This is a genomic window from Sphingomonas ginkgonis (assembly GCF_003970925.1).
GTDB lineage: Bacteria > Pseudomonadota > Alphaproteobacteria > Sphingomonadales > Sphingomonadaceae > Sphingomicrobium > Sphingomicrobium ginkgonis.
The window spans coordinates 2,477,270-2,587,550 of record NZ_RWJF01000001.1; the positions used below are offsets into that span (position 1 = coordinate 2,477,270).

The following is a 110,281-nucleotide window of genomic DNA, read 5'->3' on the forward strand; positions in this document are numbered from 1 at the left end:
TTGATGAGGAAGGCCAGGTACAGGATCGGGAACCACAGCCGCCGCATCGTCGCCGGGCCCCAGTAGAAGAAGCCGAGCAGCAGCAGAACGAAGTAGAGCGCAAGGGACTCGGTGCCGAGTAGCGCCAGCGAACGCCCATAGACGTAGGCCAGCAGCAGAGGCGCGAGAAGGAATAGCCAGGCCGTCCTGATGCTCCCCGGACGCCAATCGATCGCCGCCCGCTCGCGCCACAACAGCCACAGCCCCGACACCAGGATCAGCGGCCCATGCGCGCCACTTTCGGTGCTCCAGTGAAGCCGGGCCAGCGAGACCAGGGTCGGGATGACCAGCAGGGCAAGGCCGAGCAGCACCGGCGCCGCTCCGGGCGGAACCGCGATCCGGCTCCGCGTCGCGGAAGGCCGCAGGCTCGGACTGGACGCCAGCTCAGCTGACATGCTGGGACGGCGATGGTGCATCGCCGTGCCCGGCGGTATCCGGCAGGATGAAGACGTCGTCGCCCCGGCTGATCTGGTCGAACACCCGCCGCGCGAATTCCAGCGGGATGCCGAGGCAGCCATGCGTGCCCAGCCCCTCGCGAACGTCGCTGCCGTGGATGGAGACACCGTCGTTGGTCAGCCGCAGCGTATAGGGCATCGGCGCATCATAGACGCTGGAACGATGATCTTTGGCACGGGCGAGGACGGTGAAGCGGCCGGTCGGGGTAGGCCGGTCGTCCACCCCGTAGAGGGTGACCGCGGTTCCGATCTCGGCACCGCCGCGGAACACCGACATGGTCTGGCGGCGCAGGTCGACGAGCACCCAGGCCGAACCGGCAGGCACATTCTTGTCGTTCCAGACGAAGTCGCCGTACTTCATCGGACGCGAGATGTTCAGCAGCGACTTGACCTGCCGCTTCTGCCCATTGCCCGCGTCGAAGCTGGGCCCGGTGCCGGCATGGAAGAAGAGGCGATCGCCGGTCTGCGCCATCGCCGGCGCATCATAGTGCGGCTCGTCGGCCCGGCTGTCGCAACCGCCGAGGGCGGCAAGCACGAAGAAAGGAGCAAACAGGGTCGCAGCCGACCGGCGCCGTCTCCCGGCGACGGACGATCGCTGATGATACCCTGCCCTCCCCATGACGCGGAATGTCAGATCGCGGGGGCGGTCCCGCTCAGCGTGGCCCGAGCGGGGCGCTGGTCGAGCGCCCGGCGGCGACGCAGGAAGCTGCCGAGGAAGCCGAAGCCCAGGATCATCATCAGCCAGGTCGCCGGCTCGGGAACGGCCGGGGCCGGGGTCGGATTGTCCGGGGCGGGCACCACCGCCGTGGTGGTGCCGCCGCCACCGCCTCCCCCAATCGCCGCCGCCGCGGGAACCGCGAGCAGCGGGAGGAAGGCGCCGGCGCCCGGTCCGGCGAACGCTGCGACGGGGATGGCGGCGGGGGCCAGGAGCGGTGCGACGGCGGTGGCGGGCACGACGGCGGCGGGCCCGGCGATCGCCGGGACGACCGCGCCGGCGACCGGGGCCGGGCTGCCGAGGGCGGCCGCGACGGGCGCGGGCTCGTGCGCGCCGAGCATCGCCATCTTGGGCCCGGCCGCGCTGGCGACCTTGTGCTTGGTGGTAAGGGCGCCTGCCTGCCGCTCGCCCGGCGACCGCGCGTCCAGCGCGGCGAGCAGATTGGCGTTGGCGAACTTGATCGGGAACTTGTGGCCGGGCGCGAGCATCGAATAGCCCGCCATCCCGCTCCCCGCGACCGCTACCAGGGCAATCAGACCGCCGCGCCGAGTGAACCTCATGATACCCGCTCCTGTTCAGCGCGCACGCACGCCTATTAACTAATGCGTAAACAATCGCTTCTGGCTTTTGTTTCTTTTCGTTCCATGTCCAGTACGCAGCGGCGCCATTCGTTGCAGCGAAGCCGCGCCTCGGCCAGGCGTTAACAGCCCCAAGCGGATAATTGGCTGACAATCAAGCCTTTTACCGGTTGCGTTCGGAGACGGAACGGAGGGCTTCCCCGAAGATTTGCCCCGAGTTGGTACAAAGCCGGATCAGAAAATGCGGTGAACGGATGCAGTAAACCGCAAGAAGTAGCGCCGTTTAATGCTCGACAGGCACGATTCGCGAAGCAAGCCGCTCGACCTCGGCCCGGTCGTGGCTGACCAGAAGGATCGGCAGCCGCAGCTCGTCACGCAGCCGCTCGATGACCGTCATGATCTCCTCGCGCCGGCTCCGATCGAGCGAGGCGAGCGGCTCGTCGAGCAGCAGGAAGCGGGGTCCGCTTAGCAGCGCCCGCCCGATCGACACCCGCTGCGCTTCGCCGCCGGAGAGGCTGCGGGGCCAGCGTCGGAGGAGATGCGTGATCCCGAGAAAGGCGACCGTCTCGTCGAACGGGAGGATGGCGGTGCCCGGCGCGGCCAGCCGCTCGCCGTAGCGAAGATTGTCCTCGACCCGCCGGTGTGGGAACAACCGCCCTTCCTGAAACACGTAGCCGGCACGGCGCCGCTCGGGCGCGAGGTCCGTCCCCGCCGCGCCGTCAAACAGGGTTTCGCCAGCGACGACGATCCGCCCCTCGTCCGGGCGGAGCAGGCCCGCGACCATGTTGAGGATGCTGGTCTTGCCCGCGCCCGACGGGCCGAACAGCGCCGTCAGCGGGGCGTCGCTCGCGAAGTCGGCGGCGATCTCGGCATCTCCCAGCCGGCGCCGGGCGCGCACCTCAAAGGACATGGCCGTCCCGCCCCGAGCCCATCCGCCGCGCCAGCCATTCGGAGACGAGCAGCGCGCCGAGCGACAGCGCGACCGCGATGATCGCCAGCCTCAGCACGTCGCTATCCCGCCCCGGCACCTGGAGCGCCGAGTAGATGGCGAGCGGGATGGTCTCGGTCTCCCCCGGAATGTTTGAAACGAAGGTAATGGTCGCGCCGAACTCGCCGATCGAGCGGGCGAAGCCGAGCATGGCGCCGGCGAGCAGGCCCGGCACCGACAGCGGCAGCGTGACGGTCCAGAACGCCCGCCACGGCGACGCCCCGAGCGATCGTGCCGCCTGCTCCAGCCGACGGTCGACGCCCTCGATCGACAGTCGCATCGCCCGCACCATCAGCGGCAGCGCCATCACTGCGGCGGCGAGCGCGGCCCCGGTCCAGCGGAACATCAGGGTCAGCCCGAACCAGCTCGCCAACCAGCGACCGGCCGGCCCCTGCGTCCCGAACGCAAGCAGCAGGAGCCAGCCGGTCACCACAGGCGGCAGCACCAGCGGCAGGTGGACCAGCGCGTCGACCAGCAGCTTGCCGGGGAAGCGGGTGCGCGCCAACACCCACGCCAGCGCGAAGGCGACCGGCATCGTCAGCAGCACCGCCACGAGGCTGACCTTGAGGGACAGGGCGATGATCGCCAGCTGGTCAGCCCCGAAGGTCAATCAGCGGACCGTGAAGCCACGCCGGGCGAAGAAGGCCTTGCCGGTCCCGGACAGGAGGAATCGACGGAACGGCTCGGCGGCCGGGCTGCTGGCATTCTTCAGGATCGCCATAGGATAGACGATCGGCGGATGGCTCGCGGCGGGAAAGACTCCCACCACGCGGACCTTGCCGCTGGCCTTCGCGTCGGTCGCGTAGACGATCCCGAACGGCGCCTCGCCGCGTTCGACCAGCGCCAGCGCGGCGCGGACGTTCTCGGCCTTGGCGACCTTGCCCGCGAGCGCCGGCCAGACTCCGAGGCTGGTCAGCGCCGCCTTGCCATATTTGCCCGCGGGCACCGCGTCCGGGTCGGCCATCGCCAGCCGTCCGTTGCCGAGCGCCTGCGCCAGCGGCAAGCCGCGGCGGATGGTCACGCGCACCCGGCTCGATGCGGGCGCGACCAGCACCAGCGTGTTGGCGAGGAAATTGCTGCGAGTGCCGGCGCGGACGAAGCCCTTGGACTGGACGTCGTTCATCCAGTCCTCGTCGGCCGAGATGAACAGGTCGGCTGGCGCGCCGCTGTCGATCTGCCGCGCGAGCGCGGAGGACCCCGCGAAGCTGATCACCGGCTTGGCATGGCCGCGGCGCCCCCAGTCGGCGGCCGCGTCGGTGAGCGCCTCCTGCAGGCTGGCCGCGGCAAGGACGACCGGCGCCTTCTCGGCCGCGACGGCGGGAACGGCGGTTGCCGCGAACGCGGCGGCAACCAGGGTCAGGACTGGCTTGAACATCTACGCGACTGCCTCCTCGGGGCGCTGGTCGACGGGCGGCAGGCGGCCGGCCATCGCAGCGGACAATTGTTCACGATCGAGCCGCCCCTCCCAGCGCGTAACGACGATGGTGGCCACTGCGTTGCCGACGAAATTGGTGAGGCTTCGGCACTCGCTCATGAAGCGGTCGACGCCGAGGATCAGGGCCATGCCCGCGACGGGCACGCTCGGGACAATCGACAGGGTTGCGGCGAGTGTGATGAACCCGGCCCCGGTGACCCCCGCCGCCCCCTTCGACGAGAGCATGGCGACGAGGAGCAGCAGCACCTGTTGTTCAAGCGACAGCTGGACCCCCGTCGCCTGCGCGATGAACAAGGCGGCCAGCGTCATGTAGATGTTGGTGCCGTCGAGGTTGAAGCTGTAGCCGGTCGGAACGACCAGCCCGACGATCGACTTGGGGCAGCCGGCCCGCTCCATCTTCTCGATGAGGCTGGGCAGCGCGCTTTCGCTGCTCGACGTGCCGAGCACCAGCAGCAGCTCGTCCTTGAGATAGGCGATCAGCCTCAGGATCGAGAAGCCGGCAAGCCACGCCACGGTCCCGAGCACCACCAGCACGAACAGCAGCGAAGTCAGGTAGAAGGTGGCGACCAGCCCGGCGAGGCTGGCGAGCGCCTTCACTCCGAAGGTGCCGATGGTGAAGGCCATCGCGCCGAACGCGCCGAGCGGCGCCGCCTTCATGATGATGGCGACGACCTTGAACACGGCCAGGTTGGCTTCTTCCAGCAAGCCCAGCAGCGGCGCCCCGCTCTCCCCGGTGAGCGCCAGCCCGAAGCCGAACAGGATGGCGACGAACAGCGTCTGCAGGATGTTGCCCTCGGCCAGACCGCCGAGGAAGCTGTCGGGCACGATCGCGCTGACGAAGCCGAGGACGCTCGTCTCGTGCGCCTTGGCGGTATAGTCGGCGATCTTGCCGGCATCGAGGCTCGCCGGGTCGGCGTGGAGCGCCGCGCCGGGCTGGACCAGATTGCCGACGATCAGCCCGATCACCAGCGCGAGGGTCGAGAAGAAAAGAAAGTAGGCGAAGGTCTTTGCCGCGACCCGCCCGACCGAGCCGATGTCGCGCATCCCTGCGATGCCGGTCACGATGGTGAGGAAGATGACCGGGGCGATGATCATCTTCACCGCCTTGATGAACAGATCGCCGAGCGGCTTCAGCGCCTTGCCCGCTTCCGGCCACAGCGCGCCGACCAGCACGCCGAACGCGATTGCGGCGAGCACCTGAACGTAGAGGTGGCGATACCAGGGCTGGGTGGCGGGCAGCGGGCTGGCCTCTGGCACGGGCGTCATGTGCGCATGTGAACGGCGGCCTGCAACAAGCGCAAGCCCTCCTTCGCATCCATTTGCCGGAGCGGGGCGTTCCGATCGAATTCCATGGCACCCGACAACGCTTCCCCCACCGCGTCGCGACAGCGACAACAGCGGCAGGACGGCCTGCCCGTTCCGCGCCGCTACTGGTCCGCCGCCGCCATCTGGCTGACCATCTCGATGGCGGTGCTCGACGGTACGATCGCCAATGTCGCGCTGCCGACCATCGCGCGCGAGATCGGCGCCTCGCCAGCCAGTTCGGTGTGGGTCATCAACGCCTACCAGCTGACGATCACCGTCTTCCTCCTGCCTTTGGCGGCGCTGGGCGATCTGCTCGGCTACCGGCGCATCTACCTGCCCGGCGTGCTGCTGTTCGTGCTCGGCTCGGCCGCCTGCGCGCTCGGGCACAGCCTTGTCTGGCTGATCGTGGCGCGGATGGTTCAGGGTATCGGCGCCGCCGCAATCATGAGCATGAACGCTGCTCTCGTCCGGGCCACCTACCCCTCCGACCAGCTCGGCCGCGGGATCGGCTACAACGCGCTCGTCCTCTCCATTTCCGCCGCGGCCGGCCCGACCATCGCCGCGCTGGTGCTGGAACTGGGCCGCTGGCCCTGGCTGTTCCTGATCAACATCCCGATCGGCCTCGCCGCCTTCCTGATCGGAATGCGCTCGCTTCCCGACGGCGACTCCCACGGCAACCCCTTCGACTGGATCGCCGGACTACTCAGCGCGCTGACCCTCGGGCTGATCGTCTTCGGGGCCGAGACGACCGCCCGCACCGGCAGTCTCGGCGGGATCGTCGCGGTTGTCGCCGGGATCTTGGCCGGGGTCTTCCTGGTCCGGCGCGAATGGAGCGACCCCAAGCCTCTGCTCCCGCTCGACCTGCTGCGCATCCCCATCTTCGCCCTGTCGATCTGCACCTCGATCGTCAGCTTCGCCGCGCAGATGCTCGCCTATGTGTCGCTGCCCTTCCTGTTCCAGACCACGCTTCACCGGAGCGTGCTGGAAACCGGCCTGCTGATGACGCCCTGGCCGATCGCGGTCGGGATCACGGCGCCGATCGCCGGGCGGCTCGCCGACCGGATGCACAGCGGGCTGCTCGGCGCGATCGGGCTGGCGGTCTTCGCGACCGGCCTGTTCCTGCTCTCGCGCATGGGCTCGCACCCGGCGACGATCGACGTCGCCTGGCGGATGGCCGTGTGCGGGATCGGCTTCGGCCTGTTCCAGTCGCCCAACAACCGGACGATCGTCAGCAGCGCCCCGCACGAGCGGAGCGGCGCGGCGGGCGGGATGCTCGCCACCGCGCGCCTGCTCGGCCAGACCGGCGGCGCGGTCAGCGTCGCCGCCGCCTTCCACCTTGCCGGGCTCGGCGCCGGCCCCCACCTCCTGCTCGCGGCATCGATCATCGCCGCGCTCGCCGCGGCGGTCAGCCTGACCCGCCTCGCCGCAACCCACCCGGACCAGCCCCGGCCGGGCCAACCCCGCACCGAATGAGGATCGACATGAAGACACGGACTCTCGGCCAGGATCTGCAGGTCTCCGCATTGGGCTTCGGCTGCATGGGCCTGAACCACGGCTATTCCAGCGACATCAGCCGCCCGGACGCCGTCCGGCTGCTGCGCGACGCGGTGGATCGCGGCGTCACCCTGTTCGACACCGCCGAGGTCTACGGCCCGTGGACGAACGAGGAGATCGTCGGCGAAGCATTGAAGCCGGTCCGCGAACAGGTGAAGATTGCCACCAAGTTCGGGTTCAAGATCGTCGACGGGGTGCAGCAGCCCGGCCTGGACAGCCGGCCGGAGCACATTCGCGAGGTCGCCGACGCGTCCCTCAAGCGGCTCGGCATCGACACGATCGATCTCTTCTACCAGCACCGGGTCGACCCCGCCGTTCCGATCGAGGAGGTCGCCGGCGCGGTGAAGGAGCTGATCGCGGCCGGCAAGGTGCGCCACTTCGGCCTCTCCGAACCCGGCGCCGAGACGGTCCGCAAGGCGCATGCGGTGCAGCCGGTCACCGCGATCCAGAACGAATATTCGCTCTGGACCCGCGGTCCGGAGACCAACGGCATTCTCGATACCTGCGAGGAACTGGGGATAGGCTTCGTTCCTTACTCCCCGCTCGGACGTGGCTTCCTGACTGGGGCGATCGGCAAGGACGCGGCGATCGGCGACAAGGACTTCCGCAAGGCGCTCCCGCGTTTCCAGCCCGAGGCGCTCGACAAGAACCAGGCGCTGGTCGACCTGCTCCGCCGGATCGCCGCCGACAAAGGCGCGACCCCGGCGCAAGTCGCGCTCGCCTGGCTGCTAGCCCAACGCCCCTGGATCGTTCCCATTCCCGGCACGACCAAGCTCCACCGGCTCGAGGAGAACCTCGGCGCGGCCGATCTGGAACTCGGCGGCGGCGACCTGAGCCGGATCGAAGACGCCGCGTCGCACATCCGGATTGAAGGCGAACGCTACACGCCCCAGCTGGAAGCCGTCACCGGCCGCTGATTTCCGCGTCCCCCTCCTTCAACGAAAGACCAAGCATGACCAACGCCCAGGCGTTCGGCGCTCACGCCGCCGACAAGCCGCTCGAATCTATCGCCATCACCCGCCGCGAACCCGGCGCCACCGACGTGGAGATCGACATCGCCTACTGCGGCGTCTGTCACTCCGACCTCCACACCGTCCGTTCCGAGTGGGACGGCACCCTCTTTCCGTGCGTTCCGGGGCACGAGATCGTCGGCCGGGTGACCCGCGTCGGCGGGTTGGTGACCAAGTACCGGGAGGGCGACGTGGTCGGCGTCGGCTGCATGGTCGACAGCTGCGGCCACTGCCGCGAATGCGGCGACGGGCAGGAACAGTATTGCGAGAACGGGTTCGTCGGCACCTACAACGGCCCGACGCCCGACGAACCGGGCCACACCTTCGGCGGCTATTCGGACCGGATCGTCGTCGATCAGGATTTCGTGCTGAGGATCAACCATCCGGCGGAGCAGCTCGCCGCCGTCGCGCCGCTGCTGTGCGCCGGGATCACGACCTACTCGCCGCTTCGCCACTGGAACGTCGGGCCGGGCAAGAAGGTCGGCGTGGTCGGGATCGGGGGGCTCGGCCACATGGGCATCAAGATCGCCCACGCGATGGGCGCGCACGTCGTCGCCTTCACCACCTCGGAAAACAAGCGGGCCGACGCTCATGCGCTGGGCGCCGACGAGGTCATCAACTCGCGCAACACCGAGGAAGTCGAGCAGCACGCCAACAGCTTCGACTTCATCCTCGACACGGTCGCCGCAAGCCATGACCTCGACAGCCTGACCGCGCTGCTCAAGCGGGACGGGACGCTGACCCTGGTCGGCGTGCCCGAGCATCCGCATCCTTCGCCCAACGTCGGGCATCTCATCTTCAAGCGGCGCTCGATTGCGGGCTCGCTGATCGGCGGAATCGCCGAGACGCAGGAGATGCTCGATTTCTGCGCCGACAAGGGGAGCGTCGCCGAGATCGAGATGATCCCGATCCAGAAGATCGACGAAGCCTACGACCGCATGCAGCGGAGCGACGTCAAGTATCGGTTCGTAATCGACAACAAGTCGCTGGCCGGCTGACGTCCACGGGCTGCGGCGGTCCGCCGCTGCAACCCGTCACGTTCGCATCAGGCGGCGACGAGCGCCCCGCGGCAGACCTGGTCCTCCAGCGTCCGCCCGGCCCCGAGCGCGACGCAGGTCAGCGGATCTTCCGCCACCCGAACGCTCAGCCCCGTCTCGTCGGCCAGCACCTGGTCGATGCCGCGCAGCAGCGCGCCGCCGCCAGTCAGGGTGATGCCATGATCGATGACGTCGGCGGCGATCTCTGGCTGGGTATTCTCGAGCGCGCCGCGGACCGCGTCGACGATCCGGTTGATCGGCTCGTGCAGCGCCTCGACCACCTGGGCCTGGGTGAGCCGGATCTCCGCCGGCACACCCTTGGTGACGTCGCGGCCGCGGACCCGGGCGAACAGCTCGTGCGAATCGCTGCAGACACGGGCGGCGCCGACCTCAAGCTTGACCCGCTCGGCGGTCCCCTCGCCGATCAGCAGGTTGAACTTGCGCCGGACATAGGCGGCGATCGCCTCGTCCATGCGGTCCCCACCCGTACGCACCGTCCGGCAGTAGGCCAGGCCCTGGAGCGAGATCACGCCAACCTCGGTGGTGCCGCCGCCGATGTCGACCACCAGCGAGCCGATCGGCTCGGCCACCGGCAGCCCGGCGCCGAGCGCCGCCGCCATCGGCTCCTCGATCAGCGAGACCCGCTCCGCACCGGCGTTGCTGACCGCGTCGCGAATTGCCCGCCGCTCGACCTTGGTCGAGCCGGACGGCACGCAGATCACCACCTCGGTCCCGCGCGAGAAGCGGGTGCGGCTCGCCTGCGCCTTGCGGATGAAATGCTTGATCATGACCTCGGCGACCTCGAGGTCGGCGATGACCCCGGCGCGCAGCGGGCGGACGGTCTGCACATTCTCGGGGGTCTTGCCCATCATCAGCTTGGCATCGTCGCCGACCGCTCGGACAGTCCTGACCCCGTCCTTGGTCTCCATCGCGACAACGCTCGGTTCGTTGATCACGATGCCGCGGCCGCGCGTGTAGACCAGCGTGTTGGCGGTCCCGAGATCGATTGCGACGGCGCGCGAGCCCAGTCCAGGAAAGTGAAACGACATCAGATACTAACCCCACCCATAACCCGTCTGCGACTATGCCTGCATTGAAGCTCCCTGTCCGCGTCACCGGCCGACGTTAACCATGTGGGGAAACGAATCTGCGCCCAGCTGAGAAGATGCGGTTGGGGCGACGCGGAACCACGTTGAAACGAGGGTTCCTACGACGCGCCCACGCTGGTGCCCGCTTTCTGTAATTAATGTGTTGGTTAACACACAGGTAAATACCTCCGCCGCCCTCAATTAATTCGTCAGGTGCAGCCGCTCCCCGGCTCTCGCCTGCCTATGATGATGCCATGTCGATTGCCGCGCGGATCCAGCGATGGTCGCTGCTGCTGTGTCTCGCGTTCGTGGTATCCGCCATGGCCGGCCTACTGGTCACCGCCCGGCTGGTAGCGGCCGAGCAGCGCCTCCTGCTGACCGCCACCGCGCTGCGTAGCCATGTCGAGGCCGACATGCTCCACGACGAGCTTCGTGGCCATGTCTACGCCGCCCTCTACGCGAGGTCCGTCGGCGATGCCGCGACCGTAGCAACCCACCGTGACGACAGCCGCGAGGATGCCCGCCAGTTTCGCGGCCTGTTGCAGCGGCTCGCCGGCCTCGATCTTCCGCCTGCAGCCAGCACCGACTTGGCCTCGGTACGCGGCGGCGCGCTGACCTATGTCGCTAGCGCCGAGCGGGTCGTCGCGCTGGCCGCCAGAGGTGACCCGAACGCCCGGCGGCAGCTGCCCGAGTTCGAGCGACAGTTCCGCGCGCTCGAACAATCGATGGCGGTGGTCAGCAACCGGCTCGAACTGGCGCTCCGCGGCGAGCAGCGGGCACTCACCTTCTGGCAGCGCCTGTGGTTCGCCATGTTTGGCATCGGCACGCTGGTGGGGCTGGCGCTGCTCCGCGCCTTTCGGCGCCTCCTGTTTGAGCGGGTCATCGCTCCGCTTGCGGAGCTCCGCCTCGCCCTGTCGCGGCTGGGCGCGGGAACCCAGCCGGTCAGCGTCGAATGCGCCACCCGCGACGACGAGATCGGCGAGCTGGCGCGCGGCCTCGTCGATTTCGACCACACCCTCGCCAAGGTCCGACAGGCGGAAGCCGACCGGCGCGCCGTGCAAGAGCAGCTCGAAGCCGACCGCCGAGCCCAGGCGGAAGAACGCGAGCGCGTCCGCCTCGAGGCGGAAGAACGCCGCCGGAGCGAGCTCGGCGCGATGGCCGCCTCGCTGGAGGACCGGGTGCTCGCCACCGTCCAGCAGCTCCGCACCGCCGCTGCCGCCCTCCAGCGCACCTCCAAGCGAATGAAGGCCAGCGTGATCGAGACGCGCGGCGACATCGTCGGCGCGGAAGGCGCGACCGAGGAAACCGCCGGCAACGTCACCGTCGCCGGCTCGGCGGCTGAGGAGATGAGCCGCGCCATTGCCGAGATCAGCGTCCGCACCAACAGCAGCGCCGAAGCAGCGAAGCGGATGGCCGAGCGGTCGCACACCGCCGGCGGCGAGATGCGCGGGCTGGACGAGGCGATGAGCCGGATCAGCGACGTCTCGGCGCTGATCTCCTCCATCGCCCAGCGCACCAACCTGCTCGCGCTTAACGCCAGCATCGAGGCCGCCCGAGCCGGCAAGGCGGGCACCGGCTTTGCGGTGGTCGCGGGCGAGATCAAGGGGCTCGCCGCCCGCACCGCCGAGGCGACGCGGGAGATCACCGCCAACCTCGAGGACGTGCGGCTCAAGGCCAGCTCGGTCGGGGGCGCGCTCGAAAGCGTCGGCGCGGCGGTCCACGATGTCGAGGGGGCGGCAAGCTCAATCGCCATCTCGATCAAGCAGCAAAGCAGCGCCACCGACGAGATCAGCGACAGCATCCAGCGCACGATCAGCACCACGCAGGGGCTGCTCGCCAGCATGTCGGGGCTGCGCCGACGCGCCGAGGACAGCAACGACGTGGCGCAGGCGATCGCCTCCGCCGCCGACAGCCTCGAGCATGACGCCGAGGCTCTCAGCGGTGAGATCGTCGCGATGATCGGTCAAATCCGCGCCGCCTGAGGAGCGGCGCGGCCGGAATCAGGCCGACTGCTCGGCCAGATAATCCTCGAGATCGGACGCGCCGCCAATCCGCTCGCCGTCGATGAACACCTGCGGCGTCGTGTCGACCCCCTCCTGCTCCTTGTAGGCGTCAACCTCCTCGCGCGAGGAGAGGATATGTTCGTCGACGTCGTAACCGGCGTCCTCTAGCATCTCCTTGGCGCGGTGGCCGAACGGGCATTCATGGTCGGGCAGGACCATGCGGTACAGGGTGGCGGAACGGTCGGCCATGGCAAACTCCGGAAGGTTACAGGGGGCTTGCGGATCAACCGCGAAGCGCCTCGCCCGTTCCTTCGCCGCGAGGCGGGCGGTCGCAACCTCTACCGCTCCGCCGGATCGTGCGGGAGGAGGTTCTTCCGCTTCGCCTGACGCTTGAAGGGCTCAGTCCGCGAGCTCGTCTCCCGGCAGCGGCAGTCGGTCCTCCCACCGCGCGCCCTGGCTGAGCGTGATGCCCTCGAGGATCTCGACGGTCTGGTCGCGGACCACCGCGAAGGCCCGCCGGATCGCGCAGCTCTCTTCGTCGTGGCAGTCGCCGCACGGAGCATAGAAGTTGACGCTCGCGCAGCTGATCAGCGCAATCGGCCCTTCCAGCGCCCGCACCACCTCGCCGAAGCTGATCGCGTCGGGCGAGCGGGTGAGCAGGTAACCGCCCTTGGGGCCGCGTGTGCTCTTCACCAGCCCGGCTTTCTTCAGGTCGAGCATGATGAGCTCGAGATATTTGGGCGGGACGCGCTGGGTCTCGGCGATGCGCGCCAGCTGAACGGGTGCGCCCTCCCCCTGCTCGACGAGGTACAATAGGGACCGGAGCGCGTAACGCGTCTTCTGCGACAGCATAGCAGCCCCCTAGCAAAGGACCGGCGGCAAACCAAAGCGGGCTTGCCGCACCCGCCGCTGCGCCGCCGCTACGCTCAGCGCATCGCCACCCGCGGTGCCGGCGCGGTCGGGGTCACCCGCCACACCGTGTTGCCGACATCGTCCGCGACCAGCAGCGCGCCCGTGCGATCAACCGCTACTCCGACCGGCCGACCGTGCGATTTGTCGGCCTTGGAGTCGACGAACCCGGTCACGAAGTCGACCGCCTTGCCGCTCGGCTTGCCGCCTGCGAAGGGGACGAACACCACCTTGTAGCCGGACGGCGTGTAGCGGTCCCAGCTGCCATGCTCGCCGATGAAGGCGCCGCCGCGATACTGTGCCGGGAAGCTCGCCCCGGTGTAGAAGGTCAGCCCGAGCGCCGCGACATGGCTGCCCAGCGCATAGTCCGGCGGAATTGCCTTGGCGACTAGGTCGGGCCGCCGCAGCATCGGCGGGATCCGGACATCCACGTTCTGTCCGTAATAGCTGTACGGCCAGCCATAGAAGCCGCCCGGCTTGACCGAGGTCAGATAGTCCGGGACGAGATGCGATCCCAACTCGTCGCGCTCGTTCACCACCGTGTAGAGCGTGTTGGTGCCGGGGTAGAACTGCGGGCTGTTGGGGTTGCGCAGGCCGCCGGCGAACTGGCGCGAGGCGCCGGTCGCTCGGTCGATCTCCCAGATCGCGGCCCGCCCCTTCTCGGCCTCAAGCCCGTTCTCCATGATATTCGAGTTGGAGCCGACCGTCGCGTAGAGCTTCGATCCGTCCGGGCTGAGCACCAGGCTCTTGGTCCAGTGATGGTCGATCGGGCCGCCAGGAAGGTCGGCGAGCTTGCGCCCCGGAGCGGTGATCTTGGTCGTCCCCAGTGGCATCGGATAGGCGACCACGCTGTCGGTGTTGGCGACGTAAAGCGTGTTGTCGATCCAGGCGACGCCGAACGGCGAATTGAGATTGTCCAGGAGCACGGAGGTGCCCTCGGGCGTACCATCGCCGTTGGCGTCGCGGATCAGCGTGATCCGGCTTGCCGGCTTGGGGCCGTTGGGCTGGTTATCCGCGCCGCTCCGGACGATCTCGAATACCAACTGCTTGAGCCGCGCGAAGGGCTCGCTGTTCGGGCTGTCGCCCTGCACGGCGAGGACGTCGCCATTGGGCAGCGCGTAGACGAACCGCGGATGGGCGAGCCCCGTCGCCAGCGCCTTGACCTGGAACCCAGCGGGGACGGTCGGCACGGCGCCGTTCTTCCAGCCTTCACCCGGCGCGATGTGCATCGGCGGAAAGAGGAACTGCTTGGGCTTGGGCAGGCTCGGGTTGGGGCCGATCTGGCTGGTCTCGTCGAACGGCGGATCGCTGCAAGCGGCAAGCAGCGCGATGAGCGCGGTGGTGGCAATCAGGCGCTTCATGCGCGCACCTCTCGGGGACGATGGGACAGGAAGGCGGGCAGCCAACTGCCCACGACGAGGAGGATGACCACGACGGCGCTCAGGATGATCCCCTGCGGGACTACCGAGGTCCAGCCGTCCCGCTGGTGCACGAAGGCATCGACGATCCCGAGCGCCATGGCGACGAGCGTCAGGATGCCGTGCCACGCCATTCCGGCGGGCTGCACCGGCTCGCGCCGGCGGACGAACCATTCGACGATCCCGACCACCAGCGACAGACCGCCGGACACCAGCCCGGCGAAGATCATCCAAGACGCGAAATTGGTCCACTGGATGTTGCCGCTGCGGCTATAGCCATAATCGAAGATCAGGGCGGCGAGGAAATAGGCGAACATGAAGCTGCCCAGCACGAGGTGCAGCGGGTGGCTGACCGCCGCTGCCGGGCGGACCTCCCGAACTCGACCGTCGTCGTCGGTCACTTCCGCCATCTGCCCTTCTCCTTCGCCGGGGTTACGAGTGGCGATGGTCGATGGTTCCTGCGGGAGATGAACATTCGTTCAGCAAGCGAGCGGGGTCGGCTTGAACTGGCGGCGGTTTCCGGCTAGGCGCGCACGCTTCAAGGCACAGCTTTGGAAAATCGCTGCGGGAGGCCGCCTTTGGGTGACCGTCTGGACCGCTAGACTTGAACGGCTGCGCGGGTCACCGCCAGCCTCTACAGAGTGAACCGACATGGCCAAGAAAATTACCGGCTATATCAAGCTGCAGGTGCCGGCCGGCGCCGCCAACCCGTCCCCGCCGATCGGCCCCGCGCTGGGTCAGCGCGGCGTGAACATCATGGAATTCTGCAAGGCGTTCAACGCCTCGACGCAGGAGATGGAAAAGGGCATGCCGATCCCGACGGTCATCACCGTCTTCGCGGATCGCAGCTTCACCTTCGCCACCAAGACCCCGCCCGCGAGCTTCCTGCTCAAGAAGGCGGCGGGTCTGAAGTCGGGCTCGAAGGAGCCGGGCAAGGCGAGCGCTGGCACCATCAAGCGCTCGCAGCTGGCGGAGATCGCGGAGACCAAGATGAAGGATCTCAACGCGAACGACATCGACGCCGCGACGAAGATCATTGAAGGCTCCGCGCGCGCGATGGGCCTCCAGGTTGTGGAGGGCTGAACATGGCCAAGCTGACCAAGAAGCAGAAGTCGCAGGGCGGCCAGGTCGACCGCGAGAAGCTGTACAACGTCGATGAGGCGATCGGCCTGCTGAAGAGCCTCGCCGCTTCCAAGTTCGACGAGACGATCGAAGTCGCGATGAACCTCGGCGTCGATCCGCGCCACGCCGACCAGATGGTTCGCGGCGTCGTCAACCTGCCCAAGGGCACCGGCAAGACCGTCCGCGTCGCCGTCTTCGCGCGCGGTGCCAAGGCTGACGAGGCCACCGCGGCGGGCGCCGACGTGGTCGGTGCCGAGGATCTGATGGAGACCATCCAGGGCGGCCAGATCGACTTCGACCGCGTGATCGCGACACCGGACATGATGGGCGTTGTCGGCCGCCTCGGCAAGGTGCTGGGCCCCAAGGGCCTGATGCCGAACCCGAAGCTCGGCACCGTCACCATGGACGTCACCAAGGCGGTCACCGATGCCAAGGCCGGCCAGATCGAGTTCCGCGTCGAGAAGGCGGGGATCATTCACGCCGGCATCGGCAAGTGCTCGTTCGAGGCGACCGACCTGCGCGCCAACTTCGACGCCTTCGTCGATGCGATCGTCAAGGCGAAGCCGGCGGGCGCCAAGGGCAAATATGTCAAGAAGGTCGCGCTGAGCTCGACCATGGGCCCGGGCGTCAAGCTCGACACCACCGAGGTTGCCGGCGCCTGAGCGCCGCGTCCTTGATGGCTCGATAAGGGCGGCGGAGCGATCCGCCGCCCTTTTTCGTCCCGTCGTCGCCCCATTGCGCAGCCGAACTCGGCTCGCCATGATCCGCCTTCCTGAGGGGGGAGAATGGCATGAGGTTCGGGTTCGTCGCGGCGATTTTGGCGGTCACGTCGGCGCTTTCGTCACCGGCGCAGGCGCAGCGCAGTCCGCTGGAGACCGTCTGGTGGATCGAACCGGCCGCGCCGCCGCCCGGCATCCGCCAGCTGGCGTCCAAGGAGCATGTGCTGAAGCAGCGGCTGCTCCCGTCCGGGCTCGTCCGGCTCAGCCGGGCCGTGAGCACTGCCGAAGCGGGCATCGACCTCGCGGCAGGAAGCGAGCTCATCGAAGTCACCGGCGGCCCCGGCGTCATCTTCTGCGACGGGCGCATGAAGGCGACCAAAATGCTCGGCGTCGCCTTCCAGGGCTGCCTCATCGACCAGAATGGCGACGGTCGCTTCGACGCCGCCTTCCGCACCCTCTCGCAGGCGCCCGCACTGGTCATGATCGGCGGGCGCATGCCGGGCAAGCTGCTGCCGCTCTCGGCGCCGATCTCCTACGAGCGGGAGGATCCGGCGACCTCGACGCTGGGCAATTTCGTCGCGATCGAACGCCGCAACTATTCAACATCTACGGGCGCGAGAATTTCATGATCGCGTTCGGATCGGCGGAACGGCAGGAGCGGATTACCGACCCGATCTACTTTCAGAACGCCGAACTGCCAAAAGCGATGTCGATCCTCGGGTCGTCCTTCACCGCACTGGCAGAGGAGAACGGGCGATTGTCGGTCCGCGTCGACGCGAGCATGCCGCGCCAGCCGTTCGGCGTCGTCAGGACCATGCGCTACCGCTGACGGCTGACGCGTCTGGCGACGTCGGGAGGCTCACAGCGCCTGCCCGGCGGCCCAGCCGCTCGCCCATGCCCATTGAAAATTATAGCCTCCCAGCCACCCGGTCACGTCGACAGCCTCGCCGATCGCGTAGAGGCCGGCGACGCCGCGCGCCTCCATCGTCTGCGACGACAGGCCGGCGGTAGCGATTCCACCGACGGTGACCTCCGCCTTGGCGAACCCTTCGCTGCCGTTGGGCCGGAAGCGCCAGTCGGACAGCCGCTGCTCGGCCGCCTCGAGCGCGCGATCGGGCTGGTTGCCAAGGTCGCCGCCCAGTCCGAGCCGCTCGCTCAAACGCTCCGCGAGCCGATCCGGCAGCCGCTCCTTGAGCAGGGTCGGCAGCGCGCCGCGCGGCCGCTCGCGCTTCGCTGAACGAAGCCAGCCCGGCGTCTCCCCGGGCAGAAAGTCGATGCCGATCTCCTGGCCATGCCGCCAATGGCTCGACACTTGCAGGATGGCCGGGCCCGACAGGCCGCGGTGGGTGAACAGCGCTGCTTCCCGGAACACCGCTTTGCCGCACGAGGCGGTCACCGGTGTCGCTACACCGGACAGCTCGCGGAACAGCGCCTCCTCCGCTGGCAGGGTCAGGGGCACCAGCGCCGGCCGCGGCTCGACGACCTTCAGCCCGAACCGCCGCGCGAGGTCGTAGGCGAAGCCGGTCGCCCCCAGCTTGGGGATCGAGGGACCGCCGGTGGCGATCACCAGGGCGGGCGCTTCGACCATCCGGCCAGCGACACCCACCCTAAAATGCCCGTCGGCATGGTCGATCTCGCCGAGCGGGGCCCCGAGTTGCCACTCCACCAGGCCCCGGTCGCATTCCGCCACCAGCATGGCGACGATCTGCCGCGCCGAGCCGTCGCAGAAGAGCTGGCCCAGCGTCTTCTCGTGCCAGGCGATGCCGTGCCGCTCGACCAAGGCGACGAAGTCGGCCGGCGTGTATCGGCTCAGCGCCGACTTCATGAAGTGCGGGTTTGCCGACAGATAATTGGCCGGTCCCGCGCCGATGTTGGTGAAGTTGCAGCGCCCGCCGCCCGAGATGAGGATCTTGCGGCCGGGCTCCGGCGAATGGTCGACCAGCAGCACGCGGCGGCCCCGCTGCCCGGCCGTCGCCGCGCACATCAGCCCGGCGCCGCCGGCCCCCAGGACGATGACGTCGAAGCGGTCGAAGGACGGTAGGCTGTTCATCGGCGGCTCGGATTAGCGAGGATCGCGCGCCGAGTCTTCCGACCCGGCACAGCGACGATCAGCGGATTTTGGCGGATTGTTGCGGAATGAACGAACAATATGCGCTTAACCGCGCACCCCCAACGGAAATATTCCTGCACCGGCGCGTTTCAATCGTCAAGTGGGATCAGCGGAACAGTTGGTCCTGGCTCGATAAGAGCAGGAGGAACATAGTGATGGGTGCGCATAACCTGCGCCTGCGGCACCTTGTGCTTGCCGCGGCACTGACTTTTACCCCCGTAATTGCTGCCAAGGCCAAGTCACCGGTCGATCTGGTCGAAGCTTCGACTACACTCAAGCCCAATCAAGGTGTCTGGGCCGCCGACGTCAGCGGCACTGAGCCGATCCGCGTCGAGGTTAGCCTCGCGCAACAGCTCGCCTATGTCTATCGCGGCGATCGGCTGATCGGCGTGGCCACCGTCTCGACAGGCTCGGTCGGGCGGGAGACGCCGACGGGTACCTTCCCGATCCTCCAGAAGGAGGTCGACCATCGCAGCAAGACGTACGACGACGCGCCGATGCCCTATATGCAGCGGCTGACCTGGAAGGGGGTCGCCTTGCACGCGGGCCACAACCCGGGCGAAGCGGCGAGCCATGGCTGCGTCCGCATGCCGGCGTCGTTCGCGAAGAAGCTCTTCTCGCTGACCCAGGTCGGCGACCAGGTCAGCATCTTCGACGACATTCCGGCGGTGCCGCAGATGGCGATGGCCGATGCTCCGCAGCCGCAGCAGCAGTCGGATCCGACCGACTGGGCACGGATGGAGCGGGCCGCCGCCTTTGATCCCTATTCGCCCCCGCCGGCCGACCCTGATCCGAGCGACAGCGGCGCCGGCAACTAAAGACTGGATCACTCATCCGCGCGAGGCTTACGGTTGGAGCGAGAGCTCTGCCCGCCGGTCTCAGCGCCGCGCGGGCGCCTCCCGGAACTGGCCGAGCCCCGCGTCGGTCCCGCACAGGCGATCCCAGAAGCGGAAGTAGAGCCCGTAGTTGCAGCGATAGCGCTGGTGATGAAGCTCGTGGTGCGAGGCAGTGATCAGCCAACAGCCGGCGCGTCCCTCAACCAGCCAGCGCGGGAAGAGCTCCCAGCCCATGTGGTTGGTCACCCCCATCAGCGTCATGATCCCGAGCACCATCCCGAGCGCCGCGACATGGATCGGCACTATGAATACCAGCGCTGGGATGACCACCGCGCCGCTCAGCGCCTCAATCGGATGGAAGCTCATCGCCGCCCAGGCGGTCGGCGGCCGGCTCGCGTGATGGACCGCGTGAGCGATCCGGAATGGTCGTGGCCGATGCATCCAGCGGTGTGTCCAGTAGAACCAGGCGTCGTGAAGCAGCAGGTAGACCAACACCGACACCGGCAACCACCACAGCGGCCGCGCATGGACGTCCTCGTAAATCCGCGTCCAGCCATGCCGCTGCCAGCCCCAAGCGACGATTCCCGCCGGCACCCCATAGATCGCGGCGCTGGCGAGGCTCCAGCCGATCTCGCGCCAGACCTGCTGCCGGAGGCCCGCCAGCCGGCCCGGGAAACGGCGGGCGGTCAGCCCGGCGAACAACCCGCTCGTCAGCACGTAGCGGACCGCGACGATGACCGTCATGGCAAAGGCGGAGGCAAGCAGCGTGAACACCGGGCGACCCTAGGCCTCGCCGCGCAAGGCCGCTAGACCGCGCGCATGTCGCGCCCCCGTTCCAGCCTGATCATCGCCGGCGGCGGCCTGGCCGGGGGGCTGTGCGCGCTGGCGATGGCGGCCCGGCGCCCCGACGTGCAGCTCACCCTGATCGAGCCAGGCGACCGCATCGGTGGCCATCATCTTTGGTCCTTCTTCGACAGCGACATCGCGCCGGACCAGCGCTGGCTGGTCGACCCGCTGGTGGCGCGTCGCTGGCCAGCCAACCGGGTCCGCTTTCCCGCATACGAGCGTCGCCTCTCCGAACCCTATTCGACGATCGAGAGCGAGCGGCTCGACGCGGCGGTCCGCGCCGCTCTCCCCGCCAGCCGCATCGTTGCGCAGGGCGTGTCGGTGGTCGAACCCGCTGCCGTGACCCTCGACGACGGGACCCGGCTGACGGCCGACGCCGTTCTCGACGCCCGCGGCGCCCGGCTCGAGGGGCTGCACGCCGGATGGCAGAAGTTCGTCGGCGTGCTCCTCAAGGTGAAGGGCGGCCACGGCGTCGCCGAGCCGGTGATCATGGACGCGGCGGTCGACCAGTCGGACGGCTACCGCTTCGTCTATCTTCTGCCGTTCGACCCCGACACGCTGTTCGTGGAGGACACCTACTACCACGACCAGCCAGAGCTGGACCGCGAGGCGCTCGGGCGCCGGATCGAGGCTTATGCGGCGGCCCAGGGCTGGCAGGTCGAAGGCTCGGGCCGGAGCGAGCACGGGGTCCTTCCGGTCCTCACCGGCGGCGACTTTGAACGCTTCTGGCCGGCAGGCGACCGGGTGGCACGCGCCGGCACCCGCGGCGGCTTCTTCCATCCGCTCACCAGCTACTCGCTGCCCGATGCGGTGCGCTTCGCCGCCTGGCTGGTCGACCAGCCGCTCGACGGGCTAGGCGCCGCGACCCGGACGCGGGCGGAGCGGCACTGGAAGCGCAGCGCCTACGACCGGATGCTCGCCCGGATGCTGTTCCGGGCCGCGGAGCCGGCCCAGCGCTATCGGGTGCTCGAACGCTTCTACCGGCTGCCGGAATCCTTGATCGCGCGCTTCTATGGCGGCACGAGTTCCGTTGCAGATCGTATACGCTTATTGGCCGGCAAGCCGCCGGTCCCGATCGGCCGGGCACTGCACGCCCTGCGGGAGACAGAGTGAAGCGCGCAATCATCATCGGGGCGGGGTTCGGCGGCCTGGCGCTTGCCATCCGGCTTCAGTCGGCGGGCGTGGAGACGACGATCGTCGAGGCGCGCGACAAGCCGGGCGGCCGCGCCTACGTGTGGGAACGCGACGGCCATGTCTTCGACGCGGGTCCCACCGTTATCACCGATCCGGACTGCCTCGAGCGGCTCTGGAAGCTGAGCGGCGACGACATCGCCAGCGACGTCGATCTGGTGCCGGTCACCCCTTTCTACCGGCTGTCGTGGCCCGACGGCACGCTGTTCGACTATTCGAACGACGACGCGGCGCTGACCGCCGCCATCGCCCGGCTTAATCCCGCCGACGTCGAGGGCTATGCCCGCTTCCTCGCCTACTCCGCGGGCGTGTTCGAGGAAGGCTATCGCAAGCTCGGGACGAAGGCCTTTCTTAGCATCGGCTCCATGCTCAAGGCGGCCCCGGCGCTGGCCCGCTACCAGGCGTGGCGAAGCGTCTACTCGGTCGTCGCGAGCTTCGTGCAAGAGGAGCATCTCCGCCAGGCGCTCAGCTTCCACACGCTGCTGGTCGGCGGCAACCCGATGACCTGCTCCTCCATCTACGCGCTGATCCACAAGCTGGAGCGCGATGGCGGGGTGTGGTTCGCCAAGGGCGGAACCAACCGACTGATCGCGGGGCTGGTCGCCAAATTCGAGCGGCTCGGCGGCACGCTCCGCCTCGACGATCCCGCCGTGGCAATCGAGGTGACTGGCGAGCGGGCCCGGGCCGTGCGCACCCGCTCGGGCTGGCGCGGCGAGGCGGACATGGTCGCCTCGAACGGCGACGTGGTGCACAGCTACGGGCTGATCGAGGGCAGCCGGCGCGGCCCGGCGCGGGTGAAGGCGCTGCGCCGCAAGCGCTACTCGCCCTCGCTGTTCGTCCTCCACTTTGGGCTGGACGGGACATTTCCCGACATCCCGCACCACTCGATCCTGTTCGGACCGCGCTACCAGGGGCTGCTCGGCGACATCTACGACCGCGGCCGGATCGCGCCGGATCCGTCGCTCTATCTCCACCACCCCACCGCGACCGACCCGACGATGGCGCCGCCCGGCTGCTCCACCTTCTACGCGCTGGCCCCTGTCCCGCACCTTGGAAAGGCGACGATCGACTGGGATGCCGAGGGGGAGCGCTACGCGGAGTCGATTCTGACGCTGCTGGAAGAGCGACTGATCCCCGACATTCGAGCCCGGATCCGGACCCGCTTCCATTATGCGCCGACCGACTTCGGCCGTGATCTCGGCGCCCACCTCGGCTCGGCCTTCAGCCTTGAGCCGGTGCTGACCCAGAGCGCCTGGTTCCGCACGCACAACCGTGACGACAAAATCCCCAACCTCTACTTCGTAGGCGCCGGAACCCATCCGGGCGCCGGCATCCCCGGGGTGGTTGGGAGCGCGGAGGCGACCGCTCGGCTGATGCTGGCATGACCGAGCACCGCGCCGAACTGGTCGCCGAGGCCGGACGCATCATCGTCCAGGGCTCCAAGAGCTTTCGCTTCGCCAGCCAGATCTTCGACGAGCAGACTCGCGAGCGGAGCTGGCTGCTGTACGCCTGGTGTCGCGCGTGCGACGACATCACCGACGGGCAGGTGCTCGGACATGGCGCGGTCGCGCCGGCAGATCCGCAGGACCGGATCGCCTTCATCCGCGAGAAAACCGCGGAGGCCCTCGCCGGCAAATCAACCGGGCTTGCCGCCTTTGATGCGCTGGGCGCGGTGACGGCGGAGTGCAGCATCCCGGCCGAGCTTCCCGGAGATCATCTCGGCGGCTTTGCGCGCGACGCCGCAGGCTGGCGACCCGAGACCGAGGAAGACCTTCTCGCCTACTGCTACCAGGTCGCGGGGGCGGTTGGCGTCATGATGGCGCATGTCATGGGCGTCGCGCCGACCGACCGCGATACGCTCGACCGGGCCAGCGATCTCGGCATTGCCTTCCAGCTCGCCAACATCGCGCGCGACATCGTCGACGATGCCCGGGTCGGGCGAGTTTACTTGCCGTTGCAATGGCTCCGCGCCGAGCGGCTGGAGTTCGCCGATCTTGCCGATCCGGTGCATCGGCCTGCGCTGGCGCGGCTCGGCAAGCGTCTTGCCGCGCTCGCCCGCAAGTACCGCGAGTCGAGCCGCGTCGGTGCTGCCCGCCTTTCGTTCCGTAGCCGTTGGGCGGTGCTTGCCGCGGCGCGCATCTATGGCGAAGTTGCTGAGCGGGCCGAGGCATTGGGTGAACAGGCGTGGGACAGCCGGATCGTCATCCACAAGCCGGAGAAGCTGCAGCTGGTGGCCGCGGCGCTCGTCGACGCGTTCCGGCCCGCGCCCGAGGTCAGTCGTGAAGGTCTGTGGACCCGCCCTTTGGCGCTCGAACGCCGCTTCGATCGCCTTTCCGCAACAGCGCCTTCAGCCGCTCAACGGGCGGCGCGTAGATGAAGCCGAAACTCACCGTGCCTTCGCGGGTCTCAACCGCGTGGTGCAGCCGATGGGCTTGGACGATCCGTTTGAAGTAGCGCGAACGTGGCACCACCCGGTGAGCGATCCGACGATGAACGATGATGTCGTGGAAACCGAAGTAGATGGCGCCGTAAACCGCGATGCCGGCCCCGATCCACACGGCGGGCGGACCCCAGCCGCCGGTCGTTCCCATCCAGATCAATGCGATCGACGGCGCGGCGAAGATCACGGCGTAGAGATCGTTCAGCTCGAATGGGCCATGCCGCTCGCGGTGATGGCTGGCGTGCAGCAACCAGCCCAGCCGCCCATGCATGACCCACCGGTGCATGCCGTAGGCAAACGCCTCCATGAACGCGACCGTCGCGCCGAACAGCAGGATTCCGTACAGGGTAGACATGGGCGGGCTCGCTCTTACGCGCCTCCGGGCGACTCCGACAAGTAACGCATCAGCTCGGCCAAGGTGGATTCCATCTGGTCCTGCATCTGCCCAACCAGCTCATTCTCGCGCATGCCCTCGTGATCGAGCGGCTTGGAATAGCTCTCGCTGAAGGCCTTCAGATCTTCGCGATCGAATACCCCCTTGGCGACCAGCTTTGCCAGGATCACCAGCAATCCATTGGTGTTGGCTATGTTGCCGGCCACCAACGCCTCGTCCACGAGGCTGAGCGACGGACTCTTTTCCTCTTCATCCATGCGTTAAATTTCCGTTGATTTGGTTCGAACCCGTACCGAATTGAACATTGTTCGATGCTGTGCCATACATAGCCATGCCCGCCCGGCGCCGAAACAGGCGGATTGGGGGGATCTGTCATGCTGCGAGCCACGGCCCGCTCGGCTTTTCACAATCTTGTCTGGCGCCTGCCGGGTGTCGCGTCGCTGCTGTGCCGTTCGGGTCGGCACTGGCGCAGCACCGCTCTGCTCCGCCACAACGGACGAACATGGGTCAGCCGCTGCACGGGCTGCGGGGTCCGCCTCGAACGGGCCGAAGGAGGGCGCTGGTGTCCTCTGGCGAACTCAGTCGAGGAAGGACCTAAGCCGTTCCCACTCCTCGGCTTTGCGGTCGAACGACCTGGTGTAGGCCGGGCTCGAGGAGGGCAGGTCGACCAGCGTGAGCCGCGAATCGGCGAGAGCCGCTCGGCCGAGGCGGCCTGCCGTCGCCCCATTGAAGCCCACTGCCTTCAATCGCGGCAAACGATCCGCCAGCGCCGACACCGGGTTGGCGACGATGTCCCGCAACGCCATGTCGAGGCTGCCGTGCCGCTCGGCCGTCGCCACCATGTCCCACAGGCCGATCCCGGCCTCCAGCAGCCGCTCGAGGCGCCGATCGTAATCCAGCTCGGCGATCGGTTCTCGGAGCAGCTTGCCGATGAGGCGCCAGAATTGGTTCTTCGGGTGCGCATAGTAGCGGGCGGCACGGAGCGACGCCTCGCCGGGTAGGCTCCCGAGAATGAGGAGCCGGACGTTCGGGTCGACGACCGGGGGCAGGCACGACTTCACCGTCGCTGAACCTGCCCCCGGGTTTCGCAGATTAGCTGTTGGCGCCGTCGGGGCTGTTGTCGCTGCCGCCACCGGTCTCGCCGGCCGGCTTTCCGCTGCGGCGGGCCCGGCGAGCACTCGTGCCGGTGCCCGACGAACGGCTTGCCCGGCGCGGAGTTGTCGCACTGGGCCGAGCCGCCCGCGGACGGCTGCTCGTCTCGCTGCCGCTGTCGGTCTTGGCCGTCTTTGCGGTTGCGTTCCGGCTGGTACTGCTGCTCTTGCGGGCCGGACTGGCAGCGGTGCTGCTGCTCGCGGGGCGCGAGCGGCTGCTCGCTGTCTTGGTACCGGACGGAGCAGAGCGGCTGGCAGTGCCGCCCGACTTGCTAGCCGACTTGCGCGGGGTCGACGTGGACCGCGATGCCGAACCGGACCGGGACGTGCCGGTTGAACGCGAAGAGGACGTCTTCCGTCCGCCGGATCGATCTGAATCATCGTCGCCGAAGCTGAAGTCGCCGGCGACGACCTTCTTTGCCGCATCGGTCACCGCGTCCGCGATCAGAGTCGCGAGCTTGGTTGCGCTGCTCAGCACGTTGGAGGCGGCGCTGCTCGCCGAGTCGGCGGCGTCGATGCCCGCGTCGCGGATCTTGCGCCGGGCGGTCGGGCTGGCGGCGATCGCGGCAGCGGCGGCGGTCAGCCCGGCGGCGAGCATCTCGCGGCTCATCGCTGCCTTCGCGAGACGATCGATCGTGTCGTTGCCGGTGCTGCTGCTGTTGTTCTCGCTATCGTCGTCGCCTGAGCGGCCGCGCGGGTTCTTGGCCATGATTCGCCCTCCTGTCAGTCTGCTTCGCCTAGACGGACAAGAGGCCGCTACGGTTCCGAAATCATGCAGACAAGCGCTAATTTGCTGTTGCGCGGACAAGTTAAAGGGGACCGCCAACCAGACGATCCCCTTCTAACATGGTCAGCGGCCGGAGTGTTCCAGCCCGGGAGACCGTAGGCCAGCTGGTTAGGCGAGCATCTCCCGAACGAACTTCACCGACCCCTCTGCTGAACCATGAGACATCGGATCACCTCCTTTCGCTGCGTTGTAGCCAAGGGAAAGATGTCGCGCGCTAACGCTAACATCAAGACTTGAATTGCACTTCAAATGCGGCAATCCTCGATACTTCGCGCCGGCTCCGGCCACGCCGGAAAGACGAGCGAATTACCGCCGTTTGCCGCCACTGCGAAACGCCCCCGGCTGAAGACCATTGCATCGAGAATCGGATCACGCGCCGCGAAGCGTCCGTCGGCGCTCGCCTGCGTCCGGCTGGTCGTCAACAGCGTCACGGGAGTGCCCGGCGGCGCGGCTCCGATCACTAGGCTGACCGACCGGCTGGCAAGATCGCATCGCACCACCAGCATCGGCGCGGCAGGCGCACCGAACGCGGCCTCGCTTCCGGTGGGAAGCCGTCGATAGGTCCAGCTTCCGCTCGCCACCGGGGCGGACTGCCAGTCGGTGGCGGCGAACGTCGTGGGCGAAGTGACCGCCTGAGCGGCGATCGTCAGCAGTAGCGGAATCATCAACGGGTGAGCTTGTCGACCTTTGCCTTGAGCGCCTCGAGCTCCGCCTTCAGCTGCTCGACCTCGCTGCTACTCCCGCCAGGCGTGTCGGTCTTCGCTGCTGCGGCAGACGGTGCGAAGGCCCGGCCCGCCTGTTGCAGCATCTCCATGTTGCGTTTGGCGATCTCGGAGAAGATGTTTTGGCCGAAAGCGTCGCGAAACGCGGCCTGGTTGGACTGGAATCCTTCCATGGCCTTTTCGAGATATTGCGGCACCATCTGCTGCATCGATCCACCATAAAGGGAGATTAGCTGGCGCAGGAAATTGACGGGAAGCAGGGTGCTTCCGCGAGCTTCCTCCTCGACGATGATCTGGGTCAGCACCTGATGGGTGATGTCCTCGCCGGTTTTGGCGTCGACCACCTCGAAGTCGCGCCCGTCCCGGATCATCTCCGCCAGCCGGTCGAGCGTGACATAGGTCGAACTGCCGGTGTCGTAGAGACGCCGGTTCGCATATTTCTTGATGGTCACCTTGGCGCCCGACTTGGCCATGCTCTACGCTCCTCGAGTGACGCGCAGAGGTATAGCAGAGGAGTGTGCACCGCAACACAGGCGCGCGCCGCGCCCGCTGCCGCTATTTCTCGCCATGGTACAGGAGGCCGCGCGCCACGATCCCGCATTGGCCGCGCGCGCGCTCGAGGGACTGCGCCGCTACCAGACCGCTCCCGATCCACCGGAGCCACCCCGGCGCCCGATTGCCCGCGACCTGGCCGGCTCCGCCCTTCGCGACGTCGGCGGCGCTGGACCTCCGCTCGTGCTGGTGCCGTCGCTGATCAACCCGCCCGACGTGCTCGACCTTGACCCGGACGTGTCGCTCGCCGCCGATCTGGCGGCGCGCGGGCATCGCGTGTTCCTGCTCGACTGGGGCCCCGCCGAGCCGCGTCTTGGGCTCGACGTCGCGGCGCACGTCGAGCAGCGCCTTGTTCCCCTGCTCAGGACCTTCGATCAGCCACCCGCGCTGCTCGGTTATTGCCTCGGCGGCACCATGGCGCTCGCCGCGGCGCAGCTGACAAGCGTCCGCTGCACCGCCACCCTCGCCGCACCGTGGAACTTCTCCGCCTACCCGGAACCGGTTCGACGCGGGCTGGAGAGCCTGGTCGAGGCTGCCGGAGCAATGGCCGAGCAGCTCCGCCGCCTGCCCATGGAAGTTCTGCAAACCGGGTTCTGGGGCCTGGATCCCGCCCGGGTGGTCGCGAAGTTCGCCGGCTTTGCGCAAGCCGAGCGTGGCAGCCTTGCCGCCGACCGCTTTGTTCGCCTCGAACGCTGGGCAAACGCGGGCGAGCCTCTCCCCCTCCCCGCCGCGAAGCAACTCGTGCACGACCTTTTCGCCCGCGATGCGACCGGCCGCGGCCGCTGGCAGGTGGGCGGACAAACCATTCACGCCCAGCTTCCAGTGCCGGCGCTGCACTTTACTGCCCTTGACGATCGGATCGCACCAGCCGCGGCGGCGCCACCCGGCCCTCAAATCGGCGTGAAGACCGGTCATGTCGGACTGGTGATCGGTCGCCGCGGCCTCGCCGAGGTCCGCCCGCGTCTCGCCGACTTCCTCGCTTCTCCGGCTTGAACCCCCGCCCCGCCCCCGCTAAGCGGGATGCACGCACCCATAGCTCAGCTGGATAGAGCGTTGCCCTCCGAAGGCAAAGGCCAGAGGTTCGAATCCTCTTGGGTGCGCCATTGCCGATCAGAGATGAGCACCGCTGTGCGCAAGCTGCCATGGCGCCGATCCCGGCTTCCGAAGCGCCTTCGAACCGGTGATCACGGTCTCATTGTCGTTGACAGCCACTCGGTCGATCAGCAGCCGCAATTAGGCTTCCGAATGGCGACATCCCCGACCACGCCCTTCTTCAGCATCGGGCATAGTCCGCAAAAGGTCTCTTCCGTAGTGGTTTGCTTTGCGGCCCAGGCGAGTGACCGTTAAATATAAAGTTCGTCGCATGGGCGATGGCCATCAACGGAGGTCTGCCATCCAGCGCGCTCGGCCGGACGGCAGACCTCCCACTTTTTTCGACGACGCCTTTACCAGCCCATGCGAATTCCAGCGCGAGCACCGACCTTGCCGGTTGATGCGATGCCCACACCGGCGGAGAGGGCGGCATTGCTGCCGACACGGTAGCTGACACTGGCCGAGCCCGCAGTCTTGCCGTTCCACACGCCGAAGCCACCCGAGACGGCGACCGTCTCGCCCGGCATCAGCGTGGGCGTGTCCATCGCCAGCGCCAGCGCGACACCGGCATTGGCTTCGCGCACTTCCCTGCGGTTGTGATTGGCGAGGTCGAACAGGGCCGAAACCTGGCCCTGCAGCGTCCCGATCGCCGCCGTGTGGGCATCAAGCGTGTCCTGCATGCCCGCAATAGCGACCGACTGCGCCTTCTGCTGGCTACCGAGCGTCTGACGTGCTCCCCAAAGCTCTACCAGTCATAACTGGAGTCCGGGGTTGGTATGGTGCCCCTCGGGGCGGTGTTGCACAACCCGCTTGGCAGCATCGGCGGGCGTCAGCCCGCCAACACCGCTATGCGGCCGCACATGGTTGTAGTCGTCGCGCCAGAGCCGCAGTACCGAGCGGGCATGGCCGAGCGACACGAACAGCGTCTCGTTGAGGCATTCGTCATGCAGTCGGCCGTTGAAGCTCTCGACGTAGCCGTTCTGCTGCGGCTTGCCGGGTGCAATGTAGTGCCACTCGACCGGTCGTTCCTGCGTCCATCTCAGGACCGCCAGACTGGTCAGCTCGGTGCCATTGTCGCTGACGATCATCAGCGGCGGTACGCCCCTGGCAGCGATGATGGCGTCGAGCTCTCGAGCGACGCGTGCGCCTGACAGCGAGGTGTCGACCACCAGCGCCAGGCATTCCCGCGTGAAGTCGTCGACTACCGCCAGGATACGGATGCGCCGGCCGCTGATCAGCGTGTCGCTAACGAAGTCGAGGCTCCAGCGCTGGTTCGGTCCCTGTGGCAGCGTCATGGGTGCTCGGGTGCCCATCGCTCGCTTCCGTCCGCGACGGCGCCTGACCCGCAGGTTCTCCTCGCGGTACAGCCGCAGCAGCTTCTTGTGGTTCATGACCAGCCCCTCGCGGGCCAGCATGATCCCCAGTCGCCGGTAGCCGAAGCGCCGACGTTCCGCCGCGATCTCACGCAGCCGCGACCGCAGGTCGCCATCATCACTATGCCGGGGCGCGTAGCGCACCGACGTTCGATCTACGCCGAAGATGGTACACGCCCGACGCTCGCTGATGCCGAACAGCTGCCGAGCATGCTCGACAGCCTTCCGCTGAGCGGCAGGCCTCACCAGTTTTTTGCCGCGACTTCCTTCAGCACGGCATTGTCGAGCATGGCGTCAGCCAGCAGCCGTTTGAGCCGGCCGTTCTCCTCCTCGAGCACCTTCAGCTTGCGCGCCTGCGACACGTCCATGCCGCCGTACTTCGCCTTCCACGCGTACAGCGTCGCGCTGCTGATCCCGTGCTTGCGACACACATCGGCGGTCTTCATCCCGCCCTCCTGCTCGCGCAGCACCGCGATGATCTGCTCCTCGCTGAACCTGGTCTTCTTCACGTCCGTCTCCTCACGAAGGCGGACTCTAGCTCAAACTGGCAGAGTTTCAGGGGAGCACGTCAGCGGAGAGCCAGGAGGTGGATGCCGAGATCATCCGGACGCGTCGCCCGCACGTCCGCGAGAGCGAGTTCCAGACTCCCGACAATCTCTACAGCGCATTGACCATCCGCTTTCCCGTCTTCGACGAGCATGGCGAACTCAGCCACATCGGCGGGGTCATTCTCGACACCTCGGCGCAGCGCGAGGCCGAAGCGGAGCTGCAGCGCAGCCGCGAAGCCCTGATGCAGTCCGAGAAAATGAATGCGCTCGGCTCGCTGCTTGCCGGCGTCAGCCACGAGCTCAACAATCCGCTCGCGATCGTGGTCGGGGAAGCGGTGCTGCTGCAGGAAGAGGCGGAGGGCACCGAGTACGCCGAGTCCGCCACGCGCATCCAGCGAGCCGCGGAACGCTGCAGCCGAATCGTCCAGACGTTTCTTGCAATGGCGCGGCAGAAGGCGCCCGAACGGCGCTCGAAGGACCTCGCAAAGCTGGTGAAGGCAACGCTCGAACTGGCTGACTATGGCTTGCGCTCGAACGGGGTGGAGGTCGCCTTCACGGCCGCTGAAGACCTGCCGCCCGTATTCGTCGATCCGGACCAGGTCACCCAGATCCTGCTGAACCTGATCGTGAATGCACAGCAGGCCTTGCAGAACCAACTCCTCCCGTCGGGCTCGCCTTGCGAGTCGAGGCGACCGGTGCAGACAAGGTTGCGCTAAAGATCAGCGACAATGGGCCCGGGGTCCCTGACTCCATCGCCCGGCGCATTTTCGATCCTTTCTTCACGACCAAGCCACAGGGGACGGGTACCGGTATCGGGCTGAGCTTCAGCCAGGGCATCGCCGAAGCGCACGGGGGCTCGCTCGCGCTGCTGCCGTCGGAAGCCGGCGCTTTATTCCGGCTTGAGCTTCCGGTGGCCCTGACCTGCAGTGCCACCCGACCGGGGGTTGACAGCGCGATCCCGGTCCAGCCGCGTCATGTCCTCATCGTCGATGACGAGCCCGAACTGGCCGAAACCATGGCCCGCCTGCTCCGCCGCCAAGGTCTGAAAGCCGACGTCGCGGTCGGCGGCCTCGCGGGCCAGGAACGGCTGCGCGCCTTCGATTACGATCTGATTTTCTTTGACTTGCGAATGCCGGACTTCGACGGTCCGGCACTCTATCGCTGGCTCCTCGCGGAGCGGCCGTATCTCGCCGAGCGGATTGCCTTCGTCACCGGCGACACCCTTGGTCCGGCGGCCGTCCGGTTCCTCGAAGAAAGTGGCCGGCCTGCGCTCGAAAAGCCATTTACCCGTGAGACGGTGAATGATCTCCTCGCCCGAATAGCCAGCATGCCAACCAAATAGGCCCGGACAGCACGCCCGCTGGACGCGCGATCGTTCAGTTCGTCAAATCAAGACCCTGTTGCGTCAATTGTTACGGACGTGCATCGTTGGCTTCATGACGGTGCACATAGCAGTGGTGGACGACGAGCCCGACCTGCGTGCGGTGGTGCAGAGCTACCTGACGCGGCACGGCTTTGCGGTTACGGCGGTTGATGGTGGCGGCGCATTGCGCGCGCTGATGGCGGAGCGACCCGTCGACCTTGCGATCCTCGACATCAACATGCCAGGTGAAGATGGGCTGTCGATCGCGCGAGACCTGCGGCGGCTCGGACCGATCGGCATCATCATGTTGACGGCCAACAGCGACCGTGTCGACAAAGTCGTTGGCCTGGAGGTCGGGGCCGACGATTACGTCACCAAACCCTTTGATCCCCGCGAACTGCTCGCGCGGGTGCGAACGGTGCTTCGACGCAGTTCGGGACATCGCGGGGAAGGCTCGCCGGCCACGCTTGGCAGTGAAGTTCAAGTTGGCCGTTGCCGGCTGAACATCGACAGCCGCAAGCTTTTCGCGCTCGACGGCCGGGAAGTCCCACTCACCGCCGGCGAGTTCGACCTCCTGCGGACGTTCGTTGAGCGCCCCGACCGCGTCATGAGCCGGGACCAGCTGCTCGAGCTTGCTCATCGCAAGGAAGCTGACGTCTTCGATCGCTCGGTCGATACCCGTATCGCGCGAATCCGCCAGAAAGTTGAAGTTGACCCAAAGCACCCTGCAGCGATCAAGACCGTGCGCAGCGCCGGCTATGTATTTGTCCCATCAAGACAAGAACTCGCCTGAAGTTTCGCAGCAACAAAGTTCTGTAAGTTCGGTTCTTGCCGGGTCACCTCATCGAAGTCTCCTCAGCCACCTTGTCGTTCGGCTTGAGCCACGGACAAACTGTGCTTGGCGCGTCGAAGCTGTCGGCCGGCCTCACTTCCGATGCAAAATCTCGTATGGGCGTGTTTACAACGTGTGACTGACAGGAAGCGGGACAGCCATCTCCCGGTGCGTCAAGATAGAGGCTTTGTCCTAGTCGAAACTCGGCCGCAGATCAGCCGAATGCTAGGCCGCTTGAATGCTCGCCAGCGACGCTAGGCGTTTGCCGGCTCCACATGAACGAGCGTCTGCAATGCGCGCTATCAACCCGAAAGCGGACCGATCGCTTCCCAGCCGGCCTTGACCGTCAACTCTACATAGGTTGAAAAGGACCTCATGGGCCGAACCCGCCGCCCCTCCCGCCAGATGCTGCTCGTGCTCGAGGGGCTGACCGCCAACGGGCGGCAGTGGCGCCACGGCTATGACCTGATGAAGGAGACCGGCCTCCTCTCCGGAACGCTCTATCCCATGCTGATGCGGATGACCGAGCAGGGACTTGTTGAGGCAAAGTGGCAGGCTCCGGACAAGCCCGGCCGGCCCGCGCGCCACGCCTACCGGCTGACCGCCGCGGGGGCCGCGTTCGCGCTCGATCTCACCGGAGCCCAGCCGTCGACGCCGTTCGGCAAGGGAGCCACCACATGATCGATCTCGCCGGCGCCCTGCTGGTTCTGGCGAGACGCTCGCTCGGACCCAGCCGCGCCGACTGGTCCGCCGCCATGGAGATCGAATTCTCCTTTGCTCGGGCGGACGGCCGTGCCCTCGCCTTCGCCGCCGGTTGCCTGCTCGCCGCGTGGCGCGAGCTGCCGCAGCAAGAACCGGGCCGCTTCACTATCCTCAATCATCTTTGGGCGCTCGGCTTCCTCATCCCCGCCGCCGTGTATGAGTTCGCCTGCGTGACCCGCTTCCCGTTCCTCCCGATCGGGGACGTCCGCATCTTCGCGGCGTTGCTCCCGGGAAGCGCCCAGCAACTCTATTTCGGCCCAGCGTGCAACGCCGCCGTCCCGGCGATGATCGCCTCCCGGCTGGCACTCGGCCTTCTCCAGCTGCGCCTCGCATGGGCATTGGTCGAGTGCGACTGGGCAAGCGTCACCAAGCTCACCGCGCTCATTCTTTCGATCGCCGCGACGCTGTCGATCTTCACCGGCGTGCTGCTGCTCGGCGATCCGGGCATCGTCCAGCAGGCAACCCTGCTCGCCGCAGAGCTGACCGGCATCGTCCTGCTCGCGCGTTGGCACGACCGGCTCCCCGGGCTCGGCGCCTGAGCGCCCTCCTCTCCCGCCGTCTGAACACCGCCGACTGGCAGCTGCGGCGCACCCGCGTGCAATGGCTTGACTCTTAAGTCTACATATATTGTTCTAAGCACATGAGGCGGGTCGCCGACCTGCCCGGTGCTGGAGTTCAAGTCATGAGCGTCACTGTCCTCGCTTGGCTGCTGAGTATCGCGCCGGTTCCGCCGGCCGCGCCCCCCACCGCGCCGACATCCGCCGCTTCCCGGCCGATCTCTGCCGCCGGCAGCCACGCTGTTGATGGCGCGGTGCCGGCTCGCTCAGCGGCCGCGCGGCAGCGGGCGAAGGTCAATGAGCCCGCATCGAGCGGCGCTGGCCAGGCCGTGCCCGGGGCGATTGCCACCGAGGTTCGCATTTCATCCGAGCCGGGTGTCGTCCTGGCGGGAACGCTGTACCTGCCGGGAGGGCACGGCAAGGGTCCCTATCCGCTGGCCGTACTGATCAAGGGGCAGGGACGCTATGGGCGCGGCGGCTACTCCGAGATCATCAAACGATTGACCGCCGACGGCATAGCTGCCCTGGAATATGACAAGCGCGGGGTCGGTCAGTCGACGGGCACTTATGAGGAGGATCCCGAGCGGCTGACCGCGGACGCCGCCGCTGCCGTCGCGGCCATGCGCCGTCGCCCGGAGATCGTCGGCAGCCGCATTGCGTTGGTCGGCCACAGCGGGGGCGGAGTGATCGCGCCCGCGGCCGCGGCTGCCGATCCCCACATCGTGGCCGTGGTGACGCTGGCGGGCAATGTCGGCGACGGGCTGCCTTACGTCCGCAAGGGGATTTACAGGCAGATGATGAAGATGATCGTCGGCGGCAGCGACACCTTGGTCGGCCCGGCGGCGGATGCGGCCGTGACGTTGCTTCAGGCTCGCGTTGACAGCAGAGATGCGGAAACGATCGCCCGCCTTCGTGCGAACGCTGTCGCCCGGTTCGAGGCAGCGGGTTTCCCGCGCCCGCAGGCGGAACAAGCGCTCGCGATGATCGACGTTCCGGAGGCCTGGAACGCGAACAAGTTCCACTCGGCCTCCGATCTCAAGACCCTGCACATACCCGTTCTGGCGGTCTACGGGACCATGGATCCGATGGCGCTGGATGACGCACCGGCGGCACGGGCTGCTTTGGCGAGCAATCGCCGCGCTCGGATCGTGATGCTCGATGGTCTCGGCCACTCGTTTCAGGAAGGCGAGGTCACAGGCACACCAGACGGGGCGTCGAACCTGGGCCCGTATCTCGGATCGCCTCGCCTCCTGACACTCGTTGGCGACTGGCTCCGAGATACGCTGTCTGAAGGTGGCAAAGAGATGGGACAAGTGCGCTGACGCGCGTTCGGCTAGCCCCAAAAGACTAGCCGACTGCCGCTTGCAGACGCCGGTTCTAACCTCTTATGGCGCTTTGCGGAGCTAAGTCGCCGTCCGCCTCACATTGAGCGATCGTCGGCTATGTGCCCGTGTCTTCGGATTCAACGCCTGCAATTCATGAGACGAGCGCCGCAAACCGGCGACGAGGATGACGATGCTGACGAGAGTTTCCGTGGCGGCGGCCATGATGGCAGCTTCGGCACCCGCCTCGCCGCCTGCAACCCACCCGATCAGCCTGGCAGCATTCAAGGCTCTGCCGAGACCCACCCCGACGGCGGAACTCTCCTTTGGCCGGAACGAGCCCCAGAAGGTCGACATATTCCTGCCGAACGGCGCGGGTCCTTACCCCGTGGTCGTGCTGATCCATGGCGGCTGCTGGTCTAAGACGACGGCCGGGCGCCAGCAATTGCGACACCTTGGCGCTGAACTGGCAGCGCAGGGCATCGCCGCATGGAGCATCGGCTATCGTCGTGCCGACGAGTACGGGGGTGGCTTCCCGGGAACCTTCGATGATGTTGCGCGAGCCATCGACCTTCTCGAGGACGAGGCGCCAAGGTACCAACTAGACCTTCGACGCGTGGCCTTCGTCGGTCACTCCGCCGGCGGGCACCTGGCGTTGTGGGCCGCCTCACGAGCGACGAGCCGAGGCGGAGACGCGATTGAACATCCGGTGAGGGTCAAACCCGTTCTGGTCATCAGCCTTGCCGGGATCACGGACCTGCACAGCTTCGCCCCGACCATTCCCAGCCTCTGCGGCCCCGGCGTGCTTGAAGCCTTGACCGGTACCAGTACCGGTCGGGCGAGCGCCACCACACTGGCCCGGATCTCCCCTGCTCACATGCCCCTTCCCGACACGCGGGTCGTGCTGGTGAGTGGCGGCATGGACCAAGTTGTGCCGGCCTCTCAGGCGACGGACTATGTAAATGCGCACCACGAGCGTCGCAGCTCAATCGAGCAGCTCAACCTTCCGGAAACGGGTCACTTCGACCTGGTCACCCCGGGGACCAGCGCTTGGCGTCGCGTCAGCAAACTTCTGCTCGAAGCGCTGCAGCCAAAGTGATCTTTGGGAAAGACATGACCGAAATTGCGTAAGAAAATCCCGACGTCAGCAAGACGCGATAATCGACCGGGTCCACGTCGAAGGCATGATGAAGAGGCGCTCGGGTCAGCGCGCCTCGGTGCTGGCTATGAGATCCATCAGGTTCCTGGCGGCATCCCGCTCGGCTTCATCCTTGAAGGTGACGTCGAGATCTGGAGCCTGCCCCAACATGTAAAGCAACGACCAGAGAGCAAACCGCTTGGCCGGATCCGTCTCCAGCCCAAGGTCCACCTGCATGCGATCAATACCAGCTTCCTTCGCGGCCGACGACGCTTGAGAGAGATCGTCCGTGCCAAAATACTGGTACAAAAGACTATCGAGATCCATCCTGCCGACATCCGCTCTTAATAGACGTCGCGCAACCTTCTCGTGCCACCTCCAAGTTGCGCCATTCACCGCCAGCCAGGTGCCGTCAGAACGGCCACTAATCTGATGAACTTCGCGAGCGGTCAGGCACATCAGCCTAGCTTGCTTGGCCGGCGCTCACCGCCTGCCGCTTGCGTGGTGCGCACAGTCGGGTGCGAGCGACTTGAAGACCGGCTCAGGCGTGAGGCGGCCGGCGGGTCGGCCAGCGGTTCCTTGAACATGTGCGGCGCTCCTGCACCATGAGCGAAGCGTGGCCGCATTAACCACGACCAGAAGTCCGGCGTTCACCGATGCGGGAATAATCGAGTATCTTCATCAGCTTGCTCGAGGCTTTCCGATGGCAAAGCATAGTTATTCCGACGATGCAGAGGACTGCCGCCGCTTTGCCGAGGAGGTCGGCGGCGAAGCCGACAAGGCCATGCTCCACCGCATCGCGCGTGAGTTCGAGCGGCTGGCCGAGGAGGTCCGCCACGCAGACCGCCCCTACTACGTCGCCCGGGCCACTCAGGAAGTCACGGCGGCGGTGAAGGCGGTCCATCCGCAAGCTCGCCTGGCTCACCTGACGATGGCCCGACACTATGAGGCGCTCACCCATCTGCCTTCGATTGCCGTCCGCTAGAAAGTTTCCCGTCCCTCTGGGCTGTGCACCGGTTCGACACAGGTGAGACCAGCCGGCTGGACCGCACCGGCCGATGCGGGTTGCTGGTCGGGTCGCCGGCTTGGCGACGCGTAACCGAGGAGACCGGCGATGGATGTCACCTTCCCCGAGTATCAGTAAGCTTCTCGAGGGGCTCGGCCGGGGTTACCCGGCCGAGCTGGCTTGCGTCTTTCAACGGGTGCAGCTTGAATTGGGAAAATGGCTCTCCGGCTGTTTGCCCGGAACCGCGCATGCTCGTACGTTAGCGATCGACCGGAGTTGAGGCGGATCATGATCGCAGGGCTGACCCGCCGAACCGCACTCAAATCGGCGGTCGCCGCGTTGTCCTGTTCGGTCCTGCCTGCAGCCTGCGCGACAAAGCCTGCCCATCCATCGACACCACGCTTGAACCAACTCGGCTTTCGTCCAGCTTCAACAAAGCATTTCGTGCTGGCTACCGATACGCGTGACCCGTTGAATGCATCTTTCGTGGTAGAGACTCTCAGCGGCCGTCGCGTGTTTGAGGCTCCGCTTCGTACCGCCCTATGTGACCTGACGGTCACCACCGGGGAGCACGTTCGTACCGGTGACTTCTCCAGGTTCAACGAACCGGGGTGCTACCGTTTGTGCGTGGGGACTAGGCGGTCGCATCCGTTCGAGATCAGCGAAGGCGTTTACGTCCCGCTGGTCCGCGATGCTGCCCGTGCGTTTCACTTGATTCGGGCGAACACTGCCGTCGACGATCCCGTCACCGGTCTTAAATTTGCCGCCGGGCACCTGAGCGAGACGACGCTACAGGTCGATGGCCGGTCACACCGATCCGCGGTGAGTCACTCGCCATGCGATGAGGAAGTGCCCGGCTCCGAATAGTCCATTCCCGCCAGATCGCTGAGCAGGTCCGGGCCTTTCGGCTCCCAGCCCAGCCGTTCGCACGTCCAGGCGCTGGAGGCTGCCATGTCGAGCGTCGCGAAGGCCGCCATCCAGCCGAAGTAGCGCTCGACCTCGTCGGCCTTGATCGAACGGACCGGCAGTCCCGAACTGCTGCCGATCGCCTCGGCAATTGCCCGCGCCGTCACGCCGTCCTCCACAGATGCATGGTAGCGCGCTCCGGGCTCGCCCCTCTCCAGCGCCAGAACATAAACCTTGGCAACTTCGCTGACGTGCGCGGCGGACCAGCGGGTCTGCCCCTCGCCGACATAGGCTACCGCCCCGGCTCGTCGCGCCTCGGCGATCAACGGCGTGATCAGCCCTGCCTTGCTGGTGTCATGGACCTGCGGGAGGCGGACGGTGCGGACATCGATCCGGCGCGCCAGCAGCGTTGCACCGGCGAGTTCGGTCGCAATGCGAGGGTTGGCGTGTCGGGGGTTGAGCACATCTTCCCGTGCCAGGCCGCCGTCGAGCGGCGTCCCAATGCCGACGCCAGAGGTGATCAGGATGGGCTTCTGCGACCCCTCCAGCGCCGCTCCCATCGCGGCGATGTTGCGCTCGTCCTTCCTGGTATTCTCGGAGAAGGTCTCGAAATTGTGATCGAAGGCGCAGTGGATCACCGCATCGGCGGCAGCCGCACCGCTGGCGAGCGTTTCCGGTTGTTCGAGATCGCCCCGGTGCACCTGCGCTCCAGCAGCCTCGAGCCGACGGGCACCCGCCTCGGAGCGGGTGAGCCCCAGCACCTCATGACCACGGGCACGAAGTTCGGGGATGATGTGCGAGCCGATGAACCCGGTCGCACCGGTCAGGAATACGCGCATGAAAGCAACCTCCGGTCTGCCGGTCAGATCGCGATCGTGCCTGAAATATCAACTCACGCGAGCGGCTCCGGCCGGATCGGGGTGCGTGCCCGGGCCGTCATCCAGCACCTGGATCGCGGCGATGCGGCGCTGGCCCTGGACTCGCTCGAGTTGCACGACCACGTCGATCATCAGCCGGGCATAGGCGATCGTGTCGGCGCGGCTGAGGCCGAGGCCGGCCTGCATGACCATCAGCGCCAGCTGCTCCAGTGCGCCCGATGGGCTGTTGGCGTGGATGCTCGTGAGGGAGCCCGGATGGCCGGTGTTGATCGCGCGGAGGAAGCTGACGGCCTCGCGGCCGCGCAGCTCGCCGAGGACGATCCGGTCGGGGCGGAGTCGAAGCGCCGCCTGCAACAGGTCCTCGACCGTGACCCGCGCCTCGCCCGTGTCGCCCTTGACCGCCACCAGCCCGAGCCCGTTGGCCGAGCGGAGGCGGATCTCGGGCGTGTCCTCGACGAGGATGATCCGCTCCTGTTCGGGCACTTCGCGAAGTAGCGAGTTGAGGAAGGTGGTCTTGCCGGTCGAGGTGCCGCCGCTGACGATGATCGTCTTGCGCGAGCGGACCGCGTGGCGGAGGAACTCGATCGGCTCGACAATGGGATCGGGGGCGCGTTCGGACTGGCCCAGGCTCAGGGGCCCATGGTCGTAATCGGACAGCGGCAGGTCGATGACCCGGTGGCGGCGAATCGCCATCGCCCAATGGTCGCGGGTCGCGGACGGCGCGACGAACTGCACCCGCGCCCCGTCGGGCAGGGTCGCGGCGAGTAGCGGTTCCTGCCGGTTGATGCCCTGGTGGCTGACCCGGGCGATCTGCTCGGCGAGCCGACCGATGTGACGATCGTCGACCTTTGGCAGCGCGATCCGCTGCAGACCGGCACCGCCCGAGGCCTCGATCCACAGCTCGCCCGGACGATTGACGAGGATCTCGGTGACGTCCTCCTGCTCCAGCCACGGGCGGAACGGCTCCAGGTAGGACTGGAGGAAGACCGAGTCGTCGATCGCCCGGAGGCTGGCGCTCATCGCGCCGCGACCAGCCGGGGCACCGAGGAGAAATCGAGGTCCTTGGCGGTGAAGATCCGGATCGGCTCGCCCTGAGCGACGCGGATCGTCGGTGCGATCGAGCCGTTCTGGCCCGCCGCCACGGACGCGGCGCTCTGCCCGCCGCCACCGACGATCACGCTCGCCCCGCCCGAGCCCATGGTGCTCAGTCCACCGATCACCGACAGCAGCAGCGCGGAGCCGAACCGCTTCATGAAGTGCGAGTTGACCTTCCCCGCGAGCCCCGCCGTCCCGGCGTCGTCCACCGCCGGGGAGTCGAGCGCGACCGAGACCCCGTCGGGACGGATCAGGCGGGTCCAGATGACGTAGGCGCGGGTCTGGCCCGCGGCGAGCCCCGACTTGTACTGGCCAATCAGCCGCGACGAGCGCGGGATGAGAACCTGCGACCCGTCGAACGACCGCACGTCGCGGCTTACCAGTGCGCGGACATAGCCCGGCAGGTCGGTGTTGATGCCGGTCTCAAGCACCGCGCCGATCAGCGTCCCCTGCGCCACGGTCGAGGCGGGATTGCTGAGCTGCTCGGCGACCGCCACCTGCTCCGAGCCGACGCCCATCCGGTCGGCGAACCGCTCGTCGCCGGTCAGCTCACCGCCGGCGGCGCTGCGCCGCGGTGCGGAGCCGAAGCCTGGCGGAACCGCCGGCAGCGGGGATCCGCCGGCGCCGGCGGTGTCGGGCAGCGGCACCCCGCTGCTGTCGTAGACCATCAGCGGCGCGCGCACCCGCTCGCCGGCGCCGGCAACGGGTGCGGGCACGATCTGGCCCCATGGCTGGGTATGCGGGAGGATCAGCCCGCCCGGCGCCGGCTGCGCCGTGACGGGGACGAGCGCAACGGACGGTGCCGGCGCAACAGACGGCGGGGGCAGCGGCGCCACCGCGGCCGGTCGGCTGACCGGCGCCGCGCGGTGGCCGCTCATCGACAGGAAGGTCAGCAAACCCAGCGTGACCGCGATACCGCCGCCGGCAAGCAGCCCGAAGGAATCGCGCTTGGGACGGTTGGCGGCGACCAGCGGATAGGCGTTGCGGTTGGCCTCGATCAGCGCGCCGCCATCCATCGTCTCACGCGGGTCGAAGTCTCGAAGCGGATGGAGGATCAGCGTCGACGACGATGGTTCGCGATAGTCGCTCATGGCTTTGCCTCGGCATCATGGGATCGGACCGGTTCGGCCGATGCCGTCGTGGTCGGAGGTAGCGGGCGACGAGGCGCAGGCGTCAGGGTCGCGAAATGCTTGCCGCTCCGAAGCACCAGCTGTGCCGGCACCCCGTCGACAACGATGTAATCGCCTTTGACCGTGTAGTTGACCGGCCCTTCCACCCCGTTGGTCCCGCGCGCGAGAATGGCGGGCAGCGCATCGCCCTGCTCCCACCGCAGGAAGGTCGACCGGCCATCGTCGAACAGGCTGGCCGGAAGCAGCCGCTTCTCGCCCTTGCTGGCCCAGGCAAAATTGAGCAGCGTGGGATCGGGCTGCGGTGCGGGCGCCGTAACGCTCGCCACCTCCGCCGCCGCGATCGGCGTCGACGATGGTTTCGCCGCCGGTTTGAGCCCGTCGGGATAGCTGAACCGCATCATGTACACCGCCCCGCCCGCGGCGCCGCTCACCAGGTCGAACAGATAGGTGCGCTGGTCGGTGACAACCGTCATGTTGGTCCGTGCCCGGCTGCTGGTCGGCTTCACGAAGATGAGATTGGCGCGCTTGTTCGGGGTGACCTGCCACGCCACCGAGTCGCCGACCGCGATGTTCTCGACCCGCTCGTCGGGCGCGAAGGCGATGGTCGACTCGATCCCCGGTCCGCCGCGCAGGACGGTGATCTCGCTGGGACGATAGACGCGCTCGGCGACGCGCGGATCGGCCAGCGCGGCGCTTCCCGCCCCTGTTGCGGCGAGCGCGAGAGCCCCCAGCGCGAGTTGGCGCCAGCTCATGCGATCCTCTCCTTGACACGATGATCGACCGCCGGGCCGAAGCGCCGCCCGACGTCCGCGGAGCGCGGGTCGCTTCGCGACGGTAGCGCCGAAACCGGGGCAGCGATCGGAACGACCGGTGGCCTACGCTGGTACTGCCCCCCGCCGTGAACCGGGCCACTGCTAGCCGCGGGCGCGGTCGGGAAGGCCGAGACGATCCCCGCGATCCGCTCGTCGCGCGGAAGTACGGTAACGACTCCGCCCGATACCGGGGCCGCGATTGCGGAGGCGGTCGCTCCGATCTGCCGCTCGCTACTCCGCTGCTCGCCGTCGCGCGTGGATTGGTCCCGGCCCCAGGGGAGCCGCCAGCCAGTGACGATCGTGCTCGCCATTTTGATCGCCATGACCATCAGCGACACGAACACGGCCGAGCCGAGGAACAGGGTTCCGACCGCGCGGCCCGACGGCTCACCGCCGGACATGGCGATGTCGCGCGCGATCGGCTGCAGCGCACCGATTGCCCCGCCGCCGATCAGCACGGCGAACAGCGGCACGACGGCCATCAGCACCACCGCCTTCAGCCATCCCTCGAACAGGCCGCGGGTGCCGGCGAACATCGCCATGACGATGAAGATGGGCCCCAGCGCGAGCATGGCCGCGAGCGCGATCTTGGCGGTCACCAGCACGCCGACCGACCCTAGCAGCAGCATCAGCGCCGCCAGCCAGAGCACGGTGGAGGCGGTGAACCCGCCGACCATCGGGGTCGCCGGTGTGATCCCAGTGGCGGTGGGCGGAGCCGGCTTGCTTGCCCGGTCGGCGCTGTCGGCGACCGCCGTGAACAGCGTGTCGAGGCGATCGGCGAAGGCGGTGGTGGCGGATCCCTGCGAGCCCGAGACGACACTGGCGATCTCGTCCGGAGCGCCGACCGCTAAGGTCCAGACGACGTTCTGGTAGGCGACCCACGACGTGGTGAAGGTCAGGACCAGACCGAGGGTCGTCATCCGCGGAAGGAAGGAGGCGATGCCGAGCCGCGACCGCCCGGTCAGCAGCCCGATCGCGAACAGCGCGACATAGATGGTCAGGAGGATCGTCAGCGCGCCGACCAGATGCCCGTTCGCCCCGAACAGCCGCCCGAACGCGGCCGAGGTCGCTTCTCCCGTCTGGCAGTCGAGCGAACGGAGGGCCGCGGCCAGCGAACCCGACGCGGCAACGGTGGGACAGGCGCTCATTCCGCCGCCTCGACCCAGGGCTCGTCGCTGCCGGGCAGCGCCCGCCCGGCGAACCGCACGAACCATTGCGCCGGCGCATCGCCGAGCTCGGCGCGCAGCTTGTCGAGCAGCCGGACGCTGGTCTCGCGCCCGGACAGGACGGCGAGCAGGTCGGGAAGCCCCGAGAGGTCGAGCCGCACGACTACCGAATGATTGGCGTGCCGGACGAGGAAGCAGCGGCTGTGCGCCGGGAGCGCACGGATCAGCTCGAGCTCATGTTCGGACAGACCGAAACCGCGGCAATAATCCTCCTCGCGAGCCTTGGCGTTGGGGGTGAAGATCATGGTCGCGGTCTGTTCGACCAGCGCCGCCGCGATCTGGCTCTCCAGCGCGTCGCGCGCCGACTGGGTGGCGAAGCCGACGATCGCGTTGCGCTTGCGCAGCGTCTTAAGCCAGTCGCGAATACGCGCCGCGAAGACGGGATCGTCGAGCGCCTTCCAGCCCTCGTCGATGAGGATCATCGCCGGGCTGCCGTCGAGCCGCTCGTCGACCCGATGGAACAGGTACATCATCGCCGGCGTGCGCAGGCGCGGGTTGTCGAGCAGCGCCGTCATGTCGAAGCCGACCGTCACCGCATCGAGGTCGAGCCGGTCCTCGGCATTGTCGAACAGCCAGCCATGCTCGCCGCCGACCCACGGGTCGAGCCGCGAGGCTAGGTCGCCGGGCTGCGGGCGCCGGGCGCCGCCCAGCAGCTCGCGGAAATAGCGCAACCGGCGGAAGGCCGGGTCGGCATCGAAGCAGGCGTCGACCGCGCTGGCGATAACCGCCTCCTCCTCGGGCCCGTTCGCTTCGAGCAGGACGCCGAGCCAGTCGCGCAAGAACGACCGGTTAACCGGGCTATCGGGGAGCTGCAGCGGGTTGAGCCCGCTAGGTTCGCCCGGGAGCAGCCGGCTGTAGCGGCCGCCGGCAGCGCGGATGAAGATCTCCGAACCACGGTCCTTGTCGAACAATACCGTGCGCGGGTTGAACCGCTGCGCCTGGCTGGCGAGAAAGTTCAGGACCACCGTCTTGCCCGACCCCGACGGCCCGATCACCGTGAAGTGGCCGAGGTCGCCCTCGTGGAAGTTGAAGAAATAGGGCGTCGAGGCGGTCGTCTCGAGCACCGTGACAGCTTCGCCCCAATGATTTCCGCTGGCGCGCCCCATCGGCAAGCCGTGCAGCGAGAGGAACCCCGCGGCATTGGCGGTGGAGATCAGCGCGCGGCGGACGACGTAGTCCTCGTTCCCGGGGAACTGGCCCCAGAAGCAGGGCTCGAGATTGATGTCCTCGCGCACCGCGACCGCCCCGATGTCGCTGAGCGCCGCTGCCGCCTGGGCGATCGCCGGGTCCAGGCTCTCGAGCGTCTCTGCCCGCACCAGCAGCGACAAATGATGATCGCCGAACCCGGTCTGGCCCGCGCCGAGCGCGTCCCGCGCCGCGAGCATCTCGCCGCGCTCGGCGCCCGCCTCTTCATCTGCGGAGCGGAGCCGACGGATGGCGAGGTCGATGCGCTCGCGCGCGATCTGCCGGTCGGTCGGAGCGAAGCTCTCGGTCAGCACCAGCTCGTTTGGCAGCCGCAGAAGATTGTCGATCAGTCCGGCGCGCGTGGCATCCGGATATTCCTTGACCGACAGCATAGCGCCGAAGCTGCGGCTGGCCGGATTGCGCGTCTCCAGCGCGTCGAGCCCGAAGCTCACCCGGCTGTATGGCAGGTGCTGGCCGAGATCGACGCCACCCTCGGGCAGCATCGCCGGACGAAGCTCGCCATTGTAGATCGCGGAAAGAATCTCGAGCGGCTCCGAGCACAGCGCCTGCCCGCGTTCGTAGGTGCCGAGCTGGCGGGCACCATAGGCTTCCAGCGCGACCCCCATCGAGGTCGCCGCGGCATCCAGTTCGCGCAGAGCCCGCGAATGGTCCTGCTCGGAGCGGGCCGAACGGCGCTGCCACTTCTCCAGCCACCCGGTTTTTCCGCGCGGGGGACGCCGGACCAGCGTGACCACCTGCTCGTTGACGAACAGCCGGCGCTCGTCGAGCCGCTCCTGCCAGCGCTCGTTGACCAGCCGCGCGAAAGGATCGTCCGACGTGTCGGTCAGCGCGATCGTGACCTGCCGACGGATGACGTGATGATAGAGGACGAAGCGGGCGTCGAGCACGCTGCGGAGCATCGTCTCGCGGACGCCGAGATGATGGTCGAGCACCATGCTCTCGTCGGTCTCGAACGGCAGTCCGGGCACCCGGATCATCCGCATCAGCGAACCGTCGCGGAGCAGCAGCGTGCGGCTGTCGAGGTGCCGCGCATAGGGGAGACGGTCGCCGGCCCGGCTCTCCTTCCGGCCCCAGGCGGCGGCGCCGCCCCATTTCGTGAGGGAGGTCTTGCCGGTCATGGCGCGTAGCTGTTGCATCCCCAATGCTTCCAGTTCGGAACCCGCGGGCAGCGGCGCACCTTGGTCATCCACAGGTCGAAGATGCGCGGCTCGCGCAGGCAGGCGAGATAGCCGGCGCCATGCACGACCAGCGCCACGGGCAGCGCAAGGAAGCTGCGGCTGATAAGGAATGCCTCGGTGGTGATCGCCGCGTTCAGCACGAAATAGCTGTACGTCACCCCGGCGAACATCTGCGGCCGGGTGAGCGCTCGGAACACGGGCGAGCGCGCGAGCATCTACCGCGCTACCATCGAGGTGGCCTGGATGCCCGAGACGATGGCGGCCGAGCCGAACAGCACGAAGCAGCCGACGATCACCGTCGCGCCGAACCGCCAGTTTAGCCGCCCGGTCAGCATCATGAAACCGACCATCGCGACCGCGATGACCGCGACCGCTGTCGCGACATTGCCGAGCAGCGTGCCCTGAAGCCAACCGAGCGCCGCGACGATCGGCCCGGAGCCCTGCGGATCCGCTCCGGTCGCCTGCGCCAGGGCGGCACCCGGCATCATCAGCAGACCCAGCCCGAGCGCGGCGAGTTTCTTCATCGGTCGTTCCTTCCTGCAAGATCGATCGGCTCGCCGAGCCGGTCGATGATCGTCGAGACGTAGGCGCGGGTCTCGGCAATGGCGGGTATTCCGGCGGCGCGGATCACCCGGCCCGGACCCGAATTGTATGCCGCCAGCGCACGCTCCACGTCGCCATCGAAGCGGTCCAGCATCTGCCGGAGATAGCGGGCGCCGCCGTCGAGATTGGCGGCAGGATCGCGCGCGTCGACCGCCAGCGCCCTTGCCGTCGCCGGCATCAGCTGGGTCAGCCCGATCGCCCCGCGCGGCGAGATCGCCGTCGCCCGCCAGCCGCTCTCCTGCCGGGTCAGCGCGGCGAGCAGCGAGGGGCTGACGGAATAGCGATCCGCCGCGCTGTGCAGCGAGGCACGATAAGTCGCCGGCACGACCGGCTCCGCGACCAGGGTCATCGCCGCGGCCGGAAAGACTGGGGCGAGTTCGGACACGTCCTCGCCCGCCGCGGCGTCGGTCTCCGCCACTGACTGACCACCGACGCGCTGGTGAAGCGAGCCGTCGGCAGCGATCTCGTAGACCGTTGCCGCGGCTGGCGTTGCGATCGACAGGACGGCGGCCGCCAGGGCGGCCAGCGCTGGCAGCATCGTTGCAGTTGTTCCCCGCAGCCGTCCCATCGCACCCTCGCACGCAGGAGATCGGCGAGCGCTCGCCGGGCCGGTCAGCCCGACGTGCTCGCGTTGATCGTCCCGTTGACCCCGTTCGGAAAGAAACCGCCCTTGGTGGCCGTCGCCGCCGTCAGATAGACGATGTTGAGAACATCGCCGGTCGAGCGGCTGTAGGCGATCCCGTCGGCATCGGTCGGAACGATGTTCGACGCACCGTTCGATCCGCGCACGCCTTGGTCGTCGTCGACCGCATTGTCGAGCGTGTCCCGGGCGGCCGAGATCTTCTCGGTCGCGTCGATCAGCGTCGGCGCGGCGATGCCCTTGGCATAGAGCACCGTGCGGACGAGCCCGGCATGATAGGCTTCCGCCGCCAGGATCCCCGCTGCCGCCGAGAGGAAGGTCGAGCTCTGGAGGAGCGGCGATGCGCCCTTGTAGGCGGTCACGCCGACGTCCTCGAAGATGAACGCCCCGAGCAGGAAGTTCTCGTCGCTGGCATAAGGGTCGAACGACTGGCCGGCACCGATCAGCCCGGCCGCGCGAGCTGCGCTCGAGAAGGCACCGTTGGGATCGGTCCCGATGTCGATCGCCGGCTGCGCCACCGCCACCGAGCCGAGCGCCGAGCGGAGGAACGCCACGTGCGCCCTCTCATCGCCGGCGATCTCGTTCGCATATTGGCGCACAACGGGGTCGGTAAAGGTCACCCCTCGTCCGCCGGTCACCGCGCCCTGGGTTCCGGTCCCCGTCAGCAGGTTCGCCGGGAGCCCCGCGCCCGTCGCCGCGAAGCTGTAGAACTGTGCCTCGAGGTATTCGAGATTGAGCGCAAAATTCAGGATATCGCCGTCGGAGAGACCCGACTGCGGCGGCGCGGTATTGACGTCGTTGGTGGTGCCGAAGCCGCTTCCGCCGCCCCCGCCGCACCCGCTGAGCGCTGCGGTTCCGGCCACCGCGGCGGCGGAGGCACCGGCGAACTTGAGGAACGCTCGCCGCTCCTCCCGCCGGCGAGCCTGGCGCTCGAAGACTTCCGCAATCAGTTCATGCTGGTTCATGACAATCGCTTTCTACTCGAGCTCAGCCTGCGCTGCTCATGGTGATGGCGCCGTTGACGCCGTTCGGGAAAAAGCCGCCCTTCGAGACAGCGCCGGAGTTCAGGTAGACGATGTTGAGCACGTCGCCGGTCGTGCGGCCGTAGGCGAGGCCATTGGCATCGAGCGGAACGATGTTGCTGGCGTTGCCGATGGGGGCGATGCCCTGATCATCGTCGGTCGCATTGTCGAGCGTGTCGCGTGCGTTCGAGATCTTCTCGGTCGCATCGATCAGCGAGGGCGTTTGAATGCCCTTGCGGTACAGGGTCGTGCGCACCAGGCTCGCATGATAGGCCTCGACCGCCAGGATGCCGGCAGCGGCCTCCGTGTAGGTCTTGTTGGCGAGCAACGGCGCCGCGCCCTTGTAAGCGGTGACGCCAACATCCTCGAAGATGAAAGCGCCGAGCAGGAAATTCTCGTCGCTGGCATAAGGATCGAAGGATTGTCCCGCACCGATCAGCCCGGCAGCCCGGGCAGCGGTCGAGAAGGCGCCGTTCGGATCGGTGCCGATGTCGATCGCCGGCTGGGCAACCGCGGCGGTTCCGAGCGCGCGGCGGAGGAAAGCGACGTGCGCCGCCTCATCCTGCGCAATCTCCTTGGCATATTGCGCAACCACCGGATCGGTGAAGGTCACCTGCTTGCCCGGCGTGACTGCGCCCTGTGTTCCCGTGCCGGACAAGCTGCTGTTGGGCAGCCCAGCGCCAGTCACCGCATAGGTGTAGAACTGCGCCTCGAGATATTCGAGGTTGAGCGCGAAGTTGAGGATGTCGGCGTCGGACACGGTCTGCGCGACCGCCCGCCCGCTGAACGATGCCGCGGCGGCAACGCCGCCCAATGCATAGGCGCCAAGAGTTCGGACGAATGCTCGACGATCCTCCCGCCGCTTGGCTCGAGATTCCAACGCCTCGAGCATTACTTCCTGGTCGGCCATGTGATCGCCTCCGCCTATTAACCATCGGGGATTGAGCCGGTTTTTCGAGCTTTTCGGGGGTCTGCCAAGCCCTGTTTGCGCCCGGTACGGCCCCGTACGCGCGCATCAATCCTAGGTTAGTGGCGGGGATTGGTTCCGCTGTTAACCAAAGATTTGTCGGCCCTGCATCCAACTTCAAGGTAGGCCCGTATCTTCCTCAGGGAGGTGGCTTTTGTTCGATTGTTCAGCGTCCGGGAGCGAGTTGGTCGATCCGCAAACTCCTTCTGCCAATCTCCTTTTTCGTCGCTTCTCGCTCCGCGACCGGGCGGCGTTAGCCACGCACATCGTCCCGATCTCCGGTGCCCGCGGCGACCGGTTGGTCCCGCCCGCCTCAGGCGGCTCCTACGTCTATTTGTCAGACGGTCCGCTGATCTCGCTCGAACAGCGCAACGGGATTGAGGTCGCGCTGATCGGACGCGAGGGGATCGTCGGCTGGCCGGCGCTGGTCGGATCCCTGCACGCCCCGTTCGGCTTGGTAATCCGGGGCCGCGAAGGGATGATCTACCGGATCGAAGCCAGCGTGCTGATCAAGATCGCTGCGGCCAACCCGACGATCGCGATCATGCTCAACCGCTTCGTCGTGTCGATCAGCATGCAGATGGCGGAGACGATCGCGGCTTATGCCGCGCACCGGATCGAAATGCGCCTCGCGCGCTGGATGCTGTTGCGGCACGATCGTGCCGGCGGAGACGAGCTCCTCGCGCAGCATGACGAGATCGCGATGAACCTCGGCACCCGCCGCGCCAGCATCACCGACTGCCTGCACGTCATCGAAGGTGAAGGAGTGGTGCGCTGCCGGCGGGGCAAGCTGATGATCCGCGATCGCGCGAGATTGGAGAGCCTGGCGGGCGGCTGCTACGGCTCGGCCGAGGCCTTCTACGCCGACATGATCGGCCCGTTCGGCAAGAGCGCCGAGACGCTACGGTCCGCCTCGTCCATGACGACGGACCTGAGCCTCTAGCCGCCCCTTTGGCCGCGCTCGCGGCGGTCCGACCGCGTTGCATTGACAGGCTCGCACTGCATCGCTGCAGCGCGAGCCCGAAGTTGCCGGATCAGCCGCGCTCTGGTGCGGGCGGCGGGGGTGGAGGCGGCGGTGGCGGCGGAGGTGCCGGGCACACGGCCGTCACGTCGATCGTCGACCCGTCCGGACAGGTCTGCGTCGCCGGTGCGGGTGGCGGAGGCGGCGGCGGAGGGGGCGGCGGCGGAGGCGGCGGCGGTGCCGCTTCGGCGCCACCGAAGTTGAAGATTAGGCTGGCCATCACCGAGTGGCTGCGAAAGCGCTGGTCGAGGTTGGTGAATAGCGCGGCGCTAGTGGTCTGGTCGACGATTGTCGGATTGGTCGGATCGACCACGAAGCGGTTGGCATTGCCCGACAGGGCCACGGCGTTGCTTTCGCGCAGGTGCAGCCGGGCCGTCTGGAAGTAGCGGTACTTCAGGCCGAAATCCACGTTGCGGGTGAGCGCGTAGCGGGCGCCGGCGATAAGCTGGAACGCCCAGGCATTGTCCTTGGCGCTGGCGAACTTGACCCGGGCTCGGCCGGCGCCGCCGCCGGCGTAGAAGGACAGCCCGTCGTTGTTGCCGAAGTCGACGAGGCCGTTGACCATCCCCGACCAGACCCGCGTCCGGGCATCGAGGGTGAAGTTGCTGGCGACGAGCGGCGCCAGCCCCGGCGCGCCCGGATCCGGCACAGCGGAAGGACGGTTCAGCGCGGTGTTGACCGCGGTGATGAAGTTGGGATCGACGTCGAACCGTTTCACCCGCGACCGCTTGTAGCCGAGCTCGCCCTCGAGCCGGAAGAAGCCGAAGTCATAGCCGGCGATCGCGTCGACGTCGTAGCCCCGCTTGTACTTGATCCTGAGCGCGTCCGTGTAGGTCGTGCTAGCTGCCCCGGCCGGCGCGGCCGGGCTGGCCGGCGTCTGGGTGGTGGTATAGACCGCGTCCACGTTGACGTTGGACGAGCGGGGAAAAAGAACTCCGCCCTCGATCCCGACATAGGGTTGGCCGTCGCGCGCCGCAGCCGGTGCGGCGAGGACCATGACCGTTGCCGCCGTTACAATCACATAACGCATGTCCAGCCTCCTGTTCGGTCCTGCGCTCAGGCCCGCGACTCGCCCTACGTGAAGAGCTGGTTGATGGGAACGAGCCCATGCAAGGTGCACAACGGCAGGTACGGTAGCGCGCAAATCACACCGCGGAAAAAGGCGCTCGTCATGAAAGTTCCGGCAGAACAACCACAGGTCTAGCGAGTTCGGCGCACAGCGAGATCGTCAGTTGAGAACGGCGGACCCCGCCATCGAATTGTAGCGGAGCCGGCGCTACGAAGACGAGCGGGTCACGTCGTAACTTTCTCCGTCGCTAGTTCGCACGTGGAGCTTGGCGGACCAGCGGCTCGCCGCGGCTCCGCTGAGCGCAACGTCGAGCAGGTGCGGCTCGCCGCCCTTTGCCAAATGCGCTTGCCCGCGCTGCACCGAGCGGTTTGCTCCCCCTGTCCCGCTCCACACCTCCAATTCGTAGCTCGCGACACAGTCCCGGGCGCCGGTCCCGAGGACATGAAAGCGCGCGGTGCCGCCCGTCTGCTCGACCATCAGCTTCACCGGTGCCGGCGCGATGGGAGACGATGGTGAACCTCCGCCTACTGTCCCTAGGAGAGCCGCGGCAAGACTCGAAATCAGGATATAAGGGGGCATCGGCTACTCTCCTGACAGGCTCGGCGCATCATGGCCTCGGATTGGCCAAGCCGTTAGCGACGGCATCGACGATCGCCGCCGCCTCGCTCGCCAGCACATCGTTTTTCTCGGGAGCCGGTTTGGGCGGAACAGGCGGCTGGAGAACGACGGATGCAATCCCCTGCGCCGCCAGCGAGTCCGCGGCGCGGCCACTGTCCGCAAGAGCCCGCGCTGCCGCATCGTAGCCCAACGCGAGGTCAGCTTGCTGTTCTCCCAGCAGGAGTCGCTGCTCGGGCGTCAGAGAAGGTGCTGCCGGCACAAGAGTGGCGGCCTGCTTGACCAGCCGATTGCAGTCGATGTCTGCCCGCGACCGCGCGGGCTGGTTCGCGTCGCAGCGGTCCCGGCCGGGCACATGCTCGGTCCCGACGTTGCGGCTGTCACTCCTGCTGCTCAAGGCCGCGGGATCACGCGCGGGGCCACCGCTCTTGCTGAGTTGCGGGACTTGCGGCCGACGTCCTAAATGGTCCGCAACCTGGCTGGCCGACGCCGTTGGACGGCGAGTGGACGGCACCTGCCGGGGCACAAGGCCATGGTCGTCCGGAGCGCTGATCTGGGGCAGCGCGGGGCCCGCGGACTGGGCCTCTTGGCCGAACCCACTGCTCTGCGCGAGCGCGAGACTGCACCAGCCGCCACAGCCCATCGCGGCAAGCAAGCGGAGCATGGTCCCACGACTGGTCCGCCGCTGCATCGTTCCGCTCCTAATGGCCGGCGCCGGTCTGGATAATGGACAGCTGTCCAAGCGTCACCGAGCCACCGCTCTGGACGACGTTGAGGTCAGCCAGATTGTTCCCCTTCTGGGCCCACATCAGGCGGTTACCGTCTCCGTTCTGGGTGGCGGTCATGCCGTTGCCACTGCCCTCCTGGGTGAGGACGGCCCGGTTGTCGGATCCGTTCTGCGCAAGGCTCAGGTCGTTGTCGTTGCCACTCTGGCTGAGCTTCGCGCCGTTGAACAGCACGCCGGTGGCGTTCTGGCTTGCGAAGGCCCAGTTGTTCGCGCCCGACTGAGTTAGAACAAGGAGATTGTCGCCGCTGCCGCTCTGCGCCAGTCGAGCGAAGTTTCCGCTCCCGGCCTGAGTCGCGGTAAGGGCGGCGTTTCCGCTGCCCGCTTGGCGCACGTCGGCCTCATTGTGCGTGCCCGACTGGGTCACGGACGCGGTGGCGTTCGGCGCTTCCTGAACGATGGTCACAACCTGTGAATCGCCGACCTGGTCGACATAGGCTGTGCGTCCGGCCACGGACGGCATGGTCATCTCGATGGACAACGGACCGTTGCTGATGCGGGCGTGCCCGTGCGCATTACCGACAGATCCAAGGTTGCCGTTGTTGCCATTGCACGGATTGCCATTGTTCTTGGAACAGGGCTGTCCAGGCGGCACGGCATTGGTGTCGGCGAACGCCGAGCCTGCGCCCAGCGCCATCGAAAGGACAAGCGCAAACCGAACCGGCATCAGTCCTCGCATGATCACCTCCGCAAAAGTACCGGCGCGCGGAGAACCGCGCGCCGGCTGTTGCATCACTTCTTAGTGACCCTGTGTCACAGTGGCCAAGTTTGCGGTGCCCGACTGATTGATCGAAGACGAGTTCCCGTTGCTGCCCTGCACGACATAGGCGCTGTTGTATGACCCCGACTGGGTCAGATCCGACAGATTGTTGTCGCCGCTCTGCCTGACGTTTCCGTAGTTCCCGTAGCCCGCCTGCGAGACATGCGACGTGTTCATGTCACCCGACTGGTTGACGATCAGGTTATGATGCTCGCCGGACTGCAGAACGTCGGAGCGGTTCCCGCCACCGGTCTGCGTAACGTGCGCGGTCTGGTAATAGCCCGTCTGGGTGAGGTTCGAGCTGTTATTCGAACCAATCTGATCGACAAAGGCCCACTGGTCGCGGCCGGTCTGAACAGCTGCCGAGGCGTTGGCCGTTCCGCTCTGCATCACCTGAGCATAGGTGCTATTCGAGTTGGAATACTTGTTCGTGCCGGACGCAGTCTGGGTAACCGACGAATTATTGCCTGCGCCGCTCTGCGTAACAGAGGCGCTCACATTCATTCCTGCCTGTAGAATGTTGGAGGCCTGACTGTTTCCGTTCTGCTTGACAGTCGCGTCGGCATTGTCGGCACCCATCACCTGGGTTGCACTCGACGAATGACCATTGCCGTTTTGATCGACGGTAACCGTACCGTTCTTCGCCGCTTGGTATACGTTGGACGAAGATGCCTGGCCGCCGTGCTGCGTCACGGTCGCCGAGTTCATGTAGCCACTCTGGCCGACCTGGCTCGAACCGTAGATGCCGGTCTGGCTTACGGTCGCCGTGTGCGAACCGTCACCGGACTGAATGACGTCGGAGTGGTTCCCCCAGGAGTTGTCGCCGACGGCGAGAGCGCTGTCGCCCTGCTTGACGCTGGCGGTGTTGTTGCTGCTCGTCTGAGCCACCGTCGAGTGCTGGTTATCGTCGACCTGAGTGATCGACGCGATGTTGGAATTTCCGCCCTGATACACCGACGACTCCGTCAGAGCCTGAGCGGTCGAAGTCTTCTGGACGACAGTTGCGCTGTTCGAATTTCCGTCCTGGCGGACCGCCGAGGTGTTGATCGGACGACCATGGCCGTAAACGTCCGAACCATCGTCGGACTGCGTAACATCCGCCAGGTTGGCGTTGCCGGTCTGCACAATGGCAGAGCTGACGCCGAGCGTTGATCCGTTCTGGTTGACGATCGCCTTGTCGGCACGACCGCTCTGATCGATCGACGAGGCGGCGTTTCCACCATCCTGCGATACCGTGGCGAGACTGATCGTTCCGCTCTGGTTGACCGCCGAGCTGTTGTTCCCGGCAGCGATCGCCGGGGCGGCCGCGAAAAGTGCGAGCGCGGAAACGGTCGTCATAATTGCGCGTTTCATGATTGTCTTTCCTCCGTGTGGGGGAGATAATCATGTCGCCCGAAGGGGTGACATGATCAGGCCCCGAGCCTAGCCATGTCGCGCGCGTCGGAGCTGCAACTCCGGCGCGCGCATTCAGTCCGACGCCGAGCGGAGCTGCAACTCCGCTCGCCGACTCCGGTGTCGCTTCGGCTGGCGTCGCCGGACCTTCGCCAGCCACTCGGTCACCCGGCCGAACCGGATGCCCGGAATGGGTCAGTGCACTCCCTGAGCGCTCCCTCCGTCCTTGTTCCTTACCGGATCCGGCTGCACCTTCATCGGTGTCGCCCGGCGATCCCGTTCCACCGCGGTTGCGACGTCCCGCGCGCTAAAAACCCCGTCGCGCTCCTGCCGGTAGCGCCACAGCGTTGGCCAGCCGGCGCGCGGATCGGCGAAATTCCACAGCTTGAGGTCGACGCCCTCGAGAACCATCTCGTAGACCGCCTTCTCAATCGCCTGTTGCAACGCGAGGTGACCGGGCTCGTTGGTGGTGATCCCGGCTTCCGCCTCGAGCAACTGCTTAAAGGCGACATATTTGAACGCGCTGGCGCTGATCGCCTTTGAGGCAATCGTCTTCGAAGCCGTGACGCTGGTCAGCACTTCGCCCGTCCGGACCGACACCGCACGCAGATAGACAGTGACGGTGTCCTGCCGATATTCGGTATGACCGCCGATCCCGAGGAAGGAAGCGCCGACACCGCCGGTGACGGTGTTGACGTCGTAGCTGACCACCCCGCCCTCGAGCAGGACGCCGGCAAACAGCAGCGAAGGCAAGGCCTGTGGGTTGGGCCCGTTCTCGCCGAGGTAGCGCGAGCGCATCTCGGTGATGATCTGCCGCTCGTTGAGGAGATTGCGCAGCGATTCCCGTTCCACGATGGTGAACCACTGGCGGTTGCCGGCATCCTGCAGCGCCTTGACTAGGATCGCGCCGCCGCCCTGGCTCACCGCCCGCGACAGGGTCTGGCCGTTGTCGCTCGGCTTGAACTGGCCGGTCTGGTCGCCGAACCCATATACTGCGACCGCGATCGGACGCTGCGGCGGCGGGATCGACGCTAGCAGGTTTTGGGTTTGGGTCGTCTGCGGGATGGTCGCAAGCGAGCTCATCTCCGGGATTTCCGATCGTCCGTCACGACCGAGGGTCGTGCAGCCGGAGAGAGCGGCGCAGGCAGCGCCGAGCAGCAGCAACTGACGCATGTCAGTTGACCTGGAGGAAGGTGGGAACGACGATCGTTGTAATGTCGCCGCCCGACCCGGTGATCGTCAGCGTGACGCTGTCCAGGTTGCGGTTGAAGTCGATCGTCTGATCGCCGAATTTGATCGTCCCGTGCTGCTGCGGATTCGGACCGAAAATTGCGTCCACAATCTGCGAAGACAATGCGGAGAGTAGCCTTGACTGGAGCTGTTGCGCAAAGATCTGCGCCTGGCTTCCGGTCGCTTGCGTACTCGGATCCTTGAAATTGTTCTGGGCATTCGCAATCCCGAGAAGATGCGAAGAGTTGAAAGGATTTCCGCCGAAGCTCGGATTAATTGGCGTGTACGTTAACGCACTTGCCCCCGCTTGAGCGGGTACCAAAACGCTTGTCGCGGCAACTGCCACGCGCAACACAAACTTGTACATGTACGCCCCTTCGCACATCCCGAATCATCGGATTGCCTCTGTGCTGAACGTTTTATTAATCCGGATTGGGTTTCTCGCAAGAGGGCTACGCTTAAAGAAAATTTAGCGCTCCAAAGTGGCACAGTATCGACAAAACTCGTGCATGTTTTCCACGGATTTGTACCGTCAACGGCAGCACTCCGGCGCCGGGAGATTCCAGCCTTGAACGCGGCTCATCGCTCCATCCGGTACTGCAATGTCAGCGTCACGCCGGTCTCGATCTGTCCCGGCGCGATCGCGCCGTCGCGCTCGGGCGCGGGTGGGGGCGGAGGTGGTGGAGGCGCAGCAGCGGGCACGCGGCTGCCCGTGACAATGATGTCGTCCGAACGATAGGACACGCCCTCCTGCACCGTCAGCAGCCGCACGCGCGCGAACCCGGCGTTGCGCGCATATTCGCCCGCTTCCGCCTCGCCGCGCACCATCGCCCGGCGCCGCGCCTCGCTGCGGATCGGAAGCGGGTTGGCGATGTCGAAACTCGGTCCATAGATGCCCGTCGCGCCAGCCGCGGTCAGCGTGTCCAGCAATCCGCTGAGCCGATCGAGCTCGCGCGTCTTGATGCGCACCGTGTTGCGCGCGACATAGCCAATGAAGCGTTGGCTGCCGACGCCGTTCACCTGTTCGAAGCGATAGTCGGCACCGAGGCTGATGCCTTCCGTCTGCACATCCTTGTCGCCGATCCCTGCCTTGCGGATGGCGACGAGCAGCGCCTGCGTCTTCCCCTTGTTGGCGGCGAGCGCAGCTGTCGCGGTCGGCGCGCGGCTCTCGGTGGACATGCTGATCGTCGCCTGATCGGGCGGGGAGCGGAGCTGCTCGCTGATCTGGACGGTTACGACCGGCCCGCCGGCGAGCTGGTCGGGTGTAGCGGCGATCTGCGCCGCTGCGGGAACAGCCACCGCGGCGAGGAGCCCGCCAGCGAGTACGCGAACAATCATCAGCCGATCTCCCTCGTGATCCGCCAGACTGCCCAACCCGACCGTGGTCGGCAAGTGAGTGTCTTCTTTGCGACAGAACCGCTCGATCACCCGGGCGGCGCCTCCGCAGGATCGTAGCGCGCGCCAGGGTCGCGCCGAGCTATTCGATTGGCCCTACCGGCTCAGATCTTCTAGCCTGGTCGCATGCTTGTAGGCGTTGACCCGCTGCTCGGCTCCGAGCTTCCGTTTCCGTCTCGATCGCCCCGGGGCGCGAGAACGTTTACGCGCGGGCGCACAGAAGCTTCGCCGTCGTCGCGAGCCGGCGCTTGGGTGATCGGGACTTGAGCGAGGCGGGTTCGCGCATCGACGCGCACCAGCATTTCTGGACCCTCGCGCGCGGCGACTATCACTGGCTCGGGCCCGAGCTTGCGATCCATCGCGACTATGGTCCCGCCGATCTCGCCCCGCACCTCTCTCGCCACAATATCGGCCGGACCATCCTGGTCCAGGCCGCTCCGACTCTGGCAGAGACCCGCTTCCTGCTCGATCTCGCCCGCGCGACACCGTTCGTCGCCGGCGTGGTCGGCTGGTTCGATTTCGAGGCGCCGGACGCGAGCGAGCAGTTGACCCGACTGGCGACCGATCCGCTGCTCCGCGGCGTGCGCCCGATGCTGCAGGACATTGCCGACGAAGGCTGGATCCTCCGGCCGGCCTTCGAATCCCTCCTCCGCAAACTGGCGCGCCGCGACCTTGCCTTCGACGCGCTGATCACCCCGCGGCACCTCACAATCCTGCCCAAGCTGCTCGACCGCCATCCCGGGCTCCGGATCGTCATCGATCATGGCGCGAAGCCCGCGATCGAAAACGGCGGACTCGGCACCTGGGCGAGCGGAATGCGTGCCCTCGCCGATTATCCGGAGCTTCGGGTCAAGCTGTCCGGCCTCGTCACTGAAGCCGGCCCCGACTGGAATGTCGAGCGGCTCCGCCCCTATGTCGATGTGCTGCTCGACTGCTTCGGCCCGAACCGGCTGATGTGGGGGAGCGACTGGCCGGTGCTCGAGCTCGCCGCCTCCTACGATCGCTGGTGCGAGGCGACCGACCGGCTGCTCGATCCGCTCGCGACAGCCGAGCGCACGGCCATCCTCGGAGGCACTGCCGAACGCTTTTACCGGCTGCCCTGAAACCGGCCTCTCATGGCGACCCCAAGGAAGTCAGCGGCCCGGAACTGGTCGTGCTGCTGACGCGGGCGGATGGCACTCGATCGCGCAAACAACGGCCGCAAAGCCCCTCGCAGTTCGTTTCCATATGAAAAAACTACGGGCTCTCCGCGCTTTCGAACTCGATATCCAACGCCGCCGCCGCCTACTTCGCTGACCTCTTCCCGCGCCGCCCGGCTTTCCGGCGCGTCCACGAGGTCAGGTTATGAAATCGCTTCTTCTTCCAGCTGCCGTCCTTGTCGCTGTCGTGCCCGCCGCACCGGCATTCGCACAAACGGAACCGTCGAACACGGCCAGCGGAGTACCCACCACTCCCGCCGAGCCCCCGACGACGTCGAATTCACCGTTCATGATCAGCGGCAGCGCCGCGCTCGTGTCGCAGTACCGCTTCCGCGGCATCTCCCAGTCCGACAACAAGCCCGTGGTGCAGGGCAGCTTCACCCTGGCGCACCGCTCCGGCTTCTACGCCTCGGTGTGGGGTTCGAGTGCCAATGCGAACGACGCGGTGAACATCGGCGGGACCGAGATCGACGTCTACGGCGGCTACTCCCATGGCCTCGGCCAGTCGGGCGTCACCGTTGACGCGGGCGTCTACGGCTATCTTTACCCGGGCAGCCGACGGGCAGTCGGCATTAGCGAGAATTACTACGAGCTCTACGCCTCGCTCGCCCGGAGCCTTGGTCCGGTCACGGCCAAGGCAGGCGTCTACTGGGCGCCCAGCCAGTCCTACTTCCGCCGGTTCGACACAGCCACCCGCTACAACCTCTACGAATATGCCGAGCTTGGCACCGCGCTGCCGGGCATCCCGCTCCTCCTCCACGCGCATGTCGGGCACAGTGGCGGCGGCTTCGACTATGCCGGCCACGACTATGTCGATTACACGCTCGGCGCGTCGGCCAAGTGGAAGGCGCTGACCGCGGACCTGTCGCTGGTCGGGACGAACCTCAGCCGCCACGACACCAGCGCCGCCGACCTCGCGCTCGGCACCCATGATTTCCATCGCTCGGCCAAGCCGGTCCTCGTCGGATCGCTGACCGCCAGCTTCTAACGAAAGGATCGACCATGCAGGATCTCCTCTGGATCGCGTGTCTGCTCGGGCTGGTGGCGGCGACGCTCGCTTATGTCCGCCTGTGCGACCAAGCCTGAGGCCACCGCGATGACTCTCGACCTCTGGCTCGCCGCGCTCACCGCGCTTGGTCTCCTCCTCTACCTCGTCGCGGTCCTCGTCCGCCCCGAGCGCTTCTAAGAAAGGGCGCGGTCCGATGACCCTGCAAGGCTGGTTGCTGATCCTGGCGTTCGTCGCCATCCTGCTCGCGCTTACCAGGCCGATCGGGACCTGGCTGTTCGCTCTCTACGAAGGGCGGCGCACCCCGCTCCACCTCCTGCTCGGCCCAATCGAGCGCGGCTTCTACCGGCTGGCCGGGATCGACCCGGAAGAGGAGATGAGCTGGCGCCGTTACGCGGTGCACATGCTGCTGTTCAACGCGGTGCTGACGCTTTTCACCTACGCCGTGCTGCGGCTGCAGGGCGCGCTGCCGTTCAACCCGCAGGGGCTTGCCGGACTGTCGCAGCATCTCTCGTTCAACACGGCGGTCAGCTTCGCGACTAACACCAACTGGCAAAGCTACGCGGGGGAGTCGACCCTGTCGAACCTCAGCCAGATGCTCGGCCTCACCATCCACAACTTCCTCAGCGCGGCGACCGGCATCGCGCTGGCCTTCGCCCTGTTCCGCGGCTTCGCGCGGCGGCAGGCATCGACGATCGGCAACTTCTGGGCCGACTGCACCCGGGTCACGCTCTACCTGCTGCTCCCGCTCTGCATCCTCTACGCGCTGTTCCTGATCCTCAGCGGAGTCCCGCAGAGCCTCGCGGCGACGATCGACGTCAACACGCTGGAAGGCGCGCGCCAGACGCTGGCGACCGGACCGGTCGCGAGCCAGGAAGCGATCAAGATGCTCGGCACCAACGGCGGCGGCTTCTTCAACGCCAACTCCGCCCACCCGTTCGAGAACCCCACCGCGCTGACCAACTTCGTCCAGATGCTGTCGATCTTCGCGATCGGGTTCGGGCTCACCTGGACCTTCGGCAAGGCGGTCGGCAACACCCGCCAGGGCTGGGCGATCCTGTCCGCCATGACCATCCTGTTCCTGGCCGGGGTGACGGTCGCCTACTGGGCGGAAAGCGCCGGCAACCCGGTGCTCCACCAGCTCGGGGTCGCCGGCGCGAACATGGAAGGCAAGGAGGTCCGCTTCGGCACCGCCGCCTCGGCCCTGTTTGCCGTTGTCACCACCGCCGCGTCGTGCGGCGCGGTGAATGCCATGCACGACAGCTTCACCGCGCTCGGCGGAATGGTCCCGCTGTTCAACATCCAGCTCGGCGAAGTCGTGGTCGGCGGGGTCGGCGCGGGCATCTACGGTTTCCTCCTGTTCGCCATTCTCGCCGTGTTCGTCGCCGGGCTGATGGTCGGCCGCACGCCGGAATATGTCGGCAAGAAGATCGAAGCGCGCGAGGTCAAGCTCGCGGTACTGGCAATCGCCGTCCTGCCGCTGATCATTCTCGGCTTCACCGCCCTGTCGTCGGTGCTTCAGCAGGGTCTCGCCGGACCGCTCAACAAGGGCCCGCACGGATTTTCGGAGATCCTCTACGCCTTCACCAGCGCGGTCGGGAACAACGGTTCCGCCTTCGCCGGGCTGACCGCCAACACGCCCTATTACGACGGGCTGCTGGGGGTTGCGATGTGGATCGGCCGCTTCTTCATCATTGTCCCGATGCTCGCCATCGCCGGCAATTTGGCGGCCAAGAAGCACACGCCGGAAAGCCCCGGCTCCTTCCCGACCACCGGCGGCCTGTGGGTCGGCCTGCTCGTCGGGATCGTGCTGGTGCTCGGCGGCCTAACCTTCCTGCCGAGCCTCGCGCTCGGCCCCATCGCCGATCATCTCGCGATGATCAGCGGCCAACTCTCCTGATTGGAGGCGCACCCGTGGCACGCGCAGAAAGCAAGTCCCTCTTCACCGCCGACCTTATCGTCCCGGCGCTCGGCGATGCCGTCCGCAAGCTCGACCCGCGCGAGCTTGTCCGTAACCCGGTGATGTTCACCACTGCCTGCGTGGCGCTTCTGCTCACCATCCTCCTGGTGGTCGGGCAAGACGCGCTGGCCACCGGCTTCAAGCTCCAGCTCGTCGTCTGGCTCTGGCTGACCGTCCTCTTCGGCACTTTCGCCGAGGCGTTGGCGGAAGGCCGCGGCAAGGCGCAGGCGGCGTCGCTGCGGGCGACCAAGGCCGAGCTCACCGCCCGTCGGATCCGCAACGGCGGGACGGAGAATGTCGCCGCCTCGCAGCTCCGCGCCGGCGACATCGTCCTCGTTGAGACCGGCGACCTCATCCCAGCCGACGGCGAAGTCGTCGAAGGGGTTGCCTCGGTCAACGAAGCCGCGATCACCGGCGAGAGCGCGCCCGTGATCCGCGAGGCTGGCGGCGACCGCTCGGCCGTCACGGCGGGGACCCGGGTCATCTCCGACCAGATCAAGGTCCGCGTCACCGTCGACCCCGGTCAGGGCTTCCTCGACCGAATGATCGCCCTCGTCGAGGGCGCCGAGCGGCAGAAGACCCCGAACGAGATCGCGCTCACCATTCTGCTGGTCGGTTTGACCATCATCTTCCTGATCGCGGTCGGGACCGTGCCGGCCTTCGCGCATTATGCTGGCGGCAGCGTGCCGGTGGTGATCCTCTCCGCGCTGCTCATCACCCTGATCCCGACCACCATCGCCGCGCTGCTGTCGGCGATCGGGATCGCCGGCATGGACCGGCTGGTGCGCTTCAACGTCCTCGCCAAGAGCGGCCGCGCGGTGGAAGCGGCGGGCGACGTCGACGTGCTCCTGCTCGACAAGACCGGCACCATCACCGTCGGCGACCGGCAGGCGACCGAGTTCCGGCCGGTTTCTGGCGTCCATGTCACGGAGCTGGCCGAGGCGGCGCTGGTCGCCAGCCTCGCCGACGAAACTCCCGAGGGCCGCTCGGTCGTCGCCCTCGCGCGCGAGCGGTTCGACGTCCGCCAGGACGCGCTCCCCGCCGGCGCGGAGATCATCCCCTTCACCGCGCAGACCCGGATCTCGGGCGTCGAGATCGAGGGATCGGTGATCCAGAAGGGCGCGGTCGACTCCGTCCTCAAGGTCAACCCGACCGCGAGTGAGACGGCGGCCGCGACCGAGCTGCGCCGGATGACCGACGAGATCGCCCGCGCCGGGATGACACCGCTCGCGGTAGCGCGGGACGGAAGGTTGCTCGGGACGATCGCCCTCAAGGACATCGTCAAGGCAGGCATCCGCGAGCGCTTTGGCGAGCTTCGCCAGATGGGCATCCGGACGGTGATGATCACCGGCGACAATCCGCTGACCGCCGCCGCCATCGCCGCCGAGGCCGGGGTCGACGATTTCCTCGCCCAGGCGACCCCTGAGGACAAGCTCGAACTCATCCGCAAGGAGCAGACTGGCGGCCGCCTCGTCGCCATGTGCGGCGACGGCACCAACGATGCGCCTGCCCTCGCCCAGGCCGACGTCGGGGTCGCCATGAACACCGGCACCCAGGCCGCGCGCGAGGCCGGCAACATGGTGGACCTCGACAGCGACCCTACCAAGCTGATCGAGGTCGTCGGCCTCGGCAAGCAGCTGCTGATGACCCGCGGCGCGCTCACCACCTTCTCCGTCGCCAACGACGTCGCCAAATATTTCGCGATCATCCCGGCGATGTTCGTCGCACTCTATCCCGGCCTCAGGCTGCTCAACATCATGGGGCTGGCAACACCGCAGAGCGCGATCCTCTCGGCGATCATCTTCAACGCGCTGATCATCCCGGCGCTCGTCCCGCTCGCGCTCAAGGGCGTACGCTACCGGCCGATTGGTGCCGGGCCGCTGCTCGCGCGCAACCTCGCCGTCTACGGCGCGGGCGGGCTCGTCGCGCCGTTCATCGGCATCAAAGTCATCGACCTTGCCGTCAACGGCCTCGGTCTGGTCTAAGGAGCCTCAGCCATGGGCAGTGATTTCGCCTCCTCCCTCCGTCCCGCCGTCGTCATGACGATCCTGTTCGCGCTTCTGCTCGGGATCCTCTATCCGCTCGCCATGACCGGTCTCGGCCAAGCCTTGATGCCGCACCAGGCAAACGGAAGCCTCGTCCGCGATGCTTCGGGCAAGGTCATCGGCTCGGAAGTGGTCGGCCAGGCCTTCGTCTCGCCGCGCTACTTCCAGACGCGCCCGTCCGCGGCGGGCAATGGCTATGATGGGCTGGCTTCCTCCGGCTCCAATCTCGGACCGGCCTCGCAGGCGCTGACGGACCGGGTGCGGACTGACATCGCCGCGCGCCGCGCCGAAGGCATCGTCGGCGCCGTCCCGATCGATCTCGTGACTGCCAGCGGATCGGGGCTCGACCCGGATCTCAGCCCCGCGGCCACGCTCGCCCAGGTGCCGCGCATCGCCCGCCAGCGCGGCATCGGCGAGGACCGGCTGCGCGCGCTTGTCCAACAGAACGTCCGCCGCTCGCTCCTGGGCGATCCGCACGTCAACCTGCTGGCGCTCAACCTGCAGCTGGATCGGCTCGGCGCCGCGCGTTGACCGACTTGCCGCGGCCCGCCCCCGACGCCCTGCTGCGCCAGGCGGCACAGGAGGGGCGCGGCCGCCTCAAGATCTTCCTCGGTGCCGCACCCGGTGTCGGCAAGACCTTCGAGATGCTGTCGGAGGGCGCGGCGCGGCTCAGCGCCGGCACTGACGTCGTGGTCGGAGTGGTCGAGACCCACGGCCGCGCCGAGACGGAGGCGCTGACCCGAGGTCTCGAGATCCTGCCCCGGCGTTCGATTGATTATCAGGGGCGCACGCTCGCCGAGATGGATCTCGATGCCTTGCTCGAGCGGCGCCCGCAACTCGCACTGGTCGACGAACTGGCGCACAGCAACGCGCCGGGCAGCCGCCACCCGAAGCGCTACCAGGACGTCGAAGAGCTGCTCGCGGTCGGGATCGACGTCTATTCGACGATCAACGTCCAGCACATCGAGAGCCTCAACGACGTGGTAGCGTCCTTCACCCGGGTGCGCGTGCGCGAGACGATCCCCGATTCGATCCTCGAGCAGGCCGAGATCGAGATCGTCGACATCCCGCCCGACGAGCTGATCGAGCGGTTAAGGGAGGGCAAGGTCTACCTTCCCGCCGAGGCCACCCGAGCGCTCGACCACTTCTTCTCCAAATCCAATCTTTCCGCGCTCCGCGAGCTGGCGCTCCGCCGCGCCGCGCAGACGGTCGACGCGCAGATGCTCGATCATGTCCGCGCCCATGCGCTGGGCGGCAACTGGGCGGCGGGCGAGCGGCTGGTCGTCGCGGTCAGCGAGCTGCCCGGCGCCGACGGGCTGGTTCGCGCCGCCAAGCGGATCGCCGGCGCGCTCCACGCGCCTTGGACCGCGGTCCATGTCGAGACTCCTCGCAGCCGCCAGCTCGACGCCGAGGCGCTGCAGCGGATCGCTGCGGTGCTGGCACTCGCGACCCGGCTCGGCGGCGCGGTCGCGACCGTTCCCGCGACCGATGTCGTCACCGGGCTCAAGGGCTTCGTCGAGGATGCCCGCGCCACGCAGCTCATCGTCGGCAAGTCCGCGCGCTCCTGGCTGTTCGAGTTTCGCCACGGCTCGGTGGTTGACCAGCTGGTGCGCGGGACCCCAGGCGTCGCCGTGCATGTCCTGCCGATGGAAAACGCCTTTCCCGGCAAGGCTGCCATCGGCGCCCGCCACAAGGCACGCGGCGGCAGTTGGGGATCGGCCTGGGGATACGCCGCCACCAGCGGCATGGTGGCGGTCGTCACCGCCTTCGCCAGCGCGCTCGCGCACATTCTCGACCTCGGCAATATCGCGCTTCTCTACCTGCTTCCGGTGATGGCCGCTGCCAGCCTCTACGGGCTGCGTACCGGCCTCGTCGCCGGGCTTCTCTCCAGCCTCGCGTACAACTTCTTCTTCCTTCCGCCGGTCGGCACGCTGACCATCAGCAACCCCGAGAACATCGTGTCCATCGTGGTCCTGCTCGGGGTGGCGTTCGTCACCAGCCAGCTAACCTCGCGCGTGCAGGTCCAGGCCGAACTGGCGACCAGGAGCGCGCGCACCAATGCCGCGCTTGCCGGCTATCTTCGGCAGCTCACAGCACTCAAGACGCTCGACGAGGTCGCCGCTGCCGCCTGCGCCGAGATCGCCCGCCTGCTCGGCGTTCGCACCGTCCTGCTGCAGCCGACGCCGCAGGGGCTCGCCATCCAGGCCGCGAGCGCTCCCGGCACCGAACTGCTGGTGATGGAGATGGCGGCGGCGCAGTGGGTCGCCGACACTGGGCAGGACGCCGGCCAGGGCACCGGCACGCTGACCGCCGCCGACTGGCAGTTCCGGCCGCTCACCGCGGGCGAGCGCGTGCTCGCGGTGCTCGGCCTCGCTCGGGACGACGGCCGAGAGCCCGTGCGCTCCGACCAGCTGGCGCTGCTCACCAGCCTGATCGAACAGACTGCCCTCACCCTCGAGCGGCTGCGCCTCGAAGCCGAGATGATCGACGTGCAGACGGTCCGCGAACGCGACCGACTTCGCTCGGCATTGCTCTCGTCCGTCAGCCACGACCTGCGCACCCCGCTGACGTCGATCCTGGCCGCCGCTGCCGAGCTCCGCCGCGACCATGACGATCCGCTGATCGACACGGTGGAGGGCGAGGCGCTTCGCCTCAACCGCTTTGTCGCCAACCTGCTCGACATGACCCGGGTCGAAGCCGGCGCGCTCAAGCTCAACGTCGAGCCGCTCGACCTCACCGACGCGGTCGGCGCTGCGGTCCACGACACCCGCCGCTCGCTGGAAGGTCATCCGATCCGGCTCGAGGTGGCACCCGACCTGCCGTTCGTCCGCGTCGACCCGCAGCTCTTCCACCACTGCCTCCTCAACCTCCTCGACAACGCCGGCCGCTATGGGCTTCCGGGAACGCCGATCACGATCCGGGCAGCTCGCCAGCGGCACGAACTCACCCTATCGGTCCTAGACGAGGGGCCCGGCCTCCCGCCCGGCCGCGAGCAGGAAGTGTTCGAGACCTTCCGCCGGCTGGAAGGATCGGATCGCTCGGTCAGCGGGACCGGGCTGGGGCTCGCCATCGTGAAGGGGTTTGCAGAGGCCATGGGGATGACGGTCGAGGCTTCCAGCCGGCAGGACCTGTCCGGTGCCTGCTTCAGCCTTCGCTTCCCCGACACGCTGCTGGTGCGCGGCTCGGACCGGGAGGCCGCGTGGTGAGCGGGCTCAAGGTCATGGTGGTCGACGACGACCTCCACATTCGGCGGCTGCTGCATGCCACGCTGGTGCGCGGCGGCTACCAGCCAGTCGAAGCAGTCAGCGCGGCGCAGGCCCTGTCCCACGTCCGCAGCGAGCAGCCCGACGCGATCCTCCTCGATCTCGGCCTGCCCGATCGCGACGGACTAGAAATCATCGGCCTGCTGCGCGAGCAGAGCGCCGCGCCGATCCTCGTCGTGTCGGCGCGCGAGGCGACGGACGAGAAGGTCGCGGCGCTTGATCTCGGTGCCGACGACTATGTCACCAAGCCGTTCGACAGCGAGGAGGTGCTCGCCCGCATTCGCGCCGCGCTCCGCCACAAGCTGCTCGCGCAAGGCTCCGCGCCAGTGGTACAGGCCGGCGCCGTCGCCATCGACCTCGTCAACCGCATCATCACCCGCGACGGTGTGGAGGTCCATCTCACCCGCAAGGAGTACGACGTGCTGGCGCAGCTTGCCGCCAGTCCCGGGCGGGTGGTGACCCACCAGCGCGTGCTCCAGGCCGCCTGGCCGTTCGAGCACGACCGCCGCATCGACTATCTGCGGATCGTCGTCCGCAACCTTCGCCAGAAGCTGGAAGCCGATCCCGCGCGGCCGGCCCTGATCGTCAACGAGATGGGCGTGGGCTACCGGCTGATGAGCGACGCCTGATCGGCTGGCGCCGGCAACAGCATCAACTTCGCCGCAGTCCCGCCCCCGCTCCTCAGCGCGCGACCACGCCGGGCTGCGGCGCCTGGACCCGCACCAGGCCGGCGGCATCCTGACCGGTCGGTAGCCGTCCGCTGCTGGTGAGCCGGCGGGCGCGGTCGTCCCAGCGCAGCACCGCCGTCCGCCCCCCGCTCTGGCGGTAAGCGTTGGTGGTGCCGTCGTCGTCATACAGCGTGAAGCTGGCGTCGCGGCCGGGATAGACCCGGATGCTGTCGAGCCGCTGCGCCGTCGCGGTGCTCGGCACCGGGGCACCGACCGGGATGATCGAGCCCGCCCGGACGAACAGCGGAATCCGCTCGATCGGCGCCGCCGCGCTGATCGTCTGCCCGCCTGCGTAGCGCTGGTTGGTCCAATAGTCGTACCAGTCGCTCCCCGCCGGCAGGTAGACACTGCGGCTGGTCCGTCCCTGCTCGGTCACCGGCGCCACCAGGAAGGCTGGCCCGAACATATATTCGTCGCCCAGGTTCACAACGTTGGGATCGTTGGGGAAGTCCATCCACAGCGCGCGCATGAACGGCGCGCCGCTCGCGTAGGTCTGGTGTGCCAGCGAGTAAATGTATGGAATGAGCGAATAGCGCAGCCGGAGAAAGCTTGCGATGATCGGCTCGGCCGCCGCGCCATATTGCCAGATCGCCGTCGCGGGTCTCTGCCCATGGATCCGCAGCGTCGGCGTGAAGCTGTTGTACTGGAACCAGCGGACGAACAGCTCGGGATAGTCGGTGTAGCCTGGCGCCATCGCGGTCGCGCCGGCGGGGTCGACCAGCGGGGCGCGCTGCGCCTTGGGCCCGTTGGGCCACTGCCAGCCCCCCGTGTCGCTGCCCCAGTACGCTAGGCCGGTGGCGGTGAAGTCCAGCCCCGTCGGCACCTGCCGCTTCAGCGCCTCCCAGGTCGACTGCACGTCCGACGACCAGAACAGCGCCCCGTTGCGCTGCGCCCCGAGATAGGCGGCACGCGCGAGGATCAGGTTGCGCATCCCGGGCCGGTCACGCGCCGAACCCTCGGCCACGCTCTGTGTGTGCACCAGCGGGAAGAGGTTGTGATAGCGGTCGCCCGAGCCGATCGAGTAGAAGGCGCCGTCGGGAACGAGGTCGGGCTCTGTCTCGTCCAGCCACAGCCAGTCGAAACCCTGCGACGTGATGTTGTCGCGAATCCGGTCCCAGTACCAAGCGCGCGCCTGCGGGTTGGTGCTGTCGATCAGCGCGCCAGCGCGGTCGGAGCGGATCGCAAGACCGTCGATCGGATTGCCGTCCTTGTCGTGGAGCAGCCAGCCCTTCGCAGCGAGCATGTCGTAGTAGCGCGATTCCCGCTCGAAACGCGGCCACACGCTGATGATCGAGCGCATCCCCATCTGTTTCAGCCGGGCGTTCATGCCCTGCGGATCGGGGAAGAAGGTCCGGTCGATGTCGATCTGGCCCATCCGCGTCCAATAGAACCAGTCGAGCACCATGACGTCGAGCGGGTAGCCACGGCGGCGGTAGCCGTCGGCGATGTCGAGCAGCTCCTGCTGGCTCTCGTAGCGCGCCTTGGACTGGATCAGCCCGAACGCCGCCTTGGGCGGCAGCGGGGTGCGGCCGGTCAGCCGCGCATAGCCGGCGTAGAGCTCGTCGGCATTGGTGCCGGTGATGACGAAGAAGGACACCCGCTCGCCGACGTTCGACTGGAAGTGGGTCGAGTTGAACAGACCGGGCGAGACGGTCGTCGCGGACGGATTGTCCCAGACGATGCCATAGCCCTTGTTGGTGACAAGGAAGGGCACGCAGACCGTCTCGCCCGCCGGCGCATCATAGTTGTGGCGGCAATCGATCGTCCGCCCGCGCAGGTCGAGGATGCCTTCCTGGTTCTGCCCGAGCCCATAGTAATGCGTGTCGGGCGTGTCGCTGAAGCTCGCCCCGGTGCGGAAGGTCCGCTCCCCATTGACCGTGTGCGGCGCGAGTTCCCAGCCGTTCATCTGCACGCTCTGGCCGCTGGCGCCGGTGAACTGCACCGACACCGGCGGCAGCGACGGCGCGAAATAGCGTTCCATCTGCGACGGTGCCTTGGGCCAGGGCTGCGCATTGACCGTGACCGACAGGGCGCCCGACGCGAACCGGTCGCCGTTCGCGGTCGTGCTGTGGCTCCAGCCGGCGGCGTCCGGCTGCCCGTCGATCCCGTAGCCGGGCGCGGAATCGGCAAGCGAGCGGTCCAACGCGATGGTGACCCGGACGATGTTGGGCGCATAGGGCTCGATCGCTATAAGGCTGCCGTTGCGATCCATGGTGGCGAGCGGGGCCGAAGCCGCGGGTGTGGCCAGCGCGGCGAGGCTCGACACGCCGGCAAGGACCATGGCGCGCGCCCAGCGCTTCGACGTGCTGCTCATCAGGGGATCCTCTTCTCCGGTGCCGGGCCCCAAAACGCCGCCCGATCGATACAGTGTTCAAGTATGAGCAAGCCGTTCACTTATGCAAGCAGCCATTCGCCGGCGCACCCACCCTCTCGGATCGGCGCTGGACGTCGAGGCGGCAGCGTAGCACCCCGGGTCGGCAAGGCGCAGCGACAAAGCGCGTGACAAGGCCGCTCGGATGGGCATGACGTTCTTCCATGAATATGTTTTTCACTGGTGAGGTGGTGTGCAGGCGTCTGCACCTTGCCGCCGCCCTGCTCCTGTTCAGCGCCGTCGCCGGCCCGGCTGGCGCATCGGCGAGCGGCGCTGCCTCGGTTCCCTACGATTGGCGCAGCGTGCGGGTCGGCGGCGGCGGGTTCGCGCCGGGGATCGTCTTCAGCACCGCCGAGCGCGGCCTTGCCTATCTCCGCACCGACATGGGCGGCGCCTATCGTTGGAGCGCGCGGGACGGACGCTGGATCCCGCTCGAGGATTCGGTCGCGGAGCCGAGCTACATGGGTGTCGAGAGCATCGCGCCCGACCCGCTCGACCCCGACCTCGTCTACCTGGCGGCCGGCATGGGCGCGCGGATGAAGGCGGCGATCTTCCGCTCGGCCGACCGCGGCACCCACTGGCGGATCACGCCGGTCCCCTTCGCCATGGGCGGCAACGAGGACGGGCGCGGCCTTGGCGAGCGGCTGGCGATCGATCCCTACCACCGTTCGACCCTCTTCTTCGGCTCGCGCCACCAGGGCCTGTGGCGAAGCGACGACGGCGCGGCGCACTGGGCCAGGGTCACCAGCTTCCCGCGGCCCGGTCTCGGCCTGCCGACCGCGCGCCGGCAGACTCACGGCGGGCTGAGCTTCGTCCTGTTCGATCCCGCCCGTCCTGGCCGGGTGGTGGTCGGCAGCGCCGACGGCGGCTCGCCCAGCCTGTTCCGCTCGGACGACGGCGGACGGCACTGGCGCGCGGTTCCCGGCGGACCCGCGGCGGACCTGCTCCCGGTCAAGGCGGTGATCGGCCGCGACGGGGTGCTGACGATCACCTATGCGAATGGCATCGGTCCCAACGGGATCACCCGCGGCGCGGTCTGGCGCCACGATCTCGAGCGCGGCCGCTGGACCGACGTCACCCCCGACCGGAGCCCCGACGCGCCCGCCGGCGGGTACATGGGCGTGGCGGTATCGGCGCGCGACCCGCGGATCATCGCAGTGAGCACGGTCGACCGCTACCACCCGGTCGACACCGTCTGGCGCTCGACCGACGCCGGCGCCCACTGGGACGAGCTGTGGCGGCGCAGCAGCCGCGACGTCTCGGCGACCCCCTTCCTCAAGCTGGACGGAAGCGAGGCCAATTTCGGGCATTGGATCGCCGGGCTCGCGATCGACCCGTTCGACGACACCCACGCCGCCTACGTGACCGGCGCGACCCTCTACGCGACGAGCGGCTTTGCGGCGGCGGGTCCGATGCGCTGGCAGCCCTGGACCGAGGGGATCGAGCAGACGGCGATCATTACCGCGATTAGCCCGACCGGCGGTGCGCCCTTGGTATCCGGCTTCGGCGACATTGCCGGCTTCCGCCACGCCGACCTGTCGTCCTCCCCCGCCCACCTCCACCGCGACCCGTTCCTCAGCAACACGAACAACCTCGATTATGCCGGTCTCGCCCCGGCGATTATGGTGCGGAGCGGGAGCACGCACGAGCGGATCGTCGATGGACCGACGCTCGCCTGGTCCGCCGACGGCGGGGAGAGCTGGCAGCCGCTGACCCCGCCCGCGATCTCGTCGCCGACTCCGTTCCCGGGTCCCTCGCCCGTCCGCACCGGTGACGCGCCGATCGTCGTCTCCGCAGACGGCCGGACCTTCCTCGCCGCGACGGTCATGCCGCTGCTGACCCGCGACCGCGGCGACCACTGGCAGGCGGTCGCCGGGCTCCCGGTGCGCACCCGGGTCACCGCCGACAAGGTCGATCCCGCCCACTTCTACGCCGTCGACGCCGCCCGCTCGGGGTTGGTCCGCAGCGATGACGGCGGCGCGCACTTCCACCCCGTCGCCGCCCGCGGCCTCCCCGCCGACCTGGGAAGCGCGGCGCCGCCGTCGCGCGAGGCGCAGAACCCGCTGGTCGCGGTGCCGGGCCGCGCCGGCTCGCTCTGGCTGCTGGTCGATCGCGCGCTCTACCGCTCGACCGACTATGGCGAGCACTGGACCCGCGCTCCGGGCCCGCTCCGGCCGACCCAGTTCGGGCTCGGCAAGGCAGCCCCCGGCGCGTTCTGGCCCGCGCTCTACGCCATCGCCGGGACCGGCCCCTCATCGGCGCTTTGGCGCTCGCTCGACGGCGGCACCCGCTGGGCACGGATCAGCGACGAGCGCCACCGCTGGGGCTCCCGCTTCCGCTTCATCATCGGCGATCCCCGCCGCTTCGGGCGGGTCTATGTCGGCACGGACGGCCGTGGCATCCTCTACGGCGACGCCCGCTAGGCGATCCGCGTCCCTTCCAGCTCGTGGCTGATCGTCTCGGCCGTCCGGCACAGCAGGTCGGTCGCCGCCGCCTCGTCGATCTTCACCCCCGCGCCGCGCATGAACGGCACCGTCAGCGCGGCCACCGCGAAGTCGTGGACGAGGATCGGCGCCGACAGGTCGACCACCGCGTTCACCACCTCGCTTTCACGCACCAGATGGCCTTGCGCGCGGATCGGGGCGAGCAGCTTCTCGAGCGGCTTGCGCCCGACCGTCTCGCCCGCCCGCTTCATGTCGCCGACCATCTGCTCGAGCACCGGCTCCGGCTGGAAGGCGGCGATCACCTGCCCCGACGCCGACAGGTGCAGCGGCCGGCGATAGCCGACGCGCACCGCGAAGCCGAGCATGCCCGGCGCTTCGACCCGCGCGATTACCACCATCTCGCTGCCCGATGCCACGCCGAGGTGACACGACTGGTCGAGCGCCTCGGACAGGCGATGCATGTGCGGCAGCGCATGGTCGAGCAGGTCGCGCACCGGCGGCTGCTGCATCCCCAGCGCGAAAAGCCGGTTGGTCAGCGTGTAGCCCCCCGCCGTGTCCTTGGTGATATAGTGCATGTCCTCGAGCACCTGGAGCATGCGGAAGATCTCGTTGCGCGACCGCGACAGCGCCGACGAAATGTCGGACATGCTCATCGGCTCCTGGGAATGAGCGAGCGTCTCGAGGATGGCGAGCCCCTTCTGCAGCGCCGGCGCGCGATACTTCGGTGGCTCCTCCATGGCGATCGTCGTTCCTCCCTGTTCGTCCGGTTCGCTTTAGCTCCGCAGAGCAGGGCTGCGAAGTGCTAACAGGATTTCAGGAGTAAATGCCACGACCATACTTGAACAAGGTGGATGGTCGCGTGCATGAGAGTGGGGCTCGACAAGCGGCTCGTGCCCGGCCGACAAGAAGTTCGGCGGCCCGGCGTGGCATCGCACAGGAAAGGAACTGCGGTTGCGTTATTCCCTCGGCGCGCTGGCGCTGCTGGCCCTCGCGCTGCCGGCTGCGGCATTCGCCCAGTCCGCCGCCATCCCGCATCTCGAGAGCCGCGGCGGCAAGCACGCGCTGATCGTCGACGGCGCGCCCTTCCTGATGCTCGGGGCGCAGGTCAACAACAGCAGCAACTACCCGGCCGCCCTCCCCGAGGTGTGGCCGATGCTCGACCGGATCGGCGCCAACACGGTCGAGGTGCCGGTCGCCTGGCAGCAGGTCGAGCCGGTCGAGGGCCGGTTCGACTTCTCCTTCGTGCAGACGCTGCTCGACGGTTCGCGCACCCACGACAAGCGGCTTGTCCTCCTCTGGTTCGGGACCTGGAAGAACACCTCGCCCGGCTACACGCCCGACTGGGTCAAGCTCGACAACCGCCGCTTTCCGCGCATGAAGACCAAGGACGGCAAGGACCATTATGTCCATACGCCGCTCGCCCGCTCGACGCTGGAGGCCGACAAGCGCGCCTTCGTCCGGCTGATCGAATATCTGCGCGATCACGACTCGGACCACCGGGTCATCCTCGTCCAGGTTGAGAACGAGACCGGCAGCTACGGCAGCCCGCGCGACTATTCGGCGGAAGCCGACCGGCTGTTCCGCGGCCCGGTACCCGCGGCGCTGGCGCGCGCGCTGCACAAGCAACCGGGAACCTGGACCCAGCTGTTCGGCGAGCAGGCCGACCGCGCCTTCAACACCTGGTACACCGCCCGCTACGTCGGCGAGATCGCCGCCGCGGGCAAGGCGGTGAAGCCGTTGCCGATGTACGTCAACGCCTCGCTTGGCGACCCCTTCAAGATCCCCGCTCCGACCGCGGTCGCGAGCGGCGGCCCGCAGCAAGACGTCATCGACATCTGGAAGGCCGCGGCGCCCGCGATCGATTATGCGGCGCCCGACATCTACGACCGCAAGAACGCGGACGTGACGGCCTATCTCGACGCTTACGCCCGCCCCGACAATGCGCTTGCCGTGCCGGAGATGGGGAACGCGCTCGAATATGCGCGCTACTTCTACGCCGCCGTCGGGCGCGGGGCGATCGGCTTCAGTCCGTTCGGCATGGATGACACCGGCTATTCCAACTATCCGCTCGGCGCCAAGCAGCTCGACGTCGAGACGCTGAACGCGTTCGCGCAGAAGTACCGCCTGTTCGCCAAGGCGAACCGCGACTGGGCCCGGATCGCCTTCGAGCGTCCAACTTGGGGCGTCGCAAAGCCCGATGACGGTCAGCCGCAGTCGACCACTATGGGCGACTGGACGATCAAGGCGAGCTACGGTGAGTGGCAGTTCGGTCATCGCACCGACACCTGGATCAAGTCCGAACCGCCGCCGTGGGACAAGCAGCCGGTTGGCGGCGCGGTCGTTGCCCAGCTTTCCCCCAACGAGTTCCTGCTGACCGGCGACCATGTCCGGCTGGACTTTGGCACCCGCCCGGGCGGTCCTGCCCACGGCATGGTGGTGCGCGTCGAGGAAGGCCATTTCGCGGCCGGCAAATGGGTGGTCGACCGGCTGTGGAACGGCGACCAGACCGACTATGGCATCAACCTCGTCGACCGGCCGGTGTGGCTGAAGGTGGTGATGGGCAGCTACCGCTAGGCGGCCGCCGGCGCGCGGCAATGCTCGGCGATGAAGCGCTCGTGGGGCGGCATCGCCGTCACCGCGGCGGCGATGGTCCCGCGGATCCGCGGCAGCAGTTCGGCCAGGCGCTCGGCATGGACCGCCGCCAGCGGGTCCGGGGCCGCGGGTCGGACTCCCTGCCCTTCCATCACCGCCACCCAGCTCGGCTCGAGAAACAGGTCGAACTCGGCGGGGAAGAAACGTCCGCGGCTGCGATAGAGGTCGAGCCGCTCGCGCAGCGTGTCGGGGATCGCCATCGCCCGGCAATGTTCCCAGAAGGCAGAGTCGCGCCGCTCGGTCGCGTGATAGTGAAGCACCAAGAAGTCGCGGATGCGCTCATATTCGCGCGCGGTCGCGTGGTTGTAATAGGCCAGGTCGGCGGGCGCGAAGCCGCGATCGGGGAACAGCGCCAGCAGCCGCGTGATCGCCGACTGGACGAGATGGATGCTGGTGGACTCCAGCGGTTCGAGGAACCCCGCCGCCAGACCGACGGCCAGCACGTTGCGGTTCCAGGCCACCCGCCGACGCCCGGTGGTGAAGCGGAGCCGCTTCGCTTCGGCGAGCGGTCGCCCCGCCACCGATGACCGCAGCTGCGCCTCCGCCTCGTCTGCCGAAAGGAAGGCGCTGCAGAAGACATGCCCGTTGCCTGTCCGGTGCTGCAATGGGATCCGCCACTGCCAGCCGGCCGGCCCGGCAATCGACCGCGTGTAGGGGCGTGGCGGCTCGTGCGCGCTGGTCGGCAGGGCGATCGCGCTGTCGCACGGAAGCCAGTGCCGCCAGTCCTCGTAGCCGGTCTTCAGCGCCTCCTCGATCAGCAGGCCGCGGAAACCCGAGGCGTCGATGAAGAAGTCGGCGTCAAGCGTCCGCCCGTCGCTCAGCACGACGGCCTCGATGGCCCCGTCGGCGGTCATCCGGGTCGCCACTGCGCGACCTTCGACGCGCTCCACTCCACCACCCTCCGCCACGCTCCGCAGGAAGCGGGCGTAGAGGCTGGCGTCGAAATGGAAGGCATAGCTGATGTTCGACAGCGCATTTCGCGGGTCGGGGCTTGGTCGGCAGAACCGCCCCGCGGCGGCGGCCATGCCAGGCAGGCTGTAGGCGAGCAGCGGTCCAGCCCGGTCCGCGTCGCGGCGACTCAGCTCGTGCCAGTAGCTCTGGAACGGCAGCGTGCCGAGCGAGGCTCCGAACCGCCCGAACGGATGGAAGTAGCGCTCGCCGACCGAGTGCCAGTCCTCGAACGCGATGCCGAGCTTGAAGCTCGCCTGGGTCGCCCGGACGAACGCATCCTCGTCGATCCCGAGCATCGCGTTCAGTTCGCGGATCGGCGGGATGGTCGCCTCGCCCACCCCGACGGTCCCAATCTCCTCCGACTCCAGCAGCGTGATGCGAACCCGGTCGCGGGGCAGGCTGCGGGCAAGCATGGCCGCCGCGATCCAGCCGGCAGTGCCGCCACCGACGATCAGGATGGAACGAACAGGGTCGAAGGACGCGGGACCGGACACCGCTATCCCCTAGCACGACAAGCTTCCGGGTGGAGCCCTGAGTTGCTTCATATCTAAAATTGTTACTCACTATTGAACATTCTCATTGACCGGTTTTCGTGCCGCGATTAGCAATCGCGTTCGTCAGACCTCCCCGGCACCGGCTCGGTGGACGCGAAGGGAGGCTGCGCCAGGCGAGGATAATCCGGGCACGGCCGCGCCCGGCTCCCGCACCATCAATCATCCGCCCAAGGTCACGGGCGCAGCGTTCCGGGAGAGTAGGCATGACGGCATGGTTCGGCGTTCACGGGGAAGGTCTCGGCAGGTCGCTGCTGGTCAGCGCGTCGGTGCTCGCGCTCGCCGCGGTCGGCGCGCCCGTTGCCGCGCTTGCGCAGCAAGCCCAGCCCGACCCGCAGGCTCAGGCCGACGCCAACCAGGGCGACACGCCGCCCAAGTCGACCACCGACCCCACCGCCACGCCGACGCCCGAGAACGGCTCGGTACCCCGCGACTCCACCAACCAGGCGGCTGCGGTCGCGCCGGCCGACGCGGGCGGCGAGATCGTCGTCACCGGTCTCCGCCACAGCGTCGAGACCGCGCAGGCGCTCAAGTACAACTCGGACCAGTTCGTCGACTCGATCACCGCGACCGACATCGGCAAGCTGCCCGACCGCAACGTCGCCGAGGCACTGCAGCGAATCTCGGGCGTGCAGATCAGCCGCAACTATGGCGAAGGCTCCGGCATCGCCATCCGCGGCCTGACCCAGGTCAAGACGGAGCTGAACGGCCGCGACGTGTTCGGCGGCAGCGGCGGGCGCGCGCTCGGCTTTGAGGACGTGCCGTCGGAGCTGCTCGCCGGGGTCGACGTCTACAAGGATCCGTCCGCCAAGGAGATTGAGGGCGGCATCGGCGGCCTCGTCAACCTGCGCACGCGCATGCCCTTCGACCAAAAGGGTTTCCTCGTCGCGGCAAGCATCGGCGCCAACTATTTCGACCTGTCGAAGAAGACCCGTCCAAACGGCTCGCTCCTTCTCAGCAAGATCTGGAACAACACCTCGATCGGCGACTTCGGCCTGCTCGTCGACCTGTCGTACTACGACGCTGCCTTCCGCCGCGACCAGGCAACCATCGAGCCCTATGTCCCGTCGACCACCATCCCCGGCCATGTCGGCGAGACGCTCTACCTTCCGGACGGTGCCGGCATCCAGGTCACCGAGGGCAAGCGCAAGCGGCGCGGGCTCTACGCGGCGGCGCAGTGGGATCCTGCCAGCAATCTTCACTTCTACGGGACCTTCTTCCAGTCCCGCTACAAGATCTATACTCCCAACTACTCGAGCTTCGTCACCAACAGCACGAGCAGCGACTATCTGAACTACATGCAGCCGAACAGCAGCGGCTTCAGCTTCGCCCCGGACGGGACGTTCGTGTCGGGCGGCTACAACGGCTTCGTTCCCGCCTATTCGGCGCCGCCCTACGTCAACACTGCGCTCAACGTGCTAGACAATACGCAGGTGGCCTTCTCCAAGACGGTGACCACCGACTGGGCCGGCGGCGTCAAGTGGCAGCCGACCCAGCGCCTGCACGCCGACCTCGATCTCCAGTACGAGCGGGCAACCGCGCAGACCCAGAGCTACACCGCCTTCACCCAGAAGGATCTCGCCGGCTACAATGTCGACCTCAGCGGCGGCCTCCCCTCGATCACCTTCCAGGCCCCACCCGGCGGCGCTTCCATCTACGACCTCGTGGCCTATCGCTTCACCGCGATCATGGACCATCTGGAGGACAGCGTGGCGACCCAAAAGGCCGCGCGTCTCGACCTCCAGTGGGACTTCGACGGCATCCTGACCTCGATCCAGGGCGGCCTTCGCTACACCGACCGCGAGGCGATCAACCGCAGCACGCCCTACAACTGGACTAGCGCGACCCCGACCAACGCCGACGGCAGCCCGCTTAACCTCGCCAACCCGATCTCGCAGGGCGTTCCCGCGCCCTACGGTGCGCTGTTCGGGGGCGCCGGGGCGGACATCATCGGTCCCGTGCCCTACGCCTCGGCCCATCTGTTCGACGATCCGGCGGCCGCGTTCCAGACCATCGGTGGGCGGGCGATCACCACCTTCGGTCCGCTCGACATCAACACGCAGCGCGAGAAGACCTACGCGGGCTATCTCGCCGCCTACTTCAAGTTCGACGCGGCGGTGCCGATCGACGGCAACATCGCCGTGCGGGTCGTCAAGACGGACAACAATGCGACCGGCTCGACCCGGCTCAACTATCGCCCGGACCTGCTGCCCACCACTAGCCAGGTCACCGTCGACCAGCCCTATTCGGCCTCGCAGTCCTATACGAAGCTGCTTCCGAGCATCAATTTGCGGGCGCATCTCACGCCGCAACTGCAGCTTCGCGCCGCCGCCTCCAAGGGGCTGGCGCGACCCGAGTTCTACCAGCTGAACGCCAATCGCACGCTGTCGATCGGCTACAACCAGGTGCTGAACGGAACGGTCGTCACCGGCTATGTCCCGAGCGGCACCAACACCGGTGGCGGCGGCAACCCCTATCTGAAGCCGCTCACCGTCGACCAGACCGACCTTGCGCTGGAATGGAACGCCTCGCGCTCTACCTTCCTGTACGGCACGCTGTTCTACAAGAAGCTCAAGAACTTCATCCAGGGCGTAACGTCCAACCAGCAGGTCGACGTGCCCGGCAACGGCACCCAGACCTTCCTGTACAGCGGCTACGCCAACGGAACCCGCGGCACGGTCAAAGGCGCGGAGCTCGGCGGAAACACCTTCTTCGACTTCCTGCCCGGCGCCCTCTCCGGGCTCGGGGCGCAGGCCAACGTCACCTATGTCGACAGCAGCGCCCCGGGTGCAACCGGCACGCTGGCGAACGGCCAGCAGGTCCCGACGCAGCTGCAGGGCCTGTCCAAGTGGAGCTACAACATCGTCGGGCTTTACGAGAAGTTCGGGATCAGCGCCCGCGTCGCCTACAACTGGCGCAGCAGCTACCTCGCGGATTCGGCCGGCAACGGCACCGGCGGCATCCCGATCTACAACCATGCCTACGGCCAGCTCGATGCCTCGCTGACCTACAACGTCACGCCCAAGGCCTCGATCACCGTCGACGCGACGAACCTCACCAAGGAACGCTACGACAGCTATCAATATTATCCGCAGAACCCGCGCAACTTCGAGCTTAACGATCGGCGCTTCGGGGTCACCCTCCGCCTCCGCAACTAGCGCCCGTCGATCGGCCGCCCCCTCACGAGCCCCTCACTGTCCCCGTCCGGGTACCGGCCAGCCGGTCCCGGCCGGGGACTTTTTTATGTGCCGGCCGCGCTCAGGGCTGCTCGTCGAGGGAGAAGATGCGGCGAGCTTCGATCCACTTGGTCCCGGGTTCGCTCCACGGCAGCGCCTGCTGGAACCCGTCCATCAGCCGCTCCCAGGCGACGACATCCGGGTCGTCAAGGTCGGCGGCCGCCTTCGCGGCGGGATCGAAGGCGGGGCTCGTTTCCACGATCATCGCCAGCCGGGTTCCGCAACGGAAGATCTCCATGCCGACGATCCCGGCCGCGCGGATGCTGCGGACGACGGCGGCCGGCACCGCCCCCGGTTCATGCCAGCGCTCGTAGGCGGCGATCAGCGCCGCGTCGTCCTTGAGATCGAGCAGCAACAGCCGGCGCCCGGGTTCGCCCATCAATCGGCAACGACCTGCTGGCGCTGTTCGCCCAGCTTCTCGATGCCGAGCGTCATCACGTCGCCTGCCTTCAGGTAGACCGGGGGCTTCTGCCCCATGCCGACGCCGGGCGGCGTCCCGGTCGAAATGAGGTCGCCCGGGTGAAGGGTCATGAACTGGCTCAGGTAGCTGACGAGGAACGCCGGCTTGTAGACCATCGTCGCGGTCGAGCCGTCCTGGAAGCGACGACCGTTCACCGCCAGCCACATGGCGAGCGCGGTGGGATCGCCAACCTCGTCGGCGGTCACCAGCCAGGGTCCGACCGGCCCGAACGTGTCGCAGCCCTTGCCCTTGTCCCAGGTGCCATGCCGCTCGAGCTGATACGCGCGTTCGGACACATCGTTGATGAGGCAGTATCCGGCGATGTGCTGCGGCGCCTCGTCTTCCGAAACATATTTCGCGGCGGTGCCGATCACGATGCCGAGCTCGACCTCCCAGTCGGTCTTGGTCGAGCCGCGCGGGATGCGGACCGTGTCGTTCGGTCCGATGATCGCGCTCGTCGCCTTGGTGAACAGCACAGGTTCGGGCGGAACGCTGGCCCCGGTCTCGGCCGCATGGTCAGAATAGTTGAGGCCGATGCAGAGGAACTTGCCGACCTGCCCTACGCACGGCCCCAGCCGCGGCGAACCGTCGACCGCCGGCAGCGTCTGCGAATCCAGCGCGGCCAGCCGCTCCAGCGTCGCCGGCGCGAGCGTCGCCCCCGTGACGTCCGGGATCACGCCCGACAGGTCGCGCAGCACGCCCGCGGCGTCGATCAAGCCCGGGCGCTCGCGACCCGCTTCTCCATGGCGTACCAGTTTCATGTCTCGTCCTTAGTTGATCCAGCCGCCATCCACGATGTGGGTCTGTCCGGTCGTGAAGCTCGACTCGTCGCTTGCGAGATAAAGCGCGAGCGCCGCCACCTCCGCGGGTCGGCCGAGCCGGTTCATCGGCTGGCGTGCCTCGAAATCACGGCGGGCATGCGCATAGTCGCCGGTGTCGTGCAGCCGCTGCTGCAGCGACGGCGAGTCCACCGTGCCCGGGCAGATCGCATTGCAGCGGATGCCCTGCGCGACGAAGTCGGCCGCGACCGATTTGGTCAGCCCGATCACCGCCGCCTTGGTCGTGCCGTAGGCGAAGCGGTTGGGAATGCCCTTGATCGAGCTGGCGATCGACGCGACGTTGACGATGCTGCCCCCGCCCGCCGCCAGCATGGCGGGGAGATAGGCGCGGATCGTCCGGTACATCGCGGTGACGTTGAGTTCGTTCGACAGCGCCCAGCTATCCTCGTCGCAGTCGAGCAGGCTGCCGTGGTGAACGAAGCCGGCGCAGTTCAGCAGCACGTCGACCGGCCCGGTCCGCTCGGGCATGGCGGCGATCGCCCGTGCATCGCGGACATCGAGTTTCATGGTGGTGCAGTCGAGCCCAACCAGCTTGGCCGCATCGACGTCGGTGGCGAACAGCTGCGCACCTTCGGCGATGAACAGCTCGGCGCTGGCACGACCGATCCCCTGCCCCGCCGCGGTGATGAGGACGCGCTTGCCGGCCAGCCGCCCGCTCACGACATGGATCTCGCCGGCATGCAGGCGGGACCGCTCGGCTCGAAGCTCTTGTAGGTGAGGATGAATTCCTGATGCCCGAGCGCCTCCGACGCGCTGCGCTCGCCGCTCGCGACCGCCAGCGTCCGCTCGTAGATCTCGGCGCCGACCTCCTCGATGCTCGCCGCACCTTCGAGGATCCGGCCCGCGTTGACGTCCATGTCGTCGGCCAGCCGCCGGGCGGTCTCCGGATTGGCGAAGATCTTGATGACGGGGGCGATCGCCGAGCCGACCACCGACCCGCGGCCGGTGGTGAACAGGTTCACATGCGCGCCGCAGGCCATCAGCTCGACGATCTCCGCATTGTCCGAGATGTTGGGGAAGCCGAAGCGCGGCTCGCCGTCGGGAACGACGTCGAGCATGTAGAGTCCGCCTGGCGGGGGGACGTCGCCCGGCTTGACGATGCCGGAGATGGGCGAGCTGCCGGACTTGGAATAGGCGCCCATCGACTTCTCCTCCTGGGTCGTCAGCCCGCCCTCGGCATTGCCGGGCGCGAAGCTGCCGAAGCCCATGATCGTGTAGTAGCGCTCCGCCTTGGCGACGCTCGCCATCAGCTCCTGCCCGAGCTCGGATGTCACCGCCCGCTCGGCCATCACCGCCTCGCAGCCGACGAGCTCGCCCGTCTCCTCGAAGATGCAGGTCGCGCCCTCGGCGACGAGGCGGTCGAACGCGCGACCGACCGCCGGGTTGGCGGAGATGCCGCTGGTCCCGTCGGACCCGCCGCAGATGGTGCCGACCACCAGTTCGCCGACGTCCATCGTTCCGCGGGTCGCGAGGTCGGCCGCGGCCTTGACGCGCCGCACCGCCTCCAGCCCGGCGGCGATCGTCGCCGCGGTGCCGCCGACCTCCTGGATCACGAGCGTCTCGACCGGTCGGCCGCTCGCGGCCACCGTCGCGGCCAGGGACTCGCGGTTGAAGCTTTCGCAGCCGAGCGAGACGATCACCAGCCCACCGACATTCGGGTGGGTCGCGATCGCCTTCATCACCTTGTCGGCATAGCTGTTGGGATAGCAGCCCGGGAATCCGATCAGGTGGACATCGAGGTCGTCGGCCTTGTCGACGATGCGACGCGCGACATGGTGCGCGCACTCGACCAGATAGGCGACCGCGACGACATTGCGGATGCCCTTGCGACCGTCCGCGCGAAGCCAGGCGGGGATCATGGATGCGTGCTCCGTTCGAGCGTGTCGCGCGCATGGCTCGCGATATAGTCGCTCTTCATATTGTGCAGGTGAACATGCGCGCCGCGCTCGGCGGCGACCGTCATGGACCCGATCGACACGCCATATTTGACGACCTTCTCGCCGGCGCTCAGCGGGCGGCGCGCCAGCTTGTGACCGACGTCGATGGCCTCGGCCGCGGGGACCGCTTCACCGTCCAGCAGGATCGGCTCGCCGGGGCCGATCGGCGCGATGGCGACCAGGATGTTGTCGGCCGGGTGGAGCAGGATGGCGTTCACAGCGCGGGCTCGGCGGACAGGGCAAGCGCGGCGGCGCGCCAGAAGTCGGCCGGGATCGCCGCCGCCTCATAGTCCAGCGTCGCCTCGACCTGCGCTCGGCCGACCAGCCCGGGGATGACCGACGCCACCTGCGGATGGCGCAACGGGAACTGCAGCGCCGCGGCAGGGAGCGCGATCCCGAACTCGCGCGCCACGGTCTCCAGCCGCCCGGTCGCCGCGACCACCGGCAACGGCGCCGTGCCATAGTCGAAATGCGCCGTCCGGGAACGACTGCCCTCGACGAGGATGCCGCTATTGTACGGGCCGCCGATGATGACCCGCGTGCCGGTGTCGGCACAGCGGTCGAGCAGCGGCAGCGCCCGGTCCGGCTCCAGCAATGTGTAGCGGCCAGCGAGCAGGATGACGTCCAGCGGCACGCGGTCGAGCAGTTCGTGGCATACCGCCAGCTCGTTGACGCCGATGCCGATCGCGCCGACCGCCCCGTCGGCCTTGAGGTCCGACAGGGCGCGATAGCCGCCGTCGAGAAAGGTCGTCAGCTGGCGCTGGTGATCGGCGCCGTGGGTCAGCGCTCCGAGGTCGTGGGCGAGCAGCACGTCGATCCGCTCGCGCCGGAGACGGCGGCGGCTCTCCTCCACGCTGCGGAGCACGCCGTCGTGCGAATAGTCGAACCGCGGTTCGAACCCGGGCGCATCCACGAAGCCGTGCCGCTCGGCCGCCCGGCTGTCCGTCGGATCGAGCAGCCGGCCGACCTTGGTCGCGACGATCGCCCGCTGGTCGGGATTGTGGAGCGCCAGCGCGCGGCCGAGACGGTCCTCGGCCATGCCGAAGCCGTAGTGCGGCGCCACGTCGAAATAGCCGATCCCGCCCTCGAGCGCCGCCGCGACCGTATCCTCTGCGACCGCGTCGGCAACCGCTCGATAGAGATTGCCGATCCCGGCACAGCCCATCCCGAGACGCGGGAGCGCGATCATGGCCGAAGCCTTCCCGCCAGCAGGCCGAACAGCGCCACGACCGTAAAGCAGAGCGCTGGCACGACCATCGCCCGGATCATCGAGCCCGCCGCGTCGGACACCAGCCCCATAATCGCCGGGAACACCGCCCCGCCGACGATCGCCATGACCAGCAGCGCGGCCGCCGACTTGGTCCGCGCGCCGAGGCCGCTGACCGCCTCCGCGAAGATGGTCGGGTACATGACCGACATGAGGAAGCTGCTGGCGACCAGCGCGGCGATGCCGGCTCCGCCGCCGACCAGCGCCGCCATCAGGCAGCACAGCGCCGCCGCGCCGGCGAAGCCGCTCAGCAGCGGCAGGGGGCGGACCCTGCTCATCAGCGCCGCTCCCGCGAAGCGGCCAACCATGAACAGGACGAGCGAGGCGGTGAGATAGTCCGCGGCGGTGCGCTCGGCGGTGCCGGGGACCGCCTGCTGCGAATAGCGGATGAGAAAGCTCCAGACGCCGACCTGCGCGCCGACATAGAAGAATTGCGCGGCGACCCCGGCGAGCAGCCGCGGGGCGCGCAGCAGCGAGCGGAAGTCGGCCCAGGCGCCGACGCCCTCGTCCACGTCGCTGCGCGTGGCGACGTCCGGAAAGGGCGTCAGCCGGATCAGCACCGCCCAGCCGAGCACCGCGAGCGCGATCGCCAGATAGGGAAGCTGGACCGCTGCCGCCTCGCTGGCGCGGGTGGCGGCCAGCGGCTCCGCCGTCGGGGGGGCGCCCGACAGGATGAAGCTGCGCCCGATCAGAACGCCGGTGATCGAGCCGAGCGGGTTGAAGGCCTGCGCGAGGTTGAGCCGCTGCGAGGCCCGCTCGGGGTCGCCGAGCCGGGCGATCAGGGGGTTGGCCGAGGTCTCGAGGAAGCCCAGCCCGCTGGCGATCACGAACAGGGCGAGCAGGAAGAAGGGATAGCTCTGCGCGCCCGCCGCCGGCCAGAACAGCAGCGCGCCCGCGCCGTAGAGCAGCAGCCCGACCAGCACCGCGGCGCGGTAGCCGTTGGCGCGCATGAACAAGGCGGCGGGGATCGCGAGGCAGAAATAGCCGAGGTAGAAGGCCGACTGAACCAGCCCCGCCTGGAAGTCGCTGAGGGTGAACAGCCGCTTGAAATGGGCGATAAGGACATCGTTGAGGTTATTCGCCACCCCCCACAAGAAAAACAGCGCAACAATCAGCACGAATGGCAGCACGCGCCGGCCGGCGTACGTCGAGGCGACGCTGCTCATGCCAGTCCGCGCCCGTCCAGCCGTACCGCCGGCACGAACCCGCCACGAGTGTTCGTCGGGAAGTCGAGATGGAGCCCCGCTTCATCCTGCCGGTGCGGGATCGGGCCGCCGCCAAGCAGCGTCACCCGTTCGATCGTCCCGGGCACCTGCCCGCGCCCCAGCGACATGATCGTCGCCGCACCCGACGGCCACTTCAGGAACAGCGCGTAGAGCGCCCCCCGGTTGGTGGTGAAGCGGATGTCCTGCGCCGTGAATGGCTTGGCCGCGCCCTCGTTCTGCATGCCCGCGGCGGGCGTCGTCGGCCCCTCCCCGAACCGCCGCCATGGCCGCGAACCGAAGATCGCCTCTCCGTTCACCGCCACCCACGCGCTCATGCCGTCGAGGATTTTCTCCTCCTCGCTGTCGATTGCGCCATGACCCGGCAGCGGGATGGACAGGAGCAGGTTGCCGTTCTTCGACACGACATCGGCCAGCCGCTGCATGACCTCTTCGGCGGTCTTGTAGCTTCGATCGGTCAGCCGCCCGCGATTGTAGAACCAGTCACCAATGCAGGTGTCGGTCTGCCATGGCTCTTCCCACAGATGATCGGTAAAACCCCGCTCGACGTCCTGAACAAGTGCGAACCGCTCGTTCGGCTTGAGCTGCTTGGCCGTCAGCACCACGTCGATCTTGCCATGCCACTGGATAGAGCGATTGTAATAATCGGCGGCTGCCTCCAGCCCGACGGGTCCGAACGGCAATTCGTAATCGTCGAAGTAGCAGAGGTCCGGCTTGTAGCGCGCGATCAGATCGGTTTGGCGGAGCAGCCATTTGGCGACATAGCTGCGGCCGCGTGCGCCGGGCGGTGCGGTTTCCACCCACTGCCCATCGTGCTGGTCGTGCCACTTGTTCATCGCCTCGGTGCTGGCGAGACCCGGCGGCGCAACGGCATAGGGGCCGTTGTAGAGTTCCTGCGGATCTAGCCCGTTCCACCAGCGGCCATGTCCGTCGGTCTTGCGCAGGCGGAACGCGTCGTAGCGCTGTCCCTTGTGCGAGCCGACCGGATCATAGCCGTAGGCGGTCTGGTACCAGTGCCAGCTGTGGGCCGCATGATTGGACACGCCAAACTTCAGTCCCGCGCGCCGCGCCGCCTTTTCCCAAGTACCGACCACGTCGCGCCGCGGCCCGACCCGGAGGCTGTTCCAGGCGTGATAGCGGCTGTCATAGCAGTCTAGATTGTCGTGGTGGCAGGCCAGCGCGACGAAGTATTTCGCGCCGGCGCGGACGTAGCGCGCGATCAGCACATCGGGGTCCCACCGCTCCGCCTTCCAGCGGTTCTGGATGTCCTTCATCCCCTCGACCGTCGGATGCCCGTAGGTCCGGCGGTGATGGTCGTACATATAGTGGCCCTGCTGGTACATGAAGCGCCCGTACCAGTCGCCCATCTCCGGGACCGACTGGGGACCCCAGTGCGCCCACAACCCGAGCTTCGCGTCGCGGAACCAGTCGGGATAGCGATAATGATCGACCAGCGACGGCCATTCCGGCCGGACAGGGCCGACGGCGGTCCCCATCGGGCTCGCGGCCCGAACCGCCTGCGCGGCGGCCAGCGCCGCGCCAGCCGCGAGCAGGGTCCGACGGTCGACCTCGTGCATCAGCGCCCGCCCAGAGTCTGGCGGATCGCCGCGCGGGCGAGCGGCGCCATGATCGCGTAGCCGGCCGCGGTCGGATGGACCCCGTCGCTCGAGAGCCCCGGTCGCATCCCGCGATCGGATCCGGCCAACGCGGAAAAATAATCTAGGTAGGTGAACCGGTTCGTGCGCGCGTAGGATTTCAGCCAGGCGTTGATGGCCGCGATCTGCGGCACCGGCTGTTTGTCCGGGCTCCACGGGAAGGCCGCGGCCGGCGGAACGGAGGCGAGGATGACCTTGATCCCGTGCGCCCGGGCCAGTTCGGCCATGCTGGCGATATTCCCCTCGACCGTCGCGATCGTCGCTGCGCCGGTATTGCCGGCGATGTCGTTGGTTCCCGCCATGATGTGGACCGCCGCGGGATGCAGTTCGAGCACGTCGCGATGGAACCGGACCAGCATCTGAGGGGTGGTCTGCCCGCTGATCCCGCGGTCGACCAACCCGTCGACGAAGAAGCCCTTGTCGAGATTGATCCAGTTGTCGGTGATCGAGTCGCCCATGAAGACGACCCGCACCTTCTGCGCGCCGAGCGTGGCATTCTGGGCGGCGTAGCGGCACAGCTGCCCGAAGTCGCGAGTCAGCATGTGCAGGTTCCACATCTGCCAGCCGCCGCCGCTCGGTGCCGGGTGCTGGGGACAGGGATCGGCGACGATGCCGACCGGATCATCCGCATAGGGGTCGCCTGGGACCTTCGTCTGCGCGAGCGCAGGGCCGGCCAGCACCAGGCTGACAGCCAACGCCATCCAGCCGGTCGATTGCACTGTCCTGCCCGACACGATCATTCTCCTCAACCGAAGCGCCGACAACGTCCCAGCGCCGCATTTCGCCTGATGCCGACGCGACACGGCGAACAAGACTGGTTAAGCAGAGCAAGGCTCATTAAGCAACGGATGTGAAAGCCGTTTTCATATTTGAACGCATTGAAATCCGGCCAGCCGAGTGGTTGTGAGGAGTGACATCGATGATGGATCATGCGAGCAGGCGCGACCTGCTACGGGGAGCCGCCATTCTCGGCGCCATTGGTTCCACGGGCCCGGCCTGGGGTCAGACACTCCCGACTGACGAGGTCCTGCCGCTCTGGCCCAACGTCATCCCCGGCGATCTCCACCGCCACCCGCCGCGCAAGGTCGACGATCAGTCTCATGGCAAAGGCGCGCCCGATCGCTGGGTCGAAGGTATCTCTCAGCCCATGCTGGTGGTCCGCCGTCCCGCTCGCCCGACCGGCGCCGGCGTGCTCGTCATTCCCGGCGGCGGCTATGGCTTCCTGTCCTACGACAATGAGGGCACCAGTCAGGCCGCCTGGCTCAACGCGCGCGGCATTACCGCCTTCATCCTCCTCTATCGGCTACCGGCCGAAGGCTGGTCGCAGCGCCAGCTCGTTCCGCTGCAGGACGCGCAACGGGCAATGCGCCTGATCCGCTCGCGCTCAGCGTCGCTGCAGGTATCGCCGTCGCGGCTCGCGGTACTGGGTTTCTCCGCCGGCGGCCATCTCGCCGGCTCGCTCGCAACCCGTTTCTCCGAGCCGACCTACGCGCCGGTCGATGCGGCCGACCGCCTCTCGGCCCGGCCGGATCTCGCCGCCCTCGTCTACCCCGTCGTCAGCATGGCAGCGCCGTTCACCCATGGCGGGTCGCGCGACAATCTGCTCGGGCCGGATGCCGCCACCGACCTCCGACAGGCCGCCTCGGTGGAGACCCGCGTCACTGGGGACACGCCGCCAAGCTTCCTGGTCCATGCCGGCGATGACGGACTCGTCCCGGTGGCCAACAGCATCGCGCTCTACAATGCGCTGCTGGCCGCGCGCCGGCCCGCCGAGCTGAACCTGTTCGACGAGGGCGGACATGGCTTCGGGACCCGCCTGCCCGCCGCGATGCCCGGTGCGGACTGGCCGCAGCTGCTGCACCGTTTCGCCGTTCGCAAGGGCGTCTTCACCGCCTGACGCCGCGGCGTCAGCTCCCGGCGACGAACTCCGCCACGAAGGGGGAGGCTGGACTGGCGACGATGGCCTCGGGCCGGTCGAACTGCTCGAGCCGACCCTCGTGGAGCACCGCGACCCGGTCGGCGAGCGCGAACGCCTCTTCCTGGTCATGGGTGACGAAGACACTGGTGAGCTTCAGCTCGTCGTGGATCTGGCGGAGCGCACCGCGCAGTTCGCGGCGAACCTTGGCATCGAGCGCGCCGAACGGCTCGTCGAGCAGCAGGATGCGCGGCCGGCGGGCAAGCGCCCGGGCCAGAGCCACCCGCTGCCGCTGCCCGCCCGACAGTTGCGCGGGGAAGCGCTGCTCGAGCCCGGGCAGGCGGACCAGCTCGAGCAGTTCGGCCACCCGCTCGCGGATCGCCGCCCGCCCCGGACGCTCACTCCGGGGCAGGACTGACAGGCCGAATGCGATGTTGTCGGCCACCGTCATGTGCCCGAACAGCGCATAATGCTGGAACACGAAGCCGATCCCGCGCCTCGCCGCGCGCACCCGGGTCATGTCGGTTTGGCCGAACCGGATCCGCCCCGCATCGGGCACCTCGAGTCCGGCGAGGATCCGCAGCAGGGTCGTCTTGCCCGAACCCGACGGCCCGAGCAGCGCGACGAACTCCCCGTCCTCGATGCCGAGGCTTACTCCGCCCAGCGCGGGATAGTCGCTGAACCGCTTGGCGATCTCGTCGATGCGAATGCCCATCTCAGCGCCGGACGGCGAGCTCGTCGCGGTGTCGCCACTCGAGGAGCCCGCGAAGAGCAAGGGTGACGAGGGCGAGGAGCGCGAGGAGGCTGGCGACGGCGAAGGCACCGACAAAGTCGTAGTCATTGTAGAGCACCTCGACATGGAGCGGCATCGTGTTGGTTTCGCCGCGGATATGACCGGACACAACGCTCACCGCCCCGAATTCGCCCATCGCCCGGGCATTGCACAACAGGACGCCGTAGAGCAGCGCGAAGCGGATGTTGGGGAGCGTAATGCGGCGGAACGCCTGCCAGCCCGACGCACCGAGGGTCAGCGCCGCCTCTTCCTCCGCTCGACCCTGGGTGGCCATCAGGGGGATGAGCTGGCGGGCGATGTAGGGGAAAGTCACGAATACGGTGGCGAGGATCAGACCGGGAAGCGCGAAGACGATCTGGACGCCGCGGTCCTGGAGGAACGGACCAAACCAGCCACTCGCCCCAAACAGCATCACGAAGACCAGCCCCGACACGACCGGCGAGACCGAGAACGGAAGCTCGATGAGCGTAACCAGCAACTGCTTGCCGGGGAAACGATATTTGGCGATCGCCCAGGCCGCCGCGATGCCGAACACCATGTTCAGCGGCACGCTGATCGCCGCCACCAGCAAGGTCAGCCGGATCGCCGCGAGCGCGTCGGGTTGGCGAACCGCGGACGCCCAAGCCGCAACGCCTTGTCGAAACGCCTCGAACAGCACGGTGCCCAACGGCAGCAGCAGCATCAACCCCAGATAGAGCAGCGCTACCGCGAGCAGGGCCGCCCGGACTGGTGCGGGCTCGCGAAGGTGCGGCGCGGTCATGACGAGCGGCCGCGTTGCCAGCGCTGCAGCAGGTTGAGCAGCAGCAGCAGGACGAAGCTCACTGCCAGCATCACCGTCGCGATCGCCGCGGCCCCGGCATAATCATATTCCTCGAGCCGGGTGACGATCAGCAGGGGCGAGATCTCGGACTTGTAGGGCATGTTGCCGGCGATGAAGATGACCGATCCATATTCCCCGGCCCCGCGCGCGAAGGCGAGCGCGAAGCCGGTGGCGAGCGCGGGGAAGAGCGTGGGGAGGATGATCCGCCGGAAGGTCTGCCAGCGGGTCGCCCCCAGCGTCAGGGCCGCCTCCTCCTGCTCGGACGAGACTTCGGCGAGCACTGGCTCAAGCGTCCGGACGATGAACGGCAACCCGATGAACAGCAGCGCGACGAAAATGCCGAGCGGCGTGTAGGCGACCCGGATGCCGTGCGCGGCGAGCGGCGCGCCGAGCAGCCCGGTATCGGCGTAAAGCGTCGTCAGCGCGATCCCGGCCACCGCGGTCGGGAGTGCGAACGGCAGGTCGATCATGGCCCCGAACAGCCGCTTGCCGGGAAAGGAGTAGCGGACCAGCACCCAGGTAACGAGCAGTCCGAACAAGGCGTTCACCGCGGCCGCCAGTAGCGCCGTCCCAAAGGTCAGCCGGTACGAGGCGAGCGCCCGCGGATTGAACGCCGCGCCGGCGAAATGCGCCCAGCCCTCCCCCGCGCTGCGCGCCATCAGCGTCGACAGCGGCAGCAGCACAATCAACCCAAGCCAGAACAGGGTGACCCCGATTGCCAGCGGAAACCCGGGCAGTGGATCGCGTAGTCGCGCTAAAGGCAGCAGCATTCCGGGCATGGGCTAGAAGTCCAGGTGAAGCCGAGTCGCCAGAACATCGCCCTTGGTCACATTGCCGACCGGATCAAGCGGCGTGTTGTCGCCCCAGAAGTGAATGACGTTGGTCATCAGCTTCAGATAGGGGTTCAAGTACCAGTTGAGGCCCAGCGTCAGGCTGCGTGCTCGGTTGCCTGCGCGGGCCCCAACTGGCGTGCCGGCAAGGTCGAGCCAGTCGTACCTTGCCGCCACTTCAAACGCCCCCAACCCGTCCTTGCCGAGCTCGTGAGCGGGGCGAACCCGATCGAAGTTGCCGCTCTTGAACGGGCGCGTCTCGCCGGTCAGGAGATAGCTCAGCGCGGCATAGGCACCCGTGAAATGCGCGTCGCCAAGCGTGGGCCGCTTGGCCCACAGGCGGCCGGCCTCCCCGAACGCCGTGAACGGTCCGAACACCGCCGCCGCTTCTGCGCCCGCGTAGGTCAGGTCGCGAACCCCGGTGATCACGCCACTGTCGGCAATGTTGCCGTTGTCGATCCGGATGTTCGGCCGCTCGGTTAGACGAACCGCGTCCGCCGTATCACCGCTCTTAAGGCTCCGGCGATAATAGCTTGCGACTCCCAGGTGGATGATCCGCCCGCTGTCGAACAGCGGCTCCCAGGTGGCACGACCATTGAACCCCCAACTCTCGTCGGGCGTGTTGGTGACCGATGTCGCGGTCGAGCGGCCGACGCTTTCATTGTCGCCGAACACGCCGCCGGCGACGTTGATCGTCTCGCGCGGCGCCCAAGCGGCCGACACACCAATCCGCCGTTCGGCCCCGGCGTTGCCGAACGCGTTGGTGAACATGCCGCGCTCGAGGAAGAGATTGTAATTGTCGCTATTGTTCGACTCCAGCCCGAACGGCGCCTTGTGCTGGCCGACCGTCAGCAGCAGCTTGGGTATCTTGCTGTACTGGACATAGGCGTCGGTCAGGGTCACCACGTTGCCGGCGAAATCGACCTCGAGCCGGTAGTTGAACCACTTGAAGGCGGTACCCTCGAAGCCGAGCCTTGCACGGCGGAAGCCGGTGCCATCGTTGTAGTCGTAGCCGCCCCGCCGCTCATCGAAATGGGCAAAGTCGGCATCGATCACGCCACGCGGCTTGAAGGTGAAGTTGCCGGCGGTGTCGCTGGTGCTCGGCGCCCATCCCCATTGCGACTGCTTGGCCGAGCGGGTCTCGACCGTCTGCAGCCGATCCTGGTTGAGTTCGGCCTGCTGCTCGAGCTGTGCGTTGCGCGCTTCCAGCTGCCTGACCCGGGTCTCGAGCGCGTTGAGGCGGTCGAGTACCGGGTTGCCCGTCGGCGCGAGAGCCGGTGCGGGCGCGGTCGCCTCGTTGTCGGCCGGAACCAGCGTATCGAGCCCGCTGCCATCGCTTCCGAACGAGGGAGCGGAGGTCGGAGGCACGGTGGGCTGGTCGTTGGGCGACGGGGCTTCCGCGACCGGCGGCCGAGAGGCCGGCTGGGCAAGCGCTTGGTTGGCGAGGACGAGCGCCGAGGCGCCCGCCAGGAGCAGGTTGTTCATCATGTGATCCCCTTGGTTCGGCGTCTGCCGGCGTCAGCGGCGCGAGGCTTCCAGCACCTGGTCGAACATGCCGCCGTCGTTGAAGTGGAACTTCTGCGCGTTGGTCCAGCCGCCGAAGTTTCGATCGATGGTGAACAGCTTCATGTTCGGGAACCGGCTTTTGTACTTGGCGGCAACTGCCGGATTGCGCGGGCGGAAGCCGTGGCGGGCGATGATCTCCTGCGCCTCGGGCGTGTAGAGGAACTGGAGATACGCCTCGGCGAGCTTGCGCGTGCCCTTGCGGTCGACGTTGCGGTCGACCAGCGAGACCGGCGGTTCGGCAAGGATGGAGTAGCTTGGGACGACCATCTGGAACTTGCCGCGGCCGATCTGGTCGACCGCGAGCCGGGCCTCGTTCTCCCACGCGATCAGCACGTCGCCCTGGCCGCGCTCGACGAAGGTGGTGGTCGCCCCACGCGCGCCGCTGTCGAGCACCGGCACGTTGTGGAACAGCCGGGTCATGAACTCTTTCGCCTTGGCCGGCGTGCCATATTTGGCGCGCGCATAGCCCCAGCCGGCGAGATAGTTCCAGCGCGCCCCGCCACTGGTCTTCGGATTGGGCGTGATGACCTTGACGTCGGGCCTGACGAGGTCGTTCCAGTCTTGGATCTTCTTGGGGTTGCCGGCGCGGACCACGAACACGATCGTCGAGTAATAAGGGGTCGAGTTCAGCGGCAGCCGAGTCTGCCAGTTCGGGGCGATCAGTCCGCGGCGGGCGATCTCGTCGATGTCGTAGGCGAGCGCGAGGGTGACGACGTCGGCGGGGAGCCCGTCGATGACCGAGCGGGCCTGCTTGCCTGAGCCGCCATGGCTCATCCGGACGTTGACCGGGCGCCCCAGCCGCCGCGTGAAGGCGGCATTGAGATCCTGATAAAGCTCGCGCGTAGGATCGTAGGAAACATTCAGAAGCTGGGCCGTTTGAGCCCGCGCAGGATACGAGCCGATCGCGGCTCCCGCGATGGCCAGGCCGAGGATCAGCTGACGGGCGATAGGCATTCGGCGACTCCCCTGATGACCCGATAATCTTTATTGTCCTGTACTCTACTAGACAACTAGGGTTATCTCTGTTCGGCTCCTCTCGACAACATTTCACCGAGACGGATCGACCTTGCGGCAGGCTTGCCTCGAGGTGGATGGACTCGGCTTCTTCCGCCAGGGCCCCGCCGACTAGTTACGAAACCACCAACGAACCACCGTTCCGGGTCTGATGATAAGAGTGGTTTTACGGTTAACTTCGCATTTTACGCCCATCGCGGTGCAGTTGCCCGCGAGGGGGTGAGGCGACGTCGTGGTGAAGAGTAACGCACAGCTGCAGACGATCCCGGGCGATGCCCCGGCCGACATGATCGTCGGTCAGAGCCACGCCATGGCGAATCTCCGGCAGATGGTCCGCCGGGTCGCCGCCTCGAACGCCAGCGTGATGATCACCGGGCCGTCTGGCGCCGGCAAGGAAGTACTGGCCCGCGCCATCCACGAGGAAAGCAGCCGCGCCGGAAAGCCGTTCGTCGCGATCAACTGCGGCGCCATTCCGCCCGAACTCATCGAGTCCGAGCTGTTCGGCCACGAGCGCGGCGCCTTCACCGGCGCGCACAGCCGGCGGATCGGCCGCTTCGAGGAAGCGGACGGCGGCACTTTGTTTCTCGACGAGATTGGCGACATGCGCTTCGACATGCAGGTCAAGCTGCTGCGCGTGCTGGAAGACCGGCTCGTTACCCGGGTCGGCGCCAGCGGCGCGGTCAAGGTCGACGTGCGGATCATCTCCGCCACTCACCAGGACATTCGCGCGGCCGTCGCCGAAAACCGCTTCCGCCAGGATCTGCAGTTCCGGCTGGGCGTGCTGCCGATCCAGGTCCCCGCCCTCGCCGCGCACGCCGAGGACGTGCCCTTGCTGGTCGAGCATTTCCAGCGGCCGCTCGACGCGGACCAGCGGGTTCATTTCTCCCGCGCCGCGTTCGACCGGCTGGAGCAATATGACTGGCCGGGCAACGTCCGCGAGCTGCGCAACGTGGTCGAGCGCGCCAACGTGCTGTTCGGCGGAACCATGATCGGGCGCCACGAGGTCGACGAACTGCTCGGGCTGAGCGACGTCCAGCTCGCGCCATCCGTTCGCGAGCCGGCGCTTCCGTGCCCCGCCAACGACGAGCCGCTCGCCCAGTGGACCGAGCGAACCCCGATCAACCTCAAGGAAATGCTCGAGACGCTCGAGCTCGATCGCATCCAGACCGCGCTCGACATGGCCGACGGGGTCGTCACCGAGGCGGCCCGGCTGCTGACGCTCAAGCGCACCACGTTGATCGAGAAGATGCGCAAATATTCGCTCGAACGCGGCGCCTGACCGCAGTCCTTTCTGCTTCTCGGCTCAGGCTCCCGCCCGCGGCTCCCCCGCGCCTGTCTTCGCGCCGTCAGCGCTCGTCCATCCCAGCGTGATCGAGATCCGCCGGTTGACCGGGTCGTACGGGTCGGCCGGGTTGTAAGGCTCGCGGTCCGCCACGCCCTCGATCCGCAGGAAGCGCGCCGAGGGCAATCCGTCCAGCATCAGCTGCTGCCGGGTAGCGTCCGCCCGCGAGGTGGACAAGGTCCAGTTGTTGCGCCCGCCGGCCGAGAAGGGCGCCGCGTCGGTATGGCCGCGCACCCGGATGTCGTTGGGCATGTCGGCGATCGACTGGGCCACCACTGGCAGCAGCCGCTGCGCTTCCGGGGTGAGCACGCTGGTTCCGACCAGGAACATCGAAAAATTCGCATCATCGACCAAATCGAGTCGCAGACCGTCCTCGGTTTCGGTGAAGCGCATGCTGCGGGCGATGCGCTTGAGCGCGGGGTCGCGCGCCAGCTTGTAGCGGAGGATCTGCCGAAGTGCCGCGAAGCGCTGCGCGTCGGCCGCCTTCCCCTTCTGCTGGCCGCCGACCTTGGCAGTCGGGATCACGATCGAGCGCTCGCCGATCCCGCCGGCGCGGCTCGGGTAATTCTCCTTGGCGACGATCGCGTCGCCGCCGAGCAGTCCGTCGGCGCCCGCGCTCTGCTCCTTCTTCTCGACGATGGTCGGCGCGAAATAGTCGGCGAGCGCCTTGCGCTGCTTCTCCGTCGTCGCGCCGAGCAGCCACATCAGCAGAAAGAAGGCCATCATGGCGGTGACGAAGTCGGCATAGGCGACCTTCCAGGCGCCGCCGTGATGCCCGGCATGCGCGTGGACGATCGACTTCTTGACGATGATCGGGGTGACCGGCTCGAGCGTCTCGGACATGTCAGCGGGCCGCCCGCATGCCGTCGAACACCTCGGCGAAGCTCGGCTGGTTGCTGTGCTCGATGCCCGACCGTGCCGCCTCGATGACCAGCGGGATCGGGTGGTTGTAGAGCGAGGCGACGATGATCTGCTTGACCGTCTGGTACATGGCGAGATCGGCTTCGATCACCTGCTTGGCGCGGTTCGCGAACGGACCGACCAGCCCGTAGGCGAGCAGCACGCCGAGGAAGGTGCCGACCAGCGCCGAGCCGATCATCCCGCCGAGGATCTCCGGCGGCTTGTCGATCGACCCCATCGTCTTCACCACGCCGAGCACCGCGGCGACGATCCCCAGCGCGGGCAGCGCGTCGCCCAGGCTCTGCAGGCTCTCGGCCGGCTTGAGCGAATGATGGCTGCAATTCTTGATGCTGTTGTCCATCACCTCCTCGACCGCGTGCGGAGCGAGCGTGCCCGAGGAGACGACCACCAGCCGGATCGTGTCGGTGATGAGGTGGACCAGAGTCTGGTCCTTCAGCAGCCGGGGATATTCCTGGAAGAGCGGCGAGTCCGCCGGCGCCTCGATGTGCGGCTCGAGCGCCACCGGCCCGTCGGTGCGCAGCATCTTCATCAACTTGATGACGAGGAAGATGCAGTCGAGGAAGTCCTGCCGCTTGAACTTGGGACCCTTGAAGACCTTGCCGAGCCCGGATCCGAGCGCCTTCAGCTCCTTGGTCGAATTGCCGATAATCAGCGAGCCGACCCCCGCCCCGCCGATGATTAGCATCTCGTGCGGCAGCGCGTGCAGCACCGGTCCAAGGTTGCCGCCGGTGAAGACGAACCCCCCGAAGACCATCGCGATCAGGACCACGATCCCGACAATCTGAAACATGCGGTCAAACTCCCCGGAGCGTGCCGCCCCTGGCTGGGGCAGCCCGGTCCGGCTCAAAGAAGGTCAGGACAGGAGGTCGATCAGCGACCGGCGGTTGATCCGGGCGAAGGCCGACTGGGCGGCTTCGAGGGTCAGCTGCTGGGCGTTGAGGCTGGCGATGGCGGTGGTGAGGTCGGTATCCTCGAGGCTCGACCGTTCGCTCGCGAGGTCGATCGCCCGCGCAGCGTGGGTGTCGGTCAGCCGGTCGAGCCGCGATGCCGCATTGCCGATCGCCGAGGCGGCATCGGCGCCGTGCCGGACCAGCGTGTCGGTGGTGGTGAGCGCGGCGCCGAGCTGCGCGGGATCGCCGCCCTGCACCGCCGCCGCGACCGTCTCGAGCTGCTGCCCCATCGGCACGCCGCCCGGCGCGAACACCTCGGCCTGGCCCGGCACCGGGGCGAAGACCACCCCGTCGGCGAAGCGCATGCTGCGTGGCGTTCCGGCGCTGAACAGCGGCTGGCCGAGCGACGACTGGCTGGCCGACAGGCTGTCGACCTCCTCCGCAATCGAGCGGATCTCGGCGGCGATCGCGTCGCGGCTGCTCTGCGGGAGGGTAGTGCTGCCGCCCTGGACGGCGAGCTCCTGCACCCGGGCGAGCCGGTCGTTGAGTGATTTCAGAACGCTGTCGGCCTGCCCGGTCAGGGACTTGCCGAGCTCGACCGTCCGGCTCCACACCGTCTCGTCGGACTGGGTCTGGCGAAGGCTGGCGATGCGCGCCGCGGCGGCGGGATCGTCCGACGCCGTCTGGATCCGCTTGCCGGTGGAGATGGTGACCTGGCTCTGCTCGACCGCCTTGGCCAGCTGGGTCTGGCGGGCGATCTCGAAGGTCAGGCGGTTGCCGGTGGCATTGATCACGGCCATTCCCCTCAGAAGGCGCTCAGGATGGACTGGAAGGTCTCGCGCGCGACCTGGATGACCCGCGCCGAGCCCTCATAGGCCTGCTGGAAGCGCAGCAGCTCGGCCGCCTCGTGATCGAGGTCGACAGACGTGAGCTCGCTGCGAGCCGCGTTGGCGCCGTCGCGGCGGGTCGAGGCGGCGGCGTCCTCGGCCTTCGCGGCGGCCACGGCCTGCGCCTGCGAGGAGACCATCTGCGCCCAGCCCTGCTCGGTGCCGTTGGCGCCGCGGAGCGAGCCGAACGCCAGCATGTTGCCGTTGTCGCCGCTCGAATCCGCCGCCGCGACCTGGTCGGCGGTGAGCGCGACCGCGGTCAGCGTGTCGGCGGTGCCCCCGAAACTGACCAGCGCCCCGCCGGCCGCGCCGTTGGCGTCAGTGCCCTTCTGGTGCGCCGCGTTGACCTCGCTCGCGAACTGGCCGGCGAGTTGGTCGAGCGAGGTCCGCTGCGCTGCGACCGTCGCCGCCGCCGAGGCCAGCCCCGACAGACTGCCCGAGGCCGGCGCAATGGCCGTGCCCGAAACGCTGAAGCCGATCGTCCCACCGGCAGCGACGCTCACCGCGAGCTGGCCCACGCTGCTTCCGTCGAGCAGCACCGGGCCGCCGCTTCCCCCGACCCGCACGCTTGCCGCGCCCTGGTCGTTGAAGCTGACGGTGACCGGAAGCGCGCCCGACAGCGAGTCGAGCAGCCGGTCGCGCTCGTCCATCAGCGAGGCCTGGCCGGTCGAGCCCGGCCGGGCACGGAGCAGCCCGTCGTTGACCCGCTGCAGCGCCGCCACGTCGCGATTGACCTGGTCGACCCCGGCCTGCGCCGCGGTGGTGATCCCGGAGCCGACCGAGGCGAGCTGGCCGGCGGTGCGCTGGAAGGCGTCGACGGTGGTGGCGACCGACTGGAGGAAGGCCTGGCGGTTGGCCGTGCTCGCGGGGTCCGACGCCAGCGTGTCGGCGGCGTTGAACATGCCGGTCAGCGACTGGCCAACGCCCGCCGCGCCGTCGTCGATCCCGCGCTCGCCCGCCTGCAGCCAGGCGAGCCGCGCGGCCGAGCGCTCGGCACCGCCGGCGGAGCTGCGCGCATCCTCGACCAGCCACTGGTCGACCGAGCGCTGCACGCCACCGACCATCACCCCGCCGGGCGTCGTCGAGCCGCTGTAGAAGCGGACGTCGCCGCCGGCCGGCGCATCCGACAGCTGGAGCGTGCGACGGACGTAGCCGGGGCTCTGCGCGTTGGCGATATTGTCGCTGGTGGTGCCGAGCGCGTCGCGATAGGCGCGCAGCCCCGACGCGCCGATCGACATGAGGTCGGTCATTTCGCCCCTCCCTTTCCGGCGAGCTGGCGCTCGATCAGCTGCGCGATCCCGAATTGGCCCATCGCGGCGAGATTGTCCGCCGTGCGCGCGTCGGCCATCTCGCGGAAGTCGTCGGTGGCGCTCGAGCCGAACGCGTCGTCGGCCAGCTTCGCCTGCCGCATCGAGCCAATCATCTGGCGCAGGAACACCGCCTCGAACTGCTGCGCGACCTTCTTGAGCGCAGGATCGACCGCGGGCTTCGCCGCCGGGCCGGCGATGGGCGTGACGACGCTCACTGGATCACCAGCTCCGCCTTGAGCGCGCCGGCCTGCTTCAGCGCGCCGAGGATTGCAACCAAGTCGCCGGGCGAGGCGCCGAGATGATTGATGCTCTCGACGATGTCGGCAAGCCTGGCCCCGCGCGGCATCAGGTACATCGGGCTGCCGCGCTCCTCGACGCGGATGTTGCTGGACGGGGTGACCACCGTCTGGCCGCCGCTCAGGGGGGCCGGCTGCGACACCTGCGGCTCCTCGTCGATCTTGACCGTCAACTTGCCGTGGCTGACCGCGGCCGGGCCGACCCGCACCGCGCCGTTCATCACCACCGTGCCGGTGCGGGCATTGACGATGACCCGCGCCGGCGCCTCGGCCGGAGTGACCTCGATATTCTCGATCCGGCTCATCAGCGCGACCCGCGCCTCTGCGCCGGCCGGCGCGGCGATGCGGATCGAGGTGCCATCGACCGCGCGCGCGATGCTCATCCCCATGCCGCGGTTGATAGCGTCGGCGACCCGCTGCGCGTTGGTGAGGTCGTAGTCGGTGAGGTTGAAGGCGAGGTCCGGGCGCGAGGCGAAGCCAGTATCGACCGCCCGCTCGACCGACGCACCGCCCTCGATCCGGCCGGCGGCGGGGTCGTTGACGATCGTCTTGGAGCCGTCGGCGGCGTCGACCCCGAGCCCGCCGATGACGAGATTGCCCTGCGCCATCGCGTAGATCTGCCCGTCGGCGCCGAGCAGCGGGGCGAGCACCAGCGTCCCGCCGCGCAGCGACTTGGCCTTGCCGATCGCCGAGACGGTGATGTCGAGCCGCTGGCCGGGCTTGGCGAAAGGCGGCAGCTCGGCGGTGATCATCACCGCCGCGGCGTTCTTGAGCGAGGGATTGATCCCCGCCGGCAGGTTGAGCCCGAAGCGCGACACCGCGCCCTTCACGCCCAACGTCGAGTAATCCAGGCTGTCATCGCCGGTTCCGGCGAGCCCGACCACCACGCCGTAGCCGGTCAGCTGGTTTTGCCGCAGCCCCTCGAACTGGCCGAGATCCTTGATTCGCTCCGCCGCCGCCGGCGCGGCGAGCGCAAGGGCGGCGCCGAGCAGGAGCAGCGCGCGGACGATAAGCCGCGCCATCAGAAGGGGCTGATCACGGAGAAGAAGCGCTGCAGCCAGCCCTGGCGCGACGCCCGGGCGATCTCGCCCTTGCCGGTGTAGAGGATGCGCGCGTCGGCGACCCGGGTCGAGACCACGCGATTGTCGGCGCTGATGTCGGCAGCGCGAACGATCCCGGAGAATTGCACCCGCTCGTCGCCGCGGTTGAGCGTCAGCAGCTTCTCGCCGCGCACCAGCATGGTCCCGTTGGGATAGACTTCGGCGATCGTCACGCTCAACTGCCCCGACAACTGGTTCGACTGGGCGGCGCTGCCCTCTCCCTTGAACGACTGCGAGCCGCCGGCATTTATATCCGTGGAGGTGAAAAAGCTGAGTGGGCCCGTCACCGGCGGGCTCAGCCCGATGCTGCCGTCGCGCCCCGTCTTGGCCGAAGTCGCCTTTTGCGCGCTGGTCCGCTCGACGAGGTCGATGGTGAGGAGGTCGCCGCGGTTGCCGGCCCGGTTGCCCGAGGTCAGCGGGGTGAAGCTGCCCTGGAAGATGGCGCCTGTCGCGGCTTGTGGCGGCAGGGGCGCGGCATAGGTCGGCGCATAGTCGGGCTGCACCGCCCTACCGCGCGCCTCGGCGCCCGTCGCGACGAGCGCGGCGGCGAGCAGCGCGAGCGCGCCGGCGATCCGGTCAGAACTGCTGGTTGGCATTCTTCATCATCTCGTCGGAGGCCTGGATCATCTTCGAGTTGACCTCGTAGGCGCGCTGGGTCTCGATCATGTCGACGAGTTCCTCGACGACGTTGACGTTGGACGCCTCGAGCGCACCCGAGTGGATTGACCCCCGCCCGTCCTCGCCCGGCGCACCGGCCTGCGGCGCACCCGAGGCGGCGGTCTCGACCAGGAGGTTGTTGCCGAGCGCCTGGAGCCCGGCCGGATTGACGAAACGCGCGGTCTGGATCTTGCCGAGCTCGGTCGGGGCGCTCTGCCCCGCGACCACCGCCGACACCGTGCCGTCGGCGCCAACGGTCAGCGAGGTGGCGCCCTGCGGCACCTGGATCTGCGGCTGCACCGGCATCCCCTCGCCGGTCACGATCGTGCCCTCGGCGGACAGGCTGAAGTTGCCGGCGCGGGTGTAACCGGTGCGCCCGTCGGGCATCTGCACCTGGAAATAGCCGCCGCCGTCGATCGCCATGTCGAGCGCGTTGCCCGTCGTGTTCATCGTGCCCTGCGTGTCGATCCGCTCGGTGCCGGTCATCTCGACGCCGGTCCCGAGGTTGAGCCCCGTGGCATATTTGTTGTCGGCCGAGGACGCCGCGCCGGCGGCGACCATCTGCTGGTAGGCGAGCGTCTCGAAGCTCGCGCGGTCGCGCTTGAACGCGGTGGTGTTCACGTTGGCGAGATTGTTCGCGATCACCTGCATCCGGCGGTTCTGCGCGTCGAGCCCCGAGCGGGCGACCTGGAGGGCCTGGTTGGTCATGGTAGTGGTTCCTTATTCCGGCAGCCGCATGAGGTCGGCCGACGCGCCGTCGAGGTCGCGGGCCGAGGTAACGAGCTTCAGCTGCATGTCCCACGCGCGACCCGCGTCGATCATGTCGACCAGCGCCTGGGTGGCGCTGACGTTGGAGGCTTCGAGCTGGCCGCTGGCGACCCGCGCATCGGGATCGGCCGGGAGCGCGCCCCCGCCCTGCACCCGGAACAGCCCGTCGAGCCCCTTGGCGATGGCGCTTCCGGTTGGGCTCACCAGCTTCAGCCGGTCGACCTCCTGCGGCTGCGAGGGGTCGCCGCCGGACGGCACGATCATCACCTTGCCGTCTTGGCTGATCGACACCTTGTCGGCCGCCGGGATGGTGATCGGACCGCCATCGCCGAGCACCGGCCGACCGTCGCCGGTGGTGAGCAGCCCGCTCGCCGCGATCTGCAGGTCGCCGCGCCGCGTATAGGCTTCCTCGCCTTCCGCCGACTGGACGGAGAGCAGCGAGTCGCCCGACAGCGCGACGTCGAGGTCGCGGCCGGTTGAAGTGACCGAGCCCGGCTTCATGTCGGCATTGATCACCGACTCCGCCGCCATCGCGCGGTCCTGCACGCTCTGGCCCTCGAGCCAGCGCGCCTGCGCTTCGGCGACGTCGGCGCGGAAGCCCGGCGTGCTGGCGTTGGCGAGATTGTTCGCCGTCGCCTGCTGCCGCGCCATCGCCCCGCGCATTGCCGAAAGGCTGGTGTAGATGAGCCGGTCCATCGCTCAGCTCAATTGATGTTGAGGACCGCCTGGGTCATGTTCTTGTCGGTCTCGATCGCCTTGGCGTTGGCCTGGAAGTTGCGCTGCGCCGAGATGAGCAGGACCAGTTCCTCGGTGACGTCGACGTTGGCCCGTTCGAGCGCGCCCGAGCGGATGCTGCCGAGCGGCCCGTTGGTCGCGGTGTTGACCTGGGGAAGCCCGCTGTCGCCGGTCGACTGCCAGTGAGCGTCACCGACCGGGCGGAGACCCTCGACCGCCTTGAAGCTCGCCATCGCGATCTTGCCCAGCTTCTGCGACGATCCGTCGGCGAAGGTCGCGGTGACCAGCCCGTCGTCGCCGATCGAGACATTGGCGATCGAGACGTTGGGGTCGGTCGGCGAGGCGGTGGGGATCACCATGTCGTAGGTGTCCGACAGCGAGGTCGAGGTGGCGTTGCCGTTGGCGTCGACCGGCAGCAGCTGGAGCTTGGAGCCGGTGGTGTCGACCACTTCACCGCTGGCGTTGGCGCTGAAGCTGCCGTTGCGGGTGTAGGTGGTCGCCTGCCGCGGCGGCGCGCCCTGAACGACGAAGAAGCCGTCACCGGCGATGCCGAGATCGAGTGTCTTGTCGCTCGCCTCGAGCGTGCCCTGCGTGAACTGCTGCACCACTCCGCTCAGCCGGACGCCCTGCCCGGTGGTCATCTTGGTCGACTGGGTCGGCGAACTTGCGAACAGGTCGCCGAACTGCGCCCGGCTCCGCTTGAAGCCGGTCGAGCCGACGTTGGCGAGGTTGTTCGACACGGTGCCGAGATCGGTTTGCGCGGCCTTGAGGCCGGACAGCGAGGTGTAGAAGGACATGGTCTGGCCTTTCCGTTCAGAGCGAGGAAGTGCTGGTGGAGGCCGGCGTCGCGGCCTTGATGTCGGTCAGCAGCTTGGTCTGGGCACCGATCTGATCGGCGATCGACTTCAGCGTGTCGTTCATCTGGCTGATCCCCGACAGGCTCGAGAACTGCGCCATCTGCGCGATCATCTGCTGGTTATCGACCGGCTCAAACGGGTCCTGCTGCTTGAGCTGGGTCGTCATCAGCGACAGGAAATCGCTTTCGCCGAGCTGCTTCTGCGCGCTGCCCTTGGGCTGCACGACGATGTTGGCGCCGTTGACGGCCGTGATGCTGGTCATTGTCCCATCCTCAAGGTTTCGCTGATCAGGCCCTTCGCGGTCTGCAGGACCTGGACGTTGTTCTGGTACTGGCGGGCGGTCTCGAGCATCTCGACCAGCTCGGCCGGGCTATCCACGCTGGCTTCCCACACGTCGCCGTTCTTGTCGGCGAGCGGGTGCGAGGGATCGTGCTTCCTGGTCGGGTTGGCGCCGGCTGTCGCAATGCGGTCGATTTCGACCGTGGCGCGGCCCTGCCCGTCCATGACGGTGCGGAATACCGGCTTCATGGTCCGGTAGGCGCCCGCCTCGCTGCCGCTGACCGACCCGGCGTTGGCGAGGTTGGAGGCGGTGGTATTGAGCCGGACGAGCTGCGCCGACATGGCGCGCCCGCTGATGTCGAAGAGCGAGAGAGGTCCGCTCATGCTCATTCTCCCTTGAGCGCGCGGCTGACGGTCGCGATGCGTGACTGCAGGAACGAGAGGCTGGTGCGATAGCCGAGCGCATTCTCGGCGAAGGCGGTCTGCTCGGTCGACAGCTCGACCGTGTTGCCGTCGAGCGAGGGCTGGACCGGAACGCGGTACTTGACCGCCGAGTCCGTCGATCCGCCCTGCTCGACCGAGTGGAGCGCGGCACCGAAGTCGAGGTCGCGCGCCTTGTAGTTGGGTGTCGCGGCGTTCGCGATGTTGGACGCGAGCATGGCCATCCGCTGCTCCCGCAGCTTCAGCGCCGTCGCATGAATTCCGAACAGGCTGTCCGCCATCGTCGTCTCCCGCTCGCCATCGAGCCGCAGCAGGTTACGCAACGATCGTGCCAGTTTCCGGAAAAGGCCCCGAAACGAAGGCGTTGCGAGCGGGCCCGGGCATCGGTGCGAAGCCGCGGAAGGAGGAGCGTCAATTTGCCGACGGGCAAGGCGGCGACCGGCGCGGCGCCGCTCCTTCGCATCGCTGCTGGCATCATCCTTGCACCGTTCGGCCCAATTCATGACGAGGACCCGATGACAACCAGGCCGATCACCGCCGCCCTGCTGCTCCTGCTGCCTGCCCCGGCGCTGGCCGCCGGCTTCCAGGATCTCGACGCGCTCGACGCGCGCATCGCCGCGTCGCTGACGGGTTCGGCCAGCGCGACGCCGATCGATCGGCGGATCCGGCTCGCCGCCTGCCCGCAGGACCCGGAGATCGCTCCCGCGGCCGGCGGCGCCCTGACGGTGCGCTGCGCCGCGCTCGGCTGGCGGATCCGCGTCATGGTGACCGGCGCCGCGAGCCCGGCGGCAATTGCCCCGGCCACGCTCCTCGTTCACCGCGGCGACGCGATCGAGCTGGTCGCGCGCGGCAGCGGCTATTCCGCCAGTGCGGTCGGCACCGCCGTCGATGAAGGCGGCGCGGGCGCCAGCATCCGAGTCAAGTTCCCGACATCCCCCATGCCGCTGACCGCAGTGGTGGCGAAGGCAGGCCAGGCGGTAATCGGCGACTAAAGCTTTCCCGCGCGCTGCCGTTTCTTCCCATGACCGGGTCGGCCCCAGCCGCCCGCCGATGAAGGAACGAGACGATGGTTGAGCTTCCGGGCACCTCTCCCCTGCGCGGCATCGCCGGCGCCCAGCGCGTGGCTCCGGCCCTGACCGGCCACCGCCCCGCCTCGGCCCCCGCCGACGAGCTGACCGCCAAGAGCCTTCCCCAGCTCGTCAGCCTCGCCAAGCAGGTCGCGCAGGAAGGCCCCCCGGTCGACAGCGCGAAGATCGCCCGGATCCGCGACGCGATCAGCACCGGCTCCTACCGCGCGGATGCCGACGCGATCGCCAAGGCGCTGCTCGGAGGCGCGGAATGACCTTTGCCCTCGAACGCGTGATCGACTGCCAGGAGCGGCTGATCGAGGCGCTCGACCAGCGCGACGTGTCGGCCATCTCGATCGCCAGCACCGACCTTGCCGGCGCCCTCGAGACGCTGAGCGGATCCGACGCGCTCGACCGGGCCGACGAGGCGCGGCTCGATCGCGCCGTGCGCCAGGCGGAGGCGGCGCGGATCCGCGTCAATGTCCTGTCGCACTGGACCCGCCAGCGGCTCGAGCGGCTCGGGGAGATCCGCGGCCAGGCGACGCTGCGCTACGGAAACCGGGCAGTTCTGGCGCTCGCCACCTGATTGGCACGCTGCTTGCTCTTCCACCGTCGCAATGACGGACGGAGAAGCAGGTTGGCGGTGACTGGAGCCGGACGGATGGGACCGAGCACGGAGGTGCTCCGCTCCATCGCCGCCGCGTCGCGGCAGAGCGGCGTGTCCTTCGACTATCTGATGAACCAGGCGCGGATGGAGAGCGGGTTTAACCCCGCTGCCAAGGCGCCAACGTCGACCGCCTCGGGGCTTTACCAGTTCACCCAGCAGACCTGGCTCGCCACACTCGAGGCGCATGGCGCCGAGCATGGGCTGGGCTGGACGGCCGACGCCATCGCCCACAGTCCGGGCGGCGGCTACAGCGTCGGCGACCCGGCCGCACGCCAGGCCATCCTCGACCTGCGCAACGATCCCGACGTCGCCGCCAGCATGGCCGCCGAGCTGGCCTCGGACAATGGCGCGGTCCTCTCGCAGCAGCTGGGCCGCGCCGCGTCGCCGGCCGACCTCGCGCTCGCCCATTTCCTCGGCTCGGCCGGGGCCGTCAAATTCCTGTCGGCGCTCGACTCCGCGCCGGACGCGTCGGCGGCGCCGCTGTTCCCCGAAGCGGCAGCGGCCAACCGCAACATCTTCTACGACCGGAGCGGCGCGCCGCGCAGCCTGGCCGAGATCCGCGACCGCTTCGCCGCCAAGGTCGGCGCACCGGTCCCGGCCTTCGCCGGCGCACCGGCGCTTGCGTCGGTCACCACGACCAGCCGCCAGCAGTTCCGCGACGAAGCGCACGGGTCCGGCGCCACTGCCAGGCTCGCCGAGATCGAGCCGATGCCGGCGCATCTTTCCCTGTCGTTCGCGCAGGCCGCCTACAAGCGCCTCTCCGCGCTCGGAGGTGACGCATGAGCGGCGGGCGACTCCCCTGGCTGCAGGCCGCGCGCGGCGGGGTGCTGCCGATCGCGATCCTGATGCTGGTCGTACTGATGATCGTGCCGGTGCCCTCGTTCGTGCTGGACATCGGCTTCGTCGGCAACATCATGATCTCGCTCGCGGTGCTGATGGTGTCGCTGAACGCCGCGCGCCCGCTCGACTTCTCCGCGTTCCCCACTGTCCTCCTGCTCGCGACGCTGTTCCGGCTCGCGCTCAATGTCGCCTCGACCCGGGTCGTGCTGGTCAACGGCCACCAGGGCGAGGCCGCGGCGGGCCACATCATCGAGGCGTTCGGCAGCTTCATCATCGGTGGCAACTACATCGTCGGCATCTTCGTCTTCGCGGTGCTGATGATCATCAACCTGGTCGTTATCACAAAGGGCGCGGGGCGCGTGTCCGAGGTGTCCGCCCGCTTCACCCTCGACGCGCTGCCGGGCAAGCAGATGGCGATCGACGCCGATTTGAACGCCGGGCTGATCGTGCCGGAGGAAGCCAAGCTCCGCCGTGCCGAGGTGGCGACCGAGGCCGACTTCTACGGCTCGATGGACGGCGCGTCCAAGTTCGTGAAGGGCGACGCGGTCGCCGGCGTGCTGATCCTCGTCGTCAACATCGTCGGCGGGCTGCTGCTCGGCACGATCAGCCACGGGCTCGGCATCGGCGAGGCGGCGCGCACCTATGTCCAGCTGGCGATCGGCGACGCGCTCGTCGCACAGGTCCCGGCACTGCTGCTGTCGATTGCCGCCGCCGCGATCGTCACTCGGGTCAACTCGCCGCTCGACCTGTCCGGGCAGATCGCCAGCCAGTTCGCGCAGCGCGCCGCCTGGGCGCCGGTCGCGGTGATCCTCGCCGTGCTCGGGCTTCTCCCCGGCATGCCGCACCTGCTGCTGCTGTCGGCCGCCGCGATCGCCGGGGGCACCTGCTGGCGGCTCGGCCGCAAGGCGGCAATCGAACAGTCGGCGCCGACCGAAATACTCCCCGATGCGCCGCCGGCGATCAGCTGGGCGGACGTCAGCGACAGCGTGCCCATCACGATCGAGCTCGGCTACAAGCTCATCGAGCTGGTCGACGAGCGCAAGGGCGCGCCGCTGATGGGCCGCATCACCGGCATCCGCAAGCAGCTCTCGCGAGAGCTCGGGTTCGTCTTGCCGCTGGTGCGGGTCAAGGACGACCTGGCGCTGCCCGGCAACCGCTACCGGATCGTGATCGCCGGCGTCGCGCTGGGCGAGGACGACGCCTTTCCCGGCGAGCTGCTGGCGCTGGCCGCCGGCGACTTCCCCGACCCGATCGACGGACGGCTGGTCAAGGATCCGAGCTTCGGGCTCGACGCGATCTGGATCGACGAGGCCCGCCGTGCCGACGCGATCGTCGCCGGCTACACGGTGGTCGACGCGCCGACCGTGTTGGCGACCCACCTCAACAACCTCGTCACCGCCAACGCGACCAGCCTGTTCGGCCTCGACGAGGGCCAGGCGCTGCTCGACAATCTCAAGGAACATTATCCGCAACTGGCCGGGGCGCTCTGCCCCCAGCCCTATTCGCTGGCGACGCTCACCGCGGTGTGCCGCGCGCTGCTCGCCGAGCGGATTCCCCTGCGCGACTTCCGCCGGATCACCGAGGCGATGGTCACGCTCGCGCCGCGCGGGCTCGACGTCGCCGGGCTGGTCGAGGCGGTTCGGCAGGAGATCGGTCCGCTGATCCTGCAGGCGATCGTCCCAGCCAAGCTGGCGCTTCCCGTGATCACCTTCGACGCCGAGCTGGAGCGGCTGCTCGCCCAGTCGATCGCCGCCGGCCCCAATGCCGCCTGGCCGTTCGAGCCCGAGCTCGCGCGGCGGATCGTCGCTTCGGTCAGCGAGGCGGTGCAGCCGCTGATGATGGCGGCGCGCAGCTTCGCGGTGGTGACCTCCCCGGTGTGCCGCCCGGCCGTGTCGCGCCTGCTGCGCGCGCACCTGCCGGACGTCGCCGTCCTGTCCTTCCTCGAAATCCCCGAGACCAAGGCCGTCGAGGTACTCGCCGTTGTCGGCGGGACGCCCAGCCTCGCCGCCGCCCCCGCCTCCCACTCCGTCGCTACCGGAGAGCTTTGATGTCGCAAGCTGCCGTCCGCCAGGACGCGTTCACCTACACCCGCGGGCCGGTCCGGCTCGACGCCGACGCGCTGGTTCGCGAGCATCGCGAGCTGGTCCGCCGGATCGCCTGGCACGTCCATTCGGGCGTCTCCTCTCGGATTGAACTGGAGGACCTCGTGCAGATCGGGCTGGTCGCGCTGGTCGAGGCCGCGCGCGGGTTCGAGGAGCGCGGCGCCGCCTTCCGGCCCTATGCCGCCACCCGCGTGCGCGGCGCGATGATCGACCATCTTCGCCGCGAGGCGCGCCTGTCGCGCGGCGGCATGGTCAATCGCCGCAAGCTCGCCGCCGCCCGCGCCGAACTGGAGAGCCGGATCGGCCGTCACGCCAGTGACGCCGAACTGGCCGAGGCGCTGGGTCTCGCGCCCGACGAGTATCACGCGCTGGTCGCCTCGACCCAGGCGCTCGAGCAGGACTCGATTGACGAGGTCTATGCCGACGACCAGCCCTGGTTCGCCGACCTCGGCGAGCGGGTCGACGAGCGGATGGAGCGCGAGCAGCTGCTCGCCGGCATGGCGGCGGCGATCGGCCGGCTTCCTGAACGCGAGGCGATGGTGCTGCAGCTCTACTTCGTCGAGGAGCTGAACCTTAACGAGATCGGCGAGGTGCTGAACGTCGGCGCCGCCCGCGTGTGCCAGCTCAAGAAAGCCGCGCTCGACAAGCTGCGGCGGACCCTCGAAGCCCGCGACTGAGCGGCGGCGAGCGGTGCGCCGCGGCCGCTCAGGCGGCCTGGCGCACCGCGATCTGGACCCAAGCCCCGAGCAGATCGCCGACGCCCTTGCGGACGGCTTCCAGCCGCTCCGCGCGCGGCTCGTTGCCGAACGCCGCAAGTTCCTTCTGCATCGAGCGGTAGATCCGCCCCAGGCTCGGCGCGAGGGTGCCGCCACGCTCGAAGTCGAGGCTCGCCTCGAGCGCGATCAGGATCGACGAGGCCCGCTCGCGTCCCTGGCGGAGCGCCTCCGGCTTGCCCTGCAGCAGCGCCGCGCGGGTGACGTCGAGCGCGCGCAGCAGCTCCTCATAGAGGATTGCGACCAGCTCGTGCGGTCCCGCCGCCTCGATCCGGCTCGCCACCGACAATGTCTGATA

Annotated in this window: 115 protein-coding genes and 1 tRNA gene (2 of these 116 cut by a window edge); 44 read left to right on the plus strand and 72 right to left on the minus strand. The window is 67.9% G+C overall.

Annotated features, from left to right (window positions below; translation table 11 throughout):
* From xrt to HMF7854_RS11905, 7 genes are all read right to left on the minus strand, one after another.
* Nucleotides 1-434 carry the beginning of an exosortase gene (gene xrt, locus HMF7854_RS11875; protein WP_185829265.1) on the minus strand. It extends 454 nt beyond the left edge of the window, so only the first 434 of its 888 coding nucleotides appear in the window; the start codon lies at nt 432-434; its stop codon lies beyond the left edge, outside the window.
* On the minus strand, nt 424-1,029 hold the full coding sequence (locus HMF7854_RS11880) for a L,D-transpeptidase family protein (RefSeq protein WP_239016961.1): 606 nt from the start codon (nt 1,027-1,029) through the stop codon (nt 424-426). The genes xrt and HMF7854_RS11880 overlap by 11 nt, the downstream gene beginning before the upstream one ends.
* A gap of 95 nt (nt 1,030-1,124) precedes the next feature.
* On the minus strand, nt 1,125-1,769 hold the full coding sequence (locus tag HMF7854_RS16085; RefSeq protein WP_126719286.1) for a PEPxxWA-CTERM sorting domain-containing protein: 645 nt from the start codon (nt 1,767-1,769) through the stop codon (nt 1,125-1,127).
* 301 nt (nt 1,770-2,070) lie between these two features.
* Nucleotides 2,071-2,697, minus strand: a complete 627-nt coding sequence (locus HMF7854_RS11890; RefSeq protein ID WP_126719287.1) for an ATP-binding cassette domain-containing protein — start codon at nt 2,695-2,697, stop codon at nt 2,071-2,073.
* On the minus strand, nt 2,687-3,385 hold the full coding sequence (gene modB / locus HMF7854_RS11895; RefSeq protein ID WP_126719288.1) for a molybdate ABC transporter permease subunit: 699 nt from the start codon (nt 3,383-3,385) through the stop codon (nt 2,687-2,689). The genes HMF7854_RS11890 and modB overlap by 11 nt, the downstream gene beginning before the upstream one ends.
* Nucleotides 3,386-4,150 carry a molybdate ABC transporter substrate-binding protein gene (gene modA / locus HMF7854_RS11900; RefSeq protein ID WP_126719289.1) on the minus strand — a complete coding sequence of 255 codons (765 nt, stop codon included), beginning with the start codon at nt 4,148-4,150 and terminating at the stop codon, nt 3,386-3,388.
* Entirely contained in the window at nt 4,151-5,476 is a 1,326-nt protein-coding gene (locus tag HMF7854_RS11905; RefSeq protein WP_126719290.1) for a dicarboxylate/amino acid:cation symporter, read from the minus strand.
* Between the two features lie 84 nt (nt 5,477-5,560).
* Between HMF7854_RS11905 and HMF7854_RS11910 the strand changes: the two genes are divergently transcribed.
* The 3 genes from HMF7854_RS11910 to HMF7854_RS11920 are packed head-to-tail and all read left to right on the plus strand — an operon-like array spanning nt 5,561 to nt 9,077.
* Complete coding sequence (locus HMF7854_RS11910) at nt 5,561-6,988, plus strand: MFS transporter (RefSeq protein WP_126719291.1); 1,428 nt, start codon at nt 5,561-5,563, stop codon at nt 6,986-6,988.
* An 8-nt stretch (nt 6,989-6,996) separates the two neighbouring features.
* Nucleotides 6,997-7,986 (plus strand): aldo/keto reductase, encoded by a 990-nt coding sequence (locus HMF7854_RS11915; protein ID WP_126719292.1) that lies wholly within the window; start codon nt 6,997-6,999, stop codon nt 7,984-7,986.
* 35 nt (nt 7,987-8,021) lie between these two features.
* Nucleotides 8,022-9,077 (plus strand): NAD(P)-dependent alcohol dehydrogenase, encoded by a 1,056-nt coding sequence (locus tag HMF7854_RS11920; protein ID WP_126719293.1) that lies wholly within the window; start codon nt 8,022-8,024, stop codon nt 9,075-9,077.
* A 47-nt stretch (nt 9,078-9,124) separates the two neighbouring features.
* On the opposite strand, the gene HMF7854_RS11925 is transcribed toward HMF7854_RS11920, so the two are convergent.
* Nucleotides 9,125-10,165 (minus strand): rod shape-determining protein, encoded by a 1,041-nt coding sequence (locus tag HMF7854_RS11925; protein ID WP_126719294.1) that lies wholly within the window; start codon nt 10,163-10,165, stop codon nt 9,125-9,127.
* A 293-nt stretch (nt 10,166-10,458) separates the two neighbouring features.
* Here HMF7854_RS11925 and HMF7854_RS11930 point away from each other — a divergent pair, with 293 nt between their 5' ends.
* Nucleotides 10,459-12,186: a methyl-accepting chemotaxis protein gene (locus tag HMF7854_RS11930; protein ID WP_126719295.1), complete on the plus strand. Its 1,728-nt coding sequence runs from the start codon at nt 10,459-10,461 to the stop codon at nt 12,184-12,186.
* An 18-nt stretch (nt 12,187-12,204) separates the two neighbouring features.
* On the opposite strand, the gene HMF7854_RS11935 is transcribed toward HMF7854_RS11930, so the two are convergent.
* The 4 genes from HMF7854_RS11935 to HMF7854_RS11950 form a co-directional block, all read right to left on the minus strand.
* Nucleotides 12,205-12,456 carry a glutaredoxin domain-containing protein gene (locus HMF7854_RS11935; RefSeq protein ID WP_126719296.1) on the minus strand — a complete coding sequence of 84 codons (252 nt, stop codon included), beginning with the start codon at nt 12,454-12,456 and terminating at the stop codon, nt 12,205-12,207.
* 150 nt (nt 12,457-12,606) lie between these two features.
* Nucleotides 12,607-13,059 carry an RrF2 family transcriptional regulator gene (locus tag HMF7854_RS11940; RefSeq protein ID WP_126719297.1) on the minus strand — a complete coding sequence of 151 codons (453 nt, stop codon included), beginning with the start codon at nt 13,057-13,059 and terminating at the stop codon, nt 12,607-12,609.
* 74 nt (nt 13,060-13,133) lie between these two features.
* The gene (locus HMF7854_RS11945) at nt 13,134-14,477 is read right to left on the minus strand and encodes a PQQ-dependent sugar dehydrogenase (RefSeq protein WP_126719298.1); all 1,344 of its coding nucleotides are present in this window, start codon (nt 14,475-14,477) and stop codon (nt 13,134-13,136) included.
* Nucleotides 14,474-14,944: a DUF2231 domain-containing protein gene (locus HMF7854_RS11950; protein ID WP_126719299.1), complete on the minus strand. Its 471-nt coding sequence runs from the start codon at nt 14,942-14,944 to the stop codon at nt 14,474-14,476. The genes HMF7854_RS11945 and HMF7854_RS11950 overlap by 4 nt, the downstream gene beginning before the upstream one ends.
* 241 nt (nt 14,945-15,185) lie before the next feature.
* Between HMF7854_RS11950 and rplK the strand changes: the two genes are divergently transcribed.
* From rplK to HMF7854_RS11970, 4 genes are all read left to right on the plus strand, one after another.
* Nucleotides 15,186-15,617, plus strand: a complete 432-nt coding sequence (gene rplK / locus HMF7854_RS11955) for a 50S ribosomal protein L11 (RefSeq protein ID WP_126719300.1) — start codon at nt 15,186-15,188, stop codon at nt 15,615-15,617.
* A gap of 2 nt (nt 15,618-15,619) precedes the next feature.
* Nucleotides 15,620-16,318, plus strand: a complete 699-nt coding sequence (gene rplA, locus HMF7854_RS11960) for a 50S ribosomal protein L1 (RefSeq protein ID WP_126719301.1) — start codon at nt 15,620-15,622, stop codon at nt 16,316-16,318.
* A gap of 128 nt (nt 16,319-16,446) precedes the next feature.
* On the plus strand, nt 16,447-17,004 hold the full coding sequence (locus tag HMF7854_RS11965; RefSeq protein WP_126719302.1) for a hypothetical protein: 558 nt from the start codon (nt 16,447-16,449) through the stop codon (nt 17,002-17,004).
* Nucleotides 17,001-17,204 carry a hypothetical protein gene (locus HMF7854_RS11970; RefSeq protein ID WP_126719303.1) on the plus strand — a complete coding sequence of 68 codons (204 nt, stop codon included), beginning with the start codon at nt 17,001-17,003 and terminating at the stop codon, nt 17,202-17,204. The genes HMF7854_RS11965 and HMF7854_RS11970 overlap by 4 nt, the downstream gene beginning before the upstream one ends.
* A 30-nt stretch (nt 17,205-17,234) precedes the next feature.
* Here HMF7854_RS11970 and HMF7854_RS11975 read toward each other — a convergent pair whose 3' ends face one another.
* Entirely contained in the window at nt 17,235-18,425 is a 1,191-nt protein-coding gene (locus tag HMF7854_RS11975; RefSeq protein ID WP_126719304.1) for a BaiN/RdsA family NAD(P)/FAD-dependent oxidoreductase, read from the minus strand.
* Between the two features lie 215 nt (nt 18,426-18,640).
* Between HMF7854_RS11975 and HMF7854_RS11980 the strand changes: the two genes are divergently transcribed.
* Entirely contained in the window at nt 18,641-19,303 is a 663-nt protein-coding gene (locus HMF7854_RS11980) for a L,D-transpeptidase family protein (RefSeq protein ID WP_126719305.1), read from the plus strand.
* A 60-nt stretch (nt 19,304-19,363) separates the two neighbouring features.
* Here the strand turns inward: HMF7854_RS11980 and HMF7854_RS11985 are convergent, their stop codons facing one another.
* A complete protein-coding gene (locus tag HMF7854_RS11985) occupies nt 19,364-20,065 on the minus strand; it encodes a sterol desaturase family protein (protein ID WP_185829266.1) in 702 nt (233 codons plus the stop codon).
* Between the two features lie 75 nt (nt 20,066-20,140).
* On the opposite strand from HMF7854_RS11985, the gene crtY reads away from it, so the two are divergent.
* The 3 genes from crtY to HMF7854_RS12000 are packed head-to-tail and all read left to right on the plus strand — an operon-like array spanning nt 20,141 to nt 23,735.
* A complete protein-coding gene (crtY, locus tag HMF7854_RS11990) occupies nt 20,141-21,280 on the plus strand; it encodes a lycopene beta-cyclase CrtY (protein ID WP_126719307.1) in 1,140 nt (379 codons plus the stop codon).
* Nucleotides 21,277-22,743, plus strand: a complete 1,467-nt coding sequence (locus tag HMF7854_RS11995) for a phytoene desaturase (protein ID WP_126719308.1) — start codon at nt 21,277-21,279, stop codon at nt 22,741-22,743. The genes crtY and HMF7854_RS11995 overlap by 4 nt, the downstream gene beginning before the upstream one ends.
* Nucleotides 22,740-23,735, plus strand: coding sequence for a phytoene/squalene synthase family protein (locus HMF7854_RS12000; protein ID WP_126719309.1), 996 nt, complete (start codon nt 22,740-22,742; stop codon nt 23,733-23,735). Before HMF7854_RS11995 ends, HMF7854_RS12000 begins: the two co-directional genes overlap by 4 nt.
* Here the strand turns inward: HMF7854_RS12000 and HMF7854_RS12005 are convergent.
* The 3 genes from HMF7854_RS12005 to HMF7854_RS16090 form a co-directional block, all read right to left on the minus strand.
* On the minus strand, nt 23,632-24,153 hold the full coding sequence (locus HMF7854_RS12005; RefSeq protein WP_126719310.1) for a sterol desaturase family protein: 522 nt from the start codon (nt 24,151-24,153) through the stop codon (nt 23,632-23,634). The genes HMF7854_RS12000 and HMF7854_RS12005 overlap by 104 nt on opposite strands.
* Nucleotides 24,154-24,167: 14 nt before the next feature.
* On the minus strand, nt 24,168-24,449 hold the full coding sequence (locus HMF7854_RS12010; protein ID WP_126719311.1) for a hypothetical protein: 282 nt from the start codon (nt 24,447-24,449) through the stop codon (nt 24,168-24,170).
* Nucleotides 24,450-24,770: 321 nt separating this feature from the next.
* Entirely contained in the window at nt 24,771-25,253 is a 483-nt protein-coding gene (locus tag HMF7854_RS16090; RefSeq protein ID WP_239016962.1) for a DNA-deoxyinosine glycosylase, read from the minus strand.
* A 125-nt stretch (nt 25,254-25,378) separates the two neighbouring features.
* Between HMF7854_RS16090 and HMF7854_RS16095 the strand changes: the two genes are divergently transcribed.
* A complete protein-coding gene (locus HMF7854_RS16095) occupies nt 25,379-26,188 on the plus strand; it encodes a hypothetical protein (protein ID WP_239016963.1) in 810 nt (269 codons plus the stop codon).
* Between the two features lie 187 nt (nt 26,189-26,375).
* Here HMF7854_RS16095 and HMF7854_RS12025 read toward each other — a convergent pair whose 3' ends face one another.
* Both HMF7854_RS12025 and phaR read right to left on the minus strand, forming a co-directional pair.
* Nucleotides 26,376-26,795, minus strand: a complete 420-nt coding sequence (locus tag HMF7854_RS12025) for a hypothetical protein (RefSeq protein WP_148104704.1) — start codon at nt 26,793-26,795, stop codon at nt 26,376-26,378.
* Complete coding sequence (gene phaR, locus HMF7854_RS12030) at nt 26,795-27,325, minus strand: polyhydroxyalkanoate synthesis repressor PhaR (protein ID WP_126719315.1); 531 nt, start codon at nt 27,323-27,325, stop codon at nt 26,795-26,797. The genes HMF7854_RS12025 and phaR overlap by 1 nt, the downstream gene beginning before the upstream one ends.
* Before the next feature lie 127 nt (nt 27,326-27,452).
* Here phaR and HMF7854_RS12035 point away from each other — a divergent pair, with 127 nt between their 5' ends.
* Complete coding sequence (locus tag HMF7854_RS12035; RefSeq protein ID WP_239016964.1) at nt 27,453-28,397, plus strand: alpha/beta fold hydrolase; 945 nt, start codon at nt 27,453-27,455, stop codon at nt 28,395-28,397.
* Between the two features lie 33 nt (nt 28,398-28,430).
* Nucleotides 28,431-28,507: transfer RNA gene (locus HMF7854_RS12040), tRNA-Arg, on the plus strand.
* A gap of 342 nt (nt 28,508-28,849) precedes the next feature.
* Here the strand turns inward: HMF7854_RS12040 and HMF7854_RS12045 are convergent.
* Complete coding sequence (locus HMF7854_RS12045) at nt 28,850-29,176, minus strand: YadA C-terminal domain-containing protein (RefSeq protein WP_126719316.1); 327 nt, start codon at nt 29,174-29,176, stop codon at nt 28,850-28,852.
* Between the two features lie 72 nt (nt 29,177-29,248).
* Nucleotides 29,249-30,378, minus strand: a protein-coding gene (locus tag HMF7854_RS12050) for an IS3 family transposase (protein ID WP_126719140.1) whose coding sequence is annotated in 2 segments (ribosomal slippage) — nt 29,249-30,126 and nt 30,126-30,378 — 1,131 coding nt in all. Because the reading frame shifts where the segments join, the coding sequence is not laid out codon by codon here.
* 77 nt (nt 30,379-30,455) lie between these two features.
* Between HMF7854_RS12050 and HMF7854_RS12055 the strand changes: the two genes are divergently transcribed.
* From HMF7854_RS12055 to HMF7854_RS12085, 7 genes are all read left to right on the plus strand, one after another.
* On the plus strand, nt 30,456-31,133 hold the full coding sequence (locus HMF7854_RS12055; protein WP_126719317.1) for a sensor histidine kinase: 678 nt from the start codon (nt 30,456-30,458) through the stop codon (nt 31,131-31,133).
* Entirely contained in the window at nt 31,094-31,759 is a 666-nt protein-coding gene (locus HMF7854_RS12060; RefSeq protein ID WP_126719318.1) for a response regulator, read from the plus strand. Before HMF7854_RS12055 ends, HMF7854_RS12060 begins: the two co-directional genes overlap by 40 nt.
* 115 nt (nt 31,760-31,874) lie before the next feature.
* A complete protein-coding gene (locus HMF7854_RS12065; protein ID WP_239016965.1) occupies nt 31,875-32,573 on the plus strand; it encodes a response regulator in 699 nt (232 codons plus the stop codon).
* Between the two features lie 414 nt (nt 32,574-32,987).
* Nucleotides 32,988-33,293 carry a PadR family transcriptional regulator gene (locus HMF7854_RS12070; protein WP_239016966.1) on the plus strand — a complete coding sequence of 102 codons (306 nt, stop codon included), beginning with the start codon at nt 32,988-32,990 and terminating at the stop codon, nt 33,291-33,293.
* Nucleotides 33,290-33,913, plus strand: a complete 624-nt coding sequence (locus HMF7854_RS12075; protein WP_126719320.1) for a hypothetical protein — start codon at nt 33,290-33,292, stop codon at nt 33,911-33,913. The genes HMF7854_RS12070 and HMF7854_RS12075 overlap by 4 nt, the downstream gene beginning before the upstream one ends.
* A 101-nt stretch (nt 33,914-34,014) precedes the next feature.
* Nucleotides 34,015-35,253, plus strand: a complete 1,239-nt coding sequence (locus HMF7854_RS12080; protein ID WP_126719321.1) for an alpha/beta fold hydrolase — start codon at nt 34,015-34,017, stop codon at nt 35,251-35,253.
* A 187-nt stretch (nt 35,254-35,440) separates the two neighbouring features.
* A complete protein-coding gene (locus tag HMF7854_RS12085) occupies nt 35,441-36,352 on the plus strand; it encodes an alpha/beta hydrolase (RefSeq protein ID WP_221766446.1) in 912 nt (303 codons plus the stop codon).
* 105 nt (nt 36,353-36,457) lie between these two features.
* Here HMF7854_RS12085 and HMF7854_RS12090 read toward each other — a convergent pair whose 3' ends face one another.
* On the minus strand, nt 36,458-36,718 hold the full coding sequence (locus HMF7854_RS12090) for a hypothetical protein (protein WP_126719322.1): 261 nt from the start codon (nt 36,716-36,718) through the stop codon (nt 36,458-36,460).
* A 376-nt stretch (nt 36,719-37,094) separates the two neighbouring features.
* On the opposite strand from HMF7854_RS12090, the gene HMF7854_RS12095 reads away from it, so the two are divergent.
* The gene (locus HMF7854_RS12095) at nt 37,095-37,376 is read left to right on the plus strand and encodes a hypothetical protein (protein WP_126719323.1); all 282 of its coding nucleotides are present in this window, start codon (nt 37,095-37,097) and stop codon (nt 37,374-37,376) included.
* Between the two features lie 309 nt (nt 37,377-37,685).
* A complete protein-coding gene (locus tag HMF7854_RS16295) occupies nt 37,686-38,264 on the plus strand; it encodes a cellulase N-terminal Ig-like domain-containing protein (protein ID WP_185829267.1) in 579 nt (192 codons plus the stop codon).
* On the opposite strand, the gene HMF7854_RS12105 is transcribed toward HMF7854_RS16295, so the two are convergent.
* From HMF7854_RS12105 to HMF7854_RS12155, 11 genes are all read right to left on the minus strand, one after another.
* Entirely contained in the window at nt 38,225-39,142 is a 918-nt protein-coding gene (locus HMF7854_RS12105) for an SDR family oxidoreductase (protein ID WP_126719325.1), read from the minus strand. The two genes, HMF7854_RS16295 and HMF7854_RS12105, sit on opposite strands and share 40 nt — an antisense overlap.
* A gap of 48 nt (nt 39,143-39,190) precedes the next feature.
* Nucleotides 39,191-40,201: a P-type DNA transfer ATPase VirB11 gene (virB11, locus tag HMF7854_RS12110; protein ID WP_126719326.1), complete on the minus strand. Its 1,011-nt coding sequence runs from the start codon at nt 40,199-40,201 to the stop codon at nt 39,191-39,193.
* Entirely contained in the window at nt 40,198-41,367 is a 1,170-nt protein-coding gene (locus tag HMF7854_RS12115; RefSeq protein WP_126719327.1) for a TraB/TrbI/VirB10 family type IV secretion system protein, read from the minus strand. The genes virB11 and HMF7854_RS12115 overlap by 4 nt, the downstream gene beginning before the upstream one ends.
* On the minus strand, nt 41,364-42,158 hold the full coding sequence (locus HMF7854_RS12120; RefSeq protein WP_126719328.1) for a TrbG/VirB9 family P-type conjugative transfer protein: 795 nt from the start codon (nt 42,156-42,158) through the stop codon (nt 41,364-41,366). Before HMF7854_RS12120 ends, HMF7854_RS12115 begins: the two co-directional genes overlap by 4 nt.
* Nucleotides 42,155-43,366, minus strand: a complete 1,212-nt coding sequence (locus HMF7854_RS12125; protein ID WP_185829268.1) for a TrbL/VirB6 family protein — start codon at nt 43,364-43,366, stop codon at nt 42,155-42,157. Before HMF7854_RS12125 ends, HMF7854_RS12120 begins: the two co-directional genes overlap by 4 nt.
* Nucleotides 43,363-45,768 (minus strand): VirB4 family type IV secretion/conjugal transfer ATPase, encoded by a 2,406-nt coding sequence (locus HMF7854_RS12130; protein WP_126719330.1) that lies wholly within the window; start codon nt 45,766-45,768, stop codon nt 43,363-43,365. Before HMF7854_RS12130 ends, HMF7854_RS12125 begins: the two co-directional genes overlap by 4 nt.
* The gene (locus tag HMF7854_RS12135; protein ID WP_126719331.1) at nt 45,765-46,043 is read right to left on the minus strand and encodes a VirB3 family type IV secretion system protein; all 279 of its coding nucleotides are present in this window, start codon (nt 46,041-46,043) and stop codon (nt 45,765-45,767) included. The genes HMF7854_RS12130 and HMF7854_RS12135 overlap by 4 nt, the downstream gene beginning before the upstream one ends.
* Entirely contained in the window at nt 46,044-46,352 is a 309-nt protein-coding gene (locus tag HMF7854_RS12140; RefSeq protein WP_126719332.1) for a TrbC/VirB2 family protein, read from the minus strand.
* Nucleotides 46,349-46,969 (minus strand): lytic transglycosylase domain-containing protein, encoded by a 621-nt coding sequence (locus HMF7854_RS12145; protein WP_126719333.1) that lies wholly within the window; start codon nt 46,967-46,969, stop codon nt 46,349-46,351. The genes HMF7854_RS12140 and HMF7854_RS12145 overlap by 4 nt, the downstream gene beginning before the upstream one ends.
* Nucleotides 46,970-47,043: 74 nt before the next feature.
* Nucleotides 47,044-48,036, minus strand: a complete 993-nt coding sequence (locus HMF7854_RS12150) for a ferritin-like domain-containing protein (RefSeq protein WP_126719334.1) — start codon at nt 48,034-48,036, stop codon at nt 47,044-47,046.
* A 22-nt stretch (nt 48,037-48,058) separates the two neighbouring features.
* Nucleotides 48,059-49,003, minus strand: a complete 945-nt coding sequence (locus tag HMF7854_RS12155) for a ferritin-like domain-containing protein (protein WP_126719335.1) — start codon at nt 49,001-49,003, stop codon at nt 48,059-48,061.
* Between the two features lie 241 nt (nt 49,004-49,244).
* On the opposite strand from HMF7854_RS12155, the gene HMF7854_RS12160 reads away from it, so the two are divergent.
* Nucleotides 49,245-50,003: a Crp/Fnr family transcriptional regulator gene (locus HMF7854_RS12160; protein ID WP_126719336.1), complete on the plus strand. Its 759-nt coding sequence runs from the start codon at nt 49,245-49,247 to the stop codon at nt 50,001-50,003.
* A 91-nt stretch (nt 50,004-50,094) separates the two neighbouring features.
* Here HMF7854_RS12160 and HMF7854_RS16185 read toward each other — a convergent pair whose 3' ends face one another.
* The 8 genes from HMF7854_RS16185 to HMF7854_RS12200 form a co-directional block, all read right to left on the minus strand.
* The gene (locus HMF7854_RS16185; protein ID WP_126719337.1) at nt 50,095-51,111 is read right to left on the minus strand and encodes an outer membrane protein; all 1,017 of its coding nucleotides are present in this window, start codon (nt 51,109-51,111) and stop codon (nt 50,095-50,097) included.
* Nucleotides 51,112-51,357: 246 nt separating this feature from the next.
* Nucleotides 51,358-51,627 carry a curli-like amyloid fiber formation chaperone CsgH gene (gene csgH / locus HMF7854_RS12170; RefSeq protein WP_275402021.1) on the minus strand — a complete coding sequence of 90 codons (270 nt, stop codon included), beginning with the start codon at nt 51,625-51,627 and terminating at the stop codon, nt 51,358-51,360.
* A gap of 130 nt (nt 51,628-51,757) precedes the next feature.
* Nucleotides 51,758-52,456: a hypothetical protein gene (locus HMF7854_RS15830; protein ID WP_126719339.1), complete on the minus strand. Its 699-nt coding sequence runs from the start codon at nt 52,454-52,456 to the stop codon at nt 51,758-51,760.
* A 10-nt stretch (nt 52,457-52,466) separates the two neighbouring features.
* Complete coding sequence (locus HMF7854_RS12180; RefSeq protein WP_185829269.1) at nt 52,467-53,186, minus strand: hypothetical protein; 720 nt, start codon at nt 53,184-53,186, stop codon at nt 52,467-52,469.
* A gap of 102 nt (nt 53,187-53,288) precedes the next feature.
* Nucleotides 53,289-54,662, minus strand: a complete 1,374-nt coding sequence (locus tag HMF7854_RS12185; RefSeq protein WP_126719341.1) for a hypothetical protein — start codon at nt 54,660-54,662, stop codon at nt 53,289-53,291.
* 234 nt (nt 54,663-54,896) lie between these two features.
* Nucleotides 54,897-55,874, minus strand: coding sequence for a CsgG/HfaB family protein (locus HMF7854_RS12190; protein WP_126719342.1), 978 nt, complete (start codon nt 55,872-55,874; stop codon nt 54,897-54,899).
* Between the two features lies 1 nt (nt 55,875).
* Complete coding sequence (locus HMF7854_RS12195) at nt 55,876-56,298, minus strand: curli assembly protein CsgF (RefSeq protein WP_126719343.1); 423 nt, start codon at nt 56,296-56,298, stop codon at nt 55,876-55,878.
* A 212-nt stretch (nt 56,299-56,510) separates the two neighbouring features.
* Nucleotides 56,511-57,269, minus strand: coding sequence for an SIMPL domain-containing protein (locus tag HMF7854_RS12200; protein WP_126719344.1), 759 nt, complete (start codon nt 57,267-57,269; stop codon nt 56,511-56,513).
* A 320-nt stretch (nt 57,270-57,589) separates the two neighbouring features.
* Here HMF7854_RS12200 and HMF7854_RS12205 point away from each other — a divergent pair, with 320 nt between their 5' ends.
* From HMF7854_RS12205 to HMF7854_RS12240, 8 genes are all read left to right on the plus strand, one after another.
* Entirely contained in the window at nt 57,590-58,429 is an 840-nt protein-coding gene (locus HMF7854_RS12205; RefSeq protein WP_126719345.1) for an amidohydrolase family protein, read from the plus strand.
* A gap of 241 nt (nt 58,430-58,670) precedes the next feature.
* Nucleotides 58,671-59,513, plus strand: coding sequence for a TorF family putative porin (locus HMF7854_RS12210; protein WP_126719346.1), 843 nt, complete (start codon nt 58,671-58,673; stop codon nt 59,511-59,513).
* A 108-nt stretch (nt 59,514-59,621) separates the two neighbouring features.
* Nucleotides 59,622-59,711 carry a K(+)-transporting ATPase subunit F gene (kdpF, locus tag HMF7854_RS12215; RefSeq protein ID WP_062116465.1) on the plus strand — a complete coding sequence of 30 codons (90 nt, stop codon included), beginning with the start codon at nt 59,622-59,624 and terminating at the stop codon, nt 59,709-59,711.
* A gap of 16 nt (nt 59,712-59,727) precedes the next feature.
* Nucleotides 59,728-61,431 (plus strand): potassium-transporting ATPase subunit KdpA, encoded by a 1,704-nt coding sequence (kdpA, locus tag HMF7854_RS12220; protein ID WP_126719347.1) that lies wholly within the window; start codon nt 59,728-59,730, stop codon nt 61,429-61,431.
* A 14-nt stretch (nt 61,432-61,445) separates the two neighbouring features.
* Nucleotides 61,446-63,476 (plus strand): potassium-transporting ATPase subunit KdpB, encoded by a 2,031-nt coding sequence (kdpB, locus tag HMF7854_RS12225; protein ID WP_126719348.1) that lies wholly within the window; start codon nt 61,446-61,448, stop codon nt 63,474-63,476.
* A gap of 12 nt (nt 63,477-63,488) precedes the next feature.
* Nucleotides 63,489-64,067 (plus strand): potassium-transporting ATPase subunit KdpC, encoded by a 579-nt coding sequence (gene kdpC / locus HMF7854_RS12230; RefSeq protein ID WP_126719349.1) that lies wholly within the window; start codon nt 63,489-63,491, stop codon nt 64,065-64,067.
* Nucleotides 64,064-66,742, plus strand: a complete 2,679-nt coding sequence (locus tag HMF7854_RS12235) for a sensor histidine kinase (protein ID WP_126719350.1) — start codon at nt 64,064-64,066, stop codon at nt 66,740-66,742. Before kdpC ends, HMF7854_RS12235 begins: the two co-directional genes overlap by 4 nt.
* 14 nt (nt 66,743-66,756) lie before the next feature.
* Entirely contained in the window at nt 66,757-67,428 is a 672-nt protein-coding gene (locus tag HMF7854_RS12240; protein ID WP_126720204.1) for a response regulator, read from the plus strand.
* Nucleotides 67,429-67,480: 52 nt separating this feature from the next.
* Here HMF7854_RS12240 and HMF7854_RS12245 read toward each other — a convergent pair whose 3' ends face one another.
* Nucleotides 67,481-69,841: a glycoside hydrolase family 31 protein gene (locus HMF7854_RS12245; protein ID WP_126719351.1), complete on the minus strand. Its 2,361-nt coding sequence runs from the start codon at nt 69,839-69,841 to the stop codon at nt 67,481-67,483.
* A 248-nt stretch (nt 69,842-70,089) separates the two neighbouring features.
* Between HMF7854_RS12245 and HMF7854_RS12250 the strand changes: the two genes are divergently transcribed.
* Nucleotides 70,090-72,321 carry a WD40/YVTN/BNR-like repeat-containing protein gene (locus HMF7854_RS12250; RefSeq protein ID WP_239016969.1) on the plus strand — a complete coding sequence of 744 codons (2,232 nt, stop codon included), beginning with the start codon at nt 70,090-70,092 and terminating at the stop codon, nt 72,319-72,321.
* Here the strand turns inward: HMF7854_RS12250 and HMF7854_RS12255 are convergent.
* The gene (locus HMF7854_RS12255) at nt 72,318-73,079 is read right to left on the minus strand and encodes an IclR family transcriptional regulator (protein ID WP_126719352.1); all 762 of its coding nucleotides are present in this window, start codon (nt 73,077-73,079) and stop codon (nt 72,318-72,320) included. The genes HMF7854_RS12250 and HMF7854_RS12255 overlap by 4 nt on opposite strands.
* A gap of 214 nt (nt 73,080-73,293) precedes the next feature.
* Between HMF7854_RS12255 and HMF7854_RS12260 the strand changes: the two genes are divergently transcribed.
* Complete coding sequence (locus HMF7854_RS12260) at nt 73,294-74,916, plus strand: DUF5597 domain-containing protein (RefSeq protein WP_420822364.1); 1,623 nt, start codon at nt 73,294-73,296, stop codon at nt 74,914-74,916.
* Here HMF7854_RS12260 and HMF7854_RS12265 read toward each other — a convergent pair.
* Nucleotides 74,913-76,439: a tryptophan halogenase family protein gene (locus tag HMF7854_RS12265; protein ID WP_239016970.1), complete on the minus strand. Its 1,527-nt coding sequence runs from the start codon at nt 76,437-76,439 to the stop codon at nt 74,913-74,915. The two genes, HMF7854_RS12260 and HMF7854_RS12265, sit on opposite strands and share 4 nt — an antisense overlap.
* 263 nt (nt 76,440-76,702) lie before the next feature.
* Here HMF7854_RS12265 and HMF7854_RS12270 point away from each other — a divergent pair, with 263 nt between their 5' ends.
* Nucleotides 76,703-79,654 carry a TonB-dependent receptor gene (locus HMF7854_RS12270; protein WP_126719353.1) on the plus strand — a complete coding sequence of 984 codons (2,952 nt, stop codon included), beginning with the start codon at nt 76,703-76,705 and terminating at the stop codon, nt 79,652-79,654.
* 100 nt (nt 79,655-79,754) lie between these two features.
* Here HMF7854_RS12270 and HMF7854_RS12275 read toward each other — a convergent pair whose 3' ends face one another.
* The 9 genes from HMF7854_RS12275 to HMF7854_RS12310 are packed head-to-tail and all read right to left on the minus strand — an operon-like array spanning nt 79,755 to nt 87,814.
* Entirely contained in the window at nt 79,755-80,111 is a 357-nt protein-coding gene (locus tag HMF7854_RS12275; protein WP_126719354.1) for an L-rhamnose mutarotase, read from the minus strand.
* Nucleotides 80,111-80,953 (minus strand): fumarylacetoacetate hydrolase family protein, encoded by an 843-nt coding sequence (locus HMF7854_RS12280; protein WP_126719355.1) that lies wholly within the window; start codon nt 80,951-80,953, stop codon nt 80,111-80,113. The genes HMF7854_RS12275 and HMF7854_RS12280 overlap by 1 nt, the downstream gene beginning before the upstream one ends.
* 9 nt (nt 80,954-80,962) lie before the next feature.
* Nucleotides 80,963-81,691: an SDR family oxidoreductase gene (locus HMF7854_RS16110; RefSeq protein WP_239016971.1), complete on the minus strand. Its 729-nt coding sequence runs from the start codon at nt 81,689-81,691 to the stop codon at nt 80,963-80,965.
* Nucleotides 81,688-82,890, minus strand: coding sequence for a UxaA family hydrolase (locus tag HMF7854_RS16115; RefSeq protein WP_239016972.1), 1,203 nt, complete (start codon nt 82,888-82,890; stop codon nt 81,688-81,690). Before HMF7854_RS16115 ends, HMF7854_RS16110 begins: the two co-directional genes overlap by 4 nt.
* Nucleotides 82,887-83,186 carry a UxaA family hydrolase gene (locus HMF7854_RS12290; protein WP_126719356.1) on the minus strand — a complete coding sequence of 100 codons (300 nt, stop codon included), beginning with the start codon at nt 83,184-83,186 and terminating at the stop codon, nt 82,887-82,889. Before HMF7854_RS12290 ends, HMF7854_RS16115 begins: the two co-directional genes overlap by 4 nt.
* Entirely contained in the window at nt 83,183-84,157 is a 975-nt protein-coding gene (locus HMF7854_RS12295) for an aldo/keto reductase (RefSeq protein WP_126719357.1), read from the minus strand. The genes HMF7854_RS12290 and HMF7854_RS12295 overlap by 4 nt, the downstream gene beginning before the upstream one ends.
* Nucleotides 84,154-85,401, minus strand: coding sequence for an L-fucose:H+ symporter permease (fucP, locus tag HMF7854_RS12300; RefSeq protein ID WP_126719358.1), 1,248 nt, complete (start codon nt 85,399-85,401; stop codon nt 84,154-84,156). The genes HMF7854_RS12295 and fucP overlap by 4 nt, the downstream gene beginning before the upstream one ends.
* Nucleotides 85,398-87,035 carry an alpha-L-fucosidase gene (locus HMF7854_RS12305; RefSeq protein ID WP_126719359.1) on the minus strand — a complete coding sequence of 546 codons (1,638 nt, stop codon included), beginning with the start codon at nt 87,033-87,035 and terminating at the stop codon, nt 85,398-85,400. Before HMF7854_RS12305 ends, fucP begins: the two co-directional genes overlap by 4 nt.
* Nucleotides 87,035-87,814 carry an SGNH/GDSL hydrolase family protein gene (locus tag HMF7854_RS12310; protein WP_126720209.1) on the minus strand — a complete coding sequence of 260 codons (780 nt, stop codon included), beginning with the start codon at nt 87,812-87,814 and terminating at the stop codon, nt 87,035-87,037. Before HMF7854_RS12310 ends, HMF7854_RS12305 begins: the two co-directional genes overlap by 1 nt.
* Before the next feature lie 218 nt (nt 87,815-88,032).
* Here HMF7854_RS12310 and HMF7854_RS12315 point away from each other — a divergent pair, with 218 nt between their 5' ends.
* A complete protein-coding gene (locus tag HMF7854_RS12315) occupies nt 88,033-89,010 on the plus strand; it encodes an alpha/beta hydrolase (protein ID WP_126719360.1) in 978 nt (325 codons plus the stop codon).
* Between the two features lie 10 nt (nt 89,011-89,020).
* Here HMF7854_RS12315 and HMF7854_RS12320 read toward each other — a convergent pair whose 3' ends face one another.
* From HMF7854_RS12320 to HMF7854_RS12340, 5 genes are read right to left on the minus strand one after another with little or no spacing between them, the layout of a single operon-like run.
* Nucleotides 89,021-89,743, minus strand: a complete 723-nt coding sequence (locus HMF7854_RS12320; protein ID WP_126719361.1) for a sulfate/molybdate ABC transporter ATP-binding protein — start codon at nt 89,741-89,743, stop codon at nt 89,021-89,023.
* A gap of 1 nt (nt 89,744) precedes the next feature.
* Entirely contained in the window at nt 89,745-90,581 is an 837-nt protein-coding gene (cysW, locus tag HMF7854_RS12325; RefSeq protein WP_126719362.1) for a sulfate ABC transporter permease subunit CysW, read from the minus strand.
* Nucleotides 90,578-91,420 (minus strand): sulfate ABC transporter permease subunit CysT, encoded by an 843-nt coding sequence (gene cysT, locus HMF7854_RS12330; protein WP_126719363.1) that lies wholly within the window; start codon nt 91,418-91,420, stop codon nt 90,578-90,580. Before cysT ends, cysW begins: the two co-directional genes overlap by 4 nt.
* A 3-nt stretch (nt 91,421-91,423) precedes the next feature.
* Nucleotides 91,424-92,956: a porin gene (locus tag HMF7854_RS12335; protein ID WP_221766447.1), complete on the minus strand. Its 1,533-nt coding sequence runs from the start codon at nt 92,954-92,956 to the stop codon at nt 91,424-91,426.
* A 33-nt stretch (nt 92,957-92,989) separates the two neighbouring features.
* A complete protein-coding gene (locus HMF7854_RS12340) occupies nt 92,990-93,991 on the minus strand; it encodes a sulfate ABC transporter substrate-binding protein (RefSeq protein ID WP_126719365.1) in 1,002 nt (333 codons plus the stop codon).
* Nucleotides 93,992-94,286: 295 nt separating this feature from the next.
* Here HMF7854_RS12340 and HMF7854_RS12345 point away from each other — a divergent pair, with 295 nt between their 5' ends.
* Nucleotides 94,287-95,330 carry a sigma-54 interaction domain-containing protein gene (locus HMF7854_RS12345; RefSeq protein WP_239016973.1) on the plus strand — a complete coding sequence of 348 codons (1,044 nt, stop codon included), beginning with the start codon at nt 94,287-94,289 and terminating at the stop codon, nt 95,328-95,330.
* A gap of 24 nt (nt 95,331-95,354) precedes the next feature.
* Here HMF7854_RS12345 and HMF7854_RS12350 read toward each other — a convergent pair whose 3' ends face one another.
* From HMF7854_RS12350 to HMF7854_RS12410, 13 genes are all read right to left on the minus strand, one after another.
* Complete coding sequence (locus HMF7854_RS12350) at nt 95,355-96,236, minus strand: flagellar motor protein MotB (protein WP_126719366.1); 882 nt, start codon at nt 96,234-96,236, stop codon at nt 95,355-95,357.
* Between the two features lies 1 nt (nt 96,237).
* A complete protein-coding gene (motA, locus tag HMF7854_RS12355; RefSeq protein ID WP_126719367.1) occupies nt 96,238-97,104 on the minus strand; it encodes a flagellar motor stator protein MotA in 867 nt (288 codons plus the stop codon).
* 63 nt (nt 97,105-97,167) lie between these two features.
* Nucleotides 97,168-97,998 carry a flagellin gene (locus HMF7854_RS12360; RefSeq protein WP_126719368.1) on the minus strand — a complete coding sequence of 277 codons (831 nt, stop codon included), beginning with the start codon at nt 97,996-97,998 and terminating at the stop codon, nt 97,168-97,170.
* An 11-nt stretch (nt 97,999-98,009) separates the two neighbouring features.
* A complete protein-coding gene (flgK, locus tag HMF7854_RS12365) occupies nt 98,010-99,341 on the minus strand; it encodes a flagellar hook-associated protein FlgK (protein ID WP_126719369.1) in 1,332 nt (443 codons plus the stop codon).
* Nucleotides 99,338-99,616 (minus strand): rod-binding protein, encoded by a 279-nt coding sequence (locus tag HMF7854_RS16120; RefSeq protein WP_239016974.1) that lies wholly within the window; start codon nt 99,614-99,616, stop codon nt 99,338-99,340. Before HMF7854_RS16120 ends, flgK begins: the two co-directional genes overlap by 4 nt.
* Complete coding sequence (locus HMF7854_RS12375) at nt 99,613-100,719, minus strand: flagellar basal body P-ring protein FlgI (RefSeq protein WP_126719370.1); 1,107 nt, start codon at nt 100,717-100,719, stop codon at nt 99,613-99,615. Before HMF7854_RS12375 ends, HMF7854_RS16120 begins: the two co-directional genes overlap by 4 nt.
* Nucleotides 100,719-101,393: a flagellar basal body L-ring protein FlgH gene (locus tag HMF7854_RS12380; protein ID WP_126719371.1), complete on the minus strand. Its 675-nt coding sequence runs from the start codon at nt 101,391-101,393 to the stop codon at nt 100,719-100,721. Before HMF7854_RS12380 ends, HMF7854_RS12375 begins: the two co-directional genes overlap by 1 nt.
* The gene (flgG, locus tag HMF7854_RS12385; RefSeq protein ID WP_126719372.1) at nt 101,374-102,162 is read right to left on the minus strand and encodes a flagellar basal-body rod protein FlgG; all 789 of its coding nucleotides are present in this window, start codon (nt 102,160-102,162) and stop codon (nt 101,374-101,376) included. Before flgG ends, HMF7854_RS12380 begins: the two co-directional genes overlap by 20 nt.
* Before the next feature lie 12 nt (nt 102,163-102,174).
* Nucleotides 102,175-102,918: a flagellar basal body rod protein FlgF gene (locus HMF7854_RS12390; RefSeq protein WP_126719374.1), complete on the minus strand. Its 744-nt coding sequence runs from the start codon at nt 102,916-102,918 to the stop codon at nt 102,175-102,177.
* Nucleotides 102,919-102,926: 8 nt separating this feature from the next.
* Entirely contained in the window at nt 102,927-103,754 is an 828-nt protein-coding gene (locus tag HMF7854_RS12395; protein ID WP_126719376.1) for a flagellar hook-basal body complex protein, read from the minus strand.
* A gap of 16 nt (nt 103,755-103,770) precedes the next feature.
* On the minus strand, nt 103,771-104,076 hold the full coding sequence (locus HMF7854_RS12400; RefSeq protein ID WP_126719377.1) for a flagellar hook assembly protein FlgD: 306 nt from the start codon (nt 104,074-104,076) through the stop codon (nt 103,771-103,773).
* A complete protein-coding gene (gene flgC / locus HMF7854_RS12405) occupies nt 104,073-104,483 on the minus strand; it encodes a flagellar basal body rod protein FlgC (RefSeq protein WP_126719379.1) in 411 nt (136 codons plus the stop codon). The genes HMF7854_RS12400 and flgC overlap by 4 nt, the downstream gene beginning before the upstream one ends.
* Complete coding sequence (locus tag HMF7854_RS12410) at nt 104,480-104,815, minus strand: flagellar basal body rod protein FlgB (protein ID WP_126719381.1); 336 nt, start codon at nt 104,813-104,815, stop codon at nt 104,480-104,482. The genes flgC and HMF7854_RS12410 overlap by 4 nt, the downstream gene beginning before the upstream one ends.
* 135 nt (nt 104,816-104,950) lie before the next feature.
* Here HMF7854_RS12410 and HMF7854_RS12415 point away from each other — a divergent pair, with 135 nt between their 5' ends.
* The 6 genes from HMF7854_RS12415 (at nt 104,951) to HMF7854_RS12440 (ending at nt 109,887) form a co-directional block, all read left to right on the plus strand.
* Nucleotides 104,951-105,526 (plus strand): flagella basal body P-ring formation protein FlgA, encoded by a 576-nt coding sequence (locus HMF7854_RS12415; RefSeq protein WP_185829270.1) that lies wholly within the window; start codon nt 104,951-104,953, stop codon nt 105,524-105,526.
* A 74-nt stretch (nt 105,527-105,600) separates the two neighbouring features.
* Nucleotides 105,601-105,876 (plus strand): flagellar biosynthesis anti-sigma factor FlgM, encoded by a 276-nt coding sequence (flgM, locus tag HMF7854_RS12420; protein WP_126719386.1) that lies wholly within the window; start codon nt 105,601-105,603, stop codon nt 105,874-105,876.
* Nucleotides 105,873-106,187 (plus strand): hypothetical protein, encoded by a 315-nt coding sequence (locus tag HMF7854_RS12425; protein ID WP_126719388.1) that lies wholly within the window; start codon nt 105,873-105,875, stop codon nt 106,185-106,187. Before flgM ends, HMF7854_RS12425 begins: the two co-directional genes overlap by 4 nt.
* Before the next feature lie 75 nt (nt 106,188-106,262).
* Nucleotides 106,263-107,051: a transglycosylase SLT domain-containing protein gene (locus HMF7854_RS12430; RefSeq protein WP_126719390.1), complete on the plus strand. Its 789-nt coding sequence runs from the start codon at nt 106,263-106,265 to the stop codon at nt 107,049-107,051.
* Entirely contained in the window at nt 107,048-109,156 is a 2,109-nt protein-coding gene (gene flhA / locus HMF7854_RS12435) for a flagellar biosynthesis protein FlhA (RefSeq protein WP_126719391.1), read from the plus strand. Before HMF7854_RS12430 ends, flhA begins: the two co-directional genes overlap by 4 nt.
* Complete coding sequence (locus HMF7854_RS12440; protein ID WP_126719392.1) at nt 109,156-109,887, plus strand: FliA/WhiG family RNA polymerase sigma factor; 732 nt, start codon at nt 109,156-109,158, stop codon at nt 109,885-109,887. Before flhA ends, HMF7854_RS12440 begins: the two co-directional genes overlap by 1 nt.
* A 28-nt stretch (nt 109,888-109,915) precedes the next feature.
* On the opposite strand, the gene HMF7854_RS12445 is transcribed toward HMF7854_RS12440, so the two are convergent.
* Nucleotides 109,916-110,281, minus strand: the 3' portion of a protein-coding gene (locus HMF7854_RS12445; RefSeq protein ID WP_126719394.1) for a flagellar export chaperone FliS. The gene runs 21 nt beyond the window's last position; only the last 366 of its 387 coding nucleotides appear in the window; its start codon lies beyond the right edge, outside the window; its stop codon occupies nt 109,916-109,918.

Bases quoted from the DNA above. Each gene is read 5' to 3' on its own strand.
- HMF7854_RS11970 (WP_126719303.1), top strand. From the start codon at position 17,001: ATGATCGCGTTCGGATCGGCGGAACGGCAGGAGCGGATTACCGACCCG.
- HMF7854_RS12135 (WP_126719331.1), bottom strand. From the start codon at position 46,043: ATGCTCGCGCGCTCGCCCGTGTTCCGAGCGCTCACCCGGCCGCAGATG.
- flgC (WP_126719379.1), bottom strand. From the start codon at position 104,483: ATGAGCATGAGCGGACCTCTCTCGCTCTTCGACATCAGCGGGCGCGCC.
- HMF7854_RS12395 (WP_126719376.1), bottom strand. From the start codon at position 103,754: ATGTCCTTCTACACCTCGCTGTCCGGCCTCAAGGCCGCGCAAACCGAT.
- HMF7854_RS12085 (WP_221766446.1), top strand. From the start codon at position 35,441: ATGACGATGCTGACGAGAGTTTCCGTGGCGGCGGCCATGATGGCAGCT.
- HMF7854_RS11980 (WP_126719305.1), top strand. From the start codon at position 18,641: ATGGGTGCGCATAACCTGCGCCTGCGGCACCTTGTGCTTGCCGCGGCA.
- HMF7854_RS11940 (WP_126719297.1), bottom strand. From the start codon at position 13,059: ATGCTGTCGCAGAAGACGCGTTACGCGCTCCGGTCCCTATTGTACCTC.
- kdpC (WP_126719349.1), top strand. From the start codon at position 63,489: ATGGGCAGTGATTTCGCCTCCTCCCTCCGTCCCGCCGTCGTCATGACG.
- HMF7854_RS12340 (WP_126719365.1), bottom strand. From the start codon at position 93,991: ATGCCTATCGCCCGTCAGCTGATCCTCGGCCTGGCCATCGCGGGAGCC.
- HMF7854_RS11905 (WP_126719290.1), bottom strand. From the start codon at position 5,476: ATGACGCCCGTGCCAGAGGCCAGCCCGCTGCCCGCCACCCAGCCCTGG.
- HMF7854_RS16185 (WP_126719337.1), bottom strand. From the start codon at position 51,111: ATGCGTTATGTGATTGTAACGGCGGCAACGGTCATGGTCCTCGCCGCA.
- HMF7854_RS16085 (WP_126719286.1), bottom strand. From the start codon at position 1,769: ATGAGGTTCACTCGGCGCGGCGGTCTGATTGCCCTGGTAGCGGTCGCG.
- HMF7854_RS12280 (WP_126719355.1), bottom strand. From the start codon at position 80,953: ATGAAACTGGTACGCCATGGAGAAGCGGGTCGCGAGCGCCCGGGCTTG.
- HMF7854_RS12145 (WP_126719333.1), bottom strand. From the start codon at position 46,969: ATGCTGCCAGCGCTGGCCGCCCTGGCGGCCGCCGTCCTGTCGATCGCA.
- flgK (WP_126719369.1), bottom strand. From the start codon at position 99,341: ATGACCGACCTCATGTCGATCGGCGCGTCGGGGCTGCGCGCCTATCGC.
- HMF7854_RS12425 (WP_126719388.1), top strand. From the start codon at position 105,873: ATGACCTTTGCCCTCGAACGCGTGATCGACTGCCAGGAGCGGCTGATC.
- HMF7854_RS12380 (WP_126719371.1), bottom strand. From the start codon at position 101,393: ATGCCAACCAGCAGTTCTGACCGGATCGCCGGCGCGCTCGCGCTGCTC.
- HMF7854_RS12350 (WP_126719366.1), bottom strand. From the start codon at position 96,236: ATGTCCGAGACGCTCGAGCCGGTCACCCCGATCATCGTCAAGAAGTCG.
- HMF7854_RS12315 (WP_126719360.1), top strand. From the start codon at position 88,033: ATGATGGATCATGCGAGCAGGCGCGACCTGCTACGGGGAGCCGCCATT.
- HMF7854_RS12125 (WP_185829268.1), bottom strand. From the start codon at position 43,366: ATGAGCGCCTGTCCCACCGTTGCCGCGTCGGGTTCGCTGGCCGCGGCC.
- HMF7854_RS12320 (WP_126719361.1), bottom strand. From the start codon at position 89,743: ATGGGCATTCGCATCGACGAGATCGCCAAGCGGTTCAGCGACTATCCC.
- HMF7854_RS12025 (WP_148104704.1), bottom strand. From the start codon at position 26,795: ATGATTCCGCTACTGCTGACGATCGCCGCTCAGGCGGTCACTTCGCCC.
- csgH (WP_275402021.1), bottom strand. From the start codon at position 51,627: ATGGTCGAGCAGACGGGCGGCACCGCGCGCTTTCATGTCCTCGGGACC.
- HMF7854_RS12275 (WP_126719354.1), bottom strand. From the start codon at position 80,111: ATGGGCGAACCCGGGCGCCGGCTGTTGCTGCTCGATCTCAAGGACGAC.
- HMF7854_RS12400 (WP_126719377.1), bottom strand. From the start codon at position 104,076: ATGACCAGCATCACGGCCGTCAACGGCGCCAACATCGTCGTGCAGCCC.
- HMF7854_RS12410 (WP_126719381.1), bottom strand. From the start codon at position 104,815: ATGGCGGACAGCCTGTTCGGAATTCATGCGACGGCGCTGAAGCTGCGG.
- HMF7854_RS12390 (WP_126719374.1), bottom strand. From the start codon at position 102,918: ATGGACCGGCTCATCTACACCAGCCTTTCGGCAATGCGCGGGGCGATG.
- HMF7854_RS12095 (WP_126719323.1), top strand. From the start codon at position 37,095: ATGGCAAAGCATAGTTATTCCGACGATGCAGAGGACTGCCGCCGCTTT.
- HMF7854_RS12155 (WP_126719335.1), bottom strand. From the start codon at position 49,003: ATGGCCGACCAGGAAGTAATGCTCGAGGCGTTGGAATCTCGAGCCAAG.
- cysW (WP_126719362.1), bottom strand. From the start codon at position 90,581: ATGACCGCGCCGCACCTTCGCGAGCCCGCACCAGTCCGGGCGGCCCTG.
- HMF7854_RS12105 (WP_126719325.1), bottom strand. From the start codon at position 39,142: ATGCGCGTATTCCTGACCGGTGCGACCGGGTTCATCGGCTCGCACATC.
- HMF7854_RS11910 (WP_126719291.1), top strand. From the start codon at position 5,561: ATGGCACCCGACAACGCTTCCCCCACCGCGTCGCGACAGCGACAACAG.
- HMF7854_RS12440 (WP_126719392.1), top strand. From the start codon at position 109,156: ATGTCGCAAGCTGCCGTCCGCCAGGACGCGTTCACCTACACCCGCGGG.
- HMF7854_RS15830 (WP_126719339.1), bottom strand. From the start codon at position 52,456: ATGCAGCGGCGGACCAGTCGTGGGACCATGCTCCGCTTGCTTGCCGCG.
- HMF7854_RS12195 (WP_126719343.1), bottom strand. From the start codon at position 56,298: ATGTACAAGTTTGTGTTGCGCGTGGCAGTTGCCGCGACAAGCGTTTTG.
- kdpF (WP_062116465.1), top strand. From the start codon at position 59,622: ATGACTCTCGACCTCTGGCTCGCCGCGCTCACCGCGCTTGGTCTCCTC.
- HMF7854_RS12270 (WP_126719353.1), top strand. From the start codon at position 76,703: ATGACGGCATGGTTCGGCGTTCACGGGGAAGGTCTCGGCAGGTCGCTG.
- flgG (WP_126719372.1), bottom strand. From the start codon at position 102,162: ATGACCAACCAGGCCCTCCAGGTCGCCCGCTCGGGGCTCGACGCGCAG.
- kdpA (WP_126719347.1), top strand. From the start codon at position 59,728: ATGACCCTGCAAGGCTGGTTGCTGATCCTGGCGTTCGTCGCCATCCTG.
- HMF7854_RS12305 (WP_126719359.1), bottom strand. From the start codon at position 87,035: ATGCACGAGGTCGACCGTCGGACCCTGCTCGCGGCTGGCGCGGCGCTG.
- HMF7854_RS12120 (WP_126719328.1), bottom strand. From the start codon at position 42,158: ATGAGCTGGCGCCAACTCGCGCTGGGGGCTCTCGCGCTCGCCGCAACA.
- crtY (WP_126719307.1), top strand. From the start codon at position 20,141: ATGTCGCGCCCCCGTTCCAGCCTGATCATCGCCGGCGGCGGCCTGGCC.
- HMF7854_RS11915 (WP_126719292.1), top strand. From the start codon at position 6,997: ATGAAGACACGGACTCTCGGCCAGGATCTGCAGGTCTCCGCATTGGGC.
- HMF7854_RS11920 (WP_126719293.1), top strand. From the start codon at position 8,022: ATGACCAACGCCCAGGCGTTCGGCGCTCACGCCGCCGACAAGCCGCTC.
- rplA (WP_126719301.1), top strand. From the start codon at position 15,620: ATGGCCAAGCTGACCAAGAAGCAGAAGTCGCAGGGCGGCCAGGTCGAC.
- HMF7854_RS12335 (WP_221766447.1), bottom strand. From the start codon at position 92,956: ATGAACAACCTGCTCCTGGCGGGCGCCTCGGCGCTCGTCCTCGCCAAC.
- HMF7854_RS12295 (WP_126719357.1), bottom strand. From the start codon at position 84,157: ATGATCGCGCTCCCGCGTCTCGGGATGGGCTGTGCCGGGATCGGCAAT.
- HMF7854_RS16115 (WP_239016972.1), bottom strand. From the start codon at position 82,890: ATGATCCCCGCCTGGCTTCGCGCGGACGGTCGCAAGGGCATCCGCAAT.
- HMF7854_RS11985 (WP_185829266.1), bottom strand. From the start codon at position 20,065: ATGACGGTCATCGTCGCGGTCCGCTACGTGCTGACGAGCGGGTTGTTC.
- HMF7854_RS12090 (WP_126719322.1), bottom strand. From the start codon at position 36,718: ATGGATCTCGATAGTCTTTTGTACCAGTATTTTGGCACGGACGATCTC.
- HMF7854_RS11925 (WP_126719294.1), bottom strand. From the start codon at position 10,165: ATGTCGTTTCACTTTCCTGGACTGGGCTCGCGCGCCGTCGCAATCGAT.
- HMF7854_RS11935 (WP_126719296.1), bottom strand. From the start codon at position 12,456: ATGGCCGACCGTTCCGCCACCCTGTACCGCATGGTCCTGCCCGACCAT.
- HMF7854_RS12010 (WP_126719311.1), bottom strand. From the start codon at position 24,449: ATGGATGAAGAGGAAAAGAGTCCGTCGCTCAGCCTCGTGGACGAGGCG.
- HMF7854_RS12245 (WP_126719351.1), bottom strand. From the start codon at position 69,841: ATGAGCAGCACGTCGAAGCGCTGGGCGCGCGCCATGGTCCTTGCCGGC.
- HMF7854_RS12430 (WP_126719390.1), top strand. From the start codon at position 106,263: ATGGGACCGAGCACGGAGGTGCTCCGCTCCATCGCCGCCGCGTCGCGG.
- flgM (WP_126719386.1), top strand. From the start codon at position 105,601: ATGGTTGAGCTTCCGGGCACCTCTCCCCTGCGCGGCATCGCCGGCGCC.
- HMF7854_RS12240 (WP_126720204.1), top strand. From the start codon at position 66,757: ATGGTGGTCGACGACGACCTCCACATTCGGCGGCTGCTGCATGCCACG.
- rplK (WP_126719300.1), top strand. From the start codon at position 15,186: ATGGCCAAGAAAATTACCGGCTATATCAAGCTGCAGGTGCCGGCCGGC.
- HMF7854_RS12075 (WP_126719320.1), top strand. From the start codon at position 33,290: ATGATCGATCTCGCCGGCGCCCTGCTGGTTCTGGCGAGACGCTCGCTC.
- HMF7854_RS12140 (WP_126719332.1), bottom strand. From the start codon at position 46,352: ATGAAGAAACTCGCCGCGCTCGGGCTGGGTCTGCTGATGATGCCGGGT.
- HMF7854_RS12045 (WP_126719316.1), bottom strand. From the start codon at position 29,176: ATGCAGGACACGCTTGATGCCCACACGGCGGCGATCGGGACGCTGCAG.
- HMF7854_RS12070 (WP_239016966.1), top strand. From the start codon at position 32,988: ATGGGCCGAACCCGCCGCCCCTCCCGCCAGATGCTGCTCGTGCTCGAG.
- flhA (WP_126719391.1), top strand. From the start codon at position 107,048: ATGAGCGGCGGGCGACTCCCCTGGCTGCAGGCCGCGCGCGGCGGGGTG.
- HMF7854_RS12005 (WP_126719310.1), bottom strand. From the start codon at position 24,153: ATGTCTACCCTGTACGGAATCCTGCTGTTCGGCGCGACGGTCGCGTTC.
- HMF7854_RS12255 (WP_126719352.1), bottom strand. From the start codon at position 73,079: ATGGAGGAGCCACCGAAGTATCGCGCGCCGGCGCTGCAGAAGGGGCTC.
- cysT (WP_126719363.1), bottom strand. From the start codon at position 91,420: ATGCCCGGAATGCTGCTGCCTTTAGCGCGACTACGCGATCCACTGCCC.
- HMF7854_RS12150 (WP_126719334.1), bottom strand. From the start codon at position 48,036: ATGAACCAGCATGAACTGATTGCGGAAGTCTTCGAGCGCCAGGCTCGC.
- HMF7854_RS12080 (WP_126719321.1), top strand. From the start codon at position 34,015: ATGAGGCGGGTCGCCGACCTGCCCGGTGCTGGAGTTCAAGTCATGAGC.
- phaR (WP_126719315.1), bottom strand. From the start codon at position 27,325: ATGGCCAAGTCGGGCGCCAAGGTGACCATCAAGAAATATGCGAACCGG.
- HMF7854_RS11890 (WP_126719287.1), bottom strand. From the start codon at position 2,697: ATGTCCTTTGAGGTGCGCGCCCGGCGCCGGCTGGGAGATGCCGAGATC.
- motA (WP_126719367.1), bottom strand. From the start codon at position 97,104: ATGTTTCAGATTGTCGGGATCGTGGTCCTGATCGCGATGGTCTTCGGG.
- HMF7854_RS12200 (WP_126719344.1), bottom strand. From the start codon at position 57,269: ATGATTGTTCGCGTACTCGCTGGCGGGCTCCTCGCCGCGGTGGCTGTT.
- HMF7854_RS12000 (WP_126719309.1), top strand. From the start codon at position 22,740: ATGACCGAGCACCGCGCCGAACTGGTCGCCGAGGCCGGACGCATCATC.
- HMF7854_RS12190 (WP_126719342.1), bottom strand. From the start codon at position 55,874: ATGCGTCAGTTGCTGCTGCTCGGCGCTGCCTGCGCCGCTCTCTCCGGC.
- HMF7854_RS11965 (WP_126719302.1), top strand. From the start codon at position 16,447: ATGAGGTTCGGGTTCGTCGCGGCGATTTTGGCGGTCACGTCGGCGCTT.
- virB11 (WP_126719326.1), bottom strand. From the start codon at position 40,201: ATGAGCGCCAGCCTCCGGGCGATCGACGACTCGGTCTTCCTCCAGTCC.
- HMF7854_RS12375 (WP_126719370.1), bottom strand. From the start codon at position 100,719: ATGGCGCGGCTTATCGTCCGCGCGCTGCTCCTGCTCGGCGCCGCCCTT.
- HMF7854_RS12130 (WP_126719330.1), bottom strand. From the start codon at position 45,768: ATGACCGGCAAGACCTCCCTCACGAAATGGGGCGGCGCCGCCGCCTGG.
- modA (WP_126719289.1), bottom strand. From the start codon at position 4,150: ATGTTCAAGCCAGTCCTGACCCTGGTTGCCGCCGCGTTCGCGGCAACC.
- HMF7854_RS11975 (WP_126719304.1), bottom strand. From the start codon at position 18,425: ATGAACAGCCTACCGTCCTTCGACCGCTTCGACGTCATCGTCCTGGGG.
- HMF7854_RS12115 (WP_126719327.1), bottom strand. From the start codon at position 41,367: ATGAGCGACTATCGCGAACCATCGTCGTCGACGCTGATCCTCCATCCG.
- HMF7854_RS12310 (WP_126720209.1), bottom strand. From the start codon at position 87,814: ATGGCGTTGGCTGTCAGCCTGGTGCTGGCCGGCCCTGCGCTCGCGCAG.
- HMF7854_RS11950 (WP_126719299.1), bottom strand. From the start codon at position 14,944: ATGGCGGAAGTGACCGACGACGACGGTCGAGTTCGGGAGGTCCGCCCG.
- HMF7854_RS12185 (WP_126719341.1), bottom strand. From the start codon at position 54,662: ATGAAACGCGCAATTATGACGACCGTTTCCGCGCTCGCACTTTTCGCG.
- HMF7854_RS12180 (WP_185829269.1), bottom strand. From the start codon at position 53,186: ATGGCGCTGGGCGCAGGCTCGGCGTTCGCCGACACCAATGCCGTGCCG.
- HMF7854_RS16295 (WP_185829267.1), top strand. From the start codon at position 37,686: ATGATCGCAGGGCTGACCCGCCGAACCGCACTCAAATCGGCGGTCGCC.
- fucP (WP_126719358.1), bottom strand. From the start codon at position 85,401: ATGAGCAGCGTCGCCTCGACGTACGCCGGCCGGCGCGTGCTGCCATTC.
- HMF7854_RS11945 (WP_126719298.1), bottom strand. From the start codon at position 14,477: ATGAAGCGCCTGATTGCCACCACCGCGCTCATCGCGCTGCTTGCCGCT.
- HMF7854_RS12210 (WP_126719346.1), top strand. From the start codon at position 58,671: ATGAAATCGCTTCTTCTTCCAGCTGCCGTCCTTGTCGCTGTCGTGCCC.
- HMF7854_RS11930 (WP_126719295.1), top strand. From the start codon at position 10,459: ATGTCGATTGCCGCGCGGATCCAGCGATGGTCGCTGCTGCTGTGTCTC.